Raw genomic sequence first — 90,770 nt, 5'->3', positions numbered from 1 at the left:
TTCCGAAGCCTCTCAACCCCGTCCAGCCCCCCAACAGCGCGTCGCCGCCCCGTCGGTGAAGGGGTGTCTAGAGCCACTCAAACAGAGTCGCAACCCCTTTTTTGAAGAAAATGAAGGTTTCTGGAAATCCCCGGAAAAAACAAACAATAACATACGGATACTATCCATCACCCGCACAGCAACACTCCCCGCCAAAACCAGAACACACCCAAACCAAAACCACAAACGGTACCGCGATACCCAATGACCAAAGGGAAAGGGGAAGATCGGCGCGACGCAACACAACAAGAAGGCGAGTCAGGGGGATTCTATCCGCGCCCGGACCCCCTGCAGGCGCCACCCGCCCGCAAACGGCCCCCGGTCCGCAACGCCCCGTCCCCCGCGACATCTGCCGGAAAAGCGGCCCATCGTCATGCTGCCGTCAAACTCTCCTGAAAGGATTTGACGGCTGGAAACGCGGGGGCCAAGGTGTCTCCCACGTAAAAATCAGAAAAACCAACGGGGTTCCCTATGACTACTCGCTGCCTTGCCACCTGTTCCGCCGCAGCCATGGCTGCCGTGCTGACCGTGGCACCCGCCTCTGCCGATACGCTGCGCCTTCTGACCTGGAGCAACTATGCCCCCCAAGAGGTGATCGAGATGTTCGAGGCCGAAACCGGCCATACGGTCGAGGTCACAAGCTCGAACAATGAAGAAATGATCGCCAAGCTGCGCGCTACCGGCGGCAGTGGCTTCGATCTGGCCCAGCCCAGCCAGGATCGCATCGCCGGTCCGCAGGAAGAATTTGGCATCTACAAGCCCATCGATCTGTCCAAGATCGACACTGCGCTGTTCATCCCCTCGATGCTGGAGGCCACCAAGGCCAACACCACCGTCGGCGGCGAGGTCTACGGCCTGCCGCATGTCTGGGGCACCAATGGTCTGGTGCTGGACCGCAGCATGGCAAGCTCGGTGAAGGACTATACCGACTTGTGCAACGATGATGTGGCCGGCAAGGTGTCCTACCGTCTGAAACGGCCGACGCTGATCGGCTTTGCCTATTCCATGGGGATGGATCCCTTCGCCGCCTATGGCGACGAGGCGGCCTATACCGAGATCATGGAAAAGGTCGAAGCCAAGCTGATCGAGTGCAAGCCCAACGTGAAGACCTACTGGGGCGGCGGTGATGAGCTGATCGGCCTGATGAACTCGGGCGAGGTCGTGGCCTCGATGGCCTGGGATTTCGGCGGCTGGAAGCTGAATGCCGAGAACCCGGACATCTCCTTCGTGGCCCCGGCTTCGGGCGCGCTTGGCTGGATCGACACCTTCGTGCTGCCTGCCAAAGGCAAGGCCGATGACGCCGCCTATGCCTGGATCAACTTCGTGATGCAGCCCGAGATCGCCGCCAAGATCACCGCGGCCGCCGGCAACTTCACCGCGTCGCTGGGCGCCGATGCCTTTGCCGACGAAGACCTGAAGGTGCGCTTCCAGGACAGCTTCCCGCAGGAAGCCATCGACAACATCAAGTGGTATCCGCCGGTGCCCGCCGGTCTGGAAACCATCGAAGGCGGCGTGCTGGACCGCGTCAAGGCCGCCAACTGAACCTGACCTTCGCGGTGCCTGCCTCGTGCGGGCACCGCCCCTCTTATACCGGCTCCCCATGACCCCTGATCTTGAATGCCTGACCCTGACCAAACGGTTCGGCGATACTCTGGCCGTGGACGAGGTTTCGTTTGACGTGCCCCGCGGTTCGTTCTTTTCCATCCTCGGGCCATCGGGCTGCGGCAAGACCACGGTCATGCGGATGATCGCGGGGTTTCTGGAACCGACCTCGGGCGATATCCGCATCCGCGGCCGCTCGGTTCTGGACACGCCGCCCAACAAGCGCCCGGTGAACATGGTGTTCCAGCACCTGGCGCTGTTCCCGATGATGAACATCGCCGACAACATCGGCTATGGGTTGCGCCGCGCCGGGCTGCCGCGCGACCAGATCGCCCGCAAGGTCGACGAGGCGCTGGACCGTATCGGCCTGCCCGGCATTGGCCAGCGCAAGGTCGACGAGCTGTCCGGCGGCCAGAAACAGCGCGTCGCCATCGCCCGCTGCATGGTGCTGGAGCCCGAGGTGCTGCTGCTGGACGAACCGCTGGGCGCGCTGGATCTGAAACTGCGCGAACGCATGAAGGTCGAGCTGAAATCCCTGCAAGCCGCCTTTGACACCACTTTCGTCTACATCACCCACGACCAGTCCGAGGCGCTGGTGATGTCAGACCATATCGCGGTGATGAACGAAGGCCGCTTCGAACAGGTCGGCAGCGGGCAGGATCTGTATTATCGCCCCGCCACCGCCTTCGTGGCGGGCTTCGTGGGCGACAGCAACCGCTGGTCCGGACAGGTCGAGCGGGTCGAGGGCGACGCCCTTATCCTGCGCACCGACAGCGGGTTGACCCTGCGCGGCGACCGCCATGACCGCGCCCTTTCCCCCGGCGACCGGGCCGAGATCTTCGTCCGTCCCGAGGCCATCCGCATCGCCCCGTCCGCCGAGGATCTGGCCGGGTTCGACAATCGCCTGTCGGGCACCGTCACCTCGCTGCTGTTCAACGGCGCCGACAGCCGGATCCTGGTCAAGGACGAAGGCAGCACCGAGGAAATCGCCGTCAACCTGCCGCAATCGGGCGAATTCGCCCATCTGGCGCGCGGCGCGCAGGTGCATATCGGCTGGGCCGCCGCACAGGGCAATTGCTTCGCGGCGGGGGCCTCCTGATGCGGGCCGAGGCGAAACTGGGCCTGATCCTGCTGCTGACACCGCTGCTGCTGTGGCTGACCCTGCTGATCCTGATCCCGCATATCGACATGGCGCTGGTGTCCCTGCGCGAGCGCGTGGGCGTCGGCGAATACCGCTTCAGCTTTGCCAACTACTGGACCTTCCTCAGCGAGCCGCTGTACCTGCGTACCTTCCTGCGCACGGCGGTGATGTCGATCCTGGCCACGGTGCTGACGCTGCTGATCGGCTTTCCGGTGGCCTATTACATCGCCAAGATGGCGCGCGGGCGGATGCGCTCGGCACTGTTCCTGCTGTGCCTGGTGCCGTTCTGGGTGTCGGAACTGGTGCGCACCTTCGGCTGGATGATCCTGCTGCGCGAAACCGGGTTGATCTCGAACCTGCTGCAATACCTCGGGCTGGTCGATGGGCCGGTCGAGATGCTGTACAACGACGCCGCCATCATGGTCGGGCTGATCTACACCTCGATGCTGTTCATGGTGGTGCCGCTGGTCACCACGCTGGAAACCCTGCCCGACGAGGTGATCGAGGCGGGCTATGATCTGGGCGGCAACGGCGCTTCGGTCCTGCGCGAGATCATCATTCCCCACGCCACCCCCGGCATCGTCTCGGGCTGCATCGTGGTCTTCATGCTTTCCCTGGGCAACTACCTGACCCCGATCATGCTGGGCGGCAAGGACAGCCTGTGGTTCACCGAGCTGATCTATTCGCAGTTCATCGTCCGCTTCAACTGGGAGCTCGGCGCCGCCTTCGGCTTCCTGCTGCTGGGCCTGTCCTCGGCCATCGTCTGGGGGATGCTGAAGCTGACCGGCCAGTCCCTCGAAAAGACCATGGGATAGGAGGCCCGCCATGATCCCTTCCATCCCGCAACCGCGGTTCCTGATCGCCGCCTATACCGCCTATGTGGTGGTGTTCTTCCTGTTTCTCGCATTGCCGCTGGTGGTGGTCGCGGCCTTTGCCTTCAACGACAGCCAGTTTCCCTCGCTGCCGTGGCGGGGCTTCACCTGGAACTGGTTCTTCGGCGCCGAACGGCCACAGATCGGTGTCTTCCACGAACGCCCGATCCTGCGCGCCATCGGCACCTCGGCCTTCGTGGCGGTCTGTGTATCGGTGCTGTCGGTGGCAGTGGGCCTGTCCAACGCCTTCCTGTTCAACCGCTACCGCTTTCGCGGCCAGGGGTTTCTCTATGTGCTGATGCTGCTGCCGCTGGTGGTGCCGGGCATCGTGCTGGGCATCTCGATCCTGGTGTTTTCCAGCCGGGTGGCCAACGGGCTTTGGGACGCCGCGCAATGGGATTTCGAAGCCCTGCGCCCCGGCCTGACACTGGTGATCCTGGGCCAGTTCTCCTTCATCGCCACCATCGCCACGCTGGTCATCGGCGCGCGGCTGCAAAAGTTCGACCGCACGCTGGAAGAGGCGGCGCTGAACCTGGGCGCGACGCGCCTGACGGCGGTGCGCACCGTCACCCTGCCCTTCCTGATGCCCGCCCTGATCGGCGCCTTCGTGGTGGCCTTCCTGATGAGCTTCGAGAATTTCAACACCACGCTGATGCTGGTGGGCTCGGACGCGCCGCTGACCATCGCCATGTTCGACCGCCTCAAGGAAGGCTCGACCCCGCTGCTGAACGCGGTGTCGCTGCTGCTGATGCTGGGCTCGTCGCTGCTGGCGCTGGTGATGATCGCCTTCCAGAAACGCGGCTGACGGGGCACATTATTCCGGGCGCGCGGCCCAGAAGGTGGCGCGCCATTTCTGCACGAAGATCTCGCGACGGTGCCGGTCCATCGCCACCAGCAGCGTCGGGTTGATGGGAATGTCGCGCCGGGCACTGGACGGCAGGCCGGTCTCGTCGAAATCGGGCCGCCACATCAGGTTGCTCTCGGCCAGAATGGCCTGCCCGCGCGGCGACAACAGGAAATCAAGCAGCCGGGTCGCCCCGTCGGCCTGCGCCGCGCCTTTCGGGATCATCAGGGCGCGCGACAGGAACAGGGTGTAATCCTCGGGATAGATCACCCCCAGATCAGGGCGCGGCGCGCTGTCCACGTAAGACCCCAGCACGTTGTAGGCGATGGCATAGCGGCCCTCGGACACACCTTCGATGATTTCCGCCGAACAGCAGGTCGCCACCGCCTCGACCCGGTTGAACCCTTCCATCAGGCCGCCAAAGGTGGTGGCCTCCTGGCTGTCCATGAAGGCGAACAGGAACCCCAGCCCCGAAGCCTCGATGTCATAGGTGGCGATCTTGCCGTGATACTGGGGCGCGTCGCGGCGCATCAGGTCCAGCAGGGCAAAGCGGGTGCGCGGCACCTCGGTCGCCGACACCAGCCGTGTGTTGTACAGGATCACCGCCGCCTCCTGCGTGATCCCCCAGATCTCGTCGCGCCAGCGCCGCGCCGGGGCCAGCGCCTCGGTCCGGGCCGACCGGTACGGGCTGGCACAGGCCCGGTTCACCAGATCGACCATCTGGTGCACGCCGGACGAGATCACCACATCGGCCACCGCCTGCGGCCCGGTGCAGGCCGCAAGACTGTCGGCATACAGCGCGTTCGAGCCCCATTGCTCATAGGCAATTTCCAACTCCGGGTTGTCTGCGACAAAGGTCTCCAGCACCGGGGCCATGATGACGATGTCGGTGGTCGAACGGATCGTCAGTACCGTGTCGGCCTGCCCCTGCGCGGCGGCAAAGCGCGCCACCGCCTCCTGCGCCGGGGCGGGTCCGGCCAGAAGGCCCAGAAGCACAGCCAGCGCCCTAGCCCGCATCGCGCGTCCCCCCTGCCCCGGCCCATGGCAGCACCAGGGTGATCCGGAACCCCTGCCCCGCGGGGCCCGCGCCCAGGGTCACCCGGCCGCCGAAGGCCTCGGCCACCGCGCGCACGATGGACAGGCCCAGCCCGGCGCTGTTGCCCTTCGACGCCGCCGACCGCTCGAACCGGCCGCCGATGCGGTCCAGAACATCCGGCGGCGGCCCGTCGCCCGCATCCTCGACCCAGATCTCGGCAGTGTCGCCCGCCCGGCTGACCCCCAGCCGCACCGGCGATTGCCCGTGCCGCAGCGCATTGGCCAGCAGGTTCTTCACCGCCTCGCACAACGAGATCTCGTCACCCAGAACCATGATCGCACGGTCGCCGATGACCAGTTCGACCTCGGCCTCGGGGGCCAGCACCTCGTGATCGCGGCCCTCAAGCACGTGCAGCGCCACGTCGCGCAGGTCCACCGGCTCGGGCGGGGCATTGTCCGCGCGGTGGATCACCAGCGCCCGCGACAGCATCTGGTCCAGCAGGTTGCCCAGCGACCGGGTGCGTTTGACCAGCCGGTCCAGCCGCTGTGGCAGGTGTTCGGGGTCATCCTCCAGCGCCAGTTCCGCCTGCGCCCGGATCGCCGCCACCGGGGTGCGCAACTGGTGCGCGGTGTCCGAAATCAGATGCTTCATCGCCCCGACCTGCCGGTCCAGCCGCCCCATGAACCGGTTCATCGCGCCGACCATCACCGCCACCTCTGCCGGACCATCGGCGGGCATCGGCGTCAGGTCATAGGGATCGCGCGCCGACAGTTCGCGGGCCATCCGGTCCAGCGGCCGCATCGCCGAGCGGATCACCAGAAACGCCCCCAGGATCAGCACCAGCCCGATCCCGGTCATCACCAGCACCGCGCCACGGGTCAGTCCCAACGCCATCTCGTTGCGCGCCCGCAGGGTCTGGCCGACAGTGACAAAGACGCTGCCCGAGAAATCGCGTTCCGAAAACCGCCGCACCACGGTGACAAACCGCGCCGGATCGCCATGCAGCGGCGCGTCGAAGAACACCGGCGTCTGGCCGACCTCTGCGACCGCCGCCGGGGCATCCGCATGGCCGGTCAGCAAGGCGCCACCGGCGCCGCGCACCGCGTAGGTGATCCGATCCTCCGAGGCCAGCGCCAGCAGCCCGAAGGCCGACACCGGCATGTTGACCAGTGGCGCGCCCGCGACGATGTTGACCGACCCGGCGATGTCATTGGCGGCACCGACAAGGATCTGGTCATAAGCCTGCCGCGCCGCATTGCGGCCATAGGCGAAGGCGGCGAAGGTCACCACCACGCCGCCCACGACCAGCAACGACAGCACCCCCAGCATGACCCGCGACAGCAAGCTGCCACGGCCGCCGGTTTCGAACCCGCCCTTAGCCATCCGCATGGATCCGGTAGCCCAGCCCCCGTTGGGTCTCGATTCCGACGCCGGACCCGGCCAGCTTCTTGCGCAGCCGCGCGATGTACAGCTCGATGGCATTGACGCCCACATCGGCATCGTCGAAGGCGAACAGCCCGTCGTACAGGCGCTGCTTGCTCAGCACCTGCCCCCGGTGGCGCAGCAGCAGGCCCAGCAGGGTGGCCTCGCGCCGGGTCAGTTCCAGCGGCGCACCCGACAGGGTGGCGCTCAGGGCGGCGGGGGTGAAGCTCAGCGGCCCCAGAACCAGCGCGTCGGACTTCTGTTCGGCCTCGCGCCGCACCAGCGCCCGCAGCCGCGCCTCAAGCTCACGCTGGTCAAAGGGTTTCACCAGATAGTCGTCGGCCCCAAGGTCCAGCGCGGTGACCCGGTCATCGACCGAAAACAGCGCCGTCAGCATCAGCACCGGGGTGCGGTCGCCGCGCCCGCGCAGATCGGCCAGCAGTTCGGTGCCCAGCCCGTCGGGCAGGTTGATGTCCAGCACGATCACGTCATAGCGCTGCACCGCAAGGCAATCCTCGGCGGCCTCGCGGCTGTCGGCGATATCGCAGGCCATGCCGCTCCGGCCCAGCCGGATCGCCACCGCTTCGGCCACATCGGTGGCGTCTTCGACGATCAGGACACGCATGCTTCCCCCAAAAAAATGCCGCCCGGCCCTTGAAATGCGTCCCGCCCGCGACCGGTGACAGGTTGGTGACAGCAAAGGCGCCTATCCCATCCTCAGCCATTCGCGCGACAACCGCAATCATGCGGGCCGCAATGGTTGGCCACCGGGCGGCCCGACAGCCCGGAAAAATTGGACTGTGGAGGACCCAACCCATGATTTTCAAGGCAACCCGCCTTGCGGCCGCGGCCGCCCTGCTCAGCGCATCCGCGCTTGGCGTTTCCGCCCAGGGCTTTACCCCGGAAAACCCCGAATGCATCGCGCCCGCCAACCCCGGCGGCGGCTGGGACTTCACCTGCCGTCAGGTCGGCAAGTCGCTGCAGGATCTCGGCCTGCTGGACAAGACCGTTCAGGTGGTCAACCTCGCCGGTGGCGGCGGTGGCGTGGCCTACGCCGAAGTGGTGAACAAGCGCAATGACGACAACAACCTGATCGTCGCGGCCTCCGCGGCCACCGCCACCCGCCTGGCACAGGGTGCCTATCCGGGCAACACCATGGACCAGGTGCGGTGGCTGGCCTCGATCGGGGCTGACTACGGTGTCATCGCCGTGGCCAAGGACAGCGAAATCGCCGATCTTCCGGCGCTGCTCGACATGATCAAATCCGACCCGACCTCGATCTCTGTCGCGGGCGGCTCGGCTGTGGGCGGCTGGGACCACCTGAAGGTTCTGATCGCGGCCAACGCCCATGGCATCGACGACGTGCGCTCGGTCAAATACATCGCCTTTGACGGCGGCGGCGAGGCCGTGACCCAGCTTCTGGCCGGCTCCGTGCAGGCCTTCACCGGCGACATCTCCGAAGCCAAGGGCTTTGTCGACAGCGGCGACATCCGGGTGATCGCGGTGCTTGCGCCCGAGCGTCTGGACGGCGAATTCGCCGCCTTCCCGACCGCCCGCGAACAGGGTGTGGACGTGATCGGCGCCAACTGGCGCGGTTTCTATGCCCCCGGCGGCATGAGCGACGAAGCCTATGACGCCTGGGTCGCGAAGATCGCCGATCTCTATGCCTCGCCCGAGTGGAAAGAGATCATGGCCGCCAACGGTCTGGCGCCGCTCGACCTGCAAGGCGACGCCTTCCAGACCTTCGTGGCCGAAAGCGTGGCCCAGATCCAGGCCATCTCGCGCGAGATCGGCATCATCAAGTGATGCGCCTTCGCGCCTGAACTCCGCCGGGCGCCGCCAGTTTCGCGGCGCCCGGCCCCCTGCTGCCTTCCCCGCCCCCCATCCTGCCCTGCCCCGAAAAGGAGATCCCCATGAGTGATCGCATCTTCGGCGTGGTCGGCCTGCTTCTCGCGATCGGCTTCGCCCTGGCCGCCTTCGCGATCGAAGAGAGCTTTCTTTCCGACGCCGTCGGTCCCAAAGCCTTCCCGCTGATCATCGCCACCGTGCTCGGTCTCAGCTCGATCGTCATCGCCCTGAAGCCCGACCCCGAACCCGAATGGCCCGCCCTGCCCCGCCTGGCCGAAGTTCTGGCCGCCGTCGTCGTCATGATCCTGTACGCCGAGCTTCTGCCCGAGATCGGCTTCGTCATCGCCACCGCCTTTGCCGCCACCTATCTGACCTGGCGGCTCGGCTCCGGCCTGATCGCCTCGGTGGTGACCGGGATCGGCACCTCGCTGGGCATCTACGTCATCTTCCACATGGTGCTCGGCCTGTCGCTGGCCCGCGGCCCGCTGGGGTTCTGAGAGGTACGTCATGGACACACTTGCATCCCTTGCCGACGGTTTTGCCATCGCACTGACGTGGCAGAACATCCTGCTGGCCCTTCTGGGCTGTTTCCTGGGTACCATCATGGGCGCGCTGCCGGGGCTTGGCCCCTCCAACGGCGTCGCCATCCTGATCCCGCTCGCCTTCACCCTCGGCCTTGGCGCGACGCCCTCGCTGATCCTGCTGACCTCGGTCTATTACGGCGCCATGTACGGCGGCCGGATCTCGTCGATCCTGCTCAACATTCCCGGCGATGAACCGGCGATGATGACCTGTCTGGACGGCCACCCGATGGCCAGGAAGGGCATGGCCGGTCAGGCGCTGTCGCTTTCTGGCATCGCGTCTTTCGTCGGTGCCTTCTTTGCCACCTGGGGGCTGATCTTCCTGGCGCCGCAGCTGGTCAAGATCGCCCTGCTGTTCGGCCCGGCGGAATATTTCGCCCTGTTCGCGCTGGCCTTCATGACGCTGGGCGGCGTGTCCTCGACCAACCAGGCGAAATCGGCCTTTGCCGCCGCGCTTGGCCTTGGCCTTGCGATGGTCGGCGTCGATACCCAGACCGGCGTGCCGCGCTTCACCTTCGGCGAAGTGCACCTGTATGACGGGCTGGATTTTCTGGTGGCCATCGTCGGCCTGTTCGCCCTGTCCGAGGTCTTCATCTTCCTCGAAAAACGCCACGGCGAGGCCGATGCCTCGGCCCCGGTGAAGATCGGCCGCCTGACGCCGCCGATGAAGATGCTCAAGGACACCGCCCCGACCATGGCGCGCTCCACCGTGCTGGGCTTCCTGGCGGGCGTGCTGCCGGGGGCCGGTGCCTCGCTGGGCTCCTTCATCTCCTACTCGCTGGAAAAGCGGCTGGTGGACAAGGACGGCAAGACCTTCGGCAAGGGCGATCCGCGCGGCGTGGCCGCGCCCGAGGCCGGCAACAATGCCGCCGCCGGTGGCGCGCTGGTGCCGATGCTGGCTCTGGGCGTTCCGGGCTCGGGCACCACGGCGGTGCTGCTGGCGGTGCTGCTGGCGCTGAACATCACCCCCGGCCCGCTGCTGTTCACCCAGAACCCCGATGTGGTCTGGGGCCTGATCGCGGCGCTGTTCATCGCCAACTTCATGCTGCTGGCCATGAACATCCCCATGGTGGGCCTGTTCACCCGCGTGCTGATGGTGCCACCGCGCATCCTGATGCCGGTGGTGGCCATGGTGTCCTTCGTCGGCATCTACGGCATTTCGGGGTCGTCCTTCGACCTTGTGGTGATGATCGGCTTCGGGGTCATGGGCTGGGTTCTGCGCAAGCTTGACGTGCCGCTGGTTCCGATCATCCTCGGCACGCTGTTGGGCAACTCGATGGAGAACAACCTGCGCCGCGCCATCACCATCGACAACGGCGACTGGTGGACCCTGATCGACAGCCCGCTGTCCATCGGCCTGTGGCTGTTCGCCACCATCGGCTTCATCCTGCCCCTCATCGTCGGCCGCAAGGTGAAATCGAAGATGCACGAGCGCCGCGACGAGGAAGGGTCGATCTCGGACTGACTCCCCTGCCCTGCCTGACAGGCCCGGCCGTTTCGCGACGGCCGGGCCTTTTCATGTCCCGCGCGGGGTCACGAGCCGTCCGGCGCGGCCTCCAGCAGCCGTTCCGGCAGGCGGAACCGGGTGCCGAAATAACGCTCGCCCGCCGCACTGAAATGATCGCCGCTGGACCAGTAGATCACGTCGCAACTCATCAGGTCCTCGGGGAAGGAAAATGCCGCCAGCCGGTTCTGCGACAGGTATTCGATCTGTGTTCCCGCCAGCCGCGCCTCGATCTCGGCCTCCAGCCGGTCGAACACCGCGCGCTGGTTGTCACGCAGCGCATAGGGATAAGTGCAACCCGCCCGCAGGATCATCCGCGCCGGGAAATGCGGCTCCAGCCGCGGGCCGAACCAGACCAGCCGGGTGCGCGCCGCCACCTGCTCCAGATAGGCGATGTTGCGGTCGATCCAGTCTGTGTTGGGGATAAAGTCCGGCACCGGCACATCGATGGGCAGATCCGCCAGCATCCCGCGCTGGCCGTGGTCATAGCCCTCGCCCTGCATCAGGTAGAACCCGGCCTGCTCGAAGATCACCAGCTTGAACAGCTCCGGCTGCGCCTCCAGCAGGGCCAGAAACTCCTTGAACCGGCAGAAATGGCGCGGCGTGTGCGGGCGGCAGCCGCCCTCGGCGAAACTGGCGACGAAGGGCGCGCCGGTGGTGGTCTCGATGGCGTTGAACAGGTCCATCCCGTGGCTGTCGCCCAGAATCGCCACCCCCGGCCCGTGAAGATCGAAACAGGCCTGCAGTTGCGGATCTGTGGGTTCGGGCCGCGCCACATGGAACAGGCAATCTTTGGCGTCGCGGTCGGGGGATTCCTTCTCGACGGCCTCGATCAGGCGATAATTGGCCACCAGATCGGGCGGCGACAGCCGCATCCACAGATCGCGCCAGCCGCCCGTGGCCACCCCCGCCTGCCCCGCCAGCAGCAGCGCCGCCAGGCTCAGGGCCGACACCCCGAACAGCCGCGACCGCCGCGCCAGCAGGGGCGCGCCGCCATGGCGGAACGGCTGCTCGACAAAACGCCAGCTCAGCGCCGCCAGCACCACCGCCAGCAGGCTCAGCCCCAGCATGACGCCCAGACCGGGCGGGGTGACACTGCCGATGCGGGCAAAGGCAAACAGCGGCTGGTGCCACAGATAGGCGCTGTAGCTGATCAGCCCCAGCCCGACCACCGGGCGCAAGCTCAGCAGCCGCACAGCCCCCCCGGACCCGCCGCCGTACAGGATCACCAGCGCCGTGCCCAGCACCGGCAGCAGCGCGTAGACCGACGGAAACGGCGTGGTCTCGTCAAACAGCGCCACCGCCGCGCCGATCATCGCCAGCCCGACCCAGGGTGCCCAGGGGCTGGCCCGCACCCGTCCGCCCTGCACGGCGAAGGCGCACAAGGCCCCGATGCCAAGTTCCCACGCCCGGCTGGGCAGCAGGAAGAAATTGGCCAGCGGAAAGCGCGGCGCCATCATCTGGCTCAGCACCAGACTGCCCAGAACCACCACCGTCACCGCCGCCACGGCCCCGTGGCGGCCCAGCTTCCAGACCAGCCACAGGAACGGCGGGAACAGGATGTAGAACTGCTCCTCTACCGCCAGGCTCCAGGTGTGCAGCAGGGGCCGCAATTCCGCTGCGGTGTCGAAATAACCGCTGTTCAGCCAGAAGTGGACGTTCGAGAAAAACAGCGCCACCGCGCGCAGGCTGGCGCTGAACTCCGCGATCTCCTGCGGCACCATGATCGTCGCGGCCAATGGCAGACAGCACAGGCAGACGAACACCAGCGCCGGCAGGATGCGCCGCGCCCGCCGCTCGTAGAACCGCACGATCGAAAACCGGTCCCCTTGCAGGTCCTCCAGCAGGATCGAGGTGATGAGAAAGCCCGAGATGACGAAGAACACGTCAACCCCGACATAGCCGCCCGCAAATCCCGGAATACCGGCGTGAAACAGGATGACCGGCGCCACCGCCACTGCGCGCAGCCCGTCAATGTCCTTGCGATACCGCATCCAGCCCTGCCCGCGACGGCTGTGGCCACGACTATCGGACCGCGCACGACGCCAAATCGAGAATCAAAAAACAGAAAAACGAATATCACGATTCGGGCGGTATTTGGTTTCCTTCGGCGAACCAAAGGGACGCACTCACCCGGCAATCACGTCCAGCCGTTGCACATCGCCAAACTCGGCCGCCACCGCCTGCATCAACTGGCCCTGCAGATGTACCGTCACATAGTCCCGCACGAAGGGATTGGGCGCCATCACCGTGACGATGCCGCGCTCGGCACTGGCCAGCACAAGACGGCGGAACCAGTTGGCATAGGCTTCCGGCGCCGCCGTGCGCAACCGCGCCTGCACCCGGCCCCAGCGCCCTTGCCCCGGCACATCTTCCCCGCCGAAGCTGACCTGAACCACCTTGGTTTCAGGCGTGGGCGGATCCTCACGCGGCCCCTGCCCCGTCACCTCCTGCATCCGGCCTTCGAAATCTGGGCCGACCTCGGGCCAGATGGTCCGCGAATAGGCGACGATGCCGGGCCGCGACAGGCGATAGCGGCCAACCCGTCCGCGCACCCCGGCCTTCAGCAAGATCAGCAGCCCCATGTCGATCAACCGTTTGACCTCGCGCTTGGCGGTGCGCAGGGTGACGCCCCAGATCCGCGCCATCTCCTCCTGACCGCTGCTCAGCTCGTCCCGCACCCAGTTGTAGCGGGCGGTGACCAGCGCCACGAGCCGCAGCACCGAGGTCTGCTCGGTGACAGACCCTCTCAGCGCCGCAGCACTCAGGGCCGTCAACAGGTCATACTTCATCACTCCGGCCCCAGGGCCGGCGATGCGCTTGGCTTCGAACATGCGCTGCCTCTACACTGCCTCACGGATCAGAGGTCGTTTCTCGCCCCGATTCCATCTGAGACCAGAATAGGCATGAATTCCCGTAATTTGTCAATTCCGCGCGAAATTCGGGATTTCCCGGCAAAACCCTCAAAAGAAAGATTGTTTAGGGATTAAAGGAGAAGGGGGACACCTTGCCTGTCACCCTATTGGCCTGTTGGTGTCACCATATCTTGCCGGATTCCGCCCTGCCTGTCACCAAATCTGCCCAAATCCGCCGCTTTGACCCGCAAACCCCCTTGGCCTGCGGCAATCTCCTGCAATAATTGATCTGCAAATTCCGGTTTTGCCAAAATCAAGAAATCCCGTTATTCAGAAAACAAGACGAAAAAACACGAGGCAGGCCATATGCGAGACCATTCCGATCTCCAATCCATGAACGAACGCAGCCTTGCGCAGCAATCGGCGGTGCGCAAGGCAACCTTCTCCCCGGGCGAGGTGAAATCCCTCCGCCCCTTCTCGATCTGGGAAATTTCCACCTTCATGTTCAATGTCGCCGCCGACACCCTGCGCAAGAAGCTGGCCGACGATCCCTCGCTGCCGCAAGGCCATACCGAGGAAGACGGCCGCCAGCGCTGGTTCTCGCTCGACGAGATCAACGAGCTGCGCCGCCGCGTCCGCTTCCGCGGCAAGACCCTGCTGCCCGACCGTCCCAAGGGCCGGGCGATGCGGGTGGCGGTGTCCAACTTCAAGGGCGGCGTCGGCAAGACCGTGGTCGCCCAGCATCTGGCCAATGCCGCAGCCCTGGACGGCTACCGGGTGCTTGTCATCGACTTCGACCCGCAGGCCACGCTGACCCACTCCATGGGGCTGGTCGAGGTCAAGGAATGGAACACGGTCTGGGGCATCATGTGTCGCGACCTGTGCCGCGAGGCCGACCGCATCGCCGCCAGCTACGACGATCCCGACGACTGCCCCTACCCCGCTTCGGACGAACTGCCCGAGGATGTGCAGTCCATCGGCGCGCAACGGTTTCAGGACTTCATCCAGAAAACCTGCTGGCCGACCATCGACATCATTCCATCGTGCGCCAACGCCGCCTTCGTGGAATTTGCCTCGGCCCAGTACCGCTCGGTCCACAAGGCGTGGAGTTTCTTCGGCTGCGTCGCCCGCTACCTGGACGAGCTTCCCGACGACCAATACGACCTGATCCTCTTCGACTGCCCGCCGGCCATCGGCTACCAGTCGCTCAACGCCGCCTTCGCTGCCGACATCCTCTATATCCCCTCCGGCCCCGGCTACTGGGAATACGACAGCACCACCAGCTATCTGGGCCAGCTTGGCGACGCCATGGCCGACATATCGGAAGGCTTCGGAGACCTGGCCGAGGATGCGGGCATCGCCCTGCCCAAACGGTTCCGCGACATTCGCCTTCTGATGACCCGGTTCGAGGCCGCCAACCCGCTGCACGTGGCGATGATGGGTGCCTTCCAGAACGTCTTCGGTGCCGACGTCTGCCGCCACCCGATCGAGATGACCCGCGCCGTCGAACAGTCCGGCCGCTTCCAGATGTCGGTCTATGAACAGGACTACCGGATGATGACCCGCGACACCTGGAAACGCGCGCGGCAAAGTTTCGACCGTGCCTATGGCGAGTTCAAGGAAAGCCTGCTGGCGGCCTGGCAAGACCAGCCGCAGCCGCAACGGATGCGGGAGGACGCATGATGACCGGCAAGAACAAGTTTGGGTTCGGGACGCTCGACCCATCGCCCTCGCCCCGGCGCGAACGCTCGGTTGGTCCCATGGGCGCGGCGGTGCGCGAGGCCGCCGAAAGCCTACAACAATCCACCGAGGCCAAGGTCGAACAGCGCCGCCGCAATGCCGCCGACGCCAAGGCGTTCCGGACAGCACAGGACGAAGGCCGCATCCTGGTGGACCTGCGCACCACCGAGATCGATACCGACGACCTGCCCCGTGACCGGCTGGAACTGGATCAGGTCGCGGTTTCGGAAGAGATGGAGGAACTCAAGGCCTCGATCCGTGCGCGCGGCCAGCGCGAGCCCATCGAGGTCTATCTCGACGCCCGTGGCCGCTATCAGTTGAAGAAAGGCTGGCGCCGCCTGACCGCCCTGACCCAGCTGTTTCAGGAAACCGGCGACACCGCCTTTCTGACCGTCACCGCGCGCATCGAGGGCACCGATGATGGCACAGCCCCGGACCGCGTGTCGCGCTATGTGGACATGGTGGAAGAAAACGTCATCCGGCAGGATCTGACCTTTGCCGAGATGGCGCAGGTGGCGATCAGTGCCGCCCGCGATCCGCTGGTCGAGGGCGAGGATGCCGAGGCGATGGTGGGCCGGCTCTATGCCTCGCTGCACAAGATGAAACGCTCCTACATCCGCAGTTTCGTGTTCCTGCTGACCGAGTTGGACGGGGCCGTGAAGTGGCCCAAGGCGATCTCGCGCAACACCGGCGTGGATCTGGCGCGGATGCTGAAGGGGCAGCCCGAGCGCACCGGCACCCTGCGGCGGATGCTGGAGGCTTGTGTGTCCGAGGATCAGCAGACCGAGGAAATCGCGGGCTTCCTGAGCTACGGCCAAAAGTTGCGCAAGGACGGTGCAAAGACGGCCGCGCGTCCGCAACGGCGCGAGAAGTATGAACTGGCCATCGGGTCTTTGAAGGTCACCGCGCGGGATGGTGAATGCCGGATTGTCAGCAAGCGCGACTTCACCGTCATTCCCCGCGACCGGCTGGAACGCGCCGTGCGACTGTTCGAAGAGGCGCTGAAGGACACTCCGCCAATCGAGCCGCGCATCAAGCCGCTGGATGTGGAGTAACCCACGGGTTACCCGAAAATCGCCCGCCGTAACCCACGGGTTACGGCCCTGGAAAACACCCCGCTGGACTGGCTCACGCCTCTGGCGGGGTTTTTCTTTGGGCCGGTGGTTGCGGGGAAAACCGTGGGTCCGGATCAATCCAGAAGGTCGGTTGCCGGGTTCTCGGTGATGTCCACGTCGTCGTAATAGCGTTGTGCCTGCGAGACAGACCGGTGCAGCGACAGGCGCATCGCGGCCTGGATCGGGGCGCCATCCAGCGCGGCCTGGGTCAGGAAGCCGGACCTCAGGCCGTGGGGGCTGGCGTGATCCGGGGCATAGCCTGCAGCGACCAGCAGGCGGCGCAGGATATGGGCCACGGCCTCGGGGGCCAGCCCGCGCTTGAGCACCCGGTTGGATTTCGAGATGGCGCGAAACAGCGGCCCGCCGGTGATCTTGCCCGCGTCGATCCAGGCCACCAGCGCCCGCGCGGCGCGGCCCTTCAGGACCAGTCGCGGGGTGTCGCCCTTGGTGGTGGTCTTGGTCTCGATAAGGCGGATCCAGACCACGCCGGATTTCTCGAAATCCTCCAGATCGATGTCGGCGCGATGCAGGCCGGTCAGCTCGGACCGGCGACGGCCACCCGAAGCCCAGCCGGTCAGCAGCAGCGCCCGGTCGCGCAACCCGCGATGGCCGGGGCCGGATGTGGCAAGAAGGTCTTCCAGAAGGTCGCGGGTGATCGGGCGGGCGGATTTTGGGGCCGGGGGCCGGGCGGCGGCGCGGCGGGCCTTGGCGCGGGCCTGACGCACCAGCGGGGCCTCGAACGGATTGGCGAGGTTGCGCATGCCGTGAAAGGCCCGCCACGAGGCAATGCGACGGTCCAGCGTCGAGGGCGCGGGGCAGGTGAGCTGGCGGCGCAGACCCGCGTCGATCAGCGTCTCGGCGGTGATCCGGGCGGGGTCGGTCAGGGGCGCCTCGCTGAGGTCGCGGGCGTGATCGAGGATGAAGCGCAGGGCCACGGTCTCGGCCTCGGGCCAGTCCAGCGGGGCGTCGAAGGCGGCGGCTTTCCAGGCGGTGACATAGACCAGATCACGTTCGTAGGCGCGCAAGGTATTGTCGGGCGTGCCGCGCAGGTAAAGGTCATGCAGCGCGTCGCGATCGGTTTGCGACAGGTGCTGGGCGGCCTCGGCCAGCAGCAGTGGCGGGGCAGGGGAGGGGCGTGTCATGGGCAGAGTTTGGGGGATTTGGCGTATCGTCTCAAGGGCTTTGATAAGGGGAGATTATCGGTTCAAATGCCGGAGATTTCGGGAGAACACAGTAGTGTGCAAAAAATAGATATAATGCGCACAAGAAAATCAGGAATCGGGGATCGTGACAAGACCCGGATGTGCCGATGGTTCCAGAAGTGCGCTTAGGTGACGGGCCTGCCGTGGGCGCGTGTCACATCGGGGCAGGGAAGGGCAGGGTCACAGGCCGGTGCTTACCGCAATCCTGCCTTGATCCAGGGGTGATCACCAGGACCCCCACGCCTGGCCCTGTGTGGCGGGTGTTCTGACCAACCTTTGCCGGGTCAGGGCGGGGCCGGTTCATCATGCGGATCAGGGGTCTGTCGAAAACCGGAACGGGTGGGCCTGTACCGGGGGGAATTCCGCAGGCTGACAGGGTGTCCGCGCCGGGATGCAACCATCGCGTGTTACCCCGCGGAAGGCAACAAAAACACTTGGGATCAGTGCCGCGTAAAGTCAAATGACCAGACGGAAAATCTAAAGATATGCGACAAGATGGCCTTTTGGGGGCAGCGTAAATGGTGCATCCTTGGCCGGTGGGTCGGATTCTGGCGCAAGCCGCAAAACGGTCGCCCCGCCAGGCAAGAAAAAAGGTCGGCAGCTGAATGGCAACCGCAACAAGTCGCAGGGAATTTCTGAGGGGAAGGGTGGGGCCGGACGCCCGCACCGTGATGCGTCCGCCGGGCGTGTCTTCCGCTTTTCTGGAAGCCTGCACGCGCTGTGCCGACTGCATTACTGCCTGCCCGGAAGGCATCCTTGTGCGCGATGCGGACAATGGTCCGGTGGTGGATTTCGCGCGCGGGGCCTGCACGTTTTGCGGGCAATGTGCCGAGGCCTGCCCGACCGAGGCCCTGATGCCGGACCGGGTCGCGGCCTGGTCGTGGAAGGCGCGGGTTGCCGACAATTGCCTGTCGATGAACGGCGTCACCTGCCGCAGCTGCCAGGATTCCTGCGAACCTGCCGCAATTTCATTTCGTTTGGCGTTGGGAGGGTGTTCGCGGCCCGTAGTTGACCTCGATCAATGCACGGGGTGCGGCGGATGTGCTTATTCCTGCCCAACTGGCGCCATCGACTTCTATCACCCGGAAATCACGAACAAGGAGGCCGCGGTTTGAATATCTGTGGATGCCTCGTGCATGTTGCAAAGGACAAGGCCGATGCGGCCCGGTCCGAAATGACCGGCATGGCCGGGGTCGAGGTTCATGCCGCCACCGACGACGGAAAATTCGTCGTGGTGGTGGAAGACATCGACGACAAACGCGCCTCTGACCAGATCATGGCGCTTCACCAGATCCCCGGCGTGATTTCGGTCACGCTGAACTATCACCATTTCGAAGACCTTTCCCAGCGGGTCCCACTCGCCAGTCGCTAAGCCGGAGAACAGACGCATGACCATTTCGGACTCTCGCCGGACATTCCTGAAAGCCACCGCCGCCGCCAGCACCGCTGCGGCCGCAGGTATTCCCCTTGCAAGCGGCCAGGCCGCCGCGCAGGTGCGGACCCCCGACATTCGCTGGGACAAGGCCGCCTGCCGCTTCTGCGGCACCGGCTGTTCGGTTCTGGTCGGCACCAAGGATGGCCGTGTCGTGGCCACCCAGGGCGACCCCGATGCCCCTGTGAACCGCGGGCTGAACTGCATCAAGGGCTATTTCCTGTCCAAGATCATGTACGGGCAGGACCGGCTGACCACGCCGCTGCTGCGCAAGACCAATGGCGTCTATGACAAGAATGGCGAGTTCGAGCCGGTGAGCTGGGACGAAGCTTTCGACATCATGGCCGAGAAGTGGAAAGAGGCGCTGGTCAAGAAGGGCCCGACCTCGGTCGGCATGTTCGGTTCGGGCCAGTGGACGGTCTGGGAAGGCTATGCCGCCGCCAAGCTGATGAAGGCCGGCTTCCGCTCCAACAACATCGATCCCAACGCGCGGCACTGCATGGCTTCGGCCGTGGTCGGCTTCATGCGCGCCTTCGGCATCGACGAGCCGATGGGCTGCTACGACGATCTGGAACATGCGGACACCTTCGTGCTCTGGGGCTCGAACATGGCCGAGATGCACCCGATCCTGTGGTCGCGGCTGACCGACACCCGCCTGACCAAGCCGGGCTGCGAAGTGCACGTTCTGTCGACCTACGAGCATCGCAGCTTCGAACTGGCCGACAACGGCATGATCTTCACGCCGCAGGCCGATCTGGCGATCCTGAACTACATCGCCAATTACATCATCCAGAACGACGCGGTGAACTGGGATTTCGTCAACGCCCATGTGAACTTCAAGCGGACCGATACCGACATCGGTTATGGCCTGCGCCCCGAGCATGAGCTGCAGCAGGCCGCGGCCAACCCGGATTCGGGCAAGCTGTCGGACATGACCTTCGAGGAGTACGCCGAGTCGGTGTCCGAATACACGCTGGAGAAAGCGTCCGAGATTTCCGGCGTTCCCGAAGCGCAGCTCGAGCGTCTGGCCCAGCAATACGCCGACCCAGACCGCAAGGTCATGAGCCTGTGGACCATGGGCTTCAACCAGCACACCCGCGGATCCTGGGTGAACGGGCTGATGTACAACGTTCACCTGCTGACCGGCAAGATCTCCGAACCCGGCAACTCGCCGTTCTCGCTGACCGGCCAGCCGTCGGCATGCGGCACCGCGCGCGAAGTCGGCACCTTTGCCCACCGTCTGCCCGCCGACATGGTGGTGGCCAACGACAAGCACCGCGAGATCTGCGAAACCGCCTGGAACATCCCCGAAGGCACCATCCCGCCGAAGCCGGGCTTCCACGCGGTGCTGCAGAACCGGATGCTGAAGGACGGGGTTCTGAACGCCTATTGGGTGCAGTGCACCAACAACATGCAGGCCGCCCCGAACATGAACGAGGAAGGTCTGCCGGGCTATCGCAACCCGGAGAACTTCATCGCCGTGTCGGACCCTTATCCGACGGTGACCGCCATGTCCGCCGACCTGATCCTGCCCACCGCCATGTGGGTGGAAAAGGAAGGCGCCTATGGCAACGCCGAGCGGCGCACCCAGTTCTGGCGTCAGCAGGTGGATGCGCCCGGCGAGGCGAAATCCGACCTGTGGCAGCTGATGGAATTTGCCAAGCGCTTCACGGTCGAGGAAGCCTGGGGCGACGAACTGCTGGCCAAGATGCCGGAACATGCGGGCAAGACCCTGTACGAGGTTCTGTTCGAGAATGGTGTCGTCAACCAGTTCCCGGTGTCCGAGACCGCCGAGGGCTTTGCCAACGACGAATCCGAGCATTTCGGCTATTACGTCCAGAAGGGTCTGTTCGAGGAATACGCCGCCTTCGGGCGCGGCCACGGTCACGACCTGGCGCCCTTCGAGATGTATCACAAGGCCCGCGGTCTGCGCTGGCCCGTGGTCGACGGCAAGGAAACGCTCTATCGCTTCCGCGAGGGCTATGACTCCTATGTCGGCGAAGGCAAGGGGGTCGAGTTCTATGGCAACCCGGATGGCCGTGCGAAGATCATCTTCGCCCCGTTCGAGCCTGCCCCGGAAGTTCCGGATGAGGAATTCGACCTGTGGCTCTGCACGGGCCGGGTGCTGGAGCACTGGCATTCCGGGTCTATGACCCGCCGGGTGCCCGAGCTGCACCGCGCCTTCCCGTCGGCCGTGGTCTATATGCATCCCGACGATGCCCGCGACCGCGACCTGCGCCGGGGGCAGGAGATCCTGATCTCCTCGCGCCGGGGCGAGATGTTGAGCCGGGTGGAAACACGGGGCCGGAACAAGCCGCCGCGCGGCCTGGTCTTCGTGCCGTGGTTCGACGAGGGCCAGCTCATCAACAAGCTGACGCTGGATGCGACCTGCCCGCTGTCGAAAGAGACCGACTTCAAGAAATGCGCCTGCAAGGTCGAGCGCGCCTGAGCCCGGACTTGAGCCAAGGAACGCGACGCCATGCCTGCCGCAGGAGGAAAGCCACGCTCAACTGACCGCCGCCGGTTCCTTCGGGACGCCGCGCGGGCGGCGGGCGGTTGCGCAATTGCCGGGATGGGTCTGACCTATCTGGCGCGGGACGCCCGCGCCTTGCCGGCCGAGGCGTTGCGGCCGCCCGGTGCCCTGCCAGAAGATGACTTTCTGGCAGCCTGCATTCGCTGCGGGCTGTGCGTCCGGGATTGCCCCTATGACACCCTGAAGCTGGCGGAACTGGGAGAAGACGGGCCGGCCACCGGCACGCCCTATTTCACCGCCCGCGACGTGCCCTGCGAAATGTGCGAGGACATCCCCTGCGTGGCGGCCTGTCCGACCGGCGCGCTGGACCCGGCGCTGGATGATATCGACGACGCCGAGATGGGGGTCGCGGTCCTGGTGGATCAGGAAAACTGCCTGAACTTCCTCGGGCTGCGCTGCGATGTCTGTTACCGGGTCTGCCCGGTGATCGACAAGGCGATCACGCTGGAGTTGCGCCACAACGAGGTGTCGGGCCATCACGCCATCTTTGCGCCCACGGTACATGCGGACCACTGCACCGGCTGCGGCATGTGCGAGAAAAGCTGCGTCCTGCCGGAAGCCACGATCAAGGTGCTGCCGATGCGGCTGGCCCGTGGCAGTTCGGCGGAACACTACCGCAGGGGCTGGGAAGAAAAGGAACTGAAGGGCGCGCCGGTGGTCGAAGGCATCATCGATCTGCCCGACCGCCTGCCCGGACCGGGCACCGACAATCTTGTCGCGCCCGGCGGGTTCGACCCGGCCTTCAAGCTTCCGGGGGCAGGGCAATGAGCGTCAAGACAAGACTGCCCGTCGGAGAAGAGGCCATCCGCGAAAAAGGCTGGATCGGTGCGCATCGCTTCTTGCTGTTGCGGCGTCTGAGCCAGGCATTTTTCCTGGTCTTGTTCCTGCTGGGTCCGTGGTTCGGCCTGTGGTGGGTCACCGGCACGCTGGCCGGGTCGCGCACCTTCGGGGTGCTGCCGCTGACCGATCCGCTGGTGTTGCTGCAAGGCATGGTCGCCGGGCATTGGCCGGAATTCACCGCCCTTCTGGGCGCGATCATCGTGCTGGTGGCCTATGGGTTGATCGGCGGGCGGGTCTATTGCTCGTGGGTGTGCCCGATCAACCCGGTCACCGACGCCGCCCATTGGCTGCATGACAAGCTGGGGATGCCGAAGGGCTGGCAGCCCAAGCGCAACACGCGCTTCTGGATCCTCGGCGCGGTGCTGGCGGCCTCGGCGATCACGGGCACGGTCGCCTGGGAGTTGATCAACCCGATCACCATGCTGCACCGCGGCCTTGTCTTCGGCATGGGCTTTGCCTGGGCGCTGGTCGTGGCGGTGTTCCTGTTCGACCTGGTGGTCGCCCGGCGCGGCTGGTGCGGGCATGTCTGCCCGGTCGGCGCCTTCTACAGCCTTGTTGGCGCCCGCAGCCTGCTGCGCGTTAGCGCGGCCAACCGGCAGGCCTGCGACGACTGCATGGACTGTTACGCGGTCTGCCCGGAACAACAGGTGATCTCGCCTGCCCTGAAGGGAAAACCGGGGGAGACCCCGATCATCCTTTCGCCCGACTGTACCAACTGCGGGCGCTGCATTGATGTCTGCTCGGTGGATGTCTTCGCCTTCACCCATCGCTACGACCAACGTGTCGTCCCCCTCACGGAACCGGCAGCGCCCCCTGCCACCAGAAACGCCGCCTGAACGGAAGAACGGAGAACAAAGATGAATAAGCAGGTCCTTGCGGGTGTCTCCGCCCTGGTCGTAACCCTTTCTCTGGCCGGATGGGCCGTGGCGCAGGGGGCCGGAAGCGTCACCTCGCTTCGCGGCGCCGATGTGGACGAGCCACAGCTGCTCGACCAGGTTCCACGCCAGATCGAAGGCCGCATGGTGCGAAACTATCGCCAGCAGCCGCCCTTGATCCCGCATACTGCCAGCCAGTACCAGATCGACCTTCGCACCAACCAGTGCCTGAGCTGTCATGACTGGACCAACGCCGGAGAGCGTGGCGCGCCCACCCTGTCGATGACCCATTACCTGGATCGCGACGGCAACGAACTGGACCAGGTCGCCGGAACCCGCTGGTTCTGCAACCAGTGCCATGTGCCGCAAGCCAACACCCCCGAACTGGTCGGGAATGATTTTCAACCTTCCGCGAACCTGCGCTGAACCGGTGAGTTCAAGGAGACACCAACATGGCTGATCCAAAAGACAAGACACGACGCAAGGGCCTGCTTGGCTTGTGGGACCGGTTCTGGACCCCGAACGGGATACTCAGCATCGGTTTCATTCTGATCGCGGGTTTTCTGACCGGCATCATGTTCTGGGGCAGCTTCCACTGGTCGCTGGAACTGACCAACACCGAGGAATTCTGCGTGTCCTGTCACACGATGGAAACCAACCTCGGCGAATACCGCGAGACCATCCACTACAACAACCATTCGGGCGTGCGCGCGACCTGTCCCGACTGTCACGTTCCGAAGGAATGGAACCACAAGGTCAAGGCCAAGATCATGGCCGCCAAGGACGTGTACCACGAGTTGCTGGGGACGATCTCGACCGAGGAGAAATACGAGGATCGGCGGTTGCACATGTCGGCCTCGGTCTGGCGCAAGATGAAGGCCTCGGACAGCCGCGAATGCCGCAACTGCCACGCCTTCGAATACATGGATTTCACCGCTCAGGAGAACCGCGCGGCGTCCGAACACCAGCGCGCGCTGGACAACAACATGACCTGCATCGACTGCCACCAGGGCATCGCCCATGCGCTGGCACCGGGATACCTGGAAGAATACAAGCGGGTCGTGGAAGAGCTGGGCGGCGAACCGGAACTGTCGCAAAGCTCGATCGTCGATCTGCACGCGATCCGCAGATTCCTGGGCGAAAAATCCGAATAGGCCGACACATCGGGCGGCTGTCCGCAGCGCGCGGGCAGCCGGTTGCACAGACATCTACTTGGGAAGGCTGGTATGCTTGATTTCTTTGGAACCATCGCGGGAAACATCCTCAGTTTGCCGGGGATTCTGGGCCTTGCCCTTGGGATGATGACGCGGAACTGGTCGCTGGCGGCCTCGATGGGCGGCTTCGTCGGCATCCTGAACACGCTGATCTTCGCGCATTTCTCGTTCGCGGAAATTGCCGTCTATGACCTGCTGATCGCGGTCGCGGTGGGGGCTGCGGCCGGTGTCGTGGGCTGCGCCATCCGTCACAAGGGATCATTGGCCTGAGGACAGGGGCCGGACATCCGGCCCGCCGGATCTGAGCGCGCCGCCGCCCGTCCGGGTTGGCGGCGTTTTCCGTGGTCGCCGATCAGCCGGATGTGCATCGACAGGCCGGCACCCCCACCAGCCGGGACCGGCGCGGTGTCAGATGTCTTGCCAAGGTCTTTCCGCTTTTGCTCGTGGTCCGCATCGGTCTAGGAATTGTGTGACCGCAACCAACCCGGAGGCTCCATGCCCGACGATCTCAAACTCCTGCAACGGACAATCGATCTTGCCCTGGAGTCCCGTGCTTCGGGCAATCATCCCTTCGGGGCACTTCTGGCGGATGCCGAGGGCAACATCCTGTTCGAGAGCGGCAACACCCACAGCACCGACGGCGGCACCGGCCATGCCGAGCTGAACGTGGCGCGCGCCGCCGCCCGAGCCCATGGCCCCGAGTTTCTGGCCGGATGCACGCTTTATACCTCGGTCGAGCCTTGCAGCATGTGCGCGGGCGGATGCTATTGGGCCGGGATCGGCCGCGTGGTCTTTGGCATGACCGAGGCGCGGCTGGCCGAACTGACCGGCGACAATCCCGAGAACCTGACCATGTCGCTGCCCTGCCGGCAGGTGCTGTCGGCCGGCCAGCGCGATGTGCAGGTGTCGGGCCCGTTTCCCGAACTCGAACCGCAGATCCTGCGCACCCATGCGGGGTTCTGGTGATCCATCGCTTGCCGAGGGGATCTTGCCCATGCCCACGCCCGGCGCTGATTGTCAGGCCGGGATCACGGCCGGACTAGGTTCAGGCGAGTTCGGGGCGCATCTGCCGCCCGAACCCGCCCCGGTGTGTCTTACCGGGCCGCGACAAGCTCGATCAGCTTGCGGTGGTCGGCGTCGAACTTGCGGATGCCTTCGGCCAGCTTTTCGGTCGCCATCGCGTCGGCGTTCAACTCCCAGCGGAAGGTGGCTTCGTCCATGGTGATCGGAGCCATGCCGCTGGTGGCATCGGGCGACAGGACGCGGGGCAGCTCGGCCTCGTCGCGCGACAGCTCGTCCAGAAGGGCAGGGGCGATGGTCAGGTTGTCACATCCCGCCAGCGCCTTGATCTGGCCCGCGTTGCGGAAGGACGCGCCCATGACCACCGTGGCGATGCCGTTCGACTTGTAATAGTCATAGATCTTGCGCACCGATTTCACGCCCGGATCTTCGTCGGGCGCATAGCCTTCGACCCCTTCGGCGGCCTTGTACCAATCGGTGATGCGGCCCACGAAGGGCGAGATCAGGAAGGCACCGGCATCGGCACAGGCCACCGCCTGCGCCATGCTGAACAGCAGCGTCAGGTTGCAGTCGATGCCTTCTTTCTGAAGGATTTCCGCCGCGCGGATGCCCTCCCAGGTCGAGGCCAGCTTGATCAGGATGCGGCTTTTATCGACACCGCGCGCGGCATAGTCGGCCACGATGTCATGGGCACGCGCCACCGAGGCTTGCGTGTCGAACGACAGGCAGGCGTCGACCTCGGTCGATACCCGGCCCGGCACCAGCTTGGTCAGCTCGGCCCCGACGGCGACGGTCAGGGTGGCGGTGATCTGTTCGGGCGTCAGCCCCTTGGCGCGCCCGGCCGCGATCTCGCGCGCGATCAGTTCTTCCGAGGCAGGATCCTTGGAGGCGGCCAGCACCAGCGAGGGGTTGGTGGTGCAATCCACCGGTTCATAGCGCTTTACCGCCGCCACTTCGCCGGTATCGGCGACCACCACGGTCATGGCGCGGAGTTGTTCAAGTACACTGGTCATTTTCTTGCTCCTGTGTTGGCGTCTGTATCTCTCAAAATGCGGCGGCGGGCAACTGAGTTGTTAACGCTATCAAAGCGGTGCGCCCGGCGATGCGATTTTCCATGGCGCTGCCCGCTGGTCCGAGTTCGCAGCTTGTCGTACAACTAACGCATGACTTCAGACCAGATCATCCTGTTCGGCCTGTTCGGCTTTGTGTTCGCCCTGTTGCTGTGGGGGCGGTTCCGCTATGATCTCGTGGCCTTTTCGGCGCTGATCCTTGGCGTGGTGCTGGGGCCGATCCCGGCAGAAGACGCGTTTTCCGGCTTTGGTCACCCGGCAACCATGGTGGTGGCACTGGTGCTGATCGTCTCGGCGGGGCTGGTCCGGTCCGGCGCGGTGGGGTTGATCACCCGCACGCTGGTCGATCCCGAGCGGGGGCTGGGCGCGCATATCACCTTCATGGGGGCCATCGGCGGGGTGCTGTCGGCCTTCATGAACAACGTGGCCGCGCTGGCGCTGCTGATGCCGGTGGACATCCAGACCGCGAAAAAGGCCGGACGCGCGGTGCGGCTGTCGCTGATGCCGCTGTCGTTTTGCACCATCCTGGGCGGCATGGTCACGTTGATCGGCACGCCGCCCAATATCGTCGTGGCCACCATCCGCAAGGACACGCTGGGCGAGGGCTTTCGCATGTTCGACTTCGCCCCGGTCGGCGGGGTCACGGCGCTGGTCGGGCTGGCCTTCGTGGCGCTGGTCGGCTGGCGGCTGATCCCGCAGCGCGAGGGTGCGGGCGCGATTTCCGATGCCCGACAGGCGGTGAAGAACTATATCGCCGAGCTGTCGGTGCCCGAGGAGTCACCGCTGATCGGCAAGCGGTTGTTCGAGCTTTACGAACCGGCCGAAAAGAATGACGTGGCCATCCTGGGCCTCGTGCGGGACGGCCAGCGCCGCTATGGCACGCAGCGCAATACCCTGCTGCAAAGCGGCGACACCATCGTGATCGAGGCACAGCCCGAGCCGTTGGACGAATTCCGCACCACCGTGGGGCTGGATTTCGCCAATGAGGTTGACCAGAAACGCCTGTCCGCCGAGGGCGCGGGTCTGTCGATCACCGAGGTCGTGGTGCCCGAGGGTGCGCGCATCGTCGGGAAATCCGCCCGCAGTCTCGGGCTGGCATGGCGCCAGCGCACCATCCTTCTGGGCATCTCGCGTCAGGGGCGTTCGATTGCCAGGGAAGTGCGCAAGACCACGGTGGAGCCGGGCGATATCCTGCTGCTGCTGACCCCGGAAGGCGAGGGCGAGGCGGTGGCCGACTGGCTGGGTGCCTTGCCGCTGGCCGACCGGGGACTGGCCGTCACCGACGCCAGCAAGGTCTGGCTGGCCATCGGCATTTTTGCCGCCGCCGTGGCGCTGGCTTCTATCGGGCTGGTGTATCTGCCGGTGGCCCTGGGGATCGTCGTGGTGGCCTATGTGCTGACCGGCATCCTGCCACTGTCGGATATCTATGACCATGTGGAATGGCCGGTGATCGTGCTTCTGGGCTCGATGATCCCGTTGGGGGCGGCGCTGGATGCGGCGGGGGGTACGGCGCTGATCGCCAATGCGCTGGTCGGGCTGACCGCGGGCTGGCCGGCCTGGGCGGTGCTAACGGTGCTGATGGTGGTGACGATGACCCTGTCGGATGTGCTGAACAACACCGCGACGGCGATTGTCGCGGCCCCGGTGGGCATCCAGATGGCCCGCAGTCTGGAGGTCAGTCCAGATCCCTTCCTGATGGCGGTTGCGGTGGCGGCGTCCTGCGCGTTCCTTACGCCCATCGGTCACAAGAACAACACGCTGATCCTGGGGCCGGGGGGCTATTCCTTCGGCGACTACTGGCGCATGGGGCTGCCGCTGGAAATTCTCGTGGTCGCGACCTCGGTGCCGATGATCCTGCTGGTCTGGCCCATGTGACCAGCGCCCGGACGGGGCTTGCGTTGCGCGGGCGTGCCGTCCTATGCCCAAGAGGCCCGAACAGGACATGCCCCGATGACCCGACAGCTTCGCCTTGCCAGCTATAACATCCGCAAAGCCGTGGGGCTGGACTATCGCCGCGATCCGGGGCGGATCCTGGATGTCATCAACAGTCTGGATGCCGATGTCGTCGCCATTCAGGAAGCCGACAAGCGTCTGGGCAACCGGCCCACGGCGATGGATGTCGAAGCCCTGTTGCGCGACACCGATTTCCAGATTGCCCGGCTGGCCGACAACGATGTCAGCCTGGGCTGGCACGGCAACGCGGTGCTGGTGCGGCGCGGGCTGACCATTCACCGGGTCGATCGCATCGAACTGCCGGGGCTGGAGCCGCGCGGTGCCGTACAGGTCGACGTGGGCACCGATACGGGCCATCTGACCGTGGTCGGCACCCACCTGGGGCTGCTGCGCCCTTATCGTCTGGAACAACTGGCCCGCATCCGCGCCCATCTGGCCGAAACCGGGGCCGGGGCCACGGCGATCCTGGGCGATTTCAACGAATGGTCCGACACGGCCGGGCTGGAGCCGCTGGCCGACGGGTTCGAGGTCATCAGCCCCGGCAGATCCTTCCACAGCGCCCGGCCCATGGCGGGGCTGGATCGGATCGCCCTGAGCACCGGGGTCGCGTTGCGCGATGCCGGGGTCGAACAGGGCAAGCTGGCCAAGGTGGCGTCGGATCACCTGCCGATCTGGGGCGATGTCACCCTGCCGGACCTGACCAGGGGTTGAAGCCGTAGGCCGGAGCCGTCAGCCCTTGGGCTTGGGGGCGGTGATGGCGGCGTAATCCTGCGGCTCGCGGTGCAGGGCGAAGTTGAAGACATTGGCGCGGGTTTCGGAACAGCGGTTCAGATCGACCTCGGCGGTGATGATCTCGTCGCCGCTGGTCGCGGCGCGGGCCAGGATTTCCCCGGTGGGCGCGACGATCACGCTGCCGCCGATCAACTCGCTGCCTTCCTCCACCCCGGCCTTGGCGACGGCCACGGCCCAGACACCGTTCTGGTAGCATCCGGCCTGGATCGACAACTCGTTGTGGAAGTACTGCAGGTGATCGTGTTCCGGCGCGGGCGGATAATGCAGCGGCGTGTTGTAGCCCAGAACCACCAGTTCGGCCCCGCCCAGCCCCAGCATCCGCCAGGTTTCAGGCCAGCGCCGGTCGTTGCAGATGCACATGCCCAGCTTGCCGCCAAAGGCGTCGAACACCGGAAAACCCAGATCGCCCTTTTCGAAATAGCGTTTTTCCAGATGCTGGAACGGGCGCCAGGGCTCATCCTCGCGGTGGCCGGGCAGGTGGATCTTTCGGTACTTGCCGACGATGGCGCCGGTCCCGTCCACAAGGATCGCGGTGTTGAAATACCGCCCTTCGGGGGTCAGTTCGCCATAGCCCAGGTGAAAGCCGATACCCAGCTCGCGGGCTAGATCGAACAGCGGCTGAACCTTGGCATTGGGCATGGCGGCTTCGAACCAGCCGTCGATCTCGGCCCGGTCGGTCATGAACCAGCGCGGGAAGAAGGTGGTCAGCGCCAGTTCGGGAAACACCACCAGTTCCGCGCCACGGGCATGGGCGTCGCGCATCAGCGCGCACATGCGCGCCACCGCCGAGGCGCGGCTGTCCCCGCGCTGGATCGGGCCCATCTGGGCCCCGGCCACGACGAATTTCCGGCTCATGTTTCCACCCCTGCCAAATCGCACACGAGATCGAGCAGCACCTGCGTGCCCGCGATGATATCGGCCTCGTCGCTGTGTTCCTTCACGTTGTGACTGAGCCCCTTGTGCGAGGGGATGAAGATCATCGCCGTCGGACAATTGGGCGCGAACATCTGCGCGTCATGGCCCGCGCCCGAGGGCATCCTTTTCACGGACAACTGGCGCGCCGTCGCGGCGGCCTCGACCTTGTCCACAAGACCCGCGTCGAAGGCCACGGGGGCAAAGCGGGCCAACGGACGATGGGTCAGGGTGCACCCGGCCTCGGCGGCGGCGGCCTCGGCAAAACCCGTCAGCCGCCTGGTGGCGGCCTCCAGCACCGCGCCGTCGGTGTTGCGCAGATCGACGGTCAGGCGGGCGCGGTCGGGCACCACGTTGACCAATCCGGGGGACACCTCGAAGACGCCCACGGTGGCCACCTGTGGCGGGCCGTTGTCGGTGGCGATGGCGTCGGCCTCCCGCGCGATGCGCATGGCCACCTGTCCGGCGTCGCGGCGCAGGGCCATGGGCGTGGTGCCGGCGTGGTTGGTCTGGCCGTGCACGGTAAATTCGGTCCAGTGGATGCCCTGCACGCCGGTCACGGCGCCGATACGCACCCCGTCCTGTTCCAGGACCGGGCCCTGTTCGATGTGCAGTTCCAGAAAGGCCGCCGGGGTGATCGGGGCGGCGTCACCGCGATAGCCGATGCGGTCCAGGTCTTCCTTGACCACGCCCTTGCCATCGGTGGCGGTGACCGCCAGCATCTGCTGCAGTTCCAACGCCCCCTGATGCACGCCCGAGCCCATCATGTCAGGGGCGAAACGCGCGCCTTCCTCGTTGGTGAAGGCGGCCACGGCGACGGGGTGTTCGGTGCGCGCCGCACAGGCGTTCAGGGCGGCGATGACCTCCAACCCGGCCAGCACGCCGAGCGCACCGTCATAAATTCCGCCGGTCGCCACAGTGTCGATATGCGAGCCGACCATGATCGGCGCGCCATCGCCGGTGCCGGGCCGAATGCCCCAGATGTTGCCGATGCCGTCGATGAAGACGCTCAGTCCAAGCGCCCGCATCCCCGCGACCAGCCAGTCGCGTCCGGCCTTGTCGGCGTCGGTCAGCGCCAGGCGGCTGACGCCGCCACCCTCCAGCGCGCCGATGCGGCCCAGTTCGGTCAGACGGGCCATCATGCGGTCGGGGCAGATTTCGGGGGTCATGCGGTGCCCTGCCGGATGGTGGCGGCGGGCGCGCCCACGAGGTCTTGGTAAAGGGCGGGATCGGTGTCGCCTTCGGTGCCGAACAGCAGCACGCGGGCGTCGGGGCCAAGATGCAGCAGGCTTCGGGCCTCGGCATCCTCGGCCAGCGCCAGCAGCCCGGCCAGCCCGGCCACGGCGGATTCGCCCGCCACCACGGCAGGGTCACCGCCCTTCGGGAAGGCCAGATGTTTCATCGCGGCGACGGCGGCGGCGTCGGTCACCGCCATGACGGCATCGGCGTGTTCCTCAAGCACCGCCCAGGCCAGCGCCGAAACCTCGCCACAGGCCAGCCCGGCCATCAGCGTGTCCAGATCGCCTTCGACCACCGCCGGTTTCCCGGCGCGGAAGGATTCCAGGAAACAGGCGGACAGATCCGGGTCGCACAGCACGATCACCGGGCGGGCATCGCCCCAGCGCCGCTTGGCTTGTGCCGTGACCGCTGCGGCCATGCCGCCGACGCCGGTTTGCAGGAAGATGTGTGTGGGCGGATGGTCCAGCGCGTCGAAGGCTTCGGCGGCCATGATCTCATAGCCCTGCATCACGTCCTTTGGCACCTCCATGTAGCCGGGATAGGAGGTATCCGAGACCACGAACCAGCCTTCGTGCCGGGCGGTGTCCTGGGCTGCGCGCACGCTGTCGTCATAGTTGCCGTCGCAGCGGCGCACCTCGGCCCCGAAGCTTTCGATGGCGGTCTTGCGGGCCTCGGACACGGTGGCGTGGATGAAGATGACGCAAGCACAGCCGAAGGTTTGCGCGCCCCAGGCGACCGAGCGTCCGTGGTTGCCATCGGTGGCGCAGCACACGGTGATCTTCGCGGCCAGATCCGGATGGGCGACCTGCGTGACCTCATCCATGGTCACCTTGCGGCCCAGGGCCTTGCCCAGTTCCGCTTGCAGCAGCCGCGCAACGGCATAGGCGCCGCCAAGCGCCTTGAAGCTGCCCAGTCCAAAGCGCCCGCCTTCGTCCTTGTAGTGCAGACTGACGACCCCGGCCCGGTCGGCCAGATCGGGCAGCGCCACCAGCGGCGTGGGCGCATACCCCGGCCAATGGCCGATGGTGTCCCGCGCGGCGGCAAAGCCCGCGTCGCTGAGGATCGCGTTCTGCGCCGCGGTCCAGGGGTTTCTCGGGGCCGCGGCCGGATTCAGGCGCAGCGTATAGGCGGCAGGGGTGTCCGGGCCGCGGGTCAGCTCGATCGTCATGGGATCCTCGAATGTCATGCCCGGTGCGGGGCGGGGTCCGGGCACTGAAGGGGCGCCCGGACCGGTTGGCAAGGCTCAGAAGTTGCCGCGTTCCTCGTCGATCGAGGCCAGCATCGCGTCCAGCAGGGCCATGCCCTCGGCGCCATAGCTGTCTTCGATCAGGGCGCGCACGGCGGGCTGGGCGGCGGCAGCGAATCGGGCCTGTTCCTCGGGCGTCACCACGTTGACCTCCATCTTCTCGGCCAGCGCGGGCAACCCGCGATCCGAGGCTTCGATGACCCGGCTCATGGCGCGGCCCGCGTCGGTGGCAACATCGGCGGCCCAGCGGATCAGGTATTGATCCTCGGCGCTCAGCCCTTCCAGGAACTCGGCGTTCATGGTCCAGATGTAGGGCGTGATCAGGTGGTTCGTGACCGACAGGTATTTCTGCACCTCGTCGAACTTGGCAAAGGCGATGATCGGCACCGGGTTCATCTGGCCATCGGCCACGCCGGTTTGCAGGGCGGTATAGACCTCGGCCCAGGGCAGCGGCGTCGGCTGGCCGCCCAGCGACGAAACCATGGTTTCATGGGTCGGCAGGGTCATGGTGCGGATGCGTTGACCGTCCATGTCCTCGACCGAGGTGATCGGCGCCTTGCCCGAGGTGAAGGCGAAGAAGCCACCGGAATCCAGCAAGCCCAGCACCTCAAGCCCGGTCTTGTTTTCCAGATCGGCCACGAAGGCCTCTCCGAAGGAGCTGTCGGTGTCGATCACCTTGGAGGCCACGCCGATGTTGGGGAAGGCGAAGGGGATGTCGAAGACGCCGACCAGCGGATAGTGCTGCGCCATCCCGCCCGACGAGGAAATCGTGCTTTCCACGAGGCCCGAGCGCACTTGGTCGATGACCTCGTTGTCCTTGCCAAGCTGGCCGTTGGGGAAGACCTGCACCTCGATCCGGCCGTTGGAGTTGGATTCCACCAGCGAGGCAAAGACCGCCGCCATGGCCCCCGAATGCGAGGCGAAGGGATCGTCGGGGTTCAGATGCGCCAGACGCAGGGTGATGTCGGCGGCGTTGGCGCCGGTGGCAAGGCAGGCACCGATCAGCGCGGCAGAGGCGTATTTCAGTAAAGACATGGGATATTCCTTTCCTTTTGGGACGTTGAGCCGGGGGTCAGAGCCCCAGTAGCCTTGGGACGAAGAGGGTGAGATCGGACCAGAAGGCGATCAGCAGAAGGATCGCCACCTCGGCCAGGATAAAGGGCCAAAGCTCGCGGGTGATGGCCTCGACCTTTTCGCCGGTGACCGAGGCCAGCACGAACAGGCAGGCGCCCACCGGTGGCGTCATCAGCGAGATGTTGAGCGCGAGAATGATCATGATGCCGGCGTGGACCGGATCCATGCCGATCTGCAGGGTCAGCGGCGCCAGCACCGGCGCCAGGATGATCAGGGTGGCGTTGATGTCCATGACCAGCCCGATCAGCAGCAGCAGGATCAGGATCATGCCGATAATGATGTTGGGATTGTCCGAGACCGCCAGCATGGCCTCGGCAATCGCCTGCGGAATGCGGTTGAAGGTCATCCACCAGCCCAGGATCGAGGCCGCGGCGATGATCAGGAAGATCACCCCGGTGATCCGGGTGGTGCGCACGGCGATCTCGTACAGGTCGCGCCAGGACAGCGCCCGGTAGATCACCCCGCCGACGAACAGCGCATAGGCGACGGCGATGGCGGCGGCCTCGGTCGGCGTGGCAAAGCCGCCCAGGATCGAGCCGAGGATGAACAGCGGCAACAGGGCCGCCAGAAAGCCCTCGCGCAGGGCCTGAATGACAAGGCGAAAGCTGGGGCGGCCCTCGCCCTTGGGCAGGTTCTTGCGGCGCGCGGTCAGGGCGATCACCGCCATGCAGATGGCGCAGATCAGCAGCCCCGGAAGGATGCCCGCCGCGAACAGCCCGGCAATGGACACCCCCATGATCGAGCCATAGATGATCGCCAGCGTCGACGGCGGGATGGTCGGCCCGATGATCGACCCCGCCGCCGTCACCGCCGCGGCATAGGATTTCGAATAGCCCGCCTTGTGCATGGCCGGCACCATGGTGTTGCCGAAGGCCGCCGCATCGGCGGTGGCCGACCCGGTGATGCCCGCGAACATGACCGAGGCCACCATGTTGGAATGGGCCATGCCGCCGCGCATCCAGCCCACCAGCGCGTTCGCCAGCTTCACCAGCCCCTGGGTGATGCCCGAGCGGTTCATGATCTCGCCCGCCAGGATGAAGAAGGGCATCGCCAGGAAGGGAAACAGGTCCAGCCCGGCAAACAGCCGGTCCGGGGCCATCTGCATGAAGCGCGGCCCGATATCCAGGATGCCGATCATGCCCGACACCCCGATGGCAAATCCCACCGGCATGCCCAGGGCCATCAGCCCGAAAAACGCGATTGCAACCAGCAGTGCACCCATCAGTCGTCTCCCGGATCGAGCAGCGTCGCGCCCAAGGCCTCGGGCGGTGTATCGTTGAAAAAGTCGTGGATCCCGATCAGGGCCAGTTGCACGCAGGCCATGCCCGCGGCCAGTGGCACGCCGAGGAAGGGATAGCCCTTGGGAATGGCGTAGATCATCGTCAGCCGCGAGAACCCGCGCTCGGCGAAGCCGATGCCATAGTAGAAAAGTGCGGCGAAGAAGATGAAGGCGATGACGTCGAACCCGGTGGCCAGCCAGCGGCGGGCCGAGGCGGGCAGGCGGCTGAAGATGAACTCAACCCCGATGTGTTCGCGATGCGCGATGCCCGAGGACACCGCCAGCAGCGCCATCCAGATCATCAGGTAGCGCGCCAGCTCCTCGGTGAAGGTCATCGGCAGGGGGATGACATAGCGCGCCAGAATGCCAAGCCAGACATCCAGCACCAGCAGCACCAGAAGGGCAACGCAGACACGTTCCACCACCCAGTTGACGCGCAGGCTGAGCCGCTTGGCTTTTTCCGAGATTGGGGACACGTTGGTTCTGGCCTCTCTGGCTGGGACTTGACGTACAAAGAGAAAGACACTTTTCTTTTACCATGGAACAACGAAAAACCTATTTCAATTTATCGGCGCCGCGACGTGTCTGAAAAACAGGCAAAAAAAAGCGCACGCCCAATGCCGCAGCGCATTCATGAGGCGTTTTCAGGACTGCCCGAGGGCGAAAGGCGCATCGCCGATTCGGTGCTGGAGAACCCCGCCGAACTGGCGGTGCTGACCGGGTCAGAGCTGGCCACCCGTGCGGGCGTGTCCAATGCAACCGTCAGCCGCTTTTTCCGGCGGATCGGCTATGACAGTTTCGACCAGGCGCGGCAGGAAGCGCGCAAGCTGCGGGCCGGAGGCTCGCCCCTGTTCACCGGCGCGCGGTCCGGGGACGGCGGCCATCTGTCGGATCTGCTGCACAACGAGATCGAGGTTCTGGAAGGCACCCTGTCGCGGCTCAACCCGCTGACGTTGAAGGACATCAGCACCGCCCTGGCCAAGGCGCCCCGCGTGCGCTGCCTGGGCTATCGCAACAGTCATTTCCTGGCGCAGTACGTCACCGCGCAACTGGCGCAGATCCGCCGCGCGGTCTCGCCTCTGTTGCTGCCCGGACAGACGCAGGCCGAAGGTATTGCCCTGCTGGAACAAGGGGATCTGGCCATCGTGGTCGGGCTGCGGCGGCGGCCTGCTAGCTTCAACCGCGTGGTGGCCGAAATGGCGGATCGTGGCGCGCGGATCCTGCTGATCACCGATCAATCCGTGCGCGAAGCCCCGGCGCTGGCGACATGGACCATCGAATGCCAGGTGGACACGCCGCAGTTTGCCGACAGCTATGTCGGCGCGATCTCGATCCTGCGGCTTCTGGTTCTGGAAACCCGCCGCGCCCTGGGTGAGGCCGGGCAAAGCTATCTGGAAGATGTCGAGGCGCTGCGCATCCGGTTGAACGAACTGGAATGACCCGCGCCGCCGGATCGATCTGCCCCTGACCCCTGCTTGACGTGTCCGGTTTTCCCAACTCTGCGCCCGATTTCCGCGCAATCTTCTTGCATGTCTGCCCCGGTTTGCAGGAACAATGTGTTAAGATGACGCCACGTCGCAAGAACATTGGCAATGCAGCCGCCAGAAACACCGGGGAAGTTCAGTGGGAAAAATTCAGTATCTGCCGATCGCAAACGCCACGCAAACCAGCGCGCAGATATTCGATGCCTATCTACAGCCCCTTGATGCCAGCAGTCTGGCGGTGTTCGCGGCGCTGTTGCGCCAGTTCAGCCTGACCTTCGATCCGCTGGGAGCCACGCAGCCCGTGACGCTTGACCATGCGGGCGTCCGGTTGATGGGCAGCGGGCTGCCGACGCTGCCCGGCCAGTTGGCCTCGTGGCTGGTGATCGGCGATCCGACGCAGCCGCTGCTTGAGGTGCTGAGCGATGGCACTGCCACCCAGCTGCGCTTTTCCCAGGCATCGCGCGGGCTGGACCTGACCGTGGCCAGCAGCGGCGACACCGCCGCAACGGCCGATCAACTGGGCCGGGTGCTCACCCTGTTGTCTTCCTATCGCGATGGCCAGTTGGACGCGGATGCGCTGGCCACCGGCCTGGAAGGTGAAAGTGTGACCGCGCTGGACAGCGCCCTTGCCGCGCCTTTGGCCGCGCAGGCGGCGGTGCCGCTGGCGGCGGCGTCGATGGGCGTGAACCTGGTGGGTGATGGCAGCGACGAGACCCTGACTGGCACCGATTTCGACGATGTGATCGACGCGCGGGCGGGCAACGATTCCGTCTCGGGCGGGCTGGGCAACGATACGCTGATCGGCGGCGGCGGGGCCGACACGCTTTATGGCGAACAGGGCGACGACAAACTGGACGGCGGTTTCGGCAACGACCTTCTGTTCGGCGGATCGCAGAACGACACCCTGTCGGGCGGCGATGGCAATGACCAGCTGTTCGGCAACTCGGGTGCCGACATCATGGATGGCGGCAACAATTCCGACAGCTATTTCGTGGACCGGTTCGACACGGTCACCGACACCGGCACGGCGGGTTATGACAAGGCCACGATCCAGGATCCGACCGGGGTCGCGCTGGACCTGACCGGGTGGAGCGGGATCGAACGGATCAACGGCAATGATGGCGACGACACCATCGATGGCTCCAGCCAGACCGCCACCTTGCTGCTGTCGGGGGCCAAGGGTGACGATACGCTGATCGGCGGCACCACAAGCGATGCGCTGATCGGCGGCGAGGGCGACGACACCCTTGTCGGCGGCGCGGGCGATGACCTGCTGCTCGGATCGACCGGCAACGACACCTATTCCGGCGGTGCCGGCAACGATGTGCTGATGATCGGCGAAGATGGCGACATCGTCACCGATGGCGGAGCCGGCAACGACAAGGCGGTGATCTACAATCCGGGCGGGGTGACCCTGTCGGTGGGCGGCTGGAAAAGCGTCGAACGCTACACCGGCTACACCGGCGACGACACCATCGACGCCACCGGCGGCACCACGCGCGTGGTTCTGTCGGGCGGTGACGGTGATGACACGCTGACCGGCAGCGATGTGGCCGACACGATTTATGGCGGGAAAGACGACGACACGCTGGACGGCGGTATCGGCGACGACCTGCTGGTGGGCGGCGACGGCAACGACATTCTGCGCGGCGGCGCAGGCGACGACCTGTTGTTCGGCGGCGCGGGCAACGACACCTACACCGGCGGCGATGGCGACGATGTGATGCTGATCGGCGAAGACGGTGACACCGTCACCGATGGCGGCGCGGGCAACGACAAGGCGATCATCTACAACGCGGCAGGCGTGTCGATCTCGGTCGGCAGCTGGCTGGGGGTCGAGCGGATTTCCGGCTACACCGGCGATGACACCATCGACGCCACGGGCAGCACCACCCGGTTCACCATGGTCGGCAACGGTGGCAACGACCGGCTGATCGGGGGCACCAAGGGCGACACCATCTTTGCCGGGGATGGCGATGACAACGTGTCGGGCGGCGGCGGCAATGACGTGCTGATCGGCGGCGCGGGCAACGACACCATCGAAGGCGGGGCCGGTGACGACTTCCTTCTGGGGGGCGCGGGCCGCAACACCTATGTCTTCGGCGATGGCGCCGGCAAGGATGTGGTGGTCGGCTTCAAGGATGGCACTGACCTGATCCACCTGGCCGGGCATTCGCAGATCAGTTCGCTGTCGGATCTGGATATCACCCAGATGGGCACGCACACGGTCGTCCGGGCCAAGGGCACCACAGCGCATCAGTTCACGCTGGCCGATTTCGATGCCACCAAGCTGACCACCGCCGATTTCCACTTCGGCATCACACCGGGGGGACCGGCGCAATTCACCGTGGCGCTGAAGACCGACACCGGGGTGTCGGCCAGCGACAATATCACCAGTGATGCCGACCTGATCGCGACGATCCAGAGCACGGCGGCGGTCAGCCAGGTGCTGGTCTCGCTGGATGGCGGCGGGTTCGTGGCGATCTCGGAAACGCCGGATGCGACGGGCAAGCTGGACCTGACCAAATCCAGTCTGGAAACCGCGCTGGGAACCAGCCTGTCGGACGGGCTGCACACGGTGCATTTCGCGGTGGATGACGCCAATGGCGCGCGCAGCATCTCGCAGGCGCTGGATTTCACCTTCGACACCACGGCGCAGACCTCGACCGCGGCGCTGGCGCCCAGTTCCGACACAGATCCGGTAGGCGACAACAGCACGTCTTTGGCCAAGGTCAAGCTGGTGGGTATGGGCGAGCCCGGCGCCACGGTATCGGACGGCACGGTCTCGGCACTGGTCAAGAACGACGGCAGTTTCGCGCTGAGCGGGGTGGCCGTGGCCAAAGGGGCCAATACCATCACCCTGACCACCACCGATGCGGCGGGCAACGCTTCGACCCTGAGCCTGACCATCACCGGGGTCGATCCGGTGGCCAGCGACACGCCGGTGCTGACGTGGAACCAGATCGCGCTGGACAGCATCGTCGACAACGCGGCCGGGGCAACCACCGCCAGCCGGGTTCTGGCGATGCAGTCGGTTGCCGTCTATGACGTGATCGCGGCGCTGGACGGAAGCTCGGCGGTGATGGCGGATGTGGATGCGGCGGCGGGGGCCAATCTGGCGGCGGCGGTCTCGGTCGCCTCGCACGCGGTGCTCAGCTATGCCTTCCCGGCCTTCGCGCCGGAACTGGACACGCATCTGGCCACCTCGCTGGCGGCGATCGGCGACGGTCAGGCCAAGACCGACGGCATGGCGCTGGGGCAAAGCGTGGCCAGCAAGGTGATCGCGATCCGGGGGCAGGACGGCTGGGATGATTTCGAACCTTATCCCGGCAGCGATGTGCCCGGCGAATGGCGCGAAACCGGCCCGTTCTACAACACCGCCGTAACGCCGCAATACGCCACCATGGATCCCTGGTCGCTGCAATCCACCGATCAGTTCCGGCCCGGCGGCCCGCCCAAGCTGACCAGCCAAGCCTATGCCGATGCGGTGGCCGAAGTGGCCGATATTGGCGCCCGCGACAGCACCACGCGCACCACCGATCAAAGCGAGGCCGCGCAGTTCTGGAAGGATGCACGCGGCACCGAGACCACGCCGGGGCACTGGAATTCGATCGCCGCGGACTACCTGGCTTCGCAAGGGCTGGGATCGGCCGAGAATGCCCGCACCATGGCAGTGCTGAACATCGCCATGGCCGACGCGATGATCGCGGCCTGGGATGCGAAATACGCCTTCGACTACTGGCGTCCCGAGGACGCCATCCGCGAGGCCGACAGCGATGGCAACCCGGCGACCGTGCAGGATGCCACCTGGAACCCCTATCTCTTTGCCCCGGCGCATCCCGAATACGTGTCGGGCCACGGCGCCGCCTCGGGGGCTGCGGCCGAGATTCTGACCGACCTCTTCGGCACCCAGTCCTTCAGCACCGAGTCGCTGGGCCTGCTGGGCACCACCCGCAGCTTTGCCAGTTACTGGGAGGCCGCGCAGGAGAACGCCGACAGCCGCCTGTGGGGCGGGGTGCACTATGATTTCTCGAACCAGGACGGGCTGACCCTTGGCCAGACGGTGGCGGATTGGGCGATGGCCGCCTTCACCTCGACCACCGATTCCGCGCCGCCGGTCATTGTCGTCGACAGCTTCCCCGATTACGTCGCCAACCAGCCCATCGACCTGACCGGTGCCGCGCTGGACGCGCTGTCGGGGCTGGCCGGGCTGACGGTGTCGGTCAACGGCGGTGCGCCTGCGGATGTCGGCACCGATGCTGCCGGGAACTTTGCCTATACGCTGTCCGGACTGGCGGACGGGCAATACGATCTGGCCTTCCGTGCCACCGATGTGGCCGGCAACCAGAGCGCCACCCTGAACCACACGGTGCTGGTGGACAGCCTGCCGCCCAGCGTGACCCTGACCAGCACCGATGCCAATGGCGACCTGTCGGGCATCGGCGCGCGGCTGACCGGCACCATCGACGGCACCGGCTCTCCGGTCATCGCGCTGGCCTATCAGATCGGCGGCGGCACCACCGTGCCGATCTCGTTCAACACCGCCACCGGCGCGTTCGACACCAAACTGAACCTGTCCGGTGTCGATGCCGGCGACCATACCGTCACCCTGATCGGCGTGGATGCGGCGGGCAATTCGATCTCGCAGGACATCGCCCTGTCGCTGGTCACGGCGGTTCCCTTCGTGGTGACAGACCGGTCCCCGGCCGAGGATGCGACCGATGTCGGCTCGACCTTCCGGCCCGAGGTGCATTTCTCGCGCCCTGTCGATGCAACCACGCTGACCAGCAGCACTTTCTACATCACCGACACCGGCGGGGCGGTTCTGCCGTCGCAAGTCAAGCTCAGTGCTGACGGCCTGAAAGCCTGGCTGTTCCCGGCGCAAGCCATGCCTGGTGCCAGCAAAGTCACCGTTCATCTGGACGGCGACAACATCAAGGCCACCGACGGCGCGGTGCTGGACGGCGACGCCGATGGCGCGGCGGGGGGCGGCTTTGCCAGCAGTTTCTCCACCGTCTCGACCGCGGCAGTGTCGAACACCACGATCACCGGTTATCTGGTTGATCCCGGCAACGATCTGAAGCCGATGACGGTGGACGATTATTCACGCGGTCCGGATGGCACCGATTTCACCGACGACGATGTGTTCAAAAGCCCGATCGAAGGCGCCGAGGTCTACATTCTGGGGCTGGAGCAATACAAGGTCACCACCGACGCCACCGGCTATTTCGAGCTGACCAATGTGCCCTCGGGCAACGTCAAGGTGGCGCTGGACGGGCGCACCGCAACAAATTCGCCCACCGGCATCTTCTGGCCCGAGATGGTGATGGATGCGACCATCATCGCCGGGCAGGAAAACACCCTGATGGCAGCGCAGGGCACCCCCGAACAGCGGGCGGCGGTCGAAGGCCGGGGTGAGGTCTATCTGCCGCGCGTACCCAGCGAGATCCTGACCGATCTGTCCGACACCGCCGAGACCCAGATCAACGTGCCGGTGTCCGCCGCGCAGGATCTGACCGCCGAGCAGCGCAACGCGATCCAGCTTGTGGTGCAGCCCGGCACCGCCGTCGATGAACACGGCGATCCGGTGAGCAATGCGCAGGTCGGCATTTCGACGGTGCCGCCGGAACTGGTGATGGACATGCTGCCCGCGGGCATCATGCAGCACACCTTCGACCTGACCATCCAGGCCCCCGATGCGGCGGTCTTCACCACCCCGGCGCAACTGACCCTGCCCAATGTCTTCAACGCCGCGCCCGGTACCAAGCTGAACCTGCTGTCCTTCGACCACACCACCGGACGGCTGGTGATCGAGGGCACCGGCACCGTCAGCGCCGATGGCAAGACCGTCACCACCGATCCCGGCACCGGCATCACCAAGCCCGGCTGGCACGGCATGACCCCGCCGGGGGGCAACGGCTGCAATGGCGGCGACCCGCTGCAACCGGACGAAGAAGATCCGTCCGTACCGGACCCCATGTTGCCGACCGATGTCGACACGCTACCGCTTTATAACAACGACGGTGCCGGGGGCATCCGCTTCTCCCGCGACTGGGTCGCGCCGCCGCCGCTGGACGAAACCCCGCCCAACCCCGGCGACGAGGACTGCCCTGAAGCCGCCGAGGATGTGAACGGCAAGGAACAGCCCTGGATCAACGTCAAGATCGAGATCGACGGCCCGCTGGCCGCCTTCGCCGACAAGGAGGGCAACCTTGGTCTGGCGAATACCGAATTCACCCTGCGCGCGGGGACCAATGCGCAGAAGGGCTTTGCCTTCTCGTTCAAGGACTTCGACTCCATGTTCGGGGCGGGCGGCCTGAAAAACATCGACACGAACAAGCTTTATGGTTCGAAGATCACCATCACTGAGCGCACGCAGGATGAAAATGGCGTCCAGACCGTCACCAAGGACGAGATCATCGTTTCGCGGTTTGTCGACGCAACGGATGACACGCATACCGGCGGGATGGGCGGCGGAGAGATGGGCTTTGCCCAGACCGTGAATGATGGGGCCGGGACCAGCGTGCGCGATGTGCCGTTAGAGTTGATCGGGGTGCAGCCGGACCTGAGCATCGGCACCGGAACCCACTATTCCCTGCAAAACGGAAATACCGTCGTGCGGTTCGATCCGACGGCTACGGCTGACGCTTTGACCGACACGTTGGATGTCAGTTTTACCAGCATTGGCGGCGAAAGCGCTGGCACCATTCAGCTGTCCGGCAAAGGGGCCGCCCCCGAAACCTACAAGCTGGATACCACGACCTTCGAGTCGATCCTGGCGGGCATGTTGAATGCCACGAACTATCCCAACCTGACGGCGACCCAGAAGGCCCTGATCGATACAAAGGCCGAGCGTGACGCGATCCTGGCTCTGATCGGGACACAAACTCAGAAGTTCTTTGATGATGCCGGTCTGGAAGGGATTTCCGAAACCACCTCAGGCACCGGCAGCAACAACATCAGCTTCCTCGATGGGCGGTCCCAGATCAGCTATGATCCGGTGACCGGTGCAATAGATGGCTACGGGCTGGGCGGGGCAACAAATGCCTTTGCTGCCACGGACATTGATTTTGACGAGATCATCAAGCTTTACACGGAGCGGGGGAACTACAACAAATACGAAATTCTGTATCGCGCAGCCGAAGTGATGAACAACACGCTGGGAGGGCCGATTGCGTTCTACCTGGACAATTTCTTCATTGATAGCGCCAGCAGCGATACCAATGGCGAGTTGCAACTGGCGCTGGGTCACAACTCTGCCCATGAAATCGGTCACAACCTTGGGCTGATCCACACCCTTGAATACCAATCGACCGGAGCGGTGACGCTTCACGCTGGCGGCACAGATGATGTGATGGCCCAGGGCCTGTATTCGACCAACTCGCAAAGCTTCGATGAATCGCTCGAAGCGGCGATGGTCAACCTTCACAACACCTACACGCCCGAAGAACTGCTGAAGGCGCTCAAATACTACAACACGATCAACACGACACAGGCGGGTTACGTTACCGGCATCAACAATCAGGTTGGCTATACCGGCACGACGGATACCGGCCATGATGCCTTTGTACAGGTTGACGGCCCGGCGCTTGATATCTCGCTGGTGGACGGCACGCCGGTCTTCGGGTCGCTGGCATTCGCAGATGCCGTCATCGGTGGCACCGCCCCGTTCCTTGACATCGAGATCCAGAACTACGGGTCGGATGTGGCGGTGATCGACGGGATCACCGTCGACAGTGGAGCCTTCGAAATCGACGCGCTGGAAACCGCGTTTTCCCTGCAACCGGGCGAATCCCGGATTATCACGATCAATTTCGACCCGGATACTACGGGTGATCTGTCGGCCGTCTTCTCGATCGACAGCAACGCAACAAGCGATCCCTATGAAGTCGCCTTGTCTGGAACCTCGACCGCGTCGCTGCCGACACTGCGTGTAACCTCGGACAATTCGAACATTGGCGGTGTAGATCGGGGCGATACGCAATCGGTTGCAGACATGTTCACCATCACCAACGATGGGCTGCAGGATCTGGTGATCGACGGTATCGATCTGGATGCCACGGCCTCGGCCTTTGATCTGGTCGGCGTGCCCACCGATCTGGCGACCAACCCCATCACTCTGGCCACCGGCGATACCTTCAGCTTCGGAGTCTCCTTCACCGGCGTCGCGCCGGGGCTGGAGCGGGGCGCGATCACCATTTCGTCCAACGACCCGGTGAACCCGGTGACAGCGGTGGCGGCCTCGGCGACCTCCTTCGAAGGGATGCACTATTTCGACTGGGGTAACGACTTTATTGCCGTCGACGTGGCCGGTGACGTGCTGCGCACGCGGTCCGACGACAACGGCGATTTCGAAGTGTTCATGCCGGCGGACGCTGACTATCGCATCACGGTCTTCGACCCGGACAGCGGTCTGGTGGCGCGTGGCTATGGCACCACCTCGCCCTCGGGGCAGGGCACTGATCTGACCTCGGGGCTGGTGTTCCGGCCCTCGACGGCGCCGGACAGGGATTTCGACGGGCTGGCGGCAGACATCGAACATGCGGTCGGCACGTCGGACATCAATGCCGACAGCAACGCCGACGGCATCTCGGACTACAACGCGGTGCTGTCGGGGATCGAGGCGCTGGATCCGTTCTCGACCAACCTTGGCGTGGTGCGCACGCTGGCCCTGAACGGCGAGGTCAAGGCCATGTTCGCGGCCCGCGATCAAGCGGCCGATGGTTCCACCACCGACCCGCTTCTGGTGTTGACCGCCACCGGGCTGTCGGTGATCGACGTCACCGATCCCCGCGCGCCGACGGTGGAGTCCGTCACCGACATCGCCAATGTCCGCGACGGGGACTTCGACGCGGCGCTGGACCTGATGGTCGTGGTCGCCACCGATGGCACCGCCCATATCTGGGATCTGAGCGACACCAGTGCCCCGGTGGATCTGGGCGAGCTGACCACCGGCGCGGGCCATGTTGCCGCGCGCGACGGGCAGGCGATGATCTCGGTCAGCGGTGCGGTCAAGCTGTTCGACCTGACCACCGGCGACGAGATCGAGAGCATCTCGCTGGGCAGCAATGTCGCCTCGGTGCGCGGGCTGGTGCAGGAGGGCGCCTTTGCCTATGCGCTGGACAATCGCGGTACCCTGCATGTGATCGAACAGCTGGGCGATCAGCTGTTGCTGCGCGGATCGGTGAGCGTCGGCCTGTCGGCGGCAGAGCGCAAGCTGTTTGCCGGGGACGGCGTGGTCTATGTGCCGGCTTCCAACGGGTTCCAGGGCGGCTATGTCACGGTGGATGTGTCCAACCCGGACGCGCCCTCGGTCATCAGCGGCGCGGATGACACCTCGCTGGGTGGCAACGCCATTGCGCTGAACGGCGCCGGGCGCGGCTTGATCGTCGGCGATCCGGGCGGCGCGTTCGGCGTCGATGCCATCGACGTCATCAACACCGCCAGCCCGGCCAATACCGACGGGCTGATCACCCGCTACACCGTGGACAGCAAGCCCACCGATGTGCTGATCGCAGCCGGTGTCGGCTATGTCGGCGCGGCGGATGGCAAGTTGCACATTGTCAACTTCCAGCCCTTCGACACCAGCGGCGTTGCGCCCCAGGTGTCGCTGGTGTCGGCGGATGTGGACATGGACCCGGCCACCGCCGGGGTGCAGATCCTGGAAGGCAGCCTGATTTCGCTGGATGCGATGATCACCGACGATGCCGGGTTGCGGTCGGTGTCGCTGCTGGTCGATGGCGATCCGATCATCGTGGACCTGTCCTATCCTTTCGACCTGAACGCGCGCATTCCGCTGCTGGGCAGCGGCGAAACCAGCCGGCCGATTTCGCTGCAGGTGCGGGCCACCGACACCGGCGGCAATGTCGGGTTGAGCACGCTGATCAACGCCGAGATCGTGCCAGATACGATCCCGCCGATGCTGGTGTCTTCGACCCTCGATCCCGGCGCATTGTACGGGCGGTCCAAGCGGGGCTTCAGCTTCACTTTCGATGAACCGCTGGATCCCACAATCGATCTGTCAGCGGCATTCCAGCTGACCGGCCCGTCGGGCGTTGTGGCGCCTGCGTCGGTGCTGTTGCGGTCGGGCGACCGGACGGTGTCGCTGACCTATCCGGTGCTGGAGGAGGGCAGCTACACCATGGCGCTGGTGGGTGGCGCCATCACCGATGTGGCGGGCAATGCCACCTCGGCCACCGACCAGACCTTCGACTTCGAACTCGGCACCTTCTCGAACGAATGGACCGGGGCGGCAGGCGACAACCTGTGGGGCACCGCCGGCAACTGGACCACCGGCGTGGTGCCCGATGCCACGGACGATGTGTTCGTCGGCAATCTGACCGGCGAGGTGGTGTTACAGTCCCTTGGCGATGTGGATCTGAAATCGCTGGTGGCCGAAGCACCGCTGCGCATTTCCCACAGTACCCGGCTGGCGACCGAATTTGATGCCCTGCTCGACGATGTGACGCTGGAGTCCCATTCGGCGGTGCTGGAAATCGGCAGCCTGGGGCAGATCGACATTCTGAACCTGACGCGGGGCACCGTGGATGGACCGGGCACAATCAACATCGAGGAAGAGCTGAACTGGCGCGAGGGCACCTTCGGGCAGGGCGGTTTGCTGACCGTCGAGAACGGCGCGCTGGCACGCTTCGGCGCGGATTACGACCCCGAAGCCGACGTGCCTTATCCGACGACGCAGCGCCTGCATCGCGATCTTTTGCTGGAAGGCAACGGGACCGTCGGGGCCGGGCAGCTTCGGCTGGGTCTGACCCAGTACAACCCGACGCTGGCACAGAACGAAACCATCGGCGGGCGGCTGACCATTGCCGCCGGGTCGGAACTGGAACTGACCAATTTCAACTCGGACATTTACCTGGATTCCCACTTTGGCGGCGCCGGGGTGGAAAACCTCGGCACCCTGCGCAAGACCGGCGGCGGCACCTCGCAGGCAGCGCCGTTCAACGAGACCCTCGGCCAGGTGGTGATCGAAGACGGGTTCGTGTCGATCCCCCATGGCGCGACGCTGCGGCTGACGGATCAGGACGACCTTACCCAGTTGAACGGGCTGAAGATCGACGGCGGCACCCTGATCCTGGACAGCGATGTGACGCTGGGCGACTTCCAGATGGCCAGCGGCACCGTGCAGGGCGTGGGCGACCTGACCCTGACCGGAACCGCGCTGGTCACCGGCGGCACCTTCCGCGGGACCGGCGACATCGTCGTGCCTGATGGCGAGACGCTGCAACTGGGTCAAACCTATGACCCCGAGGTCTATCCCTCGACCGGTTACATCACCATGGCCCGCGATCTGGACGTGTCCGGCGATGTCATCCATGCCAATGCCAACCTGGGTCTGGGCGACGCGATCTACGATTCAACGACCGGGCAGTATACCTATACCGACACCGCGATCACCGTGCAGAGCAGCGGCGTCTATACGTTCAGCAGTCCCTTCGCGGACATGAGCGTCAACTATCCGCAGCAGAACACCGACTCGGGACTCAGCAACGCGGGTGGCATCGTCAAGACCGGGGGCGGTGCCTCGGGCGCGGCCTTCTTCGGCGCGCAGACCGGCACCTTCGACTTCCGCGATGGCATTCTGGAGATCACCGACGGCACCTTCACGCTGACGCAAGCACTGATAGACGCGGGCTTTGACCGGCTGCAGATTGTCGGCGGCACGGTTGTTCTGGACGAGGATGTGACCCTGACGGAACTGACCATGCTGGGCGGTTCGCTGGAAGGCACGGGCGCGGCCACGGTGCAGGACATGATATGGCGCGGCGGCGCGGTCTCGTTGACCGGCGGTGTGGACATTCCCGCCGGGGCCACGGCCACCGTTGACAACCCGTATTACACATCGCCGACGCTGGCCACGACCCTGACCGTGGATGGCACGCTGGTCTTCGGAGACAACTCGTACTTCACCTTCGGTACCACGCTGACCGATGCCAGCACCTCGACCTCGACCCCGACGGCAGGCACCGTGCAGGTGAATGCCACCGGTGTGGCCGAGTTCCAGGGGCAGACCTCCCTCTACGACGGGTTGAACGATGGCACTTTGTCGGGCTTCACCGGCACCGGCACCCTGCGCAAGACCGGGTCGAACATCTCGTCGCTGATGGTGCAGGATTTCGCCGGAACCATCGACGATCCCGACAGCCAGTTCCACTTCAGCACGGGCACATCGACGATCACCCAGGCTACGCTGGACGGCGGGCTTGCAGTGCTGAACATCGACGGCGCGACGGTGCTGGCCAACGAGGACCTGAGCATCGACACCCTGTCGCTGGTCAACGGGCGGCTGGATGGCACCGGCACCGTGACCATCACTGGCCAGATGGACTGGACCGGTGGCAGCACCAATGGCAGCGGCGGTCTGGTGATCGCCAGCGGCGCCGATGTCGATTTCGGCGAAGCCGGCAATCCCAATGCCTATCTGCGCTATCTCTATCTCGGGCGCGACATGACCATCCAGGGCACGGCCGAGATGGGCAATGCCAATCTGTATCTGGGCAACCAGTACTACGACCGGACCACCCAGGCCACGATCACCCAGCCGGGCTTCTTGACGGTGGATACCGGCGGCACGCTGGACTTCCAGAACACATCCGGTGACGTGCGGATCTACAGCACGGCCTATTTCGCGGCAGGCGATGCGATCGGGATCGTCAACCTTGGCGCCATCACCGCCAGCGCCGGTACCCAGACCACCAGCATTCCGGTGGCGCGGCACGAAGGCAGCATCACCGCCGCCGACGGGCGCTTCCAGATCGAGACCGGCGTGTTCGAGGTGGATCAGGCGACGGATGGTGGCATCTTTGCCATCGCCGACGTGGTCAGCGGCACCGTCCACATCGTCGAGGACGTGTCCCTGGCCGAACTGACCATGGCCGGCGGCACACTTGACGGCCCCGGCGACCTGAGCCTGACCAGCGCCCTGAACTGGAGCAACGGCACCTTCTTTGGCGATGGCAAGGTGATCCTTGCGCAAGGCGCCAACGGGGTGATCGGGGCGGGCGCGGGCAGCACCGCGACGCTGTACCTGCAGCGCGAACTGGTGATTGCCGGCGATGCGGACATGGAGGGCGCGCTGCTGCGGCTGGGCACCTATGTCTACGACGCAACGCAGGGGCTGAACATCAACCATCCGGGGGTTCTGACCATCGATCCCACCGGCACCCTGCGCCTGATCGGGGACAATGCCAATTTCAGCAACTATCGCAGCATCGGGACTGTGGCGGCCGCTGGCAACCAGATCGACAACAATGGCCAGATCATCAAGGACGGCGGCGGCATCAGTTCCGTCTCGAACGGGGTGCCGCTGGTCGGGTCGGGCAGCTATCTGACTCAGGACGGGGTGTTCGAGGTCCGCAGCGGCACGACGCTGGTCATCAACGGATCGGTGTCGCTGTCCCACATCCGTCTGAACGGCGGCACGCTGGACGTGACTGCCGACAGCAGCATCACCGATCTCGAGGTTGTCTCGGGCACCGTCACAGGGATCGGGGACCTGACCGTCACCGGCGACTACCGCCAGACCGGCGGCACCCTGACCGGTACCGGCGCCTTGGTCATCGGCACCGGTGCTTCGGCCCAATTCGGGCCCGAGTACACCGGCGACAGCCGCGCCACCAACATCAATCTGGATGTGGCGCGCGACCTGACGATCCAGGGCACCGCCACCATCGAACAGGCGCATCTGCGCCTGGGCGTCAGTGGCACGCCGCAGACCGGGGTCGATGTGACCGTTGCCGCGGGTGGGACGCTGAACCTTGAAGGGGCGCACGCGCGGCTGCAGGACTACCGATCCTCGGCAGGGTCGCCCAATGCGGTCATCAACAACGGCACCATCCAGAAGACCGGCGATGGCATCGCCGACATCGACGCCACCATCGCCCTTTCGGGCAGCGGCACCGTGCTGGCACCCACCGGCCAGATCACCACGCCCAACGGAGACGTCGGCAGCTTCACGCCCCCGGCCCCGACGCCGATCTATGCCGATACGGTGGCCAACGGGGTCACGCGGGTCGTGACCGCCGCCGACGGGGTCACCGATATCTCAGTCACTGGAGGCGTCTTGCAGGTGAACGAGGATATCACCCTGACCAACCTGTCGATGACCAATGGCCGCATCGAAGGCACCGGCGTGATTACCATCACCGGCCGCCTGGACTGGCAGGGCGGCGAGTTCCGCGCGGGTGGCGAGGTCATCGTGGCTGCCGGCGCGCAGGCGGTGCTGGGTGAATTGCTGAACGTCGAGGCGCCCATCGACCACGGCAGTCTCTACCTGGGCCGCACCCTGACCATCGCAGGGTCGGCGGTGCAAGAGCAGGCGACCCTGCGGCTGGGATCGACCCAATCGGGGCCCGATACCCATGGCATCCTGAACATCACCGGCACCGGCAGTTACGAAGCGCGTGAATTCAACTCGGACATCCTGCGCTACCGCGATGCCAGCGATGGCACCCTGTCCGAGATCATCCTGGATGGCAGCTTCACCAAGACGGGTGCGGGACAGACACGCCTGAACGGTCTGCCGATCTCGGGCACGGGCACGCTGTCCCAGACCGACACCGGCACGCTGTACCTGGAAAACATGACCTCGACCCTGGACAGCCCCGGTGCAACCCTGACCGGCGATATCGCGGTCTCGGGCGGCCGGTTCGTGATCGACGCCGACACCGATCTGAGCGGCCTGACCAGCCTGCATATCATCAATGGCACGCTTGTTGTCTCGGGCGACGTCAGCCTTGCGGGCCTGATCCTGCAAGACAGTACCCTACAGGTGATCGACACCCTGACCGTGACCGGCAGTTACACCGCCTATGCCTCGACCGTGACGGGGGGTGGGGAGCTGATTGTCGATGCGGGCGCCAGCGCCGAGATTCTGTCCAACCGCAGCTATACCACCAATCACTATCTGGGCGTCACCCTGACGGTGGATGGCGATCTTGCGGTCGACAACAGCGTGGTGCGGCTGGGCGAGCAGCATTACGACAGCGCGCAGGCGCAATACGTCTCGTTCGGCGGCCGGGTGGACGTCGGCACGACGGGCACCCTGACCCTGCACGGCGACTATGGCGATATCGTCCTTGGCCACACCGTTACGGGCGTCACCGCCGAGGTCGCGGTCGATGGCACGCTGATCAAGGAAGACGGCGGCACCAGCGATATCCACGCGTTGCAGCTTGGTACCAATGCCACGGTCCAGATCGTGGATGGGGTCGTGCGTCTGACCGGCGGCACGCTGGACCTGACGCAGGCGATGGTCGATGCGGGCCTGACCGATATCGCGCTTGGTGGTGGCGAGTTGGTGATCACCGAGGATATCTCGCTGAACAGCCTCTCGATCTCGGGCGGCACCTTGTCCGGCGATGGCGATCTGACGATCATCACCGCCCTGACCACCACGAGCGGCGGCACGTTGAGCGGTGGGGACATCATCATCGCCGATACCGCCAAGGCCGAGCTTGGCAGCCACTACTACAGTTCGCTTGGCCGCAACCTGACGGTGCATGGTGAGGCCGAAGTGACCAGCGCGATGTATCTGGGGGTGCAGACCTACGACTCGACTCTTGGGCAGTACGTCTACACCGCGGGTGCGCTGGATGTTTCGGCGACCGGCACCTTGCGGGTTTCCGGCTCGGGCTCGATCTACCTGGCCGCGACACCGCCGGCCGGCACCAACTGGGGCGTGACCTCGGCTGGCACCATCGTGTCCGAGGTGAGCGAGCTGACCATCCCGCTGCTGGATGGCAGTGCCAGCACCTATCAGCTCAACAACGGGGTGATGGTGCATTCCACCGGTGACCTATTGCTGACACAGGCCATGGTCGATGCCGGGCTGACCAGTCTGAAGGTCACCAACGGCACGGTCACTGTCGATGAGGACGTCACCCTGCCGCGCCTGGACCTGAGCGGCGGCGAGGTACGGGGCACCGGCACGCTGACGGTCAGCCAGGACTTTGACTGGATCGCCGGCACCATGAGCGGAACCGGCGTGACCCATCTGGCCGATACCGCCGATGTGCTGTTCGGCTACGACCACGCCACCACAAGTTCCTCTGGCCACGGCTTCCTGACACGCACGCTGGAGATCGAGGGCGATGCCGATCTGGGCAACATGTCCCTGCAACTGGGCCAGCGCGGCACTTATGACAGCACGCTGAATCAATACAACTTCGACCACGGGGTGGTGTCGGTGCTCGGCACCGGGACCCTGACCATCAACGGCAACCTGAACAGCATCAGCCGCAGGTTCGCGGGCTATGACGAGGATGACAGCGGGGTGGCCAACGCGGGCGCCATCGTCAAGACCGGCGGCGGCACCACCGCGATTTCGCTGCTGTCCAATACCGGCACCTTCGACTTCCAGGATGGCATCCTGACGCTCAGCGGCGGCGAGTTGACCTATTCGCAGGCACTGATCGACGCGGGCTTCACCGAAATCGTGGTGCAAAGCGGAACCTTCACCGTGTCCGAGGCGCTGTCGGTCGACAACCTGACCATCAATGGCGGCACGCTGGTCATCCAGGATGATCTGACCGTTCTTCAGAACTTCGACTGGCAGCAGGGCACCGTCGAAACCGGGGATGCAACGCTGACCATTGCCGACACCGCCACGGCGGCTTTCGGCCAGCCCTTCGATCCTGAGAACCCGTACAACAGCACCAATCTGCAGCTGCGCGGTGACATGGATGTGGCGGGAACGGCGGACTTTGGCAGCGTGCAGCTTTACCTTGGCCAGACCACCTACAATTCGCAGATTGGCCAGTACGATCAGAAACCGGGGACGTTGGACATCCTGTCCACCGGGGTTCTGACCATGGACGGGCCGCGGGCGGATATTTTCGTGAGCTCTTACAACAACGTGGTGACAACCGGGGTTAACGTCGGGGTCAACGTGCAGGGCACGCTTGCCAAGATCAACGGCGGATCCAGCGAGGTGCCGCTTTACGGCGACAACACCAGTGGCACCTTCCAGCAGGGTTCGGGGCAGTTCGCCCTGACCGCGCCCTGGCAGGACTCGGGCCTCACCGAAGTGGTGCTGACCCCGGAGATGGTGGCCAACGGGCTGGATCACGTGCGGGTCGAGGACGCCGTGCTGTATGTCGGGCAGGATCTGTCGGTCGGAACGTTGGAGTTGGCAGACAACGCGGCGCTGGCCGGGCCAGGCGATGTCACCGTCACCGGCGGGTTCGACATCAGCGATGCCTCGCTTCTGGGGACCGGCGACCTGATCCTTGAGACCGGCTCGGTCAGCCGGTTCGGCGAAGCCGCGATTCCGGATCAATACGACTTTGCCGAAGCGATCCTGATTGCCCAGACCGTCGAGGTGCGCGGCACCGCGATCATCGAGCAGGCCGACATGCTGCTGGGCGGAAGTCAGGCCAGCGGCAACGGCTTCTTTGACACCGATGCCTTCCAGTTTGTAACCGATCTGGACACCGCCGCGCCGGGCAACTTGGTCATTGCCGATACCGGCACGGTGGAGTTCTTTGGCCCGCAGACCGATTTCGAGCTTGGGTTCGATGCCCCGGCTGCCGCGCAAAGTGGCATCAGCAATGCCGGGACGATCCTGAAATCGGGCAGTGGCACCACGACCATCGACACCGGCATCAGCTTCGACAGCACCGGCATCATCCAGGTGATCGGCGGCAGTTTCGACGCGCCGGGCACGGTGTTCGACTTCGGGATCTGATGGAAAATCCCCGCCCGGGCGTTGTTGCCCGGGCGGGGGAGAAGACGCTCAGGCTGCCAGTGGCAGAATGCGCTGATCGTCGGCGTCGAAATAGAAGGCATCGTCAGGGTCGTAGCCCAGCGTCACACGGGCGCCCACCGGGGTGCTGTCCTGCCCGAAAAGCCGCACGGTCAGTGTTTCGCCCTGATCGGTGCGCACCAGCAGGTTGGTGTCGCCGCCCAGACGTTCCACATGGGTGACCTCGCCCGAGATCTGGCCATCGTCGCGAAAGGACAGGTATTCGGGACGGATGCCCAGCGTCTGGCCCGCCGGCAGACCCGCGACCGAACGCGCCAGGAAATTCATCGATGGCGAGCCAAGGAACCCGGCCACGAACCTGTTGGCGGGATTGTTGTAAAGGTCCATCGGGCTGCCCACCTGTTCGATCCGGCCATCGCGCAGCACGACGATCTTGTCGGCCAGCGTCATCGCCTCGATCTGGTCATGGGTCACATAGATCATCGAGGCCGACAGGGTCCGGTGCAGGGCGGCAATTTCGACCCGCGTGTTCATGCGCAGGGCGGCATCCAGGTTCGACAGCGGTTCGTCGAACAGGAACAGCTTGGGGTCACGCACGATGGCCCGGCCGATGGCCACGCGCTGACGCTGACCGCCAGAAAGTTCAGATGGCCGGCGCGCCAGGTACTTGTCCAGATCCAGCATCGCGCTGGCCTTGCCGACACGCTCTTCCACCACGTCCTTGGACTGGCCTTCCTGTTTCAGCCCCAGCCCCATGTTGTCCTTGACGGTCAGATGCGGATACAGCGCGTAGGATTGGAACACCATGGCGATGCCGCGCCGGGCGGGCGGGACAGTGTTCACCACGTCGCCGCCGATGGTGATGGTGCCGCTGGAGGCATCTTCCAGCCCCGCGATCACCCGCAGCAGCGTGGATTTCCCGCACCCCGAGGGGCCGACGAAGACGACGAATTCACCTTCTTCCACGGTCAGGTTGATGTCCTTGAGGACATGAACGGGGCCGAAGGACTTGTTGACGTTTTCCAGTTTCAGGGCGGTCATTGCAGGTCTCCCAGAGAAATAGTTTGGCCGGTGCGGATGCTTTCATCGGCGGCAAGGCAAATGCGCAGGGATTGCACGGCGTCGGTCATGTGACGGCTGAGGTCAGTGTCTTTGGCGATGGCGTCGAGGATCCAGGCCGCTTCGGCGTCGCAAAGTGCCTGGTGCCCCGGCTCGTCGGGCAGGTCGATGCGACGGTCGTCGCCGGGGCGATGTACCAGCAGGCCACCGACGCGGGTGTGGTTGTCGATGTCGTCGCTGTCGCCCTTGTCGGCATCGACGATGGACACCGCGCCATTGGGGCTGACCACATCCTTCACGAAGAAGGCGGTTTCCGACATCATCGGTCCCCATCCGGCCTCGTACCAGCCGACGGACCCGTCGTCGTAGATCACCTGGAACTGGCCATAGTTGTACATGTCCGGGGCGATCTCGTCGCTCAGCCGCAGGCCCATGCCATGGACCCGCAAGGGGGTGGCATCGGTGATCTGGCACATGACGTCGACATAATGCACCCCGCAGTCCACCAATGGAGAGGTCGTCTGCATCAGCGCCTTGTGGGTCTCCCACGCGGCCCCTTCGGACTGCTGGTTCAGGTTCAGGCGGAACACATAGGGTCCGCCAAGGGCGCGGGCCTCGGCGATCAGCCGCTGCCAGCTGGGGTGATGGCGCAGGATATAGCCAACCCCCAGCTTGCGGTTCAGTCGGCGGGCGGCGTCGGCCACCCGCTGCGCATCCGCGACCGTGCCTGCCAGCGGCTTTTCCACGAAGACATGGGCACCTGCCTCTATCGCCGCCACGGCATAATCGGCGTGGCTGTCGGTATAGGTGGCGATCACCACCAGTTCCGGCTTGGTCTGTGCCAGCGCCTCGCCAAACTCGGTGAAGCGCGGGTAGCTGGCCAGGGCGTCGGGCAGATCCACCGGCGAGCGGTTGACGAGCCCCACGACTTCGGCGTCAGGGTGGGCATGGTGGGCCAGGGCGTGGCTGCGCCCCATGTTGCCCAGTCCGGCGATGAGAACCCTCATTTCACCGCCCCCGAGGTGATACCGCGGATCAGCTGACGCGAGAAGATCACATAGAGGATCATCACCGGCAGGATCGCCATCGACAGGGCCGACAGAACCGCGTTCCAATCCGTCACGAACTGGCCGATGAACACCTGGCTGCCCAGGGTCAGGGTCTTGACCTCTTCCGCGGGGGCCAGGATCAGCGGGAACCACAGGTCGTTCCAGATCGGGATCATGTTGAACACCGCGACCGTGGCCATGGCGGGCCGCACCAGCGGCAGAACCAGCCGGAAGAAGATCTTGTATTCGCTCAGCCCGTCGATCCGTCCGGCGTTCTTCAGGTCGTCGCTGACGCCCTTCATGAACTCCGACAGGATGAACACGGCCAGCGGCAGGCCCTGCGCGGTGTAGACCAGGATCAGCGCCCACAGGGTGTTGACCAGCCCGGTCGAGACCATCATTTCCAGGATGGCGACGGTGCCGATGCGGATCGGGATCATGATCCCCAGCGCCAGGTACAGCCCCATCAGGGTGTTGCCCTTGAACCGGTACTCGGCCAGGGCAAAGGCCGCCATGGCGCCGAACAGCAGGATCAGGGTCAGCGAGACCACGGTCACGATCATCGAGTTCTGGAAGTACAGGAAGAAATCCCCCTGTTTCATCACGGTCTCGTAGCCGATCATCGAGAAACTCTCGGCATTGGGCAGGGCCAGCGGCTCGCGGAAGATGGCCTTGCGGGTCTTGAAGCTGTTGATCAGGATCACGAAAACCGGGAACAGCGCGATGATGGTATAGGTGATCAGCACCGCGTGCGCCGCGAAGGTGGTGCCCAGATTTGCTCTTGATTTGCTCATGTGTCCGCTCCTCAGAACTGGTAGCTGCGCAAACGGCGCTGGATACCGAACAGGTAGATGCACACGCCCACCAGGATGATGCCGAACATGGCCGAGGCGATGGTCGATCCCATGTGCGGATCGCCAAGCTGAAGCTGGAACCCGAAGAAGGTGCGGTACATGAAGGTGCCCAGGATGTCGGTCGAGAAATCCGGCCCGGCCAGCGCGCCCTGGGCGGCATAGATCAGGTCGAAAGCGTTGAAGTTGGCGACAAAGGTCAGGATCGAGATGATCCCGATGGAGGGCAGGATGAGCGGCAGCTTGATCTTGAAGAAGGCCTGCAAGCCGGTGATGCCGTCGCATTCGCCCGCTTCAAGGATCTCGTCGGGGATCGACAGCAGGGCTGCGTAGATCAGCATCATCGGGATCCCGACGTACTGCCAGACCGAAACAAGGCTCAGGGTGGTCAGGGCGTATTCTTCCTTGCCCAGCCACGGCTGGTAGAGGAACTTCAGGCCGATGGCGTTGAGCATTTCAGGTGCGATGCCCCAGATCGGCGACAGGATCAGTTTCCAGGCGAAGCCGACGATCACGAAGGACAGGATGGTCGGGATGAAGATCGCCGACCGGTAGAAGGCCGAGAACCGCAGCCGGGGCGAGGACAGGATCGCCGCAAGGGCGACGCCGATCGGGTTCTGCACCAGCATGTGGATCAGGAAGAACCAGGCGTTGTTGCCAAGCGCGTTCCAGAACTGATCGGACCAGATCGCATCGCCAAAGAGGGTACGGAAGTTCTGCAACCCGACCCAGACCCGCTGTTGTTCGACTTCGGAAAACAGGGACAGGCGCAGGGTGTTGAACAGCGGGTAGATCATGACCGCCGTGTAGACAAGGACAGCAGGCGCCAGGAAAACCGCAATGTGCCACCTGACTCGGGGTTTGGACGGCGTTGCCATCGGATGTCTCCTTCGAAATGTCGGGGGGGGAGGGGGTCCCCGGGCGGAGAGATGCGCCCGGGGCAGGTCAGGCCGCGCTTATTGCTGCGGGGCGTACCAGCTGGCGAGGCCGTTCTGCAGACGCTGGGCCGCGTCTTCGGGGCTTTCTTCGCCCTTGATCACGGCGACCGAGGCGTTCCAGGTCTCGTTTTCCAGGTTCGGCGTGCCGCGCGACAGGATCTGGTAGGTCGACCGGATCGAGCTTTCGCACTTGTCGCGCCACGAGATGAACTCCTGCGCGAGCGGATCGTCCAGTTCGACCGGCGCGTTGGACAGCGGGAAGAAGCCCGGTAGCGCGTTGGCGAAGATGTTCGAGAACTCCGACGAGGCCACCCAGTTCAGGAAGGTGCGGGCCGCTTCGGGATTCTCGGAGGCGGCGTTCATGCCGATGCCGATGTCGGTGTGATCCGAGATATAGCAGGTGTCGCCCGCATTCGGGACCGGCGGGTTGAAGGCGCCCATTTCGAAATCGGCCTGCGCGTTGAAGCCCGAGATTTCCCACGATCCGGCCGGATAGATGGCGGCGCGGCCCAGGGTGAAGATGTTCTGGCTGTCGGGATAGGTCTGCGCCTCATAGCCGTAACCCAGGTAGTCGCCCCATTTGGCCAGTTGGCGGAACGGTGCGATCCAGCCTTCGTCGGTGAGCGATTGTTCGCCCGCGATCAGCGCGTTGCGGCCTTCTTCGCCCTTCCAGTAGTTCGGACCGATGTTGTTGTAGCCCATGGTGGCGGCTTCCCACTGGTCATTGGTGCCCATCGCCATCGGGGTATAACCGCCGTCTTCCTTGATCGCGTCCAGCACTGCGAAGAATTCGGCTTCGGTGGTGGGAACTTCCAGGCCAAGCTCGGCAAAGGCATCCTTGTTGTAGATGAAGCCGTGGATCACCGAGGCCATCGGCACGCAGTAGGTGGCGCTGCCGTCATCGGTGGACCAGCCCGACTTGGCCACGTCCGAGAAGTTGGCCATGCCGTCAAGGTCGCTCAGATTGGCCAGGTGGCCCGCGTCATACAGCGCCAGCGAGGCGTCGAAGGGGCGGCAGGTGATGATGTCGCCGGCCGAGCCCGCGTCCAGTTTGGAGTTCAGAACGGCGTTGTATTCCGCCGGGGCCGAGGGGGTGAACTTCAGCTTGATGCCGGGATGCTCGGCTTCGAACGCCGGGATGATCTTGTCCTGCCAGATGGTCAGGTCGTCGTTGCGCCAGCTTTCGATGATCAGCTCGGCATCCTGCGCCATGGCGGCAGTGCCGCCCAGCAGCGTGGTGACAAGCAGCGCGCCTTTCAGTGTGTTGAGTTTCATGTCTCTCTCCCTTGGGTTGGTCGTTCGATAAGGTTCAGGGTGTCTGTGCGGCCGCGGTCAAGCAAGCGCGAAGTCGTCCGCCTGCGTCGGCCAGCATCCGGCGGGCGGTGTCGGGATCATGGCCCGACGCCACCAGAACGGCGCATTTGGTGTTCCAGTCGCAGGCCTTCAGGGCCTCTTGTGCCGCCTCGGGCGAGACGCCGGTGATGCGGCTGACAATGGTGGCCGCGCGCTTGCGCAGCTTGATGTTGTCGGGGATCAGGTTGACCATCAGCCCGTCATGCACATGGCCCATCAGGACGCCGGCCTGCGTCGACATCATGTTCAGCGCCACTTTCTGTGCGGTGCCGGCGCCAAGACGGGTCGAGCCTTCGATGATTTCCGGACCTGTCGGCAGCGCGATGGCCACATCGGCCAGGGTCAATAGCCGCGAGCCGGGCACATTGGCGATGGCCACGACTGTCTGGCCGCGCTTCAGCGCGGCTTCGGCAAAGGCGATGGCAAAAGGGGTGGTGCCGCTGGCGCTGACCACGATGGCCAGGTCGCCGGGCTGCATGGTGGCGACGGCGGCAAGCGCATCGGCGGTGCCATCTTCCGTGTCGCCGGGCATGGCGCCGTCGGCAGGCACCCCGCCGGCCATGCAGATGCGGATTTGATCCTGTGCAACCCCGAAGGTGCCGGGCATCTCGCTGGCATCGGCAAGTGCCATCAGGCCCGAGCTTCCCGCCGCGGCCCAGAACACCCGATGTCCGCCCGACAGGGCCCCGGCCAGATGTACCGCCGCGATGTCGATGGCAGGTTTCGCATGGGCAACCGCAGCCACCGCTGCCTGTTGAGAGGCCAGCATGGCCGACAAGGCGTCGCCCCGCGACAGGGCGTCGAGGGGCATTGTGCCGGATGCGGTGGGCGGCGTGGTGCGCAAGCTGATTCCTCCTTCAAGTGCCACAACAATACCTAAACAATACCTTTTGTCTACCAATTATTTCCAAAACCGCCAGCGATACCCGGGGCCGCTTGTTTTGGCCTGAAATGGCCGGAATTTCTGTTGGATTGGCTGTATAGGTATGGTAAAGGTATCTTATGAGCAGCCGAACAGAATACCAAATATGTGCCGTGGATGGCGGCGGAACCGGATGCCGGGCCGTGATCGGGCGCTCGGACGGCGTGATTCTGGCGCGGGCCGCAGGCGGCCCTGCCAACTATACAACCAATCCCATACAAGCCGCCGAAAACCTGCAAAAAGCGGTGGACGAGGCGCTGTCCTTGGCCGGATCCGACGCGCTGCCGCTGGAACGTACCGTGGCGCATGTGGGATTGGCCGGGATCATGTGCGAAGACGATTCGCAGGCACTGGCGGCGCAACTGCCCTTCGCGCGCTGCTCGGTCTCCGATGATCGGCTGACCTCGGCCCTGGGCGGGCTGGGCGACCGGGATGGCGCGCTTCTGGCCATCGGTACCGGCTCTTTCGCGGCGGGCCGACGCGGAGGTTCGGTGCGGTTTCTGGGCGGCTATGGCTTCAAGGCCGGCGATCAGGCCTCGGGCGCCTGGCTGGGGCGGGAACTCTTGAGCCAGACGCTGCTGGCCTGTGACGGGCTGGCCGCGCCTTCGGACCTGACGCGCGCGGTCTTCGCCCGCTTCGACGAAAAGATCCATCGGCTGGCAACCTATTCGGCCACCGCTGACCCATCGCAATACGCCGGTTTCGCGCCGCAGATCGTGCAGGCCGCCAAGGATGGCGATGCGGTGGGCCGACGGCTGATGGAAGACGGGGCCGCCTATCTGAACGCGGCGCTGGACGCACTTGCACTGAATGACACCGATGTCCTGTGCCTGATCGGCGGGCTGGGGCCGCACTACGCGCCCTATCTTGCGCCCCGCTACCAGGTGCGGATCTGTCAGCCCCAGGGCACGGCATTGGATGGGGCCATGACGCTGGCCCGTAAACTTCTGGAGACAGTGGCATGACCGTGGCAGAATTCCTTGATCCCGAAGGCTGGTTCCATCTTGGTGCCGGACCCCGCTACATGCAGTTGTGGCAGCGCCTGAACGATGGCGTGTCGCGCGGGATCCTGCAGCCCGGCAGCCCGCTGCCCGCCGAGCGCGAGATCGCCGCGATCACCCAGATGTCGCGGGTCACCGTCCGCAAGGCGTTCCAGATGCTGGCCGACGAAGGCACCATCATCCAGAAGCAGGGCTCGGGCTCCTTCGTGGCGTCAAAACCCGAACGGATCGAGCAGAACCTGTCGCGGCTGACCTCGTTTTCCGAGGACATGACCCGGCGCGGCAAGACCTCGACCTCACGCTTCCTGGAGCGCGGCTTCTTCATGCCCTCGCCGGACGAGATCACCTCGCTGGGCCTGTCGTCCGAAGATTCGGTGGCGCGGATCGTGCGTCTGCGCATGGCCGATGGCGAGCCGATGGCGATCGAACGGGCTTCGCTGCCCACGGACATCCTGCCCAATCCGCTGTCTGTCGAGACCTCTCTTTACGAAGTGCTGGAGCGTGACGGGTTCCGTCCGGTCCGTGCGCTGCAGAAGATTTCCGCCATCAACCTGTCGGCCAAGGATGCCGAGCTTCTGGCGGTGCAGGTCGGCGATGCCGGCCTGATGATCGACCGGACCTCGTACCTGGAAAACGGGCGCGTGGCCGAGTTCACCCAATCCCTCTATCGCGGCGACGCCTACAACTTCGTTGCCGAACTCAGACTCTCAAAGGAATAGCCATGACGTCCCAGACTCATATGCAACGCGAGATCCTGGAAATCCCATCGGTCGTCGAAACCCTGCTGTCCCGTGAGCAGACCAACATGCAGGCCGCCGCCCGGATGCTGGAAGAGCGCGACCCGGCTTATCTGATCTCGGTGGCGCGCGGATCCTCGGATCACGCGGCGACCTTTTTCAAATACGCCGCCGAGCTGACCGCCGGTGTGCCCGTGGCTTCGGTCGGGCCGTCGATTGCATCGATCTATGAAAAGAAGCTCAAGCTGCAAGGCGCGGCCTGTCTGGCGGTGTCCCAGTCGGGAAAAAGCCCCGACATCGTGCGCATGGCTGAAATGGCGGGCGAGGCCGGGGCGCTGACATTCGCCATGACCAACCATGCCGACAGCGATCTGGCCAATGTCAGCAACCACACGCTGAACTTGCAGGCCGGCGCCGAGCTGAGCGTGGCGGCGACCAAGACTTTCGTGACCTCGGTGGTCTCGGCCCTGTGGCTGCTGGCCGAATGGCAGCGCGACGCGGCGTTGCTGGCCGCCATTCACAAGCTGCCGCAAGCACTGGAAAAGGCGGTGATCCTGGATTGGAGCGCGCTTGGCGAGCAGATCGCCTCGCAATCCTCGTTGTTCTGCCTGGGCCGAGGCACCACGCTGGCGATGTCCAACGAGGCGGCGCTGAAATTCAAGGAAACCTGCCAGTTGCACGCCGAATCCTATTCCTCGGCCGAGGTGCTGCACGGGCCGGTCTCGATCGTCGATCAGGGCTTCCCGGTGATCGCCCTGGCCGCCGCCGATCAGGCCGAACAGGCGCTGGTGGACGTGGCCGACCAGATCGCGGACAAGGGCGCGATGGTCTTTGCCACCTCGGACAAGGTACGCCGGGCTTCGCGTCTGCCGGTGGCGGCCACGGCGCATCCGCTGACCGACCCGATTTCGCTGATCTCGTCGTTCTACGCGCTGGTCGAACAAGTGGCGGTGTCGCGCGGGGTCAACCCGGACGAGCCGCGCCACCTCAAGAAAGTGACGGAAACAGTATGAGCACACATGCCTACCTGGGTGCAGGGATCTTTGACGGAACCAAGCTGCACAGCGATCGGGCGCTGGTTCTGGATGGCGACCGGGTGCAGGGAATTGTTGCACCCGATGCCATCCCCGCAGGCGCCGCGATCACCGAACTGGATGGCGGCACGCTGCTGTCGGGGTTTATCGACCTTCAGGTGAACGGCGGCGGCGGGGTCATGTTCAACGACGACACCACCGCCGAGGGCGTGGCCGCCATTGCCGCCGCCCATGCCACCACCGGTACGCGCGCGTTGCTGCCGACGCTGATCACCGACACGCCCGCGCGCACCCGCGCGGCGGTCGATGCCGTGGAAACCGCCATCGCCCGTGGCGTGGCGGGCGTCGTCGGCATCCATCTGGAAGGTCCGCATCTGTCCATCGCCCGCAAGGGCGCGCATGATCCGGCTCTGATCCGCCCGATGGAAGAGGATGACGCGGCCTTCCTGTGCGATGCCGCCCGGCGCCTGCCCAACGTGATGGTCACCGTCGCCTGCGAAAACGTGACCCCCGACCAGATCGCCCGGCTGACCGGGGCCGGGGTGATCGTGTCGCTGGGCCACACCGATTGCAGCCGGGATCAGGCCGAAGCCGCCTTTGCCGCCGGGGCCAGTTGCGTCACCCACCTGTTCAACGCCATGAGCCAGCTGGGCAATCGCGAACCCGGTCTGGTGGGCGCAACCCTGTCGACGCCGCAGGTTTCGGCGGGGCTGATCGCGGATGGCATCCATGTGCATCCCTCAAGCATGGCAGTGGCGCTGTCGGCCAAGCAGGCGCCGGGCAGTGTTTTCCTGGTGACCGATGCCATGTCCACCGTCGGCTCGGACATCACCGAGTTTCACCTCAACGGCCGTCGTGTGCTGCGCCGCGACGGGCGCCTGACGCTGGAAGATGGCACGCTGGCCGGTGCGGATCTGGATTTTCCCACCGCCTTGTCGGTGCTGATCGACAAGGTGGGCATCGCGCCTGCCCGAGCCTACGCCATGGCCACATCTATGCCTGCCGCCGTTCTGCGCGACGCCAAGGGGCTTGGCCGGATCGCCGCTGGGGCCGCCCTGTCGGCGATCTATCTGGATCGGGCGGGCCGGTATCGCGGAGATGTCCTGTCTGCATGACGGCACCGTCACCGAATGGCCGTTCGTGGGCCGGCGGTGACGGAAGGTCAGCCATGCACCGAAAGCATGACGGGCTTGCATATTAGTTTGTTGCCGCACTGCAGCGAGACGACTAGGTTCCTACTCAACGGATCGCAGTGATCCTGAAAGTTTCCGGCAGCTCCTCCTCCTCCCTGGGCTGCGGAAAATCTGCGGCGGCCCCTATCCTCCTCCCGGGGGTCGCCGCTTCTTTTCCCTCGATACCGCCAATCCACCGAACCCGCCGCGACACCGCCTGCTTTCGCGTTTCGGGTCTTTTTCTGTTGGCGGCTTGCCCGACCCAGACAGCGATCAGCACAATTGCCGCGCCGGTCATCTGCATGCTGCTCAACGCCTGACCCAGCACGACCCAGCCCAGCAGTACCGCGGTCAGCGGGCTCATCATGCCCAGGATTGATGCGGTGCCGGGGTCAAGCCGCGCAATCCCGCGAAACCACAGCCAATAGCTGAACGCGGCCCCGATCAGGCCCAGCCACAGCAACCCGGCCCAGGCTGGCGCTGACAAGCGGGGCAGCGCCGGTTCAAACAGCAACGCCACCGGCAACAGCAGAACGCCCCCTGCCGTCAATTGCCAGGCCGTGAAGCTGAGCGCCGAAACCGGCGGCTGCCATTTGCGGCTGAGCACCGTGCCCACCGCCATCGACGCGGCCCCGCCCAGTCCGGCGGCAATGCCCAGCGGATCCAGCGTGGCCTTTGGACCCAGCACCAGAAGTGCGACGCCGAGTATCCCGGCCATCGCCGCCCCAACGGCCAGTGGCCGCACCGGGGTGCCCAGCAGCCCGCGGGACAGGGCGATGACCATCAAGGTCTGCGTCGCGCCCAGTGTTGCCGCCACCCCGCCGGGAAGGCGGTGCGCGGTCACGAACAGCAGCGTCCAGAACACCGCGAAATTCAGCGCGCCCAGCAGCAATGTCCGGCCAAGCCAGTCGCGTGGGGGCAGGCAGCGCGTCAGCGCCAGCAACAGCAGCCCGGCCGGCAAAGCGCGCGCCATGGCAAGGGTCAGCGGGTAGCCCTGCGGCAGGGCCTCGGTGGTGACGATATAGGTGCTGCCCCAGATGGCCGGAGCAAGGGCGGTGAGCATCAGGTCGGAGGTGCGGGACATGGGAGCCTCGTTTGGGTCAATAGCGAAGGTAGGATCCAAGGCGCGGATCGGGTGGCCGGGGCGGCAGGCCGATATCGCGCATCTCGTGCGGGTTCAGGGTGTGGGGCGTGGCGGGCAGGATCCGCTGCCGTGCCCAAGGGCGGAGCTTTCGAAGAAATCGACGCATGACGGGGCTCAAGCCACTTGCGCCGGGGCTGCGGCGACGGTCAGTTTGCTGGCGATCCGCGCCACATGCGCCCCCTGATAGCGTGCACCATCCAGATCGGTTTGCGTCGGGTGCAGGCTGCCATCGGCCCCGGCAATGGTGCCCGCGCCGTAGGGCGCACCGCCGATGATGCCCGTGCTGTTGGTCTGACCGGCAAAGCTGTAGGGCAGACCGACGATCACCATGCCGAAATGCATCAGCGGGATCTGCGTGGACAGCAGGGTCGCCTCATGGCCGCCGTGCTGCGAGCCGGTCGAGGCGAACACAGCCCCGACCTTGCCTTCCAGCGCATTGCGCGCCCAGAGGCCACCGGCCTGATCCAGAAACTGCTTCATCTGTCCCGCCATCATTCCAAAACGCGTGGGGGTGCCGAAGATGATGGCGTCATAGCGGGCCAGATCGGCGGGGCTGGCTTCGGGCGTGTCATCCGCGACGAACCCGGCGGCGCGTCGGGCCGCTTCGGGCATGGTTTCGGGGATGCGGCGCAGGTCGACGTGACAGCCGGGAACCGACCGGGCGCCATCGGCCTCGGCCCACGCCAGGGTGCGCACATGGCCGTAGCTGGAATAGTAGAGAACAAGAATGCGGGTCATCTGGGGCCTCTTTCGGGTGTTGTGATGCCCGCGAAGATGGCCTTGATGGGCCGTCGGATTGAGACGGCCTGCCGCAAATGACTTTTCAGCCCGCGTGAAGAATGTCAGCCCGACAGGGTGGCGCGCAGGTGGTCAAGGAAGGCAGCCACCTTGGCCTCGCCGCCGGCCTGCGCGTTGGTCACCGCATAGATGTGCCGCATGGGGAGTTCGTGCGCCGGCAGGACCCGCACCAGCGCGCCTTGCTGTTCGGCGGGGTCGGCGATGAAATCGGGCAGGGTGCCGATGCCCATGCCCGCCACCAGAAGATCGCGCAGGACAAGGCTGCTGCCCACCTTCAGCCGTGGGGTGGTCTCGACCGGGCGTGCGCCCTGTGGCCCGTGCAGGTGCCAGGTCGAGGTGTGATCGGCCAGCAGGAAGCCGATGGTGTCATGACCGGCAAGATCATCGGGTGTATCCGGGGTGCCGCGCCGCTCCAGATAGGAGCGTGCGGCATAGATCCGTTGATGCACCTCGCCGATCCGCCGTGCCCGCAGGCCGCTGTCGGGCAGGGTCGCACGCACCCGGATCGACAGGTCGAAGCCGCCTTCGATCATGTCCACGACCTGATCGTCCAGCGACAGGGTGACCTGCAGATCCGGGTGCCGGTCCAGAAACGCAGGCAGGATCGGGGCCAGCACCATCTGCCCGAATGACCCCGGCGCATTGATCCTGAGATGCCCCCGCACGACGCCGGACCGGGTGCGGAGACGATCCTCGGCGCGGGTCACGGCCTGCAGGATCTCTTGTGCATCCTGATAGTAGTCCCGCCCCGGATCGGTCAGCGCCATGCGCCGGGTGGAGCGGGTCAGCAGCGTACAGCCCAGGCTTTCCTCCAGCAGCTTGAGTTCCCGGCTCAGCAGGGCGGGGGACACGCCCAGATCCTCGGCGGCACGGGAAATGCTGCCGCGTTCGACAATGCGGCAATAGGCTTGCATGACCGAGAGCTTGTCCATGAGGGTCCTCCGGGCGGCGTGTCTTGCGGTTGGGGTCAGCATTTCAGCTTTGCCCTACGCTGGCAAAACCTGTGCATCCGGCAGCGTTGCTGGTTGGCCCAAGGGAGGTTCCGGAAAAACTGTTGACAGGTCCGATCAGCCTGCTCTACGCATTTGGAACGATCCAATAAGAGATCGACAAAGATTGTTAGCGATCACCGGGGGGATGGCATGAATTGGACGCTGGTCGGCGCAAGCACAATTGCGGCGCAATACATGATCGATGCGATCCGGGCCGTTGGCGGCGGAAAGATCCGTCACGTGATCAGCGGATCGGCGGATCATGCCGCAACCTATGCCAAGCACCACGGCATTCCATTCGCCGGAACGGATCTGGATCAGGCGTTGGCCGATCCCGAGGTTGCGGCGGTCTATATTTCATCCACCAACGAAAAGCACTTTGCGCAGGCCATGGCCGCGATCCGGGCGGGCAAGCATGTACTGTGCGAAAAGCCCCTTGCCATGACCCCGCAAGACGCCCGCGAAATGGTTCTGGCCGCCGAGGCCGCCGGCGTGGTGTTTGCAACCAACCACCACCTGCGCTGCGCTGGCAGTCATCAGGCAATCCGCGATGTCATCAAGGCTGGCCGCATCGGGCGGGTCTTGTCGCTGCGGATCCATCACGCGGTAGAGCTTCCGGGCAACCTGCAAACCTGGCGCATCAATGCAGCCGGCAGTGGCGGCGGGGTGATCCCGGACATCACCGTGCATGATGCCGATGTGGTGCGCTTTCTGACGGGCGAGGATCCCGTCCGCGTGACGGCCATGATGGCCGCCAGCGGCATGGGGCAGGGGGTCGAGGATTCTGCCATGTCGGTCTGGGCGCTGCCCTCGGGCGCCATGGTGATGTCGCATGAAAGCTTCACCCATCCGTTCGCCGGCACCGGGATCGAGGTACACGGCACCGAAGGCTCTATCTTCGCCCGCGATGTGATGACCCAACGCCCCATCGGTTCTGTCGAACTGGTCACCGGGGCGGGGCGCGACGCCGTGCCCTTCCCGGATCACAACCTTTACGAATACGGCGTGCGCCGCTTTGTCGAAGCGACCAGGGGCCAGGGCACGCCTGCCGCGACCGGCTGGGACGGGGTGCACTCTCTGACCATCGCGCTGGCGGTGCGCGAGGCCGCCGAAACCGGGCAGACCGTCACCATCGCGTCTCCGGGGGCGGCATGAGCCGGGTTCACCTTGACGTCGCGGGCCGTGTTGCCGAAATCCGCCTCGACAACCCGGCCAAGATGAATGCGCTGGATCACCAGATGATCGCGCAACTCTCGGCCCATATCGACACCGTCGAACGCAATCGCGACCTTGCCTGCGTGCTGGTCACCGCCCAGGGCGACAAGGCCTTCTGCACCGGGGCCGACATTGCGGCCTGGGGTGGGCTGGATCCGGCGGAATTCGCCCGCCACTGGGTGCGCGATGGCCACCGGGTGCTGGGGCGACTGGCGCAATTGTCCAAGCCCACCATCGCGGTTCTGAACGGCCACGCCTTCGGCGGCGGGTTGGAACTGGCTGCTGCCTGCGACCTGCGCCTCATGGCGCCGCAAGCGACGCTGGCCCTGCCCGAAGCCGGGGTCGGGATCGTGCCGGGGTGGTCCGGCACCCAACGGCTGGCCCGCCTGATCCCCGAACCCGTGCTGAAGGAAATGGCGCTGTTTGGCCGCCGGATCAGCGCGGAACGGGCCTGCCAGATCGGCTTTGTCGCCGAGGTGAGCGAGGATCTTCGCGGTCTGGCGGCGACCCTGGCCGACCGCGTCGCACGCTTGTCGCCTCGGGCGGTCGAAATCACCAAGTCGATGATCCACGCCGCACGGGGTGAAGATCCCGCCGCCATGATCGAGGCGCTCGGCTCGGCCGCCATCGCTGCCACCGAGGATCGCGCCGAAGGCGTCGCCGCCTTTGCCGAACGCCGCAAACCCCAGTTTTCAGGGACCTGAGCATGACCGATCTGAACATCATCGCGGCCACCGGCGCGCCGCTTCCGGCCCAACCTTTCACGGGGCGCCACCTGATCGGGGGCGACTGGGTCGACAGTGCCGACGGGGCCACCTTCGACCGTCATTCGCCCGCGCATGGCATATTGGTCAGCCGCTCGGCCCAAGGGGGCGAAGCCGAAACCGATGCCGCCGTCGCCGCGGCCCGCGCGGCTTTCGATGCGGGGGTCTGGAGCCGGATCTCGGGCAAGGAACGCGCGGCGATGCTGCTGCGCGTGGCCGATCTGATCGAGGCCAATGTCGACGAAATCTCGGTCTGGGAAACGCTGGAAAGCGGCAAGCCCATCAGCCAGTCACGCGGCGAGGTGGGCGGCGCGGCGGATCTGTGGCGCTATGCGGCGTCGCTGGCGCGCACCTTGAAGGGCGACAGCCACAACACGTTGGGCGAGGACATGCTGGGCGTGATCCTGAAGGAACCCATCGGTGTGGTGTCGATCATCACCCCGTGGAATTTCCCGTTCTGGATCCTCAGCCAGAAACTGCCCTTCGCGCTGGCTGCGGGCTGCACCTGCGTGATCAAACCGTCCGAGATGACGCCCACCACCACCGTGCGCATGGGCGAATTGCTGGTCGAGGCCGGAATGCCCGCCGGGGTCGTCAACATCGTGCTGGGCCACGGTCTGCCCGTGGGCGCGCGGTTGTCCGATCATCCCGAGGTGGACATGGTGACCTTCACCGGCTCCACCGCCGTCGGCAAGACGATCTCGGCCACCGCCGCCGGAACCCTGAAGAAGGTCGCGCTGGAACTGGGCGGCAAGAACCCGCAGGTGATCTTTCCTGACGCGGATCTGGACGGGGCCGCCGATGCGGTGACCTTCGGGGTCTATTTCAACGCGGGCGAATGCTGCAATTCCAGCAGCCGGATCCTTGTGCACGAAGACATTGCCGGGGCGTTCATCGACAAGGTCGTGGCCCTGTCGCGGCGGGTGGCCTTTGGCGATCCGATGGATCCCCAGACCCAGGTCGGCGCCATCGTCACGCCCGAACACAATGCCAAGATCGACGGCTATGTGCGTGAGGCCGAGGCCGCCGGGGCGAAAATCTGCCTGGGCGGCGGCGTACTGACCGTGCCGGGCCTGGACGGGCAATTCTACCAGCCCACAGTGGTGGCAAGTGTCACCCCGGACATGCCGATTGCCCGCGACGAAGTCTTCGGACCGGTGCTGTCGGTGCTGACCTTCCGCACGCTGGATGAGGCGCTGGCCATCGTCAATGACGCCACCTACGGCCTGTCGGCGGGGGTCTGGAGCGACAGCATCCATACCTGCCTCGACTTCGCCCGCCGTGCGCAGGCCGGTACGATCTGGACCAACACATGGATGGACGGCTTCCCGGAAATGACGTTTGGTGGGATGAAGCAATCGGGACAGGGCCGCGAGATCGGCTCTTATGGGCTGGAAGAATTTCTTGAGATCAAGACCCTGGCCATGCGGATCGGAAAAACCCGCGGACCCTGGGTCAGATAAAGCCGGGAAAAACCCGGTACGACAACGAACCAACGCAACATGGAGGAGACATCAATGCGTGGATATTTCGGAAAGACGATGACAGTGGCCTGCGCCCTGGCAGCGACCACCAGCATGGTTAAAGCCGAGGACGTGGAAGTTCTGCACTGGTGGACCAGTGGCGGGGAAGCCGCGGCGCTGAACGTGCTGAAGGAAGACCTGGCCGGTCAGGGCATCGGCTGGCTGGACATGCCGGTTGCCGGCGGCGGCGGCGAACAGGCAATGACCGTTCTGCGCGCCCGTGTCACCGCCGGGGATGCGCCCACCGCCGTGCAGGCGCTTGGGTTCGACATTCTCGACTGGGGCGAGCAGGGCTCGCTTGCGGACCTGAACGATGTCGCCGCCCAGGAAGGCTGGGACGCCGTTGTTCCCGAGGCGCTGCAGTTCTTTGCCAAGTATGACGGCAAATGGATCGCGGCCCCGGTCAACGTTCATTCGACCAACTGGGTCTGGGCGAACAAGGCGGTGCTCGACGACAACGGAATTGCCGTTCCCGAAACCTGGGATGATTTCGTCGCTGCGGTGGAAACGCTGAAAGCGGCGGGGATTACACCGATCGCCCATGGCGGACAGGCCTGGCAGGATGCGACGATCTTTGACGCTGTCGTCATGTCGACCGGCGGCCCGGATCTCTACAAGGCGGCCTTCATCGACCTGGATCCCGAAGCGCTCGGTTCGGATGCGATGAAGGAATCCTTCGACCGCATGGCCTATATCCGCGCCAACGTCGACGACAACTTCTCGGGTCGCGACTGGAACCTGGCAACGGCGATGGTCATCAATGGCGAAGCCGGTTTCCAGATGATGGGTGACTGGGCCAAGGGCGAATTCCTGAATGCCGGCAAGGTGCCCGGTCAGGACTTCCTGTGCTTCCGGTTCCCCGGAACCGGCGATCAGGTCACCTTCAACGCTGACCAGTTCATGATGTTCGATCAGGGCGGTGTGGTGTCGCCAGAACAGGCGGCCCTTGCCACGGCGATCCTGTCGCCGACGTTCCAATCGGCCTTCAACGTGGTCAAGGGCTCGGTCCCGGCGCGCACCGACGTGTCTGACGAGGCCTTCGACGACTGCGGCAAGCAGGGGATGAAGGACCTGGCCGCGGCCGCGTCGTCGGGCAATCTGTTCGGGTCGATGGCCCACGGCCATGCCAACCCGGCGGCTGTCAAGAACGCCATCTATGATGTCGTGACGGCGCATTTCAACGGCGAATACGACTCGGCCACCGCGACCGAGGAACTGGTGAACGCTGTCGAAGGCGCGCAGTAAGGCGCAGGTCTCCGGGGCGTGGTCCTGCACCGCGCCCCGGAATTGCCGGGCCTTTCACCGGCCGGGTCCGATCCAACCAGAACAATCGCATTTCCGCGCGCCCGTGCGGGACAGGAGGCGTAATGGCGCATCAATCCGCCGAGGTCGATTTCCGGACACGGCTGCAGAACTGGATCCCAAAGCTGGTTCTGTCGCCGTCACTGGCCGCCGTGCTGGTGTTCGTCTACGGGTTCATCCTGTTCACCCTGTATCTCAGCTTCACCAACTCCAAGATGCTGCCCAGCTATGACTGGGTGGGCTTCGAGAATTATCGCAAGCTGTGGGGGCTGAGCCATTGGTGGACCGCGATCACCAATCTCGCCATCTTCGCGACCCTCTACATCGTCATCTGCACCGCCATCGGCCTGACGCTGGCCATCCTGCTGGATCAGAAGATCCGCGGCGAGGGCATGTTGCGGCCGATCTACCTGTATCCCATGGCGCTGAGTTTCATCGTCACCGGCACCGCGTGGAAATGGTTTCTGGATCCCGGCATCGGGCTGGAAAACACCATGCACCTGTGGGGCTGGGAAAGTTTCGAATTCGGCTGGATCAAGGATCGCAACATGGCGATCTACACCATCGTCATCGCCGCCGTCTGGCAGACCAGCGGCTTCGTCATGGCGATGTTTCTGGCCGGCCTGCGCGGCATCGACAACGAGATCCTGAAAGCCGCCCAGATCGACGGTGCGTCGAACTGGAACCTGTATCGGCGCATTGTGATCCCGCTGCTGAGACCGGCCTTCCTGTCGGCCTTCGTGATCCTCAGCCATCTGGCGATCAAATCCTATGACCTTGTCATCGCCCTGACCGGCGGCGGACCGGGCCGGGCCACCGAACTGCCCGCGACCTTCATGTATTCCTACACCTTCTCGCGAAACCTGATGGGGGTGGGTGCCTCCAGCGCCGTGATCATGCTGATGACCATCGCCGCGATCATGACGCCCTATCTTTACGCCGAATTGCGGGAGAAACCCTGATGTCCGCCGCCACACAGGAAACCGCCATCCGCACCGGACGCATTGCCCGCACCTTCATCTACGTGGTTCTGCTGGTCTTTGCCCTGTTCTACCTGCTGCCGTTCTTCGTGATGCTGGTGAACTCGGTCAAACCGCTGAGCGAGATCACCGAAGGCAACATGATGGCCCTGCCGAAGGAACTGACCTTCGCGCCCTGGGCGTCGGCCTGGTCCACGGCGCAGATCGGCGTCGAGCCGACGGGTCTGCGTCCATACTTCCTGAACTCGCTGTTCATGGTGGTGCCGGCGGTGCTGATCTGCACGGCACTTGGCGCGCTGAACGGCTATGTGCTGACCAAATGGCGGTTCCGGGGTGACACGCTGCTGTTCGGCCTGATGCTGTTTTCCTGCTTCATCCCGTTCCAGATCGTGCTGATCCCGATGGCGCGGATGCTGGGGATCATGGGGCTGGCCGGATCCACTGCCGGGCTGGTGCTGGTGCACGTGGTCTATGGCATCGGGTTCTCGACCCTGTACTTCCGCAACTACTATTCCGCCTTCCCGACCGAACTGGTGCGCGCGGCGATGATCGACGGCGCCGGGTTCTTCCAGATCTTCTGGCGGATCATGGTGCCGGTGTCCGGGCCCATCACGGTGGTCTGCGTCATCTGGCTGTTCACCAACATCTGGAACGACTTCCTGTTCGGAGCCTCGTTCGCCTCGGGATCGAAAGCGCCGATGACGGTGGCTTTGAACAACCTCGTGCAATCCTCCACCGGGGTAAAGGAATACAACGTGCATTTCGCCGGAGCGATCCTCGCGGCACTTCCCACGCTTCTCGTCTACATCGTCGCTGGCCGCTATTTCGTGCGCGGCCTGATGGCGGGTTCGGTCAAAGGATAACCCGATGGGCTTTCTCGATATCTCCAATGTTACCAAGTCCTACGGCAACACCGAGGTTCTGCACCATGTGGACATTTCGGTTGAAGAGGGCGAATTCCTTGTGCTGGTCGGTCCGTCGGGCTGTGGCAAGTCCACGCTTCTGAACATGATCGCCGGGCTGGAAAGCATCACCTCGGGCGATGTGTCGATCAAGGGGCGGGTGGTCAACGGCGTGCATCCGTCCAAGCGCAACATCGCCATGGTGTTCCAGAGCTACGCACTCTACCCCAACATGACCGTGGGCCAGAACATGACCTTCGGGCTGGAAATGCACGGTGTCCCCAAGCCCGAGCGTGACAAGGCGCTGGCGGATGTCGCGGCGCTGTTGCAGATCACGCCGCTGCTGGATCGCAAGCCGGGGCAGCTTTCGGGCGGTCAGCGGCAGCGGGTGGCGATGGGACGGGCACTGGTGCGCAATCCGGATGTGTTCCTGTTTGACGAACCCTTGTCGAACCTGGATGCCAAGCTGCGTGTCGACATGCGCACCGAGATCAAGAAACTGCACGAAAAGCTGAAGACCACCATCGTCTATGTGACCCACGACCAGATCGAGGCGATGACCCTCTCGACCCGGATCGCGGTGATGTACAACGGTTATGTGCAACAGCTTGGCACCCCGAAAGAGATTTACGACACCCCGACCAACCTGTTTGTGGCGGGCTTCATGGGCAGCCCGTCGATGAACCTGTTGCCGGTCGAGGTTGCCATGATCGACGGCGCGCCGCACGCGGTGACCACCGATGCCGACGGCGCACCGCTGCACCTGCGACTGCATCAGCAGAACCTGTCTGAATGGGCCGGGCGCAAGATCATCCTTGGCATCCGGCCCGAGGCGATCACCGATCCCGAGGGCGCCGACCGGGCATCCTCGTGCATCATTCCGATGACCAACCGGGTCAGCGTCACCGAGCCCGCGGGCTCGGACACCTTCGCGACCATGACGCTGGCGGGGCAGGATTCCATCGCGCGGATGCGGGCGGATGCCTCGGTCGGGCCGGGCGAGATGTTCGAATTCGCCATCAACATGGAAAAGGCCGTGGCCTTCGATCCCGAAACCGAGCGTCGCATCGTGCCATGACTGCACCCGAAGTGATCGTCATCGGATCTGGAATGGGCGGGGCCTCGCTGGCGGCCTCTCTCGCCCCGTCCGGGCGCCGGATCCTGATTCTGGAGCGCGGCGAACATCTGCGCCCCTGCGCCGAGGATCGGGATGCCGGCGTGATCTTCGGGACAGATCACTTCCGGTCCGGCGAGGGCTGGCAGGACGCGCTTGGGCGCGACTTTTGCCCCGGCAACTACTACATGGTCGGCGGCAATTCGAAGTTCTTCGGCGGCGCCATGTATCGCTTTCGCACGCAGGACTTTGCGCCGCTGACGCATCTTGGCGGCACCACGCCGGGCTGGCCCATCGGCTATGACACGCTGGTGCCCTATTATGATCAGGCCGAGGCGCTGTTCCAGGTGCGCGGGGCCGCCGGTAACGACCCGACCGAGCCGCCGCGCAACCGCCCCTATCCGCATCCCCCCGTACCGGACGAGCCGGTGATCGCCGACCTGCGCCGCCGCCTGACGGCGCTGGGGCTGCATCCTTCCGCGATCCCGCTGGCGGTGGATATCGACCGCTGGCTGGCCGGCGGGCAAACGCCCTGGGACGGGTTTCCCGAAACCCGTGGCGGCAAGCTGGATGCCGAGACCGCGGCCCTTGCCCGGGCCTTGTCCCACGACAATGTCACCCTGCGCACCGGGTGCCGCGTGCGGCGACTGCTGGCTGGCGCTGGCGGGGGGATCACCGGCATCGAGGTCGATACCCCCGGGGGCGGCGAGACCCTGACCGCCCCGGTCATCGTGCTGGCGGCGGGCGCGGTGCAAAGCGCGGCCCTGTTGCTGGGATCGGCGGATGCGGACCGTCCGGCGGGGCTGGCCAACCGCTCCGACCAGGTGGGGCGCAACTTCATGAACCACAACTGCTCGGCGGTGCTGGCCCTGCATCCGCTACGCAAGAACCCGTCTGTCTATCAAAAAACACTGGCGCTGAACGATTTCTACCTGACCGGCGGCGCGGGCGGCACCCCGCTGGGCAATGTGCAACTGCTGGGCAAGATCTCGGGTCGGATCCTGACGGCCACCACCAGCTTGCCGCGTCCGCTGGCCCATTGGATCGCGGCCCGGTCCGTCGATTTCTACGCCATGTCCGAAGACCTGCCAAATCCGGACAGCCGGGTTACCCTGCGCGATGGGCAGGTGGTGCTGGACTGGAAACGGTCGAACTGGCCGGCGCATGAGGCGCTGGTGGCGCGGCTGAAAACCCTCCTGCGCAAGGCCGGGTTTCCCGTCATCCTGTCGCGCGCCTTTGATCGGCGCACGCCGTCGCATCAATGCGGCACCGCGCGGATGGGGGCGGATCCGCGTGCCAGCGTGGTCGATCCTTTCGGGCGCAGCCACGATCATCCCAACCTGTTCATTGCCGATGCCTCGGTGCTGCCGACTTCGGCCGCTGTCAACCCGGCGCTGACCATCTCGGCACTGGCCATGCGCACCGCAGATCACATCCGGGACACCGACCTTGCGATATAGGGCGGCCCCCGTGGTCAGACATTCGATCCTTCATGGTCCGGGAGAACGGCTATGACGACAGTTCATGATTTCATCATCGTCGGCGGCGGCTCGGCCGGTTCGGTTCTGGCGGCGCGGCTGAGCGAGAATGCCGGAACCTCGGTGCTGTTGCTGGAGGCCGGTGGCGGCGACCGGCATCCGTTGTATCACCTGCCCGCAGGCTTTGCGAAGATGACCAAGGGCATCGGGTCCTGGGGCTGGAAGACGGTGCCGCAGACGCACATGAAGGGCATGGTCATCCCGTACACACAAGCCAAGGTGCTGGGCGGCGGCTCCACCATCAACGCGCAAATCTACACCCGTGGCAACGCGCTGGACTATGACGAATGGCGGCAGATGGGCTGCGATGGCTGGGGTTATGACGATGTGCTGCCCTATTTCCGCCGGTCCGAGGACAACGATACCTACGACGACCGCTTTCACGGCACCGGCGGGCCTCTGGGGGTCAGCCAGCCAGCGGCGCCGCTGCCCATCTGCGAGGCTTATTTCGAGGCTGCCGCCAGCCTTGGCATTCCGCGCAATTACGACATGACTGGTGAAGCCCAGGACGGCGTCGGCTATTACCAGCTGACCCAGCGCAACACCCGGCGCTGTTCGGCCTCCATGGGGTTTCTGACCCCGGCGGTGCGCAAGCGTCCGAACCTGACCATCCGCACCGGCGCCCAGGTTTCGCGCATCGTGGTCGAGGGTGGGCGCGCCATCGGGGTCGAGATCGCGGGCGAAGGCGTGCTGCGCGCCGGGGCCGAGGTGATCCTGTCGTCCGGCGCCATCGGCAGCCCGCGCCTGCTGATGCTGTCGGGGATCGGTCCCGCCGATCATCTGACCGGTCTTGGTCTGCCGGTGGTGTTCGACCAGCCCGAGGTGGGGTCCAACCTGCAAGACCATATTGACCTGTTCGTGATCGCCGAATGCACCGGGCCGCACACCTATGACCGCTATGCCAAGCCGCAATGGTCGGTGCTGGCCGGGCTGCAATACTTGTTGACGCGCAAGGGGCCGGTGGCCTCCAGCCTGTTCGAGACCGGCGGCTTCTGGTATGCCGAACCCGACGCGCGCTCGCCCGACATCCAGTTCCACCTTGGCCTTGGCTCGGGGATCGAGGCCGGGGTGGCGGCCATGCCAGAAGGCGGGGTGACGCTGAACTCGGCCTACCTGCGGCCACGGTCGCGGGGCACCGTGCGGCTGGCTTCGGCCGATCCGATGGCCGCGCCGCTGATCGACCCGAACTATTGGCAGGATCCGCACGACCGCGAGATGTCGATACGGGGTCTGAAGCTGGCGCAGAAGATCCTGCGGCAGGACGCGCTGAAGCCCTTCGTCAAGGCCGAACGGCTGCCGGGCCCCGAGGTGCGCAGCGATCAGGACTATTTCGACTTCGCCTGCGCCCATTCCAAGACCGACCACCATCCGGCGGGCACCTGTCGCATGGGGCCGGATGCGGCAGCGGTGCTGGATACAAGCCTGCGGTTCCGGGGGATCGACGGGCTGCGGGTCGCCGATGCCTCGGTGATGCCGCGGCTGGTATCGTCGAACACCAATGCGCCGACCATCATGATCGCCGAGAAGGCCGCCGACCTGATCCGGGAGGCGCATGGGATCTGAATGAGCCGCAGACCGACCATCGTCGATGTCGCCCGCGCCGCCGGGGTTTCGAAATCCACCGTCAGCCTTGTTCTGCAGAATTCGCCGCTGGTCAAAGCCGACACGCGGGATCAGGTGCGCAAGGCGATGGCCGATCTGGGCTATGTCTACAACCGTGCTGCGGCCAAGCTGCGCCGCTCCAACGCGGGGCTGATCGGGCTGGTCATCAATGATCTGCGCAACCCGTTCTTCTCGGAATTCGCAACGGCGGTGCAGATGGCCCTGTCGGCGCGCGGCTATGTCACCGTGGTGGCCAACACCGACGACGATCCGGCGCTGCAGGCGCAGGTGGTCTCGGCCATGATCGAACACGGGGTGTCGGCGCTGGTCATCTGTCCGGCCTACGGCGGGCAGCAGGATACCTTTGACGCGATCCGCCGGTCCGGTCTGCCCTGCCTGCAGGTACTGCGCCGGGTGGCACCGCCCGGATCGGGCATCCCGCTGTGTGCCCCGGATTTTCGCGGCGGGACATGGTCGGCGGTGGATCATCTGGTCTGGCAGGGCGCGCGCCGCATCGCCTTTCTGGGCGGGATCGAGGGCCGCCCCATTACCGAGGAACGCCTGTCGTGCTATCTGGAACGGCTTGAGATCGCGGGGATGGAGCCGCTGTTCCTGCCCGGTCGCGCCAGCAGGAAGTTTGGCCATGACATCGCCTGTACGCTGGCCAAGACCCATGGCGATGTGGATGCCGTGATGTGCTTCAACGATCTGATCGGCCTTGGGGTGCTGAGTGGCTGTGCACAGGCGGGCCGGCAGGTCGGGCGTGACCTGCTGGTGGTAGGCTTCGACGACATCGACGAATGCGCCCACGCCTTTCCCGGCCTGTCCTCGGTGAGAACCTTCATCTCGGATTTCGGGGCGGGTATTGCCGGTTCGGTTCTGGCGTGGCTGGAAAAGGACCAGAAGCCCGAGCCCGAAACCCGCACGCCGGTGGACCTGATCGTGCGCGCCTCAAGCCGGATGGCAGGGTGCCGCCCTCTGCAAGACTGAAACAGGAACGGAACCGCTGCTGTGACGACCGACATTTCCCAAAGCATCCTGGACGCGCTGACCGATGTGGACATGCCCCGGTTGGCGCCCGAACCGCCCTTTCCCGAGATCACCAACGTGGACGGTCAGCGGCTGCCGACCTATCGCTGTGGCTGTGTCGTGCTGGGCAGCGGCGCTGCGGGCCTGCGCGCGGCGGTCGAACTGAAGCGGCGCGGCGGCGATGTGGTGGTGGTCAGCCAAAGCGCCTGGGGCGGCACCTCGGCCTGCTCGGGGTCGGACAAGCAGACTCTGCACACGGCCAACACCTCGGACCAGGGCGACAACTACACGTCGATGGCGCGGGCAATCCGGGCGGGCGGCGCGATGGACGAGGACACCGCCTATATCGAGGCCGTGGGTTCGGGCCGGGCCATGGCGTCGTTGCAATATCTCGGGTTGCCGCTGCCGCAGGATGAACTGGGCGGCACCCTGCGCTATCAGACCGACCATGACGAGGTCGGCCGCGCCACCAGTTGCGGGCCGCGCACCTCTCGTCTGATGGTGCGGGTGCTGGCCGAAGAGGCGCTGCGCCTTGGTATTCCGATCTTCAACCAGACCACCGGATTGCGGCTTCTGACCGACGGCACTGGCGACAACCGGCGGGTGGCCGGGCTGCTGGCCATCCGTAGCAGGGACCGCAGCGCCGACAACCCCCTTGGGGTCTGCGTGTTCCAATGCCCGGTGATTGTGCTGGCCGCAGGCGGCCCCGGCGAGTTGTACCGCGACAGCGTTTTTCCCAACGGCTGCTTCGGTTCGCTGGGCATGGCGCTGGAGGCCGGCATCGAAGTGACAAACATCACCGAGGCGCAATTCGGGATCAGCACCCGGCGCGAGGGGTTTCCGTGGAACCTGTCGGGCACCTATGTGCAGGTGATCCCGCACATCTATTCGGTTGATGGCAGCGGTGCCGAGCGGCATTTCCTTGGCGACTACTATCGCACCACGCAGGAGATGGCCTCGAACATCTTCCGCAAGGGCTATCAATGGCCGTTCCACGCCACACGGATGCTGGACTTTGCCTCCAGCCTTGTCGATCTGGCGATCTTCCGTGAAACCCAGTCCGGGCGGCGGGTGTTCATGGATTTCAACCGTAACCCGCTGCCGGTGCCGGGGGATCGGCCGTTCAGCCTTGCGCGGCTGGATCCGGACGTCAGCACCTACCTGCGCAACGCCGGTGCCGTGCAGGCGTTGCCGATCGACCGGTTGCGCCACATGAACCCGCTCGCGATCGAATTGTACCGCCGCTACAAGGTGGATATCGCCGCCGACCCGCTGGAGTTCTCGGTCAACAACCAGCACATGAACGGCGGCGTGAAAGTGGATATCTGGGGCCAAAGCAGCCTGGCGGGGGTCTATGCGGTGGGCGAAGCCGCAGGCACCCATGGGGTCACCCGCCCCGGTGGGTCGGCCCTGAACGCGGGCCAGGTGTTCGGCACACGGGCGGCAGAGCACATTGCCGCCAGCGGCACCGCCGACACCGCGCCCAAGGGCGATCTGTCGGGTCTGGTGGCCGACGCCGTGACTGCCGTGACCGGTCTTCTGAACCGGGACAGTCCCCTGACCCATGCTGACGTGCGCGAGGCCGTGCAGGCCCGGATGAGCGACAATGTCGGCATCATCTGCACCCCCGAAACGGTGGCCGCCGCCCGCACCGACGCCGCCCGTCTGAACGCCGACATTCGGGCGCAGGGGATGTCCTTCAATCGCCCCGCCGAGGTGGGGCGCGTGGTCCAATGGCAGCAGATGGCGCTGGTCTCCGAAGCCGTCATCACGGCGCTGGATCACTACATCGAAGGGGGCGGTGGCAGTCGCGGCGCGCGGGCGATCTGCGAAACCGGGGGCGAGGCGTTGCCCATGGCGCGCTCCGGTCCGCTGGAGGGCTTCCGCTTCCGCACCGAGAAGCCCGCGCATCAGGCCGAGCAGATCGTGGTGCGCTGGACAGGCGAGGGGTTTGACCTGAGCACCCGCCCGAACCGCACCTTCGACGAGACCGCGAAGGCGTTTTTCGAACGTGACTGGCCCGACTGGCTGACTGGCGGCATCTACACGGCCCGCACCCAGACACCTGCGAAGGGTTGAGGCAGGAGTCCGGACCCGCCGGAACGGTGCCTTTCCGGCGCGGCCCTTGCGCACCTGATCAGGCCAAGGTCAGGCACCTTGTGATGGGGGCATAAAACGTTTAATTTATTTTGGGTCCCGGGGCGCTGACTGAAGATCGACCGCTCTGGTTGTGAAGCACGGGGCGACGCCTTGCGAATTGCAGGAGACTTCAGGTGCAGAAGAAGCGCGTGAGCATCAAGGAAGTTGCCGAACACGCCGGGGTCTCGGCGGCCACGGTGTCGCTGGTGCTGAATGACAAGGGCAGCATCTCGGACAAGACCCGCAAACATGTGCGCAACTCGGCCCGTGAACTGGGATTCATCCTGAACAAATCCGCCTCGCGATTGCGGTCCGGCCAGTCGCTGCTGATCGGGCTTGTGGTCAATGACATCTCCAACCCGTTCTTTGCGGAACTGTCCGCCAATGTGGAAACCGAAGCCGCCAGCGCGGGCTATCTTTCGGTCATTGCCAACACGCAGGACGATCGGGACACCCAGAGATCAGTGATTGAAACCATGATCGGGCAAGGGGTTGCCGGCTTGATCATTTCTTCGGCCACCGGCTCGCAGGAGGCGGATTTCGACGTGATCCGCGAAAACGGCATTCCCTTCGTGCTGTGCGTGCGGGATTTTCCCGGCTATGCGGCTGATTTCATAGGGTTTGACAACTTCCAGGCCGGGGTGATGGCCGGCGAGCATATCCTGGATCGTGGGTGTCGGCGCATCGCCTTTATGGGTGGCCTTGTGGGCAACACCAACCGGATCCGCCGATGCGAGGGCGTCAAATACGCCATGCAGCGTCGCGATCCCGATCTGACGCTGGTGCGCGATCTTTCCGGCCCGGCCACCCGGCAGTTCGGGCAGGACGCGGTACTGGACTTGCTGGCGCAAGACCCCGACACATCGGCCATCGTGTGTTTTAACGACTATGTCGCCATCGGTGCCTATGCCGCGCTGTACAAGATGGGCCGAAAGGTTGGACGGGATGTGGCGGTCATCGGGTTTGACAACCTGCCCGAATCCGCCGCCTGGAATCCGCCGCTGACCACCGTGGAGTTGTTCCCCCGTGCCATCGGCAGTCGCGCGGCCGAGGCGTTGATCGAAAGGATCCGGGACAACCAGCGCCCGCCGGAACGGATCTACCTCGCGCCGAAGCTGATAGTGCGGGAGTCCGCATGACCAATCCCGCAGACCGACTTGACAAGATGCGTGAAGGCAAGATTAAACGATTAACTGAATGGGCCGGAGAGTGGCCATCGGGCGAGGCGGGCGTTCCGCCCATGCGGTCCAGCGACGGACAACCTGTTGCGCCCGCGGGTGTGACCGAAACAGCGGGGGAGGCTATGATGATGAAGACAACACGTCGTGCGGTTGCGCGGTGCGTCGCTGCCCGTGATCTGCCCGCAAGACCCCATGCACCGTCCCGGCAATCTGCCGGGACCAAGCCATGCACAACACAGGACATCTGCCATGTATGATTTGCTCAAGGATATCCGGATCGTGGATTTCACCCATGTCTGGCAAGGGCCGGTCGCGACCTTGTTGCTGGCGGATTTCGGCGCCGATGTGATCAAGATCGAACGCCCCGGACGGGGGGACTGGTCGCGAGCCTGGGGGCCGTTCGCGGGGGACGTGAGCCTGCCGTTTGCCGGTCTGAACCGCAACAAGCGCTCGATCGTGCTGGATCTGAAGGCCGAGGACGGGCAGGCGGCGCTGGACAAGCTGTTGGCGACTGCCGACGTGGTGGTGCACAATTTTCGACCCGGGGTCGACCGCAAGATGGGCATCGATTTCGAAACCCTGCACGCACGCTTTCCCAAGCTGATCCACGCTTCGTCTTCAGGCTGGGGCGAGGCCGGACCGGATGCCGCGCGGGGCCGGGCGGGCCATGCCCAGATGGCAGCGGCAGAGGGTGGGCTGTTTTCGGCTGCCGACGGCGACCGCCTGCCGTCGCCGCCCACGGTGTCGATGGATCATATCGCCGGGCTGTTGCTGTCCAACGCGATCCTCGCGGCATTGGTCAGTCGCGCACGGACCGGTCTGGGGACACAGGTTTTCACCGATCTGCACAGCGCCGCATTGACCGCCCATGTGTGGGACGGGCCGCGCGCGCTGAACCCCTCGGCTGCGGATACCGGCGACGTGAACCTGTCGGTGACCGAGAAAACCCTGCAACACAGCTGGCGCACGGCGGATGGGTTTATCGAGATCTCGCCGGTGTTCACCGACAATCCTGTGCAATTGATCTGCCGGGGGCTTGGTTTGCCGGACCTGACGCAGGATCCGCGCTTTTCCGACCCGATGACGCAGTACGAAAACCGCGCGGCCCTGCGCGACTTGCTGGCCGCGCGGCTGGTGCAGAAGACCACCGCCGAATGGCTGCCGGCGCTGGAAGCGCAAGGCATTCTTTGTGCGCAGGTTCTGAGCCCCGAACAGGCCCTGACCCGCCCCGAAGCGGGCGTGAACGGCATGATCGTCGAGGTGGACCATCCGACCGCAGGCCCCATCCGCCTCGTGGGTTGCCCTGTGCGCACCACCACCGCGCCGCGCGCGTCGATGCCGCCGCCGATGCAGGGCCAGCACACGGAAGAGGTTCTGACGGAACTTGGGTTGAAATAGCCGCGATCACCGAAGGTAGCGTGCGCGGCCCCATCCCGCCTTTCCTATTTGCCCCAGTTCAGCGCAATCAGATCAAGCTCAGCCGCCAGCGACAGCAGCCGTTCCTTGGTGCGGTCGGTCATGGGCTTCAGCGGGTGGCGCACATGGTCGGATTTGATCACGCCGCCGGCCATCATCACCGTCTTGGCGGCGCGCAGCCCGCATTGGCGGTTCTCGTGGTTGATCAGCGGCAGGCAGAGCTTCCACTGCTCCAGCGCGGCATCGGTGTCTCCGGCGCGGTACCCGGTGACGATGGGGCGGATCTTCTCGGGTTGCAGGGCCGAGGTCATGGTGCCGGTGCACCCGGCGTCCAGATCGGCCAGCAGGGTTACGGCTTCTTCGCCATCGAAGGGGCCGAGGATGTGATCCCCGCCGGCTTCGATCAGCGCGGCCAGCTTGTCGGCGGCAAAGGGGGTTTCCATCTTGAAGTAAGACACGTTCGCGATCTCGCGGGCCATGCGCACCAGCAGCGGCACTGACAGGGTCGCGCCCGAGATCGGGGCGTCCTGCACCATGATCGGAATGCTGACCGTATCGGAAGCCGCCTGAAAATGCTCGAAGATCCCGGCCTCGGACGGCACCAGCCCGACACCGTGATAGGGCGCCATCATCATCAGCATCGCTGCGCCCAGGGCTTCGGCCTCACGCGCGCGGGCGGTGACGATTTCCGTGGCGAAATGGCTGACCGTGACGATGACCGGCACCCGGCCCGCCACATGTTCCAGGCTGGCTCGGGTCAGGGCAGCGCGTTCCGCGTCGGACAGCAGGAACTGTTCCGAATAATTGGCAAGGATGCAGATCGCGTCGACGCCCTGGTTGATCATGCAGTCCAGCACGCGGCGCATGCCGTCGATGTCGATGCGGCCGTCGGCGTAGAACGGGGTCGGGGCGACGGGAAGGATGCCGGTCAGGGGTTGGGTCATGGCAATGGTCTCTTGTCAGGGGGGAACGCGGCGCAGCAGGCCGCGCCGGTGTCGGGAAGAAGATCCGGTCAGAAGGATCAGGGGGCGGTGGCCCTCACCATTCGAAGGCCGGGGCCACCACGCGCTGCCCAAGGGTGAAGGCGTCGGCCACGTGACGCATCGGCGCCAGGTCCATGTCGATACCGCCCTGGGCCACCAGATCGGCCATCTGCGCGTAAAGGCGGGGGTATTCGCCCGCCAGCCCGGGCATGGCGTCCTGCACTTGCCCGTCCACGGTCATCTTGCCGCCGCCGTTTTCCAGAAGCAGCGTGCCTTCATCGGTGACGGCTTCGATGTTCCAGACCGGGGTTCCGGGCTCCAGCCAGTCCAGTTCCGCCGACACCTCGGCGCCGCCGGGATGGTGGAAGCGGCAGGTCGCGGCAATCGGGGTATCGCGGTTGGCCGGAAAATGCAGCTGCGCCTCGGTCAGATGGATCGGATCGGGCAGGATCTCGGTCACGATCGACAGGGCGTTGATGCCCGGATCGAAGATGCCCAGCCCACCGGGATCGAACACCCAGTCCTGCCCGGGATGCCAGTGGCGCACGTCCTCTTTCCAGGTCACGGTCAGCTTGCGCAGGGTCTTGTCGGCCAGCCAGGCTTTCGCCGCAGGCACCTTGTCGGCCTGCCGGGAATGCCAGGTGGCGTAAAGCGACACCCGGTGCGCGCGGGCCAGATCCAGCAGCGCATGGCATTCGGACAGGGTCGCGCCGGGCGGCTTTTCCAGCATCACATGACGCCCGGCCCGGATCGCCTGCGCGGCATAGTCATAGCGCGGCACCGGCGGCAGGCACAGCGAGACGACACGGATATCCGGGCGCGCGTCCAGCATCTTGCCGAAATCCGTGAAGGCTTCGACCCCATCGACCGTGCCATGGCGCGAGACGGTGGCGGCCAGTTCCCAATCCGCGCTGCCGGCGATGGCCGGAACATGCTGGTCCACCGCGATCTTTCCAATTCCAACCAGAGCAATCAACATCAATGAGAGTCCTTTCCAACGGGCGCGCCGCGGCAGCCCTTGAGAAAATCAAGATCCGCCCCGGTATCGGCGCCTTCTACATGGGTCTGGTGCAGCCACTCATAGCCGCCCTCTGCGGTGGGGTGTGCAGGGAACCATGTTTCAAGGCGGGCGGTCAATTCAGCGTCGGGGATGTCGAGATGCAGGCGCCGCGCGGCCACGTCCAGCTCGATCATGTCGCCATCGCGCACCACGGCCAGCGGTCCGCCCGCCGCCGCCTCGGGCGAAGTGTGCAGGATCACCGTGCCATAGGCCGTGCCTGACATGCGCGCGTCCGAAATGCGCACCATGTCGGTGATCCCCTTCTTCAGAACCTTGGGCGGCAGGCCCATGTTGCCGACCTCGGCCATACCCGGATAGCCCTTGGGGCCGCAGTTCTTCAGAACCATCACGCAGGTCTCGTCGATGTCCAGCGCGTCATCGTCGATCCGTGCCTTGTAGTCGTCGATGTCCTCGAACACGACGGCCCGGCCACGATGGGTCAGCAGGTGCGGCGAGGCGGCCGAAGGTTTCACCACCGCCCCCTTGGGCGCAAGGTTGCCCTTCAGCACGGCGATGCCGCCCTGCGGGGTCAGGGCCTGATCCAGCGGCAGGATCACATCCTCGTTCCAGTTGATGACGTCCTTGACCTCGTCCCAGATGGTGTCGCCCGAGACCGTCAGGGCGTCCTTGTGCAACTGGCCACCTTCGCCCAGACGTTTCAGCACCACCGGCAGGCCACCGGCATAGAAGAACTCTTCCATCAGGTATTTGCCCGAGGGCATCAGGTTGACGATGGTCGCCACGTCGCGGCCGCAACGGTCCCAGTCGTCAAGGCTCAGGTCGATGCCGACCCGGCCCGCGACGGCCAGCAAATGGATCACCGCATTGGTTGAGCCGCCGATGGCGCCATTGGTGCGGATCGCGTTCTCGAACGCCTTTTTCGTCATGATGTCGGATGGTTTCAGGTCATCCTTGACCATCTGCACGATGCGCCGCCCGGACAGTTGCGCCATGACGCGGCGGCGGCTGTCCACCGCCGGGATCGCAGCATTTCCCGACAGCGCCATGCCAAGCGCCTCGGCCATCGAGGCCATGGTGCTGGCGGTGCCCATGGTGTTGCAGGTACCGGTCGAGCGGCTCATGGATTGCTCGGCCTCCAGGAAATCCTCCTGGGTCATCTCGCCGGCTTTCACCGCTTCCGAGAACTTCCAAAGGTGGGTGCCCGAGCCTACCCGTTCCCCCCGGAAATAGCCGTTCAGCATCGGCCCGCCGGTGACCACGATCGACGGCAGGTCGGTCGAGGCCGCGGCCATCAGCAGCGACGGGGTGGTCTTGTCGCACCCCACCAGCAGCACCGCGCCGTCGATGGGCTGGCCGCGCATCTGTTCCTCGATGGAAAGGGCGGCCAGGTTGCGGAACATCATCGCCGTGGGCCGAAAGGTGTTTTCCGAGGCCGAGAATACCGGCACCTCGACCGGGAAGCCCCCGGCCTCCCAGATCCCGGCCTTCACCTTTTCGGCCAGCTCGCGCAGATGGCCGTTGCAGGGGGTCAGATCGGACCAGGTGTTCAGGATGCCGATCACCGGGCGCCCGTCGAACAGATCGTGCGGGTAGCCCTGGTTCTTCATCCAGCCCCGGTGATAGATGGTGTCGCGCGAGGTACCGCCGTACCACGACTGGCTGCGCAGCTTGCGGGGCCATTCGGCCGGTTTGAAGGTCATGGATCAGCCCTGCTTGTTCTTGTTGTAAACGTCGAAGATGACGGCCGCCAAAAGCACCAGACCCTTGATCATCTGCTGATAGTCAATGCCGATGCCCATGATCGACATGCCGTTGTTCAGCACCCCCATCAGGAAGGCCCCGACCACGGCGCCGACGATCTTGCCGACCCCGCCGGACATCGAGGCACCGCCGATGAACACCGCCGCGATCACGTCCAGTTCCAGCGCGAACCCCGCCTTGGGCGTCGCCGTGTTCAGCCGCGCGGCGAACACCAGACCGGCGATGGCGGCCAGAATGCCCATGTTGACGAAGGCCAGGAAGGTCAGCCGCTCGGTCTTGATGCCCGACAGCTTGGCGGCCTTCTGGTTGCCGCCCAGGGCATAGACCCGGCGGCCCAGCACCGTCTTTTCGGTCAGGAAAGCGTAGATGATGGTCAGCACGCCCATGGTGATCAGCACATTGGGCAGGCCCCGGAAGGTGGACAGCTTGTACATGATGAAGATCAGCGCCACGCCGACGATGGCATTGCGGGCGATGAAGAAGCTGCGCGGCTCGTCCATGATGCCGTAAGCCCGGTTGCGGGCGCGCTTGCGCATGCCGATCCAGAGAATGATGGCCGCCGCGACGATGCCGGTGCCAAGCGCCAGCACGTTCACCTGCCGGGCACCGAACAGCGGCGCGAGGCTTTGGCCGATGGCCGCCGGGAAGGCATCCGGCACGAAACCGTTGGCGATCACCTGGAATTCGCGCGGGAAGGGACCGACCGACTGGCCTTCCAGCAGCAGCAGCGACAGCCCGCGGAACACCAGCATGCCGGCCAGCGTCACGATGAAGGACGGGATCTTCCAGTAGGCCACCCAATATCCCTGCGCCGCGCCGATCAGCCCGCCGCAGACGATGCAGATGGCGATGGCGACCAGAATGGGTATCTCGTGGTTCACGATCATCACGGCCGCCAGCGCGCCCACAAACCCCATGACCGAGCCCACCGACAGGTCGATATTGCCCGACACGATGACGATCAGCATGCCAAGCGCCATGATGATGATATAGCTGTTCTGCAGCAGCAGGTTGGTGATGTTCACCGCCCGCAGCAACGTGCCCTGCGTCATGATCTGGAAGAAGACCATGATGGCGATCAGGGCGAACAGCAGCCCGTATTCGCGCAGGTGCGCCTTCAGGTAGTCGGTGACGCTCTTGGTCGGTTCGTTGTCCGTGGTCTCAGCCATAGCCATGCCCCGGTCTCCTTATTCTGTCACGATGAGCGACATGATGCGCTCCTGGCTGGCGTCCTTGGCCGAAAGCTCGCCCACCAGCGCGCCTTCGTTCATGACGTAGATGCGGTCGCACATGCCCAGCAGTTCGGGCATCTCGGAAGAGATCATCAGCACGCCTTTGCCCTGCGCGGACAGGTCGTTGATGATCCCGTAAATTTCGAATTTCGCGCCGACGTCGATGCCGCGCGTGGGCTCGTCCAGGATCAGCACATCGGGCTGTGCGAACAGCCATTTCGACAACACCACCTTCTGCTGGTTGCCGCCCGACAGGTTCATGACCCGCTGGAACACGCTGGGGGTGCGGATGTTCATCGCCTTGCGATACCGCTCGGAAACCTCGGTTTCCTCGTTCTCGTTCAGGATCCCGGCCGAGGACACGCCCGGCAGATTGGCCAGCGTCACGTTGCGCTGGATGGTTTCCTCAAGGATCAGACCCAGGCTCTTGCGATCCTCGGTGACATAGGCCAGCCCGGCCGCAATCGCCTTCGGCACGTCCGAGACATCGGCCTTCTGGCCGCGGATCCTGACCTCGCCGCTGATGTTGCGGCCATAGGACTTGCCGAACAGGCTCATCGCCAGTTCGGTGCGGCCCGCGCCCATCAATCCGGCGATGCCCACCACCTCGCCGGCGCGCACGTTGTACGTGGCATCGCGGATGACCTGGCGGTCGCTGTGCTCGGGATGCCAGACGTTCCAGTTGGAAACCTCCATCAGCATGTCGCCGGCACGCCGTTCGCGTTCGGGGTAGCGATGCGCCATGTCGCGGCCCACCATGTCGCGCACGATGGCGGCTTCGGTGATCGGCTGGGCCTTGGCATCCATGGTCGACACCGTGGTGCCGTCGCGGATCACCGTCACGCTGTCGGCAACGCGGCGCACCTCGTTCAGCTTGTGGCTGATGATGATGCAGGTCACGCCCTCGGCCTTCAGTTCCAGCATCAGGTCCAGCAGCGCCTGGCTGTCGGATTCCGACAGCGCCGCCGTCGGCTCGTCGAGGATCAGCAGCCGGACTTCCTTGGACAGCGCCTTGGCGATCTCCACCAGTTGCTGCTTGCCGACGCCCAGCTTGTCGACCAGCGTCGAGGGCGCCTCTTTCAGCCCGACCTTGCGCAGCAGTTTTTCGGTCTGCTGGAAGGTGGACTGCCAGTTGATGATGCCGCCGCGCGCCTGTTCGTTGCCCAGAAACAGGTTCTCGGCGATGGACAGAAGCGGCACCAGCGCCAGTTCCTGGTGGATGATGATGATGCCCTGCCGCTCGCTGTCCGCGATGTCGCGGAACTGTGCCAGCTGGCCATCATAGTGAATTTCGCCGTCGTAACTGCCCGCCGGATAGACCCCGGAGAGCACCTTCATCAGGGTCGATTTGCCAGCACCGTTTTCGCCGACCAGCGCGTGGATCTCGCCTTCGCGGACGGTCAGCTCGACCTCATCCAGCGCCTTGACGCCCGGAAAGGTCTTTGTGATCGAACGCATTTCCAGAAGCGCAG

General features: G+C 65.1%; 67 protein-coding genes (1 of these 67 only partly in view). 40 read left to right on the top strand and 27 right to left on the bottom strand.

Going from position 1 to position 90,770, the window contains the following annotated elements; all coding sequences use genetic code 11:
• The 5 genes from H8B03_RS19020 to H8B03_RS16685 form a co-directional block, all read left to right on the top strand.
• On the top strand, window positions 1-247 hold a 247-nt coding region (locus tag H8B03_RS19020; RefSeq protein WP_226926036.1), incomplete at its 5' end, for a hypothetical protein.
• 302 nt (window positions 248-549) lie between these two features.
• Window positions 550-1,581, top strand: coding sequence for an extracellular solute-binding protein (locus H8B03_RS16700; RefSeq protein WP_226926057.1), 1,032 nt, complete (start codon window positions 550-552; stop codon window positions 1,579-1,581).
• Between the two features lie 58 nt (window positions 1,582-1,639).
• Entirely contained in the window at window positions 1,640-2,740 is a 1,101-nt protein-coding gene (locus tag H8B03_RS16695) for an ABC transporter ATP-binding protein (protein WP_193143029.1), read from the top strand.
• Window positions 2,740-3,597, top strand: a complete 858-nt coding sequence (locus H8B03_RS16690) for an ABC transporter permease (protein ID WP_193143028.1) — start codon at window positions 2,740-2,742, stop codon at window positions 3,595-3,597. Before H8B03_RS16695 ends, H8B03_RS16690 begins: the two co-directional genes overlap by 1 nt.
• A 10-nt stretch (window positions 3,598-3,607) precedes the next feature.
• Window positions 3,608-4,459 carry an ABC transporter permease gene (locus tag H8B03_RS16685; protein WP_193143027.1) on the top strand — a complete coding sequence of 284 codons (852 nt, stop codon included), beginning with the start codon at window positions 3,608-3,610 and terminating at the stop codon, window positions 4,457-4,459.
• Window positions 4,460-4,468: 9 nt separating this feature from the next.
• On the opposite strand, the gene H8B03_RS16680 is transcribed toward H8B03_RS16685, so the two are convergent.
• From H8B03_RS16680 to H8B03_RS16670, 3 genes are read right to left on the bottom strand one after another with little or no spacing between them, the layout of a single operon-like run.
• Window positions 4,469-5,515, bottom strand: coding sequence for an ABC transporter substrate-binding protein (locus tag H8B03_RS16680; RefSeq protein ID WP_193143026.1), 1,047 nt, complete (start codon window positions 5,513-5,515; stop codon window positions 4,469-4,471).
• A complete protein-coding gene (locus tag H8B03_RS16675; protein WP_226926034.1) occupies window positions 5,505-6,923 on the bottom strand; it encodes a sensor histidine kinase in 1,419 nt (472 codons plus the stop codon). The genes H8B03_RS16680 and H8B03_RS16675 overlap by 11 nt, the downstream gene beginning before the upstream one ends.
• A complete protein-coding gene (locus H8B03_RS16670; protein ID WP_193143025.1) occupies window positions 6,910-7,581 on the bottom strand; it encodes a response regulator transcription factor in 672 nt (223 codons plus the stop codon). The genes H8B03_RS16675 and H8B03_RS16670 overlap by 14 nt, the downstream gene beginning before the upstream one ends.
• A gap of 191 nt (window positions 7,582-7,772) precedes the next feature.
• On the opposite strand from H8B03_RS16670, the gene H8B03_RS16665 reads away from it, so the two are divergent.
• The 3 genes from H8B03_RS16665 (at window position 7,773) to H8B03_RS16655 (ending at window position 10,850) form a co-directional block, all read left to right on the top strand.
• Window positions 7,773-8,762 carry a tripartite tricarboxylate transporter substrate binding protein gene (locus H8B03_RS16665; RefSeq protein WP_193143024.1) on the top strand — a complete coding sequence of 330 codons (990 nt, stop codon included), beginning with the start codon at window positions 7,773-7,775 and terminating at the stop codon, window positions 8,760-8,762.
• 107 nt (window positions 8,763-8,869) lie between these two features.
• Window positions 8,870-9,301: a tripartite tricarboxylate transporter TctB family protein gene (locus H8B03_RS16660; RefSeq protein WP_193143023.1), complete on the top strand. Its 432-nt coding sequence runs from the start codon at window positions 8,870-8,872 to the stop codon at window positions 9,299-9,301.
• A gap of 10 nt (window positions 9,302-9,311) precedes the next feature.
• Window positions 9,312-10,850: a tripartite tricarboxylate transporter permease gene (locus H8B03_RS16655; protein ID WP_193143022.1), complete on the top strand. Its 1,539-nt coding sequence runs from the start codon at window positions 9,312-9,314 to the stop codon at window positions 10,848-10,850.
• 68 nt (window positions 10,851-10,918) lie between these two features.
• On the opposite strand, the gene H8B03_RS16650 is transcribed toward H8B03_RS16655, so the two are convergent.
• Window positions 10,919-12,883 (bottom strand): acyltransferase family protein, encoded by a 1,965-nt coding sequence (locus H8B03_RS16650; RefSeq protein ID WP_193143021.1) that lies wholly within the window; start codon window positions 12,881-12,883, stop codon window positions 10,919-10,921.
• Between the two features lie 135 nt (window positions 12,884-13,018).
• The gene (locus H8B03_RS16645; RefSeq protein WP_193143020.1) at window positions 13,019-13,723 is read right to left on the bottom strand and encodes a DnaA N-terminal domain-containing protein; all 705 of its coding nucleotides are present in this window, start codon (window positions 13,721-13,723) and stop codon (window positions 13,019-13,021) included.
• A 387-nt stretch (window positions 13,724-14,110) separates the two neighbouring features.
• Between H8B03_RS16645 and H8B03_RS16640 the strand changes: the two genes are divergently transcribed.
• Complete coding sequence (locus tag H8B03_RS16640) at window positions 14,111-15,427, top strand: AAA family ATPase (RefSeq protein ID WP_193143019.1); 1,317 nt, start codon at window positions 14,111-14,113, stop codon at window positions 15,425-15,427.
• Window positions 15,427-16,539 carry a ParB N-terminal domain-containing protein gene (locus H8B03_RS16635; protein WP_193143018.1) on the top strand — a complete coding sequence of 371 codons (1,113 nt, stop codon included), beginning with the start codon at window positions 15,427-15,429 and terminating at the stop codon, window positions 16,537-16,539. The genes H8B03_RS16640 and H8B03_RS16635 overlap by 1 nt, the downstream gene beginning before the upstream one ends.
• A gap of 134 nt (window positions 16,540-16,673) precedes the next feature.
• Here H8B03_RS16635 and H8B03_RS16630 read toward each other — a convergent pair whose 3' ends face one another.
• Window positions 16,674-17,741 (bottom strand): tyrosine-type recombinase/integrase, encoded by a 1,068-nt coding sequence (locus H8B03_RS16630; RefSeq protein WP_193143017.1) that lies wholly within the window; start codon window positions 17,739-17,741, stop codon window positions 16,674-16,676.
• Between the two features lie 665 nt (window positions 17,742-18,406).
• Between H8B03_RS16630 and napF the strand changes: the two genes are divergently transcribed.
• From napF to H8B03_RS16585, 9 genes are all read left to right on the top strand, one after another.
• Window positions 18,407-18,916, top strand: a complete 510-nt coding sequence (gene napF / locus H8B03_RS16625) for a ferredoxin-type protein NapF (RefSeq protein WP_193143016.1) — start codon at window positions 18,407-18,409, stop codon at window positions 18,914-18,916.
• Between the two features lie 17 nt (window positions 18,917-18,933).
• Window positions 18,934-19,173: a chaperone NapD gene (locus H8B03_RS16620; RefSeq protein ID WP_394355483.1), complete on the top strand. Its 240-nt coding sequence runs from the start codon at window positions 18,934-18,936 to the stop codon at window positions 19,171-19,173.
• Window positions 19,174-19,189: 16 nt separating this feature from the next.
• The gene (napA, locus tag H8B03_RS16615; protein ID WP_193143014.1) at window positions 19,190-21,682 is read left to right on the top strand and encodes a nitrate reductase catalytic subunit NapA; all 2,493 of its coding nucleotides are present in this window, start codon (window positions 19,190-19,192) and stop codon (window positions 21,680-21,682) included.
• Window positions 21,683-21,712: 30 nt separating this feature from the next.
• Window positions 21,713-22,534, top strand: a complete 822-nt coding sequence (gene napG, locus H8B03_RS16610; protein WP_193143013.1) for a ferredoxin-type protein NapG — start codon at window positions 21,713-21,715, stop codon at window positions 22,532-22,534.
• Window positions 22,531-23,442, top strand: a complete 912-nt coding sequence (gene napH, locus H8B03_RS16605) for a quinol dehydrogenase ferredoxin subunit NapH (RefSeq protein WP_193143012.1) — start codon at window positions 22,531-22,533, stop codon at window positions 23,440-23,442. The genes napG and napH overlap by 4 nt, the downstream gene beginning before the upstream one ends.
• Before the next feature lie 21 nt (window positions 23,443-23,463).
• A complete protein-coding gene (locus tag H8B03_RS16600) occupies window positions 23,464-23,907 on the top strand; it encodes a nitrate reductase cytochrome c-type subunit (RefSeq protein WP_193143011.1) in 444 nt (147 codons plus the stop codon).
• A gap of 26 nt (window positions 23,908-23,933) precedes the next feature.
• Entirely contained in the window at window positions 23,934-24,635 is a 702-nt protein-coding gene (locus tag H8B03_RS16595; protein ID WP_193143010.1) for a NapC/NirT family cytochrome c, read from the top strand.
• 72 nt (window positions 24,636-24,707) lie between these two features.
• Window positions 24,708-24,965 (top strand): hypothetical protein, encoded by a 258-nt coding sequence (locus H8B03_RS16590; RefSeq protein ID WP_193143009.1) that lies wholly within the window; start codon window positions 24,708-24,710, stop codon window positions 24,963-24,965.
• A gap of 225 nt (window positions 24,966-25,190) precedes the next feature.
• Window positions 25,191-25,661, top strand: a complete 471-nt coding sequence (locus tag H8B03_RS16585; RefSeq protein WP_193143008.1) for a nucleoside deaminase — start codon at window positions 25,191-25,193, stop codon at window positions 25,659-25,661.
• A 128-nt stretch (window positions 25,662-25,789) separates the two neighbouring features.
• On the opposite strand, the gene tal is transcribed toward H8B03_RS16585, so the two are convergent.
• Window positions 25,790-26,728, bottom strand: a complete 939-nt coding sequence (gene tal, locus H8B03_RS16580; RefSeq protein WP_193143007.1) for a transaldolase — start codon at window positions 26,726-26,728, stop codon at window positions 25,790-25,792.
• A 150-nt stretch (window positions 26,729-26,878) separates the two neighbouring features.
• Between tal and H8B03_RS16575 the strand changes: the two genes are divergently transcribed.
• Together H8B03_RS16575 and H8B03_RS16570 are read left to right on the top strand one after the other, a co-directional pair.
• A complete protein-coding gene (locus H8B03_RS16575; RefSeq protein ID WP_193143006.1) occupies window positions 26,879-28,660 on the top strand; it encodes an SLC13 family permease in 1,782 nt (593 codons plus the stop codon).
• Between the two features lie 75 nt (window positions 28,661-28,735).
• Complete coding sequence (locus H8B03_RS16570) at window positions 28,736-29,449, top strand: endonuclease/exonuclease/phosphatase family protein (protein ID WP_193143005.1); 714 nt, start codon at window positions 28,736-28,738, stop codon at window positions 29,447-29,449.
• An 18-nt stretch (window positions 29,450-29,467) separates the two neighbouring features.
• On the opposite strand, the gene H8B03_RS16565 is transcribed toward H8B03_RS16570, so the two are convergent.
• The 6 genes from H8B03_RS16565 to H8B03_RS16540 all read right to left on the bottom strand — a co-directional run bounded on the left by H8B03_RS16565 (window position 29,468) and on the right by H8B03_RS16540 (window position 35,816).
• Window positions 29,468-30,385, bottom strand: coding sequence for an N-carbamoyl-D-amino-acid hydrolase (locus tag H8B03_RS16565; protein WP_193143004.1), 918 nt, complete (start codon window positions 30,383-30,385; stop codon window positions 29,468-29,470).
• Window positions 30,382-31,611 (bottom strand): M20 family metallo-hydrolase, encoded by a 1,230-nt coding sequence (locus tag H8B03_RS16560; RefSeq protein WP_193143003.1) that lies wholly within the window; start codon window positions 31,609-31,611, stop codon window positions 30,382-30,384. Before H8B03_RS16560 ends, H8B03_RS16565 begins: the two co-directional genes overlap by 4 nt.
• On the bottom strand, window positions 31,608-32,849 hold the full coding sequence (locus H8B03_RS16555; RefSeq protein WP_193143002.1) for a diaminopropionate ammonia-lyase: 1,242 nt from the start codon (window positions 32,847-32,849) through the stop codon (window positions 31,608-31,610). Before H8B03_RS16555 ends, H8B03_RS16560 begins: the two co-directional genes overlap by 4 nt.
• A 75-nt stretch (window positions 32,850-32,924) precedes the next feature.
• The gene (locus H8B03_RS16550; protein WP_193143001.1) at window positions 32,925-33,962 is read right to left on the bottom strand and encodes a DctP family TRAP transporter solute-binding subunit; all 1,038 of its coding nucleotides are present in this window, start codon (window positions 33,960-33,962) and stop codon (window positions 32,925-32,927) included.
• Window positions 33,963-33,999: 37 nt separating this feature from the next.
• Entirely contained in the window at window positions 34,000-35,283 is a 1,284-nt protein-coding gene (locus tag H8B03_RS16545) for a TRAP transporter large permease (RefSeq protein ID WP_226926032.1), read from the bottom strand.
• The gene (locus tag H8B03_RS16540; RefSeq protein WP_193143000.1) at window positions 35,283-35,816 is read right to left on the bottom strand and encodes a TRAP transporter small permease; all 534 of its coding nucleotides are present in this window, start codon (window positions 35,814-35,816) and stop codon (window positions 35,283-35,285) included. The genes H8B03_RS16545 and H8B03_RS16540 overlap by 1 nt, the downstream gene beginning before the upstream one ends.
• Before the next feature lie 141 nt (window positions 35,817-35,957).
• On the opposite strand from H8B03_RS16540, the gene H8B03_RS16535 reads away from it, so the two are divergent.
• Entirely contained in the window at window positions 35,958-36,779 is an 822-nt protein-coding gene (locus H8B03_RS16535) for a MurR/RpiR family transcriptional regulator (protein WP_193142999.1), read from the top strand.
• A 184-nt stretch (window positions 36,780-36,963) separates the two neighbouring features.
• On the top strand, window positions 36,964-54,528 hold the full coding sequence (locus tag H8B03_RS16530) for an Ig-like domain-containing protein (RefSeq protein WP_193142998.1): 17,565 nt from the start codon (window positions 36,964-36,966) through the stop codon (window positions 54,526-54,528).
• Between the two features lie 48 nt (window positions 54,529-54,576).
• On the opposite strand, the gene H8B03_RS16525 is transcribed toward H8B03_RS16530, so the two are convergent.
• The 6 genes from H8B03_RS16525 to H8B03_RS16500 all read right to left on the bottom strand — a co-directional run bounded on the left by H8B03_RS16525 (window position 54,577) and on the right by H8B03_RS16500 (window position 60,640).
• The gene (locus H8B03_RS16525) at window positions 54,577-55,587 is read right to left on the bottom strand and encodes an ABC transporter ATP-binding protein (RefSeq protein WP_193142997.1); all 1,011 of its coding nucleotides are present in this window, start codon (window positions 55,585-55,587) and stop codon (window positions 54,577-54,579) included.
• The gene (locus H8B03_RS16520; RefSeq protein ID WP_193142996.1) at window positions 55,584-56,612 is read right to left on the bottom strand and encodes a Gfo/Idh/MocA family protein; all 1,029 of its coding nucleotides are present in this window, start codon (window positions 56,610-56,612) and stop codon (window positions 55,584-55,586) included. The genes H8B03_RS16525 and H8B03_RS16520 overlap by 4 nt, the downstream gene beginning before the upstream one ends.
• Window positions 56,609-57,448 (bottom strand): carbohydrate ABC transporter permease, encoded by an 840-nt coding sequence (locus H8B03_RS16515; protein WP_193142995.1) that lies wholly within the window; start codon window positions 57,446-57,448, stop codon window positions 56,609-56,611. The genes H8B03_RS16520 and H8B03_RS16515 overlap by 4 nt, the downstream gene beginning before the upstream one ends.
• A gap of 11 nt (window positions 57,449-57,459) precedes the next feature.
• On the bottom strand, window positions 57,460-58,383 hold the full coding sequence (locus H8B03_RS16510) for a carbohydrate ABC transporter permease (RefSeq protein ID WP_193142994.1): 924 nt from the start codon (window positions 58,381-58,383) through the stop codon (window positions 57,460-57,462).
• A gap of 78 nt (window positions 58,384-58,461) precedes the next feature.
• Window positions 58,462-59,718, bottom strand: a complete 1,257-nt coding sequence (locus H8B03_RS16505; protein WP_193142993.1) for an ABC transporter substrate-binding protein — start codon at window positions 59,716-59,718, stop codon at window positions 58,462-58,464.
• A 34-nt stretch (window positions 59,719-59,752) separates the two neighbouring features.
• Complete coding sequence (locus tag H8B03_RS16500; protein WP_226926030.1) at window positions 59,753-60,640, bottom strand: N-acetylmuramic acid 6-phosphate etherase; 888 nt, start codon at window positions 60,638-60,640, stop codon at window positions 59,753-59,755.
• A gap of 158 nt (window positions 60,641-60,798) precedes the next feature.
• Between H8B03_RS16500 and H8B03_RS16495 the strand changes: the two genes are divergently transcribed.
• Genes H8B03_RS16495 through nagA form a run of 4 tightly spaced genes read left to right on the top strand, consistent with a single transcriptional unit; the run spans window position 60,799 to window position 64,605 of the window.
• Window positions 60,799-61,683, top strand: coding sequence for a BadF/BadG/BcrA/BcrD ATPase family protein (locus H8B03_RS16495; protein WP_193142992.1), 885 nt, complete (start codon window positions 60,799-60,801; stop codon window positions 61,681-61,683).
• Window positions 61,680-62,438: a GntR family transcriptional regulator gene (locus H8B03_RS16490; RefSeq protein ID WP_193142991.1), complete on the top strand. Its 759-nt coding sequence runs from the start codon at window positions 61,680-61,682 to the stop codon at window positions 62,436-62,438. Before H8B03_RS16495 ends, H8B03_RS16490 begins: the two co-directional genes overlap by 4 nt.
• A 2-nt stretch (window positions 62,439-62,440) precedes the next feature.
• A complete protein-coding gene (locus tag H8B03_RS16485) occupies window positions 62,441-63,469 on the top strand; it encodes an SIS domain-containing protein (protein WP_193142990.1) in 1,029 nt (342 codons plus the stop codon).
• The gene (nagA, locus tag H8B03_RS16480) at window positions 63,466-64,605 is read left to right on the top strand and encodes an N-acetylglucosamine-6-phosphate deacetylase (protein ID WP_193142989.1); all 1,140 of its coding nucleotides are present in this window, start codon (window positions 63,466-63,468) and stop codon (window positions 64,603-64,605) included. The genes H8B03_RS16485 and nagA overlap by 4 nt, the downstream gene beginning before the upstream one ends.
• Before the next feature lie 124 nt (window positions 64,606-64,729).
• Here nagA and H8B03_RS16475 read toward each other — a convergent pair whose 3' ends face one another.
• The 3 genes from H8B03_RS16475 to H8B03_RS16465 form a co-directional block, all read right to left on the bottom strand.
• Window positions 64,730-65,746, bottom strand: a complete 1,017-nt coding sequence (locus tag H8B03_RS16475) for an EamA family transporter (protein ID WP_193142988.1) — start codon at window positions 65,744-65,746, stop codon at window positions 64,730-64,732.
• Window positions 65,747-65,920: 174 nt separating this feature from the next.
• The gene (wrbA, locus tag H8B03_RS16470; RefSeq protein ID WP_193142987.1) at window positions 65,921-66,544 is read right to left on the bottom strand and encodes an NAD(P)H:quinone oxidoreductase; all 624 of its coding nucleotides are present in this window, start codon (window positions 66,542-66,544) and stop codon (window positions 65,921-65,923) included.
• A gap of 104 nt (window positions 66,545-66,648) precedes the next feature.
• A complete protein-coding gene (locus H8B03_RS16465) occupies window positions 66,649-67,536 on the bottom strand; it encodes a LysR family transcriptional regulator (RefSeq protein WP_193142986.1) in 888 nt (295 codons plus the stop codon).
• Between the two features lie 210 nt (window positions 67,537-67,746).
• Here H8B03_RS16465 and H8B03_RS16460 point away from each other — a divergent pair, with 210 nt between their 5' ends.
• From H8B03_RS16460 to H8B03_RS16400, 13 genes are all read left to right on the top strand, one after another.
• A complete protein-coding gene (locus H8B03_RS16460) occupies window positions 67,747-68,751 on the top strand; it encodes a Gfo/Idh/MocA family protein (protein WP_193142985.1) in 1,005 nt (334 codons plus the stop codon).
• On the top strand, window positions 68,748-69,515 hold the full coding sequence (locus H8B03_RS16455) for an enoyl-CoA hydratase/isomerase family protein (protein ID WP_193142984.1): 768 nt from the start codon (window positions 68,748-68,750) through the stop codon (window positions 69,513-69,515). The genes H8B03_RS16460 and H8B03_RS16455 overlap by 4 nt, the downstream gene beginning before the upstream one ends.
• Before the next feature lie 2 nt (window positions 69,516-69,517).
• Window positions 69,518-71,038, top strand: coding sequence for an aldehyde dehydrogenase family protein (locus tag H8B03_RS16450; RefSeq protein ID WP_193142983.1), 1,521 nt, complete (start codon window positions 69,518-69,520; stop codon window positions 71,036-71,038).
• A gap of 78 nt (window positions 71,039-71,116) precedes the next feature.
• Complete coding sequence (locus H8B03_RS16445) at window positions 71,117-72,343, top strand: ABC transporter substrate-binding protein (RefSeq protein ID WP_226926053.1); 1,227 nt, start codon at window positions 71,117-71,119, stop codon at window positions 72,341-72,343.
• Window positions 72,344-72,465: 122 nt separating this feature from the next.
• Window positions 72,466-73,362, top strand: a complete 897-nt coding sequence (locus tag H8B03_RS16440; RefSeq protein WP_193142981.1) for a carbohydrate ABC transporter permease — start codon at window positions 72,466-72,468, stop codon at window positions 73,360-73,362.
• Entirely contained in the window at window positions 73,362-74,243 is an 882-nt protein-coding gene (locus H8B03_RS16435) for a carbohydrate ABC transporter permease (RefSeq protein ID WP_193142980.1), read from the top strand. The genes H8B03_RS16440 and H8B03_RS16435 overlap by 1 nt, the downstream gene beginning before the upstream one ends.
• A 4-nt stretch (window positions 74,244-74,247) precedes the next feature.
• Complete coding sequence (locus H8B03_RS16430; RefSeq protein WP_193142979.1) at window positions 74,248-75,360, top strand: ABC transporter ATP-binding protein; 1,113 nt, start codon at window positions 74,248-74,250, stop codon at window positions 75,358-75,360.
• Entirely contained in the window at window positions 75,357-76,856 is a 1,500-nt protein-coding gene (locus tag H8B03_RS16425; RefSeq protein ID WP_193142978.1) for an FAD-dependent oxidoreductase, read from the top strand. The genes H8B03_RS16430 and H8B03_RS16425 overlap by 4 nt, the downstream gene beginning before the upstream one ends.
• A 51-nt stretch (window positions 76,857-76,907) precedes the next feature.
• Window positions 76,908-78,497, top strand: coding sequence for a GMC family oxidoreductase (locus tag H8B03_RS16420; protein WP_193142977.1), 1,590 nt, complete (start codon window positions 76,908-76,910; stop codon window positions 78,495-78,497).
• The gene (locus H8B03_RS16415) at window positions 78,498-79,526 is read left to right on the top strand and encodes a LacI family DNA-binding transcriptional regulator (RefSeq protein WP_193142976.1); all 1,029 of its coding nucleotides are present in this window, start codon (window positions 78,498-78,500) and stop codon (window positions 79,524-79,526) included.
• 21 nt (window positions 79,527-79,547) lie between these two features.
• Complete coding sequence (locus H8B03_RS16410; RefSeq protein ID WP_193142975.1) at window positions 79,548-81,644, top strand: FAD-binding protein; 2,097 nt, start codon at window positions 79,548-79,550, stop codon at window positions 81,642-81,644.
• A gap of 194 nt (window positions 81,645-81,838) precedes the next feature.
• A complete protein-coding gene (locus H8B03_RS16405; RefSeq protein ID WP_193142974.1) occupies window positions 81,839-82,843 on the top strand; it encodes a LacI family DNA-binding transcriptional regulator in 1,005 nt (334 codons plus the stop codon).
• 291 nt (window positions 82,844-83,134) lie between these two features.
• Window positions 83,135-84,283, top strand: coding sequence for a CaiB/BaiF CoA-transferase family protein (locus H8B03_RS16400; RefSeq protein WP_193142973.1), 1,149 nt, complete (start codon window positions 83,135-83,137; stop codon window positions 84,281-84,283).
• Window positions 84,284-84,327: 44 nt separating this feature from the next.
• On the opposite strand, the gene H8B03_RS16395 is transcribed toward H8B03_RS16400, so the two are convergent.
• From H8B03_RS16395 to mmsA, 5 genes are all read right to left on the bottom strand, one after another.
• Window positions 84,328-85,245 (bottom strand): dihydrodipicolinate synthase family protein, encoded by a 918-nt coding sequence (locus H8B03_RS16395; protein ID WP_193142972.1) that lies wholly within the window; start codon window positions 85,243-85,245, stop codon window positions 84,328-84,330.
• Window positions 85,246-85,339: 94 nt separating this feature from the next.
• Complete coding sequence (locus H8B03_RS16390; RefSeq protein ID WP_193142971.1) at window positions 85,340-86,263, bottom strand: Gfo/Idh/MocA family protein; 924 nt, start codon at window positions 86,261-86,263, stop codon at window positions 85,340-85,342.
• Complete coding sequence (araD, locus tag H8B03_RS16385; RefSeq protein ID WP_193142970.1) at window positions 86,263-88,005, bottom strand: L-arabinonate dehydratase; 1,743 nt, start codon at window positions 88,003-88,005, stop codon at window positions 86,263-86,265. Before araD ends, H8B03_RS16390 begins: the two co-directional genes overlap by 1 nt.
• Window positions 88,006-88,008: 3 nt before the next feature.
• A complete protein-coding gene (gene mmsB / locus H8B03_RS16380; RefSeq protein WP_193142969.1) occupies window positions 88,009-89,241 on the bottom strand; it encodes a multiple monosaccharide ABC transporter permease in 1,233 nt (410 codons plus the stop codon).
• Between the two features lie 12 nt (window positions 89,242-89,253).
• Window positions 89,254-90,770, bottom strand: the 3' portion of a protein-coding gene (gene mmsA / locus H8B03_RS16375) for a multiple monosaccharide ABC transporter ATP-binding protein (RefSeq protein WP_193142968.1). It continues 4 nt past the right edge of the window; the window shows 1,517 of its 1,521 coding nt (coding positions 5-1,521); its start codon lies beyond the right edge, outside the window; the stop codon is at window positions 89,254-89,256.

It is taken from the genome of Meridianimarinicoccus sp. MJW13, from assembly GCF_014901205.1.
Lineage (GTDB): Bacteria > Pseudomonadota > Alphaproteobacteria > Rhodobacterales > Rhodobacteraceae > Meridianimarinicoccus.
Note: the sequence above shows the minus strand (reverse complement) of the source record. Positions and strands in the feature narration are given on the sequence as shown.

Bases quoted from the DNA above. Each gene is read 5' to 3' on its own strand.
- H8B03_RS16635 (WP_193143018.1), top strand. From the start codon at position 15,427: ATGACCGGCAAGAACAAGTTTGGGTTCGGGACGCTCGACCCATCGCCC.
- H8B03_RS16390 (WP_193142971.1), bottom strand. From the start codon at position 86,263: ATGTTGATTGCTCTGGTTGGAATTGGAAAGATCGCGGTGGACCAGCAT.
- napF (WP_193143016.1), top strand. From the start codon at position 18,407: ATGGCAACCGCAACAAGTCGCAGGGAATTTCTGAGGGGAAGGGTGGGG.
- H8B03_RS16505 (WP_193142993.1), bottom strand. From the start codon at position 59,718: ATGAAACTCAACACACTGAAAGGCGCGCTGCTTGTCACCACGCTGCTG.
- napA (WP_193143014.1), top strand. From the start codon at position 19,190: ATGACCATTTCGGACTCTCGCCGGACATTCCTGAAAGCCACCGCCGCC.
- H8B03_RS16440 (WP_193142981.1), top strand. From the start codon at position 72,466: ATGGCGCATCAATCCGCCGAGGTCGATTTCCGGACACGGCTGCAGAAC.
- araD (WP_193142970.1), bottom strand. From the start codon at position 88,005: ATGACCTTCAAACCGGCCGAATGGCCCCGCAAGCTGCGCAGCCAGTCG.
- H8B03_RS16670 (WP_193143025.1), bottom strand. From the start codon at position 7,581: ATGCGTGTCCTGATCGTCGAAGACGCCACCGATGTGGCCGAAGCGGTG.
- H8B03_RS16495 (WP_193142992.1), top strand. From the start codon at position 60,799: ATGAGCAGCCGAACAGAATACCAAATATGTGCCGTGGATGGCGGCGGA.
- H8B03_RS16680 (WP_193143026.1), bottom strand. From the start codon at position 5,515: ATGCGGGCTAGGGCGCTGGCTGTGCTTCTGGGCCTTCTGGCCGGACCC.
- H8B03_RS16450 (WP_193142983.1), top strand. From the start codon at position 69,518: ATGACCGATCTGAACATCATCGCGGCCACCGGCGCGCCGCTTCCGGCC.
- H8B03_RS16490 (WP_193142991.1), top strand. From the start codon at position 61,680: ATGACCGTGGCAGAATTCCTTGATCCCGAAGGCTGGTTCCATCTTGGT.
- H8B03_RS16660 (WP_193143023.1), top strand. From the start codon at position 8,870: ATGAGTGATCGCATCTTCGGCGTGGTCGGCCTGCTTCTCGCGATCGGC.
- H8B03_RS16665 (WP_193143024.1), top strand. From the start codon at position 7,773: ATGATTTTCAAGGCAACCCGCCTTGCGGCCGCGGCCGCCCTGCTCAGC.
- wrbA (WP_193142987.1), bottom strand. From the start codon at position 66,544: ATGACCCGCATTCTTGTTCTCTACTATTCCAGCTACGGCCATGTGCGC.
- H8B03_RS16535 (WP_193142999.1), top strand. From the start codon at position 35,958: ATGCCGCAGCGCATTCATGAGGCGTTTTCAGGACTGCCCGAGGGCGAA.
- H8B03_RS16595 (WP_193143010.1), top strand. From the start codon at position 23,934: ATGGCTGATCCAAAAGACAAGACACGACGCAAGGGCCTGCTTGGCTTG.
- H8B03_RS16585 (WP_193143008.1), top strand. From the start codon at position 25,191: ATGCCCGACGATCTCAAACTCCTGCAACGGACAATCGATCTTGCCCTG.
- H8B03_RS16465 (WP_193142986.1), bottom strand. From the start codon at position 67,536: ATGGACAAGCTCTCGGTCATGCAAGCCTATTGCCGCATTGTCGAACGC.
- H8B03_RS16395 (WP_193142972.1), bottom strand. From the start codon at position 85,245: ATGACCCAACCCCTGACCGGCATCCTTCCCGTCGCCCCGACCCCGTTC.
- mmsB (WP_193142969.1), bottom strand. From the start codon at position 89,241: ATGGCTATGGCTGAGACCACGGACAACGAACCGACCAAGAGCGTCACC.
- H8B03_RS16485 (WP_193142990.1), top strand. From the start codon at position 62,441: ATGACGTCCCAGACTCATATGCAACGCGAGATCCTGGAAATCCCATCG.
- H8B03_RS16525 (WP_193142997.1), bottom strand. From the start codon at position 55,587: ATGACCGCCCTGAAACTGGAAAACGTCAACAAGTCCTTCGGCCCCGTT.
- H8B03_RS16460 (WP_193142985.1), top strand. From the start codon at position 67,747: ATGAATTGGACGCTGGTCGGCGCAAGCACAATTGCGGCGCAATACATG.
- H8B03_RS16555 (WP_193143002.1), bottom strand. From the start codon at position 32,849: ATGACGATCGAGCTGACCCGCGGCCCGGACACCCCTGCCGCCTATACG.
- H8B03_RS16545 (WP_226926032.1), bottom strand. From the start codon at position 35,283: ATGGGTGCACTGCTGGTTGCAATCGCGTTTTTCGGGCTGATGGCCCTG.
- H8B03_RS16630 (WP_193143017.1), bottom strand. From the start codon at position 17,741: ATGACACGCCCCTCCCCTGCCCCGCCACTGCTGCTGGCCGAGGCCGCC.
- H8B03_RS16445 (WP_226926053.1), top strand. From the start codon at position 71,117: ATGACAGTGGCCTGCGCCCTGGCAGCGACCACCAGCATGGTTAAAGCC.
- H8B03_RS16520 (WP_193142996.1), bottom strand. From the start codon at position 56,612: ATGAGGGTTCTCATCGCCGGACTGGGCAACATGGGGCGCAGCCACGCC.
- H8B03_RS16590 (WP_193143009.1), top strand. From the start codon at position 24,708: ATGCTTGATTTCTTTGGAACCATCGCGGGAAACATCCTCAGTTTGCCG.
- H8B03_RS16515 (WP_193142995.1), bottom strand. From the start codon at position 57,448: ATGAGCAAATCAAGAGCAAATCTGGGCACCACCTTCGCGGCGCACGCG.
- H8B03_RS16695 (WP_193143029.1), top strand. From the start codon at position 1,640: ATGACCCCTGATCTTGAATGCCTGACCCTGACCAAACGGTTCGGCGAT.
- H8B03_RS16550 (WP_193143001.1), bottom strand. From the start codon at position 33,962: ATGTCTTTACTGAAATACGCCTCTGCCGCGCTGATCGGTGCCTGCCTT.
- H8B03_RS16475 (WP_193142988.1), bottom strand. From the start codon at position 65,746: ATGTCCCGCACCTCCGACCTGATGCTCACCGCCCTTGCTCCGGCCATC.
- H8B03_RS16435 (WP_193142980.1), top strand. From the start codon at position 73,362: ATGTCCGCCGCCACACAGGAAACCGCCATCCGCACCGGACGCATTGCC.
- H8B03_RS16430 (WP_193142979.1), top strand. From the start codon at position 74,248: ATGGGCTTTCTCGATATCTCCAATGTTACCAAGTCCTACGGCAACACC.
- H8B03_RS16455 (WP_193142984.1), top strand. From the start codon at position 68,748: ATGAGCCGGGTTCACCTTGACGTCGCGGGCCGTGTTGCCGAAATCCGC.
- H8B03_RS16420 (WP_193142977.1), top strand. From the start codon at position 76,908: ATGACGACAGTTCATGATTTCATCATCGTCGGCGGCGGCTCGGCCGGT.
- H8B03_RS16600 (WP_193143011.1), top strand. From the start codon at position 23,464: ATGAATAAGCAGGTCCTTGCGGGTGTCTCCGCCCTGGTCGTAACCCTT.
- H8B03_RS16415 (WP_193142976.1), top strand. From the start codon at position 78,498: ATGAGCCGCAGACCGACCATCGTCGATGTCGCCCGCGCCGCCGGGGTT.
- H8B03_RS16400 (WP_193142973.1), top strand. From the start codon at position 83,135: ATGTATGATTTGCTCAAGGATATCCGGATCGTGGATTTCACCCATGTC.
- tal (WP_193143007.1), bottom strand. From the start codon at position 26,728: ATGACCAGTGTACTTGAACAACTCCGCGCCATGACCGTGGTGGTCGCC.
- H8B03_RS16650 (WP_193143021.1), bottom strand. From the start codon at position 12,883: ATGCGGTATCGCAAGGACATTGACGGGCTGCGCGCAGTGGCGGTGGCG.
- napH (WP_193143012.1), top strand. From the start codon at position 22,531: ATGAGCGTCAAGACAAGACTGCCCGTCGGAGAAGAGGCCATCCGCGAA.
- H8B03_RS16425 (WP_193142978.1), top strand. From the start codon at position 75,357: ATGACTGCACCCGAAGTGATCGTCATCGGATCTGGAATGGGCGGGGCC.
- H8B03_RS16675 (WP_226926034.1), bottom strand. From the start codon at position 6,923: ATGCGGATGGCTAAGGGCGGGTTCGAAACCGGCGGCCGTGGCAGCTTG.
- H8B03_RS16570 (WP_193143005.1), top strand. From the start codon at position 28,736: ATGACCCGACAGCTTCGCCTTGCCAGCTATAACATCCGCAAAGCCGTG.
- H8B03_RS16685 (WP_193143027.1), top strand. From the start codon at position 3,608: ATGATCCCTTCCATCCCGCAACCGCGGTTCCTGATCGCCGCCTATACC.
- H8B03_RS16510 (WP_193142994.1), bottom strand. From the start codon at position 58,383: ATGGCAACGCCGTCCAAACCCCGAGTCAGGTGGCACATTGCGGTTTTC.
- H8B03_RS16640 (WP_193143019.1), top strand. From the start codon at position 14,111: ATGCGAGACCATTCCGATCTCCAATCCATGAACGAACGCAGCCTTGCG.
- H8B03_RS16575 (WP_193143006.1), top strand. From the start codon at position 26,879: ATGACTTCAGACCAGATCATCCTGTTCGGCCTGTTCGGCTTTGTGTTC.
- H8B03_RS16565 (WP_193143004.1), bottom strand. From the start codon at position 30,385: ATGAGCCGGAAATTCGTCGTGGCCGGGGCCCAGATGGGCCCGATCCAG.
- H8B03_RS16560 (WP_193143003.1), bottom strand. From the start codon at position 31,611: ATGACCCCCGAAATCTGCCCCGACCGCATGATGGCCCGTCTGACCGAA.
- H8B03_RS16690 (WP_193143028.1), top strand. From the start codon at position 2,740: ATGCGGGCCGAGGCGAAACTGGGCCTGATCCTGCTGCTGACACCGCTG.
- nagA (WP_193142989.1), top strand. From the start codon at position 63,466: ATGAGCACACATGCCTACCTGGGTGCAGGGATCTTTGACGGAACCAAG.
- napG (WP_193143013.1), top strand. From the start codon at position 21,713: ATGCCTGCCGCAGGAGGAAAGCCACGCTCAACTGACCGCCGCCGGTTC.
- H8B03_RS16700 (WP_226926057.1), top strand. From the start codon at position 550: ATGGCTGCCGTGCTGACCGTGGCACCCGCCTCTGCCGATACGCTGCGC.
- H8B03_RS16655 (WP_193143022.1), top strand. From the start codon at position 9,312: ATGGACACACTTGCATCCCTTGCCGACGGTTTTGCCATCGCACTGACG.
- H8B03_RS16645 (WP_193143020.1), bottom strand. From the start codon at position 13,723: ATGTTCGAAGCCAAGCGCATCGCCGGCCCTGGGGCCGGAGTGATGAAG.